We start from the raw sequence: 84,181 nt of genomic DNA, 5'->3' as shown, positions 1-84,181 counted from the left end.
GCCCGTTCAGGGCTGAATTGATCCACTGGATCAATTCCGAGACGCCCTTCACCCCGCCGCTGCCATAGCGCCATCATCGCACACGGTGGCACTGCGATCATCCCGATCCGCAAGAACGGTCGGCCATGGAAGGAAGACTGCCCAGCCGCCCGGGCGCGCAATGAAACCCTGCGCGCCACACGTCACTATGGTCGGGCATTCTGGAAGCGGTGGACCGGATGCCACGCCCGCAGCCGCGCCGAAGCCAAGATGCGCTGCCACAAGTCCTTTGGCGAGCGCATCGCTGCAAGGGACCCCGACCACCAGACCGCCGAAATCCACATCCGCGTCGCCCGCATGAACCGCTTCAACGCGCTTGGAACAGCCGAGATCGTCCGCGTTGCCTGAACCTGAAGGGAGAAGGGGCAGTCACGCTTCAGGCAGCCTTTCTGCAACAATGCCCTGTTAATATCAAAAGATAGTCACTCTTCCGGAGGATGGGGCTCATAACCTGAAGCTCGCACGCTATGCGCGCCAACGTGCTCTTCGAGGGTATTGCCCGGCGATCTGTGGGCACTGTTCCAATGCCGTCGATCGACTCGAGATCGTAACGATGCCCTGACAGCCAGCCACAATTAATTAAAAACCAAATGGCGGATAAAATGGGGGACGAATAACCCTATTTCCGACCTAAGTCACTGTTAAGTTTTGATAATATGTGTTTTTGGCGGAGACGAAGGGATTCGAACCCTCGATACCGTTGCCGGTATGCACCCTTAGCAGGGGTGTGCCTTCGACCACTCGGCCACGTCTCCGCCGACCGGACTACCTGCGATGGCCCATGCCTGCAAGGGTCTTTTCGCCAATCTGCCGGCACAGGCCATGGATCCTGCCGGATCGGGCTTTCGGGGCGCCGGGCGGCGATGTGGTGGCTTTCCGGAAGGTCTGCGGACGACGGTCCTGCATCATTTCGCTCGAAACGAAACACGCGGCCATCGCCTTGTCTGCCCTGCTCTACACGGACTTGCTGTCCATTCAATTTGCATGCTCGCAAAGGCCGCCCCCGGAACCGCGCCGTGCGGTGAAGAGATCCTGCACATCGAACCGACTGGGACCGGTCTGTCCCTCACGGCGTGAGCCGGTAAGGTACATCGTGGCAACAGCGCAAGATCTGAAGGCCTGCTGTGGGAGCCGCAGACGCTGATCTGTGCGGTCGAAGCCGCCGGCGTGACCCTGTGGCCATGGCACGTGGATACCGATGCGCCGGCGATGGACGACAGGGCGCACGCCCTTTGTGGCATTCCGATGGACTGCGACGTCACGTTCGAGGATCTTTCGGCGTAGATCCATTCCGCCGACCGCGACCGGGTGCGCGCTGCATTCAATGCGACCCGCGCCGTCATCGGTCCCGTCGAGATCGACTTCCGCATCATGGTCGGCGACGAACGGCGCTGGGAGCCGGCGCGCGGCAAGGGCGATGATGAATGTATGGTCAGGCGGATCAGGTTCAGCGTCTTCCTTGACGTCACCGGACGCAAGCACAGCGAGGAGAGACTCGAGCTTTTTGCTGGCGAAATGAGCCACCGGGTCAAGAACCTGCTGATGATCGCGTCGGGTCTGACGGCCATCACGTCGCGGTCGGCCTCGACGACACAGGATTTGGCGCGGGAACTGACCAAGCGGTTGACGCGCCCACGACCTCATGCGGCCCTTGCCGGATCAGACGCAGGCCTCCACTGCCCTGCGCGGGGATCTGCTGACCGTGCTGCTGGCGCCCCACGACGACCTGGGGGCATTCGGCGGACGGGCCCGGACCTCGGCCCCCCGCATGGTCGTCGGCGACCTATCGACCACGATCCTGGCCCTCGTCATTCACGAGCTTGCGACGAATTCGCTGAAACACGGCACGCTGTCGCTCGGGACCGGGACACACGACGTGTCGTGCACGGCGCAGGGCGACGCGATCACCATCGTGTGGACAATGAACGGCGGCCCCGCGGTGACAATGCCCACGGCACCCGCAGGCTATGGATGCACGTTGGTGCATCGCAGCGTCACGGGTCATCACAACGGATCGGTCGACGACAACTGGGCCACGCATCGACTGGTCGTGAAACAGCGGCTAAGCCCTGACCGCGTGTCGCAATGACTGACCCTGACGCATCGCCTGCGGCCCGGTTGGACGCGGGCCGGCACTCCTTGCCTGACAGCGCCGCATGGGTGCCGCAGCCATGACTGGAGCGGGCGCCAAAACGGTGGATGCGCCGGACGAACCGGGGGTCAGCCGCCGCCCAAAGGTAAGGCGCAAAGCAACTCCGCTGGATGCGGCCGAAATGGCCCGTCCCCGATCCATCGTTACGACACCCGCCAGTGGGTGCGAATTGACGAAGGAGCGTGGGGGCAGGAGACGCTCCTCCGTCGTCAGGCCGTGGCCACCCGGATACCGTGATCGCCGTGATCGCCCAAACCCATCCGCGTGGTGATGTGGCGGGGTGCGTCGTCTGGATCACCTTCCCGGCAGGACGACACCTTTCCACCGCGCGGCGCGGTCCGCATCTTGTATTGCGGACGTTATGAACATAACATGAACATCATGGCACAGACCCTGCAAGACAAACTCGCGATCCTGTCGGACGCTGCCCGTTACGACGCCTCCTGCGCGTCCAGCGGCACCACGCGGCGCGACAGCCGCGACGGCAAGGGGCTGGGGAGCACCGAAGGGTCTGGCATCTGCCACGCCTATGCCCCGGACGGCCGCTGCATCAGTCTGCTGAAGATCCTGATGACGAACTTCTGCATCTACGACTGCGCCTATTGCGTGAATCGGGTGTCGTCGAACGTGACCCGCGCGCGGTTCAGCGTGGATGAGGTGGTGAGCCTGACGCTCGAATTCTATCGCCGCAACTATATCGAGGGGCTTTTCCTGTCGTCCGGGGTGATCCGCAATCCCGACGACACGATGGGCGACATGGTCCGCATCGCCAAGCGCCTGCGCACGGTGGAGAACTTTCGCGGCTACATCCACCTCAAGACGATTCCAGACGCCTCGCCAGAGATCATCGCCGAGGCGGGCCTGTATGCGGACCGGCTGTCGATCAACGTGGAGCTGCCGACCGACCGGTCCGTGCAGGCCTTTGCGCCCGAAAAGAACCCGGTGACGATCCGCGCCGCCATGGGCAACGTGCGCGGCCTGCGAACCGCATCCAAGGATCGCAGCCACACGGGCAAGCGGCCCCCCGTCTTTGCCCCCGCCGGGCAATCGACCCAGATGATCGTGGGGGCGGACGGGGCGACGGATGCGACGATCCTGACCCGGTCGACCATGCTCTACGACGACTACAAACTGCGCCGCGTCTATTTCTCGGCCTTTTCGCCGATCCCGGACAGCACGGCGAAACTGCCGCTGATCAAGCCGCCTCTGATGCGCGAACACCGTTTGTATCAGGCGGACTGGCTGATGCGGTTCTACGGCTTCGACCTGAAAGAGATCACGTCGGTGGCCCTCGACGGAAACCTCGATCTGGCGATCGACCCCAAGCTCGCGTGGGCGCTGTCGAACCGCCACCTGTTCCCCGTGGACGTGAACAAGGCCTCGCGCGAGATGCTGTTGCGCGTGCCGGGGTTCGGCACCAAGACCGTGAACCGCATCCTGACCACCCGCCGCCACCGCGGCCTGCGCTATGACGATCTGCTGCGTCTGGGCGCGAGCCTGAAGAAGGCGCAGGCTTTCGTGACCTGCGTGGACTGGACTCCCGGCGGGCTGACCGACAGCGCGGGGCTGCGGGCACGTTTCGCGCCGCCGCCCGAACAGCTGACCTTGTTCTGAGCATGCACACCATCCCCCTGCCCCGCATCGGCACGTGGGCCGCGTGGCGCGACGCTGCGCGCGCCCTGCTGGCCGCCCGCGTCCCGCCGGAGGATATCCTGTGGGACTGGGACGGCAGCGCGAACGAGCTCTTCGCCACCGACCTGCCGCCGCCCACGACGAAACAGGTGATCAAGGTGCCCGCCGACTTCGTCGAGATGGCCCAGTGGGTCGTCTGGCACAAGGACCCGGAGCGCTTCGCCCGCCTCTATGCGCTGTTGTGGCGGCTGCGGCTGGACAAGGCGATCATCGCCGACCGTGCGGACCCAGACCTTGCCCGTCTGCGGCAGATGGAAAAGGCGGTGCACCGCTGCAAGCACAAGATGCGCGCCTTCGTCCGGTTCCGCGACCTGCGCACGGCGGGGCCTCGCCGCAGTTTCGCCGCATGGTTCGAACCGACGCATCACACAGTGGAACCGAACGCGCCGTTCTTTGCCCGCCGGTTCGCCGACATGGACTGGATGATCGTGACACCTGACGTGACGGCCAAGTTCACCGACGGTGCCCTGACCTTTCACGAGGGGCGCGAGAAACCCGACCTGCCGGAGGATGCGGCAGAGGCGCTGTGGGGCACCTATTTCCAGAACATCTTCAACCCTGCCCGGTTGAAGGTGAACGCCATGACCAGCGAGATGCCCAAGAAATACTGGAAGAACCTGCCAGAGGCGCAATACATCCCCGACATGATCGCACAAGCGGAGGCGCGGGTGCGGACGATGGCCGAGACGGCGCCGACGCTGGAACCCGCCCGCGTCGCCCGCATCCGCGAGCAGCTGCAAGAGGTGGCGCAGCCTGCGTCGTGGAACATCCTGAACGCGGGCCTTGTCGCCTGCACCCGCTGCCCCCTGCACGGTCCCGCGACGCAGATCGTGCCCGGTGCGGGGCCGCACGATGCGCCCCTGATGATCGTTGGCGAACAGCCCGGCGATCAGGAGGATCTGGCCGGCGTGCCCTTCGTCGGGCCTGCGGGGCAACTCTTCGACCACCTCGCCGCCCGCGCCGGGCTGGACCGGGGGGCTGCCTATGTCACGAACGCGGTCAAGCATTTCAAGTTCAAGGAGGGGGCCAAGCGCCGCTTGCACGTGAATCCCAACACGTCGGAGGTGGAGCACTGCAAGTTCTGGCTGCAGACCGAGGTGCAGTTGCTGAAACCCCGCCTGATCTTGGCCCTTGGTGGGACCGCGACGGGGGCGCTGACCGGCACCGCCGCGGGCGTCATGAAGCGGCGCGGCACGGTGGAACAGACGGCCCACGGCCCGGTCCTGATCACCCTGCACCCCAGCGCGCTGCTGCGGATGCCCGACAGCGCACGGCCACAGGCCGAGGCGGACGTGATCGCGGACCTGACGCTTGCCGCGCGGATGCTGGCCGACATGGCCCTCGTCAAGGCCCCTGTGGACGCCACCGCGCGCAGCCATTAGGTTGATCCGGCACCTGTCAGGAAGGCTCCCATGACCGACACCCCCGCCTATCAGGTCCTCGCCCGCAAGTACCGGCCGGAAACATTCGCCGACCTCGTGGGTCAGGACGCGATGGTGCGCACGCTGAAGAACGCCTTTGCTGCGGACCGCATCGCGCAGGCCTTCATCATGACGGGCATCCGGGGCACCGGCAAGACGACGACCGCGCGGATCATCGCCAAGGGCATGAACTGCATCGGGCCTGACGGCAACGGCGGCCCTACGACCGACCCTTGCGGGGTATGCGAACACTGCACCGCCATCATGGAAGGCCGCCACGTCGACGTGATGGAGATGGATGCCGCATCCAACACCGGCGTGCAGAACATCCGCGACGCGATCATCGAGACGGTCAGCTACCGCGCGGTCAGCGCGCGCTACAAGATCTTCATCATCGACGAAGTCCACATGCTGTCGAAGTCGGCGTTCAACGCGCTGCTCAAGACGCTGGAGGAACCGCCCGCCCACGTGAAGTTCATCTTCGCCACGACGGAAATCCGGCAGGTGCCCGTCACGGTCCTGTCGCGCTGTCAGCGCTTCGACCTGCGCCGGATCGAGCCGGAGGTGATGATCGCCCTGCTGCAAAAGATCGCCACGTCCGAAGGGGCCGAGATCAGCGACGACGCCCTCGCCCTGATCACCCGGGCCGCGGAAGGGTCCGCGCGTGATGCCACATCCCTGCTCGATCAGGCGATCAGCCACGGCGCGGGGGAAACCACCGCCGATCAGGTCCGCGCGATGCTGGGTCTGGCGGACCGTGGCCGCGTCCTCGACCTCTTCGACATGATCCTGCGCGGCGAGGCGGCGGCGGCGCTGACCGAGCTTTCGACGCAATATGCCGACGGTGCCGACCCCATGGCGGTGCTGCGCGATCTGGCCGAGGTCACGCACTGGGTCAGCGTCATCAAGATCACGCCGGACGCCGCCGCAGACCCCACCATCGGCCCGGACGAGCGGACGCGAGGGGCCGCCATGGCGCAGGCCCTGCCCATGCGGGTGCTGACGCGCATGTGGCAGATGCTGCTCAAGGCGCTGGAGGAGGTCGCGGCCTCGCCCAACGCGATGATGGCAGCCGAGATGGCGGTGATCCGCCTGACCCACGTGGCCGACCTGCCCACGCCGGAGGATCTGGTGCGCAAACTGCACGACAGCGCGCCGCCCCCGGCCCCCGGCGGCGGTGGCGGGCCGCGCATGGCCCCCGCCGCCGGTGCCGTCACGCAAGCGGTCGGGCGCACGCCCGTGCCCACGCACAGCGGACCGTCGGGCCCCTCTGCCGCCGTGGCACAGCAGCTCAGCGCCGAGGCGCTGCACCACTATCCGCAGTTCACCGACGTGGTGGCCCTGATCCGCGCGCACCGCGACATCAAGCTGCTGACCGAGGTGGAAGGCGACCTGCACCTCGTCAGCTACCGCCCCGGCCAGATCGAGGTGCGGCCCGGCCCCCGCGCCGCGCCCGACCTGACCCAACGCCTGGGCGCACGGCTGCAGGCGTGGACCGGCAACCGCTGGGCCGTGATCGTCAGCAATGCCACAGGCGAGCCGACCCTGGCCGAGGTCCGCAACGCGGCCGCCACCGCGCTGGAGGCGGAGGCCACCGCCCACCCCCTCGTGCAGGCGGTGCTGGCAAAGTTCCCCAAGGCCCGGATCACCGACATCCGCACCCCCGCCGCCCTCGCCCAGGATGCGGCGACCGACGCCCTCGCCGAGGTCGAGGATGAATGGGATCCGTTCGAGGATGGCTGACGCCCTTGCCCTCGCCATCCGGCCGACCCATGTCAGTGACGACACATAATCCACGGAGAGATACGATGTTCAAAGGTTTGGGCGGACTTGGCGACATGGCCAAGATGATGAAATCCGCGCAGGACATGCAGGCCAAGATGGCCGAGATGCAGGACAACCTCGACCGGATCACCGTGACCGGCGAGGCGGGCGCGGGCCTTGTCAAGGCGACGGCGACCGCCAAGGGGGAGTTGACCGGCCTCGACATCGACCCCAGCATCTTCAACGGGTCCGACAAGGAAGTGGTCGAGGACCTGATCCTCGCCGCCATCAAGGACGCGCAGTCGCGCGCCGCGGAACGCGCGCAGCAGGAAATGGCGGCCATCGCCGAAAGCCTCGGCCTGCCTGCCGGCATGAAGCTGCCGTTCTGACCGCCATCCGCCACGCGTCGGTGCATCATCGTGCCCAAAATACTCCCCCCGGAGGGTTCAACATGTGCCGCAGCCGATGACGCCCGTGCCGGATGACGACGCCGACCGCGCGGCGCTGGACGACCTGATCGCCCTGCTGGCCAAGCTGCCGGGGCTCGGGCCACGCTCGGCCCGGCGCGCAGTGCTGCATCTGGTCAAGAAGCGCGGACAACTGCTGCTGCCGCTGGCTGCCGCCATGACGCGCGTCGGCGATACGGTGCGCGAATGCCTGAACTGCGGCAACATCGCCACCGGTGACATCTGCGCCATCTGCGCCGACGACCGCCGCGCCAACGGCGAGATCTGCGTCGTGGAGGATGTGGCCGACCTGTGGGCCATGGAACGCAGCCGCCAGTTCAAGGGGCGCTACCACGTGCTTGGCGGCACGCTGTCGGCGCTGGATGCGATCGGCCCCGAAACCCTGCGCATCCCCCGCCTGCTGGACCGCATCACGGGCGAAGGTGTGTCGGAAGTCATCCTCGCGCTTGGGGCCACCATCGACGGGCAGACAACGGCCCATTACATCGCCGACCAGTTGACCGGCGTCACCGTCACGTCGCTGGCGCAGGGTGTGCCGGTGGGCGGAGAGCTGGATTACCTCGACGAGGGCACGATCACGGCGGCGCTGCGGGCGCGGCGGGCGTTGTAGGGTGCGGCGGGCGTTGTAGGGTGCGGCGGGCGTTGTAGGGTGCGACCCAAAGGCCGCAATGGGGGCGCTGCCCCATACCCCCGGGATATTTTCAACCAGAAGAAAGGGACGGCGGCGGCCACCCTTACCCTTCGAGCTTCGCATTGCGCACGCTGCGGGCATTGTAAGGCGCGGCCCAAAGGCCGCAGTGGGGACGCTGCTCGCCGCCGGCGGGTCCTCGGACCAGTTGCGCACCATCCGTCGCCCCCCGGGATATTTCAACCAGAAGACAGAGACAGCGGCGGCCGCCCTTACCCTTTTAGATTAGCGTTAAATGCGTAAGGCCGTGATCGCTCTGACCACGGCCCCGACAATTTCGCTGAACGAAGCGTTCAGCGGCGGCGACGGTCGCCGTCGGTCTCGTCCTCGTCCTCGTCCTCGTCGTCGTTGGTCGCATCGACGTCGTCGGGCAGGTTGAAGAAGCTGTCGGCGTCGCGGATGTCGCGCTTGTCCTCGACCTCTTCCTCCTCGACCGGTGCGTTGTCACCCGACAGGCTGAACGTCTCCAGCCCGGCCATCGACGACGGCATCCGGGGCTCCGGCGCCATGCCGAGGCTGCTTTCCGTGGACACCAGCTTGCGGCGTTCGTCGTCGGTCATCGCGGTGCCTTCGCGGGCGCGCTTGGCGTTCGCCTTCTGCACGGCGGCATCCAGCTCGGACTGCTTGCACAGGCCCAGTGCCACCGGGTCGATGGGGTCGAGGTTGTTGATGTTCCAGTGCGTCCGCTCGCGGATCGCGAGGATCGTGGGCTTGGTCGTGCCGACCAGCTTGGCGATCTGGCTGTCTTCCAGCTCCGGGTGGAACTTCACCAGCCAATAGATCGAGGCGGGCCGGTCCTGACGCTTGGAAAGCGGGGTATAGCGCGGACCACGGCGCTTTTCCTCGCCCTGGGCTGCGGCGTTGAACTTCAGCTTCAGTTTGTGCTGAGGATTCGTCTGGGCCCGGTCCAGTTCGTCCTGCGTCAGCTGATTGTTGGCGATCGGATCGAAGCCCTTCACGCCCGTCGCCACGTCACCGTCAGCGATGCCCTGCACTTCGAGCGGGTGCATGCCGCAGAAATCGGCGATCTGCTGAAAGGTCAACGTAGTGTTGTCGCACAGCCAGACGGCGGTGGCCTTGGCCATGATCGGTTTGTCGGACATCGTCTTCTCCTCGGTGTTGAACGACAAGCCATCCTCGGGCCCTTGCAGGGGCTGACCGCGTGGGCCGGGTTCGCATTGTCGGGGAACTTCGCATCAGTATAGTGAAAGCGTGACAGATTGGGAAGATCCGAAACGTGAAAGCCGTCCTGACCGCCATCGCCCTGACACTCGCCCTGCCCGCCACGGCGCAGGACCGGGCGGGCGATTTCGATTACTACGTCATGGCCCTGTCGTGGTCGCCCAACTGGTGCGACCAGACCGGACGCAACCGCGGGTCGCCCCAATGCGCGGACGGTGCGGATTTCGGCTGGGTGCTGCACGGGTTGTGGCCGCAGTTCGAGGCGGGTTGGCCGCAAGACTGCCGCACACCCCATGCCCCGCCCAGCCGCGCGATGACCGAAGGGATGGCCGACATCATGGGCACGGACGGGCTGGCGTGGTATCAGTGGAACAAGCACGGCACCTGCTCTGGCCTGACCGCGCGGGCGTATTTCGAGACGGCGCGCGCGGCCTATGACGGCATCCGCATCCCGCAGGCCTTTGCCGCGCTGACCCGCGACGTGACCCTGCCCGCCTCGCTGATCGAGGATGCTTTCGTCGATGCGAACCCGGACCTGCCCCGCGACGGCGTCACCGTCACCTGCAAGGACGGCGCGATCCAGGAGGCGCGGATCTGCCTGACCAAGGACCTCGAGCCGCGCAACTGCGGGGCCGACACCCGCCGCGACTGCACGCTGACCAGCGCGGCCTTCGGCGCCATCGACTGACGGGGTGAGCGGCGCTTTGCCGCTTGCACCGGCGCGCGGTGCTGGCACAAGGGGCACCGACCCATTCTGCCCGATCGGACGCCGCCCATGACCCATTTCGCCCTGACCGTGACCTGCCCCTCGACCAAGGGCATCGTGGCCGCCATCGCCACCTACATGGTCGAGAACGACTGCAACATCAGCGACTCGTCCCAGTTTGACGATCCGGAGACGGGCCGCTTCTTCATGCGGATCAGCTTCGAGAACGAGGGCAGCGGCGATCTAGCAACGTTGCAGGCCGGATTCGACGGCATCGCGCAACGGTTCGGGATGGAGTTCGCGTTCCACGACGAGAGCGTGAAGATGAAGGTCGTCATCATGGTCAGCCGGTTCGGCCATTGCCTGAACGACCTGCTCTACCGCTGGCGGATCGGCGCGCTGCCGATCGACATCGTGGCGGTGATCTCGAACCACCTCGACTATCAGAAGGTCGTGGTGAACCACGACATCCCGTTCCACTGCATCAAGGTCACGCCGCAGAACAAGGCGCAGGCCGAGGCGCAGATCATGGCCGTGGTGGAGGATGCGGGTGCCGACCTGATCGTGCTCGCCCGCTACATGCAGATCCTGTCGGACCAGATGTGCCGCGAGATGTCGGGGCGGATCATCAACATCCATCACTCGTTCCTGCCCAGCTTCAAGGGGGCCAACCCCTACAAGCAGGCGTTCGAGCGGGGGGTGAAGCTGATCGGCGCGACATCGCACTATGTCACCGCGCATCTGGACGAGGGGCCGATCATCGAACAGGACACGGTGCGCGTGACCCATGCGCAGTCGGCGGCGGATTACGTCAGCCTCGGCCGCGACGTGGAGGCGCAGGTGCTGGCGCGCGCGATCCACGCGCACATCCATCGCCGGGTCTTCGTGAACGGCAACAAGACGGTGGTGTTCCCCGCGTCGCCGGGGTCCTACGCCTCGGAACGCATGGGCTGAGGGGCGGCGGCTGTCGGGTGCGGCGGCAGGGGTGCGCGTGAGGTTCAGCGTGTGGCCGACCGGATCGTGGGCGGCTGTCGCTTACCGCTTGCGGCGCCCTGCAAAGCAAACATGATCGGCACCCTCTGACGCGTCAGCTTGGCGAACGTGTCGCCCGCCCGTCGGGGTAGTCGGCGGGCCCCTTGATCTCCAGCGTGTTGCCGAACGGGTCGCGGATGTAGAACGAATGGCCCATGCCGCGTGCGCCGCCATGGACGGCCTCGCGCAGGATGGTGACGCCATGGCGTGCCAGATGTGCGCGCAGGGCATCCGGGTCGAAGGGCGAGGTGGCGACGCAAACGTGATCCACGTTGCGCCCGCCCGCGACGGAGGGCACGGCCACGTCGGCACCGGGATGCGTGGTGTCCCACAGCACGATCAGCGCGGCCCCTGCCCACACCTGTTCCATCCCCATCGCCGGATAGGAATAGCCCGGCGCACAGCCCAGCACGTCGCGGTAGAACGCGAGCGCGCGCGGCATGTCGTCGATCAGGAACACCACGTGGTCGATGCCGACGAGGGCGAAGGGGATGGTGCGGTGCGGCATCGTCAAACTCTCGTCTCAGGCTGTGGCGCTGCGTCGATCACGGCGACAGGCGCTCCCAACACAAGAGCCGAACGCTACGACCCGCGCAAGGGATGGTATCCCCCCGCCCGTCCCTACAGCACGAACGGGCCGGGGTCGAAGCCGCGCAGGGCGGCGCCCGCGTCCTGCGGCCTGCCACCTGCGCGCTGCAGGCGGGTGACGGTTACGGCACCGCTACCACAGGCGATGGTCAGTGCGGCGGGGTCGGGCAGGACCTGACCCGGCTCTCCTGCAGCGTCGGTCAGGTGACTGGCGAGGAGTTTCACCCGCTCTCCCGCGATTTCGCACCAGGCACCGGGCACGGGGGACAGGCCACGGATCTGGCGGTCCACGGTGATGGCGGGCTGGGTCCAGTCGATGCGGGCCTCGGCCTTGTCGATCTTGGCGGCATAGGTGACGCCATCCTCGGGCTGGATCTGTGGCGCGAGGGTCGCGAGGTCGGCCAGCGCCTGCACGATCAGGTCGGCCCCCATCGCGGACAGGCGGTCGTGCAGGTGGCCCGTCGTGTCGTCCGGCGCGATGTCGGTCGCCTGCCGCAGCAGGACCGGGCCGGTGTCCAGCCCCGCCTCCATCCGCATGATGCACACGCCGGTCTTTGCATCGCCCGCCATGATCGCGCGGTGGATCGGTGCCGCCCCGCGCCAGCGCGGCAGTAGGCTGGCATGAATGTTGAGGCACCCCAGACGCGGCGCGTCCAGTACGGCCTGCGGCAGGATCAGGCCGTAAGCCACGACCACGGCAACGTCTGCCTGCAACGCCGCAAACTCGGCCTGCGGCACAGGCTGGCGCAGCGACACGGGATGCCGCACATCCAGCCCGAGCGCCGCAGCCCGCGCATGCACCGCACCGGGGCGGTCCTGCTTGCCGCGCCCGGCAGGACGCGGCGGCTGGGTATAGACGGCAGCGACGTCATGCCCTGCGGCGATCACCGCATCCAGCACCGGAACAGAGAATGCCGGCGTTCCCATGAAGACGATGCGCATCTGTGTACCCCGGTCCCTGTCGTCGCGTGTCGGGTCCGCAGATACCGCGATGCCAGCCCGGATGCCAGCCGCACGACACTGGACCGGACGTTGCAGTGCGCCGTCAGCAGCTGCGCGCGACGACCAGGACCCAGTTCGGTCCCTTGGCCCCGTTGGTGACGCCGACGCCCATTTCCGTCACGCGCGGGTGCAGCATGTTGGACCGGTGCCCGGCCGAACCCATCCACAGGCTTGCCACCTGCGCCCCGGACGGAAAGCCCCACGCGACGTTTTCGGCCACCGTGCAGTCGCGGTAGCCGACGGCGCGGACCCGCCCCTGCGAATTGCTGCCGTCGCTGCCCGCATGACCCGTCAGGCCGTTCATCGCCATGTCGCAGGCATGGGTCATTGCCGCGCGACCCAGAACCGGATTGTAGGCCAGTGGCCGCAGGCCGTTGGCCTGACGGTTGGCGTTGACGCCCGACAGGACCGCTTGCGCCTGTTGCGAGGCGTCCGGCGGCAAGGAACAAGCGTTGGAGGCCGCGGCGGATTGGGCGAACAGCGACAGAAACAGCGCCGCGCAAATGTGTCTCAGCATTGGGAACCTCTGGGTGCATGGGCAGTTGATGCATCACCGTTTCTCAACATTATGACAATGGCAGGGCAGAATCAGGGCGCGGACCCGCCGATTGCCCACAGTTTTCCGCCGACGGCGCTCAGCGCGAACAGCACAAGCGCCGCCACGACGATGGATGGGCCGGTCGGCGTATCCAACTGCAGCGACAACGCGACACCCCCCAGCGCCGCCGTCACGCCCAGCGTGCCCGCCAACAGCGCCATCCCCTCTGGCGATGCGACGATGCGCCGCGCACCAGCGGCCGGGATCACCAGCAGCGCAGTGATCAGCAGCGCCCCCACCACCTTGATCGCCACCGCCACGACACCGGCCAGCAACAGGATCAGGATCAGATTCTCGCGCCGCGGGTCGATGCCCGACGCGGTCGCCAGATCGGGGCTGAGCGTGGCGGTCAGCAGTGCGGACCAATGCACCCACAACACCGCAAGCACCACGCCCGCCCCGCCCCAGATGATCGCCAGATCCAGCCGCGACACGGTCAGCACGTCGCCGAACAGATACGCCTCCAGATCGATGCGCGCGGCGGGGATCAGCGTGACCGCGACCAGCCCCAACGCCAGCGACCCATGGGCCAGCACGCCAAGGATCGTGTCGGTGCCCTGCGCGCGGTCCGAGAGGCGATGGATCAGCAACGCCACTACCAGTGCGACCAGCGCCACACCCGCAAAGACCGAGATGTTCAACGCCAGCGCCACCGCCACCCCGAGGATCGCCGCGTGGGCGGTGGCATCGCCGAAATAGGCCATCCTGCGCCAGACGACGAAACACCCCAGCACCGAGGCCGCCAGTGCCGTGCCCACAGCCGCCAGCGCGGCCCGGATCAGGAAATCGTCAAGCATGATCCTGCGTCTTGGCGTGATGTGCGTGGTGATGCTGATGGTGGTGCCCGTGGTCGTGCCCATGGTCGTGGCTGTGGCCCTGCCCGTGGTCGTGGCGGTAAAGCGCCAGCGCACCCCCCGTCCCGGTGCCGAACAGCTCGCGATAGGCGGGGGCGGCGGACACCACCTCCGGCGTGCCTTCGCAGCAGATATGGCCGTTCAGGCAGATCACCCGGTCGGAGGCGGCCATGACCACGTGCAATTCGTGGCTGACCATCAGGACGGCGCAGTTCAGATCGCGGCGCACCGCCTCGATCTGGCGATAGAACCGGGCGGCACCGGGCTGGTCCAGCCCCTGCGTCGCCTCGTCGAGGATCAGCAGATCGGGCCTGCGCAGGATCGCGCGGGCCAGCAGCACGCGCTGGAACTGACCGCCCGACAGGTCGGCCATCTGACGACGCGCCACGTCGGCCACGCCGGCCGCGTCCAGTGCCGCGCGGGCCGCCGCCTCCGGCACGCGGTCCGGCAGGTCGAGGAACCGGCGCGCGGTCAGCGGCAGGGTCGCGTCGATGCTCAGTTTCTGCGGGACGTAACCCAGCCGCAGGCCCGGCTGGCGCGTGACCGTGCCGCGATCAGGCTGCAGCGCGCCGATCAGCACCCGCAGCAATGTCGACTTGCCGGACCCGTTGGGGCCTACGATGGTCACGATCTCTCCTGCCGCGATGCGCAGCCCCACGTCTTGCAGGATCGTCGTCCCGTTGCGGACGACGCCGATCCCCTGCCCCTGCAACAGCGTCATGCGCTGGCCTGCCCCGGTGTCGCGGCCTGCTGACAGGCGGGGCACAGGCCCTGCGCCTCCATCACCGTGCGCTCGATCGCAAAGCCGTTCTGCGCGGCCATGCGGCCCATCGGGGCCTCGGCCTCCGTCTCGGCGACGGTGTGGCAGGCCCGGCAGATCAGGAACGCAGGCGCATGATCGGCCCCCGGATGGGCGCAGGCGATGAAGGCGTTCAGCGCCTCGATCCGGTGGGCGAACCCGTTGTCGACGAGGAAACCCAGCGCGCGGTAGGCGACGGGCGGCTTCGACCCCAGCCCTTCCGCATCGAGCCGCGCCAGAACATCATAGGCGCCCAGCGCCGCGTGACTCTCGAGCAGGATCTCCAGCGTGCGGCGGCGCACGGGGGTCAGGCGCAAGTCAGCGGTCGCGCAGACCGCCTCGGCGCTGCGCAGGGCGTCTGACACGCAATGGGCGTGGTCGTGCGCGTGAAATCCGCTGGCGCTCATGGTCTAGGCCTTGTTATGTTATAACATCCCATTTATAGCCGCCGCACCCTGATCCCGCAAGAGGCCATCCATGACCCGCACCCTTTGCACCGCAGCGCTGCTGAGCGCCTTCGCAAGCGCCGCACACGCCGACGCGCCCCGCGTGGTGGCCGACATCGCGCCGATCCACAGCCTGACGGCGCAGGTGATGGACGGCATCGCCACCCCGGACCTGATCGTGCCCCCGGGGGCCGACGCCCACCACATGGCCCTGCGCCCGTCGGACGCCCGCGTGATCGCAGGTGCCGACGTCGTGATCTGGGTCGGACCAGAGATGACGCCCTGGCTGGACGAGCCCCTGACCGCCCTTGCACCGGAGGCCGCCAGTCTGGTCCTGATGCGGACCCCCGGCTGGACCCCGCGCGAGGTTGCGGCGGACGATGACCACGGCGACGGCGCCCACGCGGGCCACCACCACGCCACCGATCCGCACGCCTGGCTCGACCCGGAGGTGGCGGCGATCTGGGTCGCGGCGATCCGCGACACGCTGACGGCGGCGGACCCGGACAACGCGGCGACCTATGCGGCGAATGCCGACCGCGCCATCGCCGACCTGACCCGGCTGCGCGGCACCATCGCGGCGACGCTGTCGGGCGTGCCCGCCGGCAGCTGGGCCGCGCCCCACGCGGCGTTCGGCTATTTCGAGGACCGCTTCATGCTGGCGAGCGCCGGCGCGATCAGCGACAGCGACGACATCGACCCGGGCCCCGCGCATCTGGCGACCCTGCGCGACCGCGTGGCAGGTGGCGAGATCACCTGCGTGCTGTCGCAGACGGGCGCCACCACCGATTACGTCACCGTCCTGACCGAAGGGACTGCCGCCCGCACCGGCACAATCGACGACACCGGGATCGGCCTGACACCGGGGCCAGCGCTTCACGCCGCATTGCTGACGGGCATCGCGGCGACGCTCAAGGACTGCATCGCGCCGCAGGGATAATGGCCGCGGCGTGCGTCCACTGGAGGGGTGCGCACCCGGTCCCTAGTCGGCCCGTCCCCCGCCGCCGCCGAACAATCCGGTCAGGGCCCGCTGCACCGTGCCCGTCACCGACGGGCGCGGCAGCGCGTTGAAGGGAAGCGGGCGGCATACCTCGATCGCGGCGATTCCGACACGGGCCGTCAGGGCCCCGTTCACCACCCCCTCGCCGAACCGGCGGCTGACCTTTGACAGGATGCCGCCACCGGCGACGGACTGGATCAGGTCGTCGCCCACCGCCACGGCGCCCGTCGCCACCAGATGCCCCACAACCGTCCGCACCAGCCGCAGGCTGCCCAGCGTGCCGGAGCGTCCGCCGTAGATTTCCGCGATCTGGCGGATCATCCGCAGGTTCGACGCCAGCGCCGTCGCCACATCCGCCAGCGCCAGCGGCACCACTGCCGTCACCACCGCCACCTGCCGCGCCGCCGCCTGCACCTGCAGCACCGCGCGCGCATCGAGCGGGACCAGCAGGCTGCGTTCCGCGAGATCGAGCAGGCCGTCCGCGTCCATCACCTCGGCCTCACGCTCGGCCAGCGCCTTGCGACCCGATTCGGTATCGGCGCGCCCAGCGTAAAGCCGCGTCAGTTGCGCCACCACATCGCGCGCCAGCACCAGATCGCCGCCTGCGTGTGCCGTGGCCGCGTCCACCTGCACCCGGTCGATGCGGTGCAGGCGGCTGAACGCCTGCAGTTCCCTGACTGCGATCGCCAGCAGGACGCAGCAGAACAGCACCAGCAGGGCGGCGAACACGAGGCCCAGCACCGGGTTCTGCGCGATCAGGCCATTGACGAAGTTCCACGCCGACAGCGACACGACGAAGCCGATGATCGTCACCAAGAGCGACCAGAACCACTTGGCCAAGGGCGAGGCGCGGCGCGTCGCAAGCGCCGCCACGGTCTGCATCGCGGCCCCGGTCGGTGCGTCGTCGGTCAGCATCGGGGCGGTGGCGGGCGTCACCGTCGCGGCCTCCTCCATGTCGATCAGCACGGGACGTTTCACAGCCGGTCTCCGATCAGGAATTCCGCGGCCTTGTCCAGCCGGATATGGGGCGGCCCCTCGCCGGGGCGCAGGGTCATGGGGGCGGGCGCGAAGCGCATCACCTGATAGTCGCGGTCTGGCCCCCAGTCCGCATCGCCGGCCCGCGCGGGGGCGAGCAGCTGTTGCGGATCGTCCGGCAGGACGCCCGGATGGAACGCGGCCTGACGGCCCGTATCCAGCAGGCGCCCGCGCACCACGTTCAGGGGGCCGTCGCGGTGTTCCACCGTCTCCTCGACCGTGGTGCGCAGGGCGGCGATGGACATGGCGGCGGTCTTGGCGCCCGCATAATCCGCACGGTCCCGCGCCTCTCGCAGCAGGGCCTGCGTGATCGCGGTCAGTTGCGGGTGTTGCGTGTGGTGCAGATGGTCGGCCTTGGTCGCGGCGAACAGGATTTTGTCCACGCGCTGGCCCTGCAGCAGGCGGTTCAGCCAGCCGTTGCCGCCGGGGTTGAAGGCGGTCAGGATCTCGGCCATCGCGGTGCGCAGGTCATCGACCGCGCGCGGCCCCGCATGGATCGCGCCCAGCACGTCGACCAGCACGACCTGTCGGTCAATTCTGGCAAAATGGTCCCGAAAGAACGGCTGGACGACGTTTTTCTTGTAGGATTCGAACCTGCGCGCCATTTCGCGCCCCAACGACCCGCGCGGATGGTCGCCGTCCGGCAGCGGGGCGAAGGTCAGGACCGGCGATCCCGCCAGATCGCCCGGCAGCAGGAACCGCCCCGGCGTGCAGTCCGACCATCCCGCCGCCCGCGCTGCGTTCAGGTGCGCGGTATACCCCGCGGCGAGGGCCCGCGCCGTGGGCTCCTCCAACGCGGCGGCGGGATAGACGGCGGTCACCTGCGACAGGTAGGCATCGCCCAGCGGCCGCCCCTGCGCCCGCTTCAACGCGCCCGCCGACCATTGGGCATAGGTCTGCCCCAGCAGGCCAAGGTCCAGCAGCCATTCGCCGGGGTAGTCCACGATGTCCAGATGCACCGTCTGCAGCCCCTGCAGGCCCGCCATCATGCCCGACGGCGCCACCTTCAGCGACAGCCGCAGTTCCGAGATCTGGCGCGTGCCGTCCGGCCAGACCGGATCGCTGGCGGTCAATTGCGCGAGGTAGGTCTCGTAATCGAAGCGCGGCAGCGTGTCGTCGGGCTGCGGTTGCAGATAGGCGGTGCGGATCGCACCACTCGCCGCCGCGCGCAGTTGCGGCATCCGACCCCGGTCCATCAGGTTGGCGACGAGCGACGTGATGAACACCGTCTTGCCCGCGCGGGACAGCCCGGTGACGCCCAGCCGGATCACCGGATCGGTGAAGGGCGCGGTCAGTGGCCGCGTCATGGCCCCCGCCACGTTGCCCGTGATCTGGCCCATGTCGCGCAGCAGCCCCGTCGTCTTGTCCAGCAGGCCCACGGGCGCATCCCTTCGTCATCGTCCTGCGACAGATAGGCTGTGTGCCCCACCTTTGGTAGGGATTGATTTGACCGCCCCCACGGCCTAAGCGACGCCATGCCCCGCTATGCCCTGAAGATCGAATACGACGGCGCCCCCTTTGCCGGGTGGCAGCGCCAGTCGCACCAGCAGTCCGTGCAGGGCACGATCGAGGCGGCGCTGGCCCGGCTGGAACCGGGCGATCACACCATCGCCGCCGCAGGGCGCACGGATTCCGGCGTCCATGCCACGGCGCAGGTGGCGCATTGCGACATGGCGACCGACTGGGACCCGTTCCGGCTGTCGGAGGCGCTGAATTACCACCTGAAGCCCCTGCCCGTCGCCGTGATCGCCTGCGCCCCCGTGGCCCCGGACTGGCACGCGCGGTTCGACGCGCTGGAACGGCGCTATCTGTTCCGCATCACTGCGCGCCGCGCGCCGCTGGTGCTGGATGCGGGCCGGGCGTGGCAGGTCAAGACGCCGCTCGATGCGAAAGCGATGCAGGCGGGGGCGGACCACCTGCTGGGGCGGCACGATTTCACCACGTTCCGCGCGACCCATTGTCAGGCGGACAGCCCGATCCGCACGCTGGATGCGGTCAGCGTGGCCAGCGTGCCGTCACCGCTGGGCCAGCAGGTGACGATCCGCGTGCGCGCCCGGTCGTTCCTGCACAATCAGGTGCGCAGCATCGTGGGCACCTTGGAACGGGTGGGCTGCGGGGCGTGGCAGCCGGACGACGTGGCCACCGCGCTGGCCGCCCGCGACCGCACCGCCTGCGGTCCGGTCTGCCCGGCGCATGGCCTCTATCTGGACGGTGTGCGCTATCCGGTCGATCCGTTTGCCTGATCTGTCGCAGCCTGTGACCCAAAGGTCCCGGCCCGCGCAAAACCGCTGACGCCGCAGGCGGATACGCCCCGGCGTCGTTTGCCTTCGTATCCCGTTCCGCTAAAGTCCGTTTCGACAGTGACGAGGGGCCGAGGGTGAAGTTAAAGCAGTTTGGTGGGGCCGCGGTCCTGATGATGACGACGGCCACGCTGGCGCTGGCGCAGACCGTCACGCTGGACGCACCCGGCGCGGACGAGGATCTGGTGACGCTGCTGCAGGACGCGGCCCTGTCCCGCAGCCTCGGGTCAGACGAAGCCGCCGATCCACCCGTCCCGCAGGATTACGTAGCCGCCGCCCGCGCCGATTACCGCCGCCTGCTGACCGCGCTCTATGCCGCTGGCTACTACGGCGGCACCATCAGCATCCGCGTCAACGGGACAGAGGCGTCGGGCCTTGCCCCGCTGGCTGCCCCCGACCGCATCGACACGGTGGCGATCACCGTGAATCCCGGCCCGCTGTTCTCGTTCGGCCAGGCGTCGGTCGCCCCCCTCGCCCCCGGCACGGACCTGCCGGAAGGGTTCGCCACCGGCGAACCCGCGTTGGCCGACACGATCCGGCAGGCCGCAGGGGCCGCACGGGACACGTGGCGCAATCAGGGCTACGCCCTTGTCACGGTGGCCGATCAAAGCATCGTCGCCCGCCAGACCGAAGATGTGCTGGACGCCAGCGTGACCATCGCACCGGGGCGGCAACTGACCTTCGGCGCGCTGCGCGTGGTGGGCAACGCCGCCGTGCGGACGGACGCGATCACGCGCATCGCGGGCCTGCCGGTGGGCGAGATCTACAGCCCAGACGACCTGACGCAATCCGCGCGTCGTTTGCGCGAAACCGGGGCCTTCGACAGCGTGTCCCTGACCGAGGCAGAGGTGGCCGGTCCCGGCGACACCCTGCCCATCACCGCGACCATCGCGGAATCCCTGCCCCGCCGGATCGGGGCTGGCGTGGAGTATTCCACCGTCGAAGGCGTGCGCCTGAACGGGTACTGGATGCACCGCAACATCTTTGGCGGGGCGGAAAACCTGCGCTTCGACGCCACCATCGCGGGGCTTGGCGGCGGGACCGGCGGCACCGACTACAGCCTTGGCACGTCGCTGCGCATCCCCGCGATCTATGGCGCGGACACCGACCTGACCGGCACCGCGGAAATCGCGCGAGAGGACGAGCCCGACTACCTGATCGACCGTTTCAGCGCGGAAGTGCTGGCGACCCGCCGGTTGAGCGACGCGCTGGAGGTGCAGGCCGGCATAGGCCTGCTGACCGCGCGCGAGGAGACGGCGCTGGGGCGGCGCAACTACACGCTGCTGACGGCGCCGCTCGCCGCGACCTACGATCGGCGCGACAGCGACACCAATGCCAAGCGCGGCTACTACATCGACGCGCAGGCGACGCCGTTTTTGTCGGTGGATGGCGGCGCCAGCGGCGCGCGCGCCTATCTGGACGGGCGCATCTACTACAGCGCGGGGGCAACCGACCGCTTTACCGTGGCCGCGCGCGGTCAGGTCGGCAGCGTCATCGGGGCCGACCTGACCGAAGCGCCCGCCGATTTCCTCTACTACTCCGGCGGGTCCGGCAGCGTGCGCGGTCAGGCCTACAAATCGCTGGGTATCGATCAGACCGTGGACGGCATCACGCTGAAGACGGGCGGCGCGTCCTTTGCGGGTGTGCAGCTCGAGGCGCGGGTGGGTGTCACCGACGCGATCAGCGTCGTGGGGTTCTACGACTACGGCTATGTCGCGCGGACCGAGACGCCGCTGACGGACGGCGCGTCGCAGGACGGCGTGGGGCTGGGCGTGCGCTATGACACGGGCATCGGCCCGATCCGTCTGGACGTGGGCACGCCCGCCACGGGCGACGAACAGTTCAAGAGTGTCGAAGTGTATATCGGGATCGGACAAGCGTTTTGAGATATTTCCTGTGCCTGCTGGTCCTGCTGACCCTGCCCTTTGCCCTGTTGGCGCAGGACGAACCCGCCCCGGATGACGACGGCGAAGGCTATCTCACGCGGCTGTTGCAGGACAACCTGACCGGCGATGACCGCATCGTGGACATCGTGGGCTTTCAGGGTGCCTTGTCGTCGCGCGCGAGCGTAGAGCGGATCACCGTCGCCGACAGCGAAGGCGTCTGGCTGGAACTGAACGACATGGTGCTGGACTGGAACCGTGCCGCCCTGCTGCGCGGCCGCATTGACGTGCAGGAACTGACCGCCGCTCTGATCCGCGTCGAACGCGCCCCCGTTCCCGGTGCCGACCTGCCCTCGCCCGAGGCGCAGCCGTTCTCGCTGCCCAACCTGCCGGTGGGCATCAACCTCGACACCCTGAACGTCGCCCGGATCGAGCTGGGCGAGAGTTTCCTTGGCGAACCCGTGGCCCTGACCGTTGCCGGCACCGCGATGCTGGCGGGCGGCGAAGGCAGCGCCAACGTCACCGCCAACCGGCTGGACGGCCAGAGCGGCCTTTTCGTGATCGATGGCGCCTACGACAACGATACCGGCGTGCTGGGCCTGACCCTGAACGTGGAAGAGGCAGAGGACGGCATCGCCGCCCGCCTGCTGAACCTGCCGGACCGTCCCTCCGTGCGTCTGACCATCGCCGGTGAAGCGCCGATTTCCGAATATGCCGCCGACATCACGCTGGCCACGGGGGGGCAGGACCGCATCAGCGGCGATTTCGCGCTGAACACCATCGACGGCCAGACCGGGTTCGCTCTGAACATCGGCGGCGACCTGACACCGTTGCTGGCGGCGGATTACGCCGATTTCTTCGGCCCGGACGTGACGCTGGTCGCCGCCGGCAGCGCGGGCAGCGGCGGTTTCGCCCTGACCACGCTGGACCTGAGCGCGCAAAGCATCGCGCTGAACGGTCAGGTCCTGATCGGGCCGAACGGCTGGCCCGAGCGCATCGCGCTGACCGGCAACGTGCGCGACGCTGGCGGCGCGCCCGTGCTGCTGCCCATCGGCGGACCCAAGACCTATGTGGACAACGTGGCCCTCGCGCTGAACTACGACCAGTCCGCAGGCGACGACTGGACGGCGGATTTCGACATCACGAACTTCGACCGCCCCGGTCTGGGGATCGCCGCGATCACCCTTGGCGGTGGCGGCGTGATCGAGGATGGCAACGGCCCGGCCACAGGCCGGTTCACCGCCGATCTGGACTATGCCGCGACTGGCGTGGCGCTGGACGACGCCGGTGCCGCACAGGCGTTCGGCGACACGCTGGAAGGGCGTCTGTCCCTGACGAGGGTCGAGAATGCGCCGACCGAAGTCACCGCATTCACCCTGACCGGCCCCGGCGTGGAATTGAACGCGCAGGCCACCATCGCGGGCCCCACCGACGGGTTCATGACGCAGGCCGACGTGACCGTGGCGGCAGAGGCGATCGAGCGGTTCTCGACCCTCGTCGGGCGCAATCTGGGTGGTGCGGCACAGGCCGAGCTGACCGTGACCGCGACACCGCTGGACGGGCTGTTCGACATCGGGCTGGACGCCACGACGCAGGATCTTGCGGTGGACATCCCGCAGCTCGACCCGGTGCTGACCGGGACCGGTACGGTGGTCCTGCGCGCCGTGCGCGACACCGCAGGCACGCGGCTGGAGGATCTGACGATCACGACGCCGGAGGCGACCGTGACGGCGGATGCGGACATCACGAGCGTGGACAGCGACGCGCGCTTTGCCGTCACCGTGCGCAATGTGGCCCTGATCGCGCCGGGGGTGGAAGGGCCAGCGTCCATCACCGGCACCGCGACGCGCAACGCCACAGGCAACATCGTGTTCGACGTGGACGGCACCGCGCCCGCCACGACACTGACCGCCACAGGCGCCGTCGATCCGGCGGAAGGCGGCCAGACCGCGAATGCGACGGTGACCGCCGCCGTCACGGATCTGAGCGTCTATTCGCAGGTCAGTGGTCAGGACCTGTCCGGGGCCGCCGACGTGACCGTCAACGCAACCCTGCTGTCGGACATGACGCGGTTCACCGCCCAGATCGACGCGGCCACCACGGACCTGCAGACGGGCCTTGCCCAGATCGACCCGCTGCTGACCGGCGCGGGCACCATCAGAGGAGAGGTCGGCCTGATCGGCACCGACCGCTATCTGGTGCGCAACTTGGTGGTGCAGACGCCGGAGTTGTCGCTGACCGCCGATGCGGATGGCGGGCTGACCGGACCGCTCAGCGTCGATGCCGACCTGCGCGTGTCCGAGATCGGCCTGATCGCAGACGGCCTGACCGGACCGCTGGCGGTGACGCTGGACGCCACGCGCGACGACGCGGGCCTCACGCAGGCGACGCTTCGCGCGGACGGTCCCGGCACCGCGATCGCCGCCGACGTGGCCGTGGCCGCACCGACCGAAAAGTACCGCATCACCGGAAACATCGACGCCGCCGTGGCCGATCTTGCGCCCTATGCGGCACTGGCCGGGCAGGATATCGCAGGTGGCATCGACATGGCGGTGCAGGGCAGCCTGCTGCCGGACCTGAGCCTGTTCGACGTGACACTGGACGGCACGACCCGCGATCTGGCGACCGGCATCGCACAGGCCGACGCGCTGCTGGCAGGCGACGGGCGCGTCCGTGCCAGCGTGGCGCGGACCGGGCCGGATGCCTTTGCGCTGACCGACCTGAACGTCGCAACGCCGCAACTGATGCTGCAGGGCGACGCCGCAGGTGGGCTAACCGGGCCACTGGATGCCGACATCCGCGGGCGGCTGGACAATGCGGGGGCGTTGGCGCAAGGCCTCGACGGTCCGGTGGACATCGCGCTGACCGCCAGCCGCGATGCGACGGGCACGGCGCAGGTCGACCTGACGGCGCAGGGCGTCGCCACCGACGTGACGCTGGACGCCGAGGTCGCTTCGCAAGAGGACGACTATCGCATCACCGGCACGCTGGACGCGGTGCTGGGCGATCTGTCGCAGTTCGCCACGCTGGCGGGCCTGCCCCTGTCGGGCGGCGTAACGGTGCAGGCGGACGGCACGCTGTTGCCGGATCTGAGCCAGCTTGACGCGCAGGTGAACGCCAGCACCAGCGACCTAGGGATAGGCAATGCGACGGTGGACCAGCTGCTGGCGGGTCAGGGTCGCATCGCGCTCGATGCGGCCAAGGCGGGGGCGGACATCACCATGCGGTCCTTCGACGTGGCGTTCCCGCAGGTCAGCGCATCGGGTAACCTGACCGCAGGGGACGGCGGTGCGGCATCGGGCACCGTCGTTGCACGCCTTGCCGACATCGGACTGTTCACCGACGCCCTGTCGGGGCCGGTGACGGCGCAGGGCGACGTCGGTCGCACGGCGGCGGGCGGCTATACGCTGGACATCGACGCGACCGGACCGGGCGGCATCAGTGCCACGGCGCAGGGTGCGGTGGGGGCCGACGGGACGCTGGACCTCGACATCAACGGCAACGCGCCGCTGGGGCTCGCGAACCCCTTCCTCGATCCGCGGCGGTTGGAGGGGGTGGCGGATTTCGCCATCGCCGCCAACGGCCCCCCTGCCCTGTCGTCGGTCACCGGCACCATCAGCACCACCGGCGCGCGGCTGGCCGATCCCGGTCTTGCGCAGGCGCTGGAAGGGATCGACGCCACGATCAAGTTGAACGGTGGACAGGCGCAGGTCGCGCTGACCGGCGACGTGCAGTCGGGCGGCAGCATCGCGATCAACGGCCCCGTGACGCTCGCGTCTCCGTTCGACGGCAGCCTGACGCTGGACGTGAACGCGGTCGAGCTGCGGGACCCCAACCTCTATGAGACCGTCGTGAACGGCCAGATCACCGTGAGCGGGCCGCTGGCTGGCGGCGCCGCCATTGCGGGCCAATTGGCACTGGGCGAGACGAACGTCCGCGTGCCGTCGTCGGGCATCGGCGCCTTGGGCGAGTTGCCGGACGTCACGCACATCAACCCCAGCCCCGAGGTCGTGCAGACCCTGAACCGGGCAGAGGTCGCCGTCGACGGCGGTGCCGCCGCAGCGGCGGAAGCATCCGGCGGCGGCGGCCCCGCCTATCCGCTGAACGTGACCGTGAACGCGCCCAACCGCATCTTCATCCGGGGTCGCGGCGTCGATGCGGAACTGGGCGGCAGCCTGCAACTGGGCGGGACCACGGCCAACATCGTCCCCGTGGGCCAGTTCGACCTGCAGCGCGGGCGCATCAGCATCCTGCAGCAGCGCTTCGACCTGACCGAAGGGTCGGCGTCGCTGCAGGGCGACTTCATCCCCTACATCCGCCTTGTCGCCACGACACAGGCGGACACCGGGACCACCATCAATATCGTCGTCGAAGGCCCCGCCAACGACCCGGAGGTGACGTTCCAGTCGGTCCCAGACCTACCGCAGGACGAGGTGCTGTCGCAGCTGATCTTCGGGCGCGACATCTCCGAGATCAGCCCCCTGCAGGCGGTGCAGCTGGCCGCCGCCGTGGGCGAGCTGGCCGGTCGCGGGGGTGGCGGGCTGATCGAGGGGTTCCGGTCCGGCATCGGTCTGGACGACTTCGACGTGACCACGGATGCCGAAGGCAACGCCGCCGTGCGGGCTGGCAAGTATCTGAGCGACAACCTTTATACCGACGTGACCATCGGCAGCGACGGGTCGACCGAGATCAACCTGAACCTCGACATCACGGACGAGATCACGGCCAAGGGGACGGCGGGTGCAGACGGCGACACCAGCATCGGCGTGTTCTTCGAACGGGACTACTGAGACAGGCCCGCACCGCACATACGCTGTGCGGTGCGGGCGATGGACAGGGGGGCTGTGCAGCGGCTAACCCTGCCCTGCCCCGTGCAAAGGATGCCGCCGATGACCGACCTGACGCTGGAACACCGCGACGGCCTGCCAGACGCGCTGCGCGTGTTGCTGGACGCCTATCCGCGGCAGGGCTGGACCCAGCACACGCAGTTCGACGGACTGATCTCTTTTTGGCTGGACCGCCACCTGATGTTCCGCCGCCTGCTGAGCGAGATGCAGTCCAACACCGAGGCGCTGCTGGACCGCAAGATCGAGGTGGCGTCCTTTGCCAACAAGATCTCGCGCTATGGCGGACAGTTGGTGAACGGGCTGCACGACCACCACACGATCGAGGATACCTATTACTTCCCGAAACTGCAGGCCCGCGACACCCGCATCGCGCGCGGGTTCGACATCCTCGACGCGGATCACCATGCGCTGGACGGGCACCTGTCCGCCTTTGTCGCAGGCGCGAACGGCTTGCTCACGCGGCTGGACGATCGGGGCGTGGTGCAGGACAACGCCGCGACGTTCAAGGCGGCACTGAACGACATGGACCGCCTGCTGAACCGCCACCTGACCGACGAGGAGGATCTGGTCGTGCCGGTGATGCTGAAATACGGCAGCAGCGATCTGGGCGGCTAAGGGCGCAGGCCCGTCCTGCCCGTCGATCCCCACAGGCCGAGGATCAGCAGGATCGCCGCCAGCGGGAGCGAGAACAGGAAGCCCACCAGACCGTAACCCACGGCCCCCGCCACGCCGCCCACCACGAAGGCGGTGACGAGCTGCAGCAGGATCGCCAGCTTCATCCGGTCGGGCATCACGGTGCCGTCGCGCCAGATGCGGGCATGGACGGCGCGGCCGACCTCGATCCCGATGTCCGTGACCATGCCGGTGGCGTGGGTCGTGCGGATGCGCGCGCCGGAAATCTTGGTGATCATCGCGTTCTGCATCCCCATGATGAAGCACAGCAGCACCAGCGCCGCGATGCGCCACGCCGGGCCATCCAGCACGGCACCCAGCGCGAACGACCCCAGCAGGACGCCTTGCGCACACAGCGGCCAGGCATATTGGTGCCAGTGCGACACCCGTCTGGCCCACGTGATGAGGAGCGTGCAGGTCGCGGCCCCCGCCACGAGCGCCACGATGGCCAGCGTGCTGAGCAGCACGATCCGCCATTGCAGCGTCGCCACGTTGTCCGCCACCAGCGACAGGTAGCCGGTCATGTGAGAGGTGTATTGCCCGACCGCAAAGAACCCGCCCGCATTGGCCGCACCCGCGATGGCGGCCAGCAGCGTCCCCAGCACGCGGTCGCTGCCGCTGGTGCGGCGTGGGGCCAGCAGGACACGGGCCGACCGGACCGGACGCAGGACACGCCGCACCACCTTTGCCCGCATCATCGGCGCGTGTGCCGCGACCGTGCCGAACTGCGCTGCGCCATGTGGGTCCATCGTCCTGCGAGGGGTGTGGCGGTCCGGGGGCGCAGGCCGTTGCCGCACCGCCGCCACCACGCGCCAGCCTTGCGCCGCACGGGGTCGCAAGGCAAGCGGCATCGGGGCAGGCCCGGTCAGGGCCCGCCCCGATGCCGTTCCCGTCAGACCCGGTTCATCCGGTTGGCGATCAGATCGTCCACCACCTCGGGCTCGGCCAGGGTCGAGGTGTCGCCCAGCGCACCGAAGTCGTTTTCCGCGATCTTGCGCAGGATGCGGCGCATGATCTTGCCGGACCGGGTCTTGGGCAGGCCCGGCGCGAACTGGATCAGGTCGGGTTTCGCGATGGGACCGATCTCGCCGCGCACGAACTCCGACAGCTCCTTTCGCAGCGCCTCGGTCGGCGCCTCACCGGCCATCAGGCTGACGTAGGCGTAAATGCCCTGCCCCTTGATGTCGTGCGGATAGCCGACGACTGCCGCCTCGTTCACCGCGCGGTGCGCGACGAGGGCGCTTTCGACCTCTGCCGTGCCCATCCGGTGGCCGGAGACGTTGATGACGTCGTCCACGCGGCCCGTGATCCAGTAGTAGCCGTCCGCATCCCGCCGGCAGCCGTCACCGGAAAAGAACATGCCCGGATACTGGGTGAAATAGGTCTGCTCGAACCGGTCGTGATCGCCCCAGATGGTGCGCATCTGGCCGGGCCAGCTGTCGGTGATGCAGAGCACGCCTTCGGCTTCCGTCGTGGCGATCTCTCGCCCCGTCTCGGGTTCCAGCACGACGGGCGTGATGCCGAAGAACGGCAGCGTCGCCGATCCGGGCTTGGTCGTGGTCGCCCCCGGCAGCGGCGTCAGCAGGTGCCCGCCGGTCTCGGTCTGCCACCATGTATCGACGATGGGCACGCGACCAAGGCCCACCACGTCGTTGTACCAGTGCCACGCCTCGGGGTTGATGGGCTCGCCCACGGTGCCCAGCACCTTCAGCGCGGACAGGTCGTGACCGGCGACAAAGCCTTCGCCCTTGCCCATCAACGCGCGGATCGCGGTGGGCGCGGTATAGAACTGGTTGACCTTGTGCTTGGCGCAGACCTGCCAGAACCGGCCCGCGTCGGGCCATGTCGGCACGCCTTCGAACATGACCGTGGTGGCCCCGTTCGCCAGCGGGCCATAGACGATATAGCTGTGCCCCGTGACCCAGCCCACGTCCGCCGTGCACCAGAACACGTCGCCGTCGTGGTAGTCGAACGTGTATTGATGCGTCATCGCCGCATACACCAGATAGCCGCCCGTGCAGTGCACCACGCCCTTTGGCTGCCCGGTGGAGCCGGAGGTGTAGAGGATGAAGAGCGGATCCTCGGCGTTCATCGGCTCCGGCGGGCAATCGTTCCCGACCTGCCCTTCCATCTCGTGCAGCCAGTGGTCACGGCCGTCCTTCATCGCGACGGCCCCGCCGGTGCGGCGCACGACCAGCATTGCCGTGTCGGTCGTGATCTTGTCGAAAGCCTTGTCGGCATTGATCTTCAACGGCGTATTCTTGCCGCCGCGCGGTGCTTCGTCGGCGGTGATGACGACCTTCGCCGCCGACCCGTTGACGCGGGCGGCAAGGGCGTCGGCGCTGAAGCCCGCGAAGACGACCGAATGGATCGCACCGATCCGCGCACAGGCGAGCATGGCATAGGCCGCCTGCGGGATCATCGGCAGATAGATCACGACGCGGTCGCCGCGACCCACGCCCATCGCCTTCAGCACGTTGGCAAAGCACGACACGTCCGCGTGCAACTGCCGATAGGTGATGTGTTCGGCACCCTGATTGGGATCGTCCGGTTCCCAGATGATCGCGGTCTGGTCGCCCCGCGTTGCCAGATGCCGGTCGATGCAGTTGGCCGCGACGTTCAGCGTGCCATCCTCGAACCAGCGGATGTCGATGTTTCCGGCGGCAAAGCTGGTGTTCTTGACGCGGGTATAGGGCGTGATCCAGTCCAGCCGCTGCCCCTCGTCCCGCCAGAAGCCGTCGGGGTCGGCGATGGAGTGGGCATACATCGCGTCATACGTCACCTTGTCCGCATGGGCGGTCGCAGCCATCGCATCGGTCGGTGGATAGGTCTTGTCGGTCATGGCGGTGCGCCCTCCCCTGCGTCACATCCTGCGACGCCCTGCTGCGCCGCCGTGGCCGGACCTTGCGGGCGGCCACCTCCTCGAGCGTCATATGATCCGATCGGGGACCGGAATGCCAAGGCTGCATCCGGCGAAATCGAGCCCGGCAGTCAATTATTTCCAGGACGACGACAGGGGCGCGTTCAGAAATTGACAAACGCAACCGGTTTCATGTCACCGCGTCAGGCCCTAGATCACTGCGATGGATGCCATCCTGATCCTCGGGGCCGCGGTCTGGCCCGACGGCCCGTCGCCCACCCTGCGCCGCCGCGCCCTGCACGGGGCGGCCCTGTGGCACGCGGGCGTAGCGCCGGTCGTGATCGGCTGCGGCGGACTGGGCCGCCATCCCCCGACCGAGGCCGCGATGATCGCCAGCCTGCTGCTGGACGCGGGCGTGCACGCCACGGCGATCCTGCAGGAGGGGCGCAGCACCACCACGATCGAGAACATCCGCTTTGCCCTGCCCCTGCTGCGCAGCATCGGCGCCACGCGCGTGGTGATCGTCACCGATGCCACCCACGGCCCGCGTGCGGCCCGCGTCGCGCGGCATTACCGCCTGCGTGCCCGGGTCAGCGCCACGGCCCTGCGCGGCAGCCATCCGCCCACTGTGATGCGACAGGCGGTGCGGGAGCTGTTCGCCTATCCTCTTTATGCCGCGCGGCTGTGGCGGATGCCGCGCGACGACTGACGCCGTGACCGGTGCGGGTTAACCTGCCGTTAAGCATGACCGCGCCACAGTCGGAGGACATCGCAGCGGATCCTGACATGCGTCGCTTTCTCACCATCCTGTTGTTGCTGTGCTGCGCCTGCCGCGCGCAGGCCGGCGCGTGGTCGCGCGCGGATGGCGAGCTGTTCATCGCGGCGGGCGGCAACGTCCTGCTGTCGGACGGCGCGCAACTGCCGGTGCATTACGATCCCACGGTCTATGCGGAATACGGGCTCACCGACCGGGTGACGCTGGGCCTCGACCTTTACACCGCGGACAAGGGGCGGATCGTGCAGGCCTTCGGGTTCGCGGGCCTTCCCATCGGGGACACCTCCGGCACGTATCGCACCGCCGCGTCGCTGGGCTATGGTCTGCGTCGCAATCCCGACACCACGTCCGAGGCGCTGATGCGCCTTGGCCTGTCGTTCGGGCGCGGGCTGGACAGCGGCTGGCTGGCGGTGGACGCCAGTGCCACCTACGGCACCCGCGACACGGTCTGGCGGCCCAAGGCAGACTTCACCTGGGGGCAGGCCTGGTCAGACCGCTGGACGACGACACTGCAACTGCAGACGGGACAGGGCTATTACGACGACTACTACGCCAAGGTCAGCCCCACGGTGATCCTGACGGTGACGGACCGGTTCAGGATCAACCTTGGCGCAGTCAAGGCGATGACCGGCGACGGCGGCAGCGCGCTGAAGCTGGAGACGTGGATCACGTTCTGATCCGGCCCATCCGGCCCATCCGCGCGGGAACGGGCAAGGTCCCGCGCAGGGCAAGACAGTGTGTGCGGCTGGGCGCGGATCGCCGCCATCCTGATCGCACCCCTGAGAACGGGACGCGCTAGATCGGATTGTCCATCCGCACCGTATAACGGATCGTCCCCTTCAGCGCCTGATCGAAGACGAAGCGCACGTCACGCTGATCGGCACTGTAGAGGTTATCGGCCCATGGCATCTGGTTCACCATGGCGCCACCCGCCGTGGTCAGCGGACCGTCCGCCACGACCGCATCGACGAACCGTGCCCGCCCTAGGAACGGCAGATAGGGGTCGGTGCGCGCCACCCAGCTGGTCGCCGCCGTCGCCTGCGTGTGGGTCAGCACTGCGGGATTGGCCGTCATGGTGGTGACGCCATGGAACACGTTGCCCGCAAAACTGACCTGCCGCATCCTGCCCCGGTCGAGGTCGGCAAAGGTGGTGTCCACAGTCTCGACCCGGTCTATGTTGCCTTCGAACGTGCGGAACACGTTGCCCGTCACCGACAGGCCCTGCACCGCGTGACCGGGTCCGTAAGGTTTCACCACGATGAAGGTGAATGCAGAGCTCACGTCGATGCACACGAAATGGTTGCCCGTCACGGTCAGCCCACCGAACGTCAGGCCGCTGACATAAGCTGGGTTCGCATCCGATTCGTTGGTCCATTCGATGAAGCAGTTGTCGATGTAGTTGCCCGTCACGGCCGCGCGGCAGTTGGGTTGCGTGAACACCAGCCCGCCCCGCCGCACACCGTCGTTCTGGGTGTCGCCGTGGAACCAGTGATTGCCGGTGATCAGCGCACCGCCCCCCGCCAGCACGGCGAAGTGGCGGAACAGCACGATCCGGTTGTCGCGGATCTTGGCGTCGTTGGTGTTGCTGTTCAGCGCGGTGGTCGTCCGGTCCTGCACCCGCAACGACTGTTCGTTCGACAGGAACTGGCAGCGGTCGACCATCATGCCCTGACACCCGGTCCCCGGGCTGGTGACACCGCGATCCTTGGGTCTGTTGACGAAGCTGTCGCGCAGATGGAACGTCAGGCCGTCCGGGGCCAGCAGGATGCCGCTGGCCAGCCCGGCGCATTGAAATTCCATGTCGGCCAGGATGAACTGCGACAGGCTCGCGTAGCCCGAGAAATCCAGCAGATACTTGAACCGGCGAAAGGTGAACGTCTGCGTCCCCGCCGCGTCGTAAAGCGCACCGCTCAGCCGGACCGTGCGCGCGGCGACGTTCGTGGATGTCACATAGACCTCCCGCCCCACGCCAGCCCCCAGCACCAGCGCCCCGACCGCGATATTGGCGACGTTGATCACGTTGGTCAGGGTCGCCGCATTGCCGGCGCTGTAGGTGGCCTGCGACGTCACGCTTACGGTGTCCCAGCCCGCACCCGCCGCCGCCTCGATCTGGCCGTTGCGGATGACCCGCCGGGTGGCGAAGGTGGTGCGCAGGGGATCGCAGGCCTGCATGTCGATGGGGGCGGTCAGTGTGATCCGCCGCCCGTTGAGGTCCAGCGATTCGTGATCGGCAAAGTTCAGCAGCGCCTGATAGGCCTTGCGGAATGCCTCGACCTCGTTGCCGAAGGCATCGACATAGGTCTGATAGTCGAAATCCTTTTGCAGGATGAACCGCTTGTCCGCCTGTTGCGTGACACGCCCCTGAAACCGGATGCGGTTCTGGATCGTCACGTCCTGCGCCAATCGATAGACGCCTGCAGGCACGAGGATCTCGCGCCCGGCGGCTGCCGCATCCGCCGCCTCGAAGGCTGCGGAATCGTCCGCCACGTTGTCACCCTTTGCGCCATAGTCGCGCACGTCGACCATCGCCATCATGTCGCGCTGGAACGCGACGGTCACATCCTCGATCACGATGTCGTCGATCCGCACCAGCCCGCCGCTGGGCCCCGTCAGATCGACGCCGAAGTGACCATAGGCCGCCGCCCCCCAGACCAGATCGACGCCGGTGCGGTCGCCGGAACCGACGATGGCGCTGACCTCGACCACCGCGCCATAGGTGGACAGCTGGGTCTGCGGCCCGACGCTGACCGGCACGACGGCTGCCCCGCCGCCGTTGCGACCGGCCCAGCCCGCGATGCGCACCGAGGGCAGCGGCCCCGCCACCGCCTTCACCCGCGCCGTGATCCGCAGGTAGCAGCCGCGCAGGATCGGCGTCTCGCCCATGTAGCGCAGCTTCTGCACGGTCGCGGTTTTCTGCACCTCCAGCGCGCCGCCAAAATCCTGATCCGCCGGCACGAAGACGCCGGTGCCGCTGGTGGCATAGGTGTCGCTGCCGGGCGTGCCGTCGCCGCTGGACCACACGCCCAACCCCGCCGCGAACGGCAGCGGCTGAAACACGATTCCGTCGGTAATGGCCTTGTTCATCGCGCATCCCCTGTGCAGCGGGCGGCGACGGCGCGCAGCCCTGTTGGCGTGGACGGGCCGATCGGCCTGTCATCGCACAGGGGGATAGGGTGCGGTGGTTAAGGGGGTCCGCCCCCACCGTCACGCAGGGTGCGGGTTGCGCGCAACGCCGTCAGACACCCACATCCGGTTGCGGCAGGAGTGCGACGCCGTCGATGCGCCAGCCCGCGTCGGTCTGGATCATCGCGTATTCCAGCAGATGCAGCACGCCCTGCGCATCCTCGATCATCACCTGTTGCAGGACGTAGGCGTCCAGCTGACGCTGGCTGATGAACCGCGCGTTCGCATTGTCCCAGACCATGGGATAGGCCTGCTGCACCATGCTGCCAAATTGCTGCGGATTGCCGAACAGGCGCTGGATGTTGGCACTGGCCGCACCCCATGCCCCGTCCACGTCCCGCGCCTTGAAGTCTGCCAATTGCCCGTCGATCAAGGCCGCGATGGCGGCGCTGGCGTCCTCGTCCGTCCCTGGCACAGGCGCCGCGGTCGGGGCGGGCGGCGTGGTGACCTGCTGGGCCTGCAGCGGCAGCGCAGACAGCAGCATCAGCATGATCATTCCGGCAATACGCATGGCGAACGCTCCCTCTGGCGACTGGATTACATGACCATGCACGCAACCAATCGCCAAAGGGTTTCGCGCATCAGGCGGCGGCCGAGCCTTGCGCCAGATCGCCGCGCAGGGCGGCCTCGATCAGGGCGACCGTCTCGTCCACGCCGTAAAGCGCGATGAACCCACCGAATCGCGGCCCCTGGCTGGCACCCAAAAGCACCTCGTAGAGCGCCGTGAACCAGTCGCGCAGCGGCTCGAACCCGTGGGCGGTACCTGTGGCGAACACCTCGGTCTGCAACGCCTCCGCGTCCAGACCGCCGGTCCAGGCCCGCAGACGGCCTGCCAGATCCTCCAGCGCCGCCCGTTCGCGCACGTCGGGGGCGCGGAAGGTGCGCTCCGGCTTCACGAAGTCGTTGAAGTAGCGCACCGCGAATCCTGCCGCCTGATCCAGTTGCGGGTTCGCCGCGGGCGAGGCATCGGGCGCGTAGCGGCGGATGAAGCCCCACAGCTTGTCCTTGCTCTCGGCGCTCGACACGGCGGCAAGGTTCAGCAGCATGGCGAACGGCACGACCATATCGGACGCGGGCACGTCCGATCCGTGAATGTGGAACACCGGGTTGTTCAGCTGCGCCGCCATGTCCTGCGTCGCGTAGGCGCGCAGTTGCTGGTGGTATTCGTCAACGGCCTTTGGGATCACGTCGAAATGCATCCGCTTGGCCGTCTTGGGCTTGAGATACATGAAATAGCTCAGCGATTCCGTCGACGCATAGGTCAGCCATTCGTCGATGGTCAGACCGTTGCCGCTGGTCTTGCTGATCTTGTGACCGTCAGCGTCCAGGAACAGCTCATAGGTGAAATGTTCCGGCGGACGTCCGCCCAGCACCCTGCAGATGCCGTCATAGATCGGCGTGTTGGTGGCGTGATCCTTGCCATACATCTCGAAATCCACGTCGAGCGCGGCCCAGCGCGCGCCGAAGTCGGGCTTCCACTGCAGCTTGCAGTTGCCGCCCGTCACCGGCAGCGTGATTTCCGTCCCGTCCTCGTCGTCGAAGGTGATCATGCCGTCGGGCGTGACCTTTTTCATCGGCACATACAGGACGCGGCCCGTGCGCGGGCTGATCGGCAGGAAGCACGAATAGGTCGCCCGCCGCTCCTCGCGCAGGGACTTCAGCATGATTTCCATGATCGCGTCGTAGTTCGCGGCGGCCTTCAGCAGGATCGTGTCCATCTTGCCGCTGTTGTAGTATTCGGTGGCGCTGGCGAATTCATATTCGAAACCAAAGGTATCGAGGAAGTTCTTCAACCGCGCGTTCATGTGGTCGCCAAAGCTGCCGTGGGTGCCGAACGGGTCCGGCACCGCCGTCAGCGGGCGCTGCATGTAGGGCTGCAGGGCGGCAGGGTCCGGCACGTTGCCGGGGATCTTGCGCATCCCGTCCATGTCGTCGGAAAAACACAGCAGTCGCGTCGGGATGTCGCTGATGATCTCGAACGCGCGGCGGATCATCGTAGTGCGACCCACCTCGCCGAAGGTGCCGATATGCGGCAGGCCGGACGGGCCGTAGCCTGTCTCGAACAGCACGTAACCCTTTTCGGGATCCTTGCCGTCGTAGCGTTTCAGCACGCGGCGCGCCTCTTCGAACGGCCAGGCCTTCGATGTCATCGCAGCGTCGCGCAGGGTGCTCATGGTGGTCATCGCCTTTACGGGGGCGGGCCGCCATGGCCCAGCCTGCCGCATCCCTATTGCGGCAGGCCGGGGGCGTCAATAAACCGGACCCATCCCACACACCGCAGGAGAGTGTCGCGATGGTTCAGGATTCGATGACCGCACAGGACGCGCTGGCCGCCCTGATGATCGCCGTCGCCATTTCCGCCGCCGGTCCCGCAGGCGAGATCCGCACGTCGGAGCTGATCAAGATCAATTCCGCCCTCAACAACCTGCCGGTCTTTGCGGGCTACGATTCGGACCGCCTGCCCCGCGTCACGGCGATGGTGCTGGATCTGTTCGATCAGGACGACGGGATCGCGGCCCTGTTCGGCCTGATCCGTGACACCCTGCCCGACCGGTTGTACGAGACGGCCTATGCCCTGTCCTGCGACGTGGCCGCCGCCGACGGGCGGATCGGGATGACCGAAGGGCGCATGCTGGAGGAGATCCGCGACGAACTCGACCTCGACCGGCTGCACGCCGCCGCGATCGAACGCGGGTCGCGCGCGCGTCACATTTCGTTGACGCCGCCTAGCGTGTGACCGTCACGGCGGTGGCGCTTGCCTGCCGCTGACCCGCGATGCCCGCCAGCACGGCCCAGCGCTGCAAAAGGTCCTGCTGCAACCGCTTGGCACGGCCGTTGAACGCCGCAGCGCCCGCAGGCTGCTCGTCCAGCGACGCGCGCGATGCGGCCCGCGCCTCTGGATCGTAGGCGAAGAACGCGAACGTAAGGTTGCGTCCGCTGTCCGTCGCCACATAGCCCGCAAGGGCCGAGACGAAGTTCAGCGTCCCGGTCTTGGCCCGCACGTCGGCGGGAAAGTCGGCAATCGCCTGCCGCTGGTCGTCCAGCATCACGACGGGCCGCATCACCGGCACCAGCACCTCCTGCACGCCGTCCGCATCCAGAAGCGCCACCATGTCGGCGGCCGAAATCGCGTTGTTTCCGTCCAGCCCCGAATGATCGAACAGCACCGGTGCGAAGCCCGCGCGGGCCGTGATCCAGGCCTCCATGTCTGCCGCCGACGCCCGCATCGGCAGCGCCGCGTCCTGCCGCTCCGCCGTGGTGGTCATGCCCACGACCTCTGCGGTCAGGTTGGTGGAATAGCGCATCATGTCGGTGACGACCTCGCGCAGCGGCGCGCTCTCGAACCGGGACAGTTCGGTGGTGGTGGCAGGCAACACGCCGATCGCGGCTGCGGCAGGCAACGTCACACCCGCCTCGCGCGCCAGTGTGCGGAACACGTCGGCGGCATAAAGGTCGGGGAACCGCACCGGCAGCCAACGCGACCCAGCCTCGCCCAGCGCGCTGCGCGCCACGGACCATTCGTCGACGTCAGCCCCCGCCGCATAGGTATAGACGGGCCCCGTCCGGTCCGCGACGGTCACGCGCGCGGTCTGCACCGGCGGTTGCCGCGTCGCGCTGCGCGCATCCATCGTGACCGCATAATCGCCGCCCTGCCGCGCCCAGCTGAAATAGACGGTGTTGAAGTTCAGGTTCAGCCCGCCCAGCGACGGATTGTAGCCCAACTGATCGAGTTGCCCCGGCTCGATCTCTTTCTCCTCCGGCAGGGCCGCGCCCCAGACCTGAAAATCCCCGGTTGCGCCAGTGACGCCCGCGTCGACCATTTGCTGCACCAGCACCGCCAGATCGTCGGTATCGAGCAGCGGATCGCCCCCGCCCGCAAGGATCAGGTCGCCCTGCACCACGCCGCCCGTGACGGGACCGGTCGCCAGCACCCGCGTGACGAAGCGATAGTCGTCGCCCAGCGTCTCCAGCCCATAGAGCGCCGTCAGCGCCTTGGTCACGCTGGCGGGCGGGCGCGGCGCGCTGCCGTCCACGCGTTCGAGCACTTCGCCCGTATCGGCGTCGGCGATGACGAAGCCGACCTGCCCGTCCAGCCCGGCGGCGCGGATCATGTCCACGGCGGTCGTGCGCGCCACGGGACGGGCGTCCGCGGGCACCCGCGCGGCCAGCGGCACGCGCACGGTGCCCGCGTCGGTCACGACGGGGGCCACGATGGGCGGTGCCGCCGTCTGGGCGACGGCTGCGCGCGCAACGGGACGGAGGGTTGTCTGCGGTGCGGCCTGGGCGCCGGTGACGGCACAGGCCAGCATCACGCTCAGCAGGCCGCGGATCGGCGGGCGGGGTCGGGTCAACAGGGTCATGGGATCGACCTTACCGCGTCGCCCGGCCCGAGGACAGTAGGGGTGCCATCACGCTTGCGCCATGCCCCGCTGGCCCTGATGGCACTCGACGACTGACCGCTCAGCGGCAGATCGACGAAACACCACGCCGGCGCGGCACGCCGGCCCAGCGACCTTGACGCTGCCGCAGGCACCTGCGCGTGACGATAGACCTGTGCGGCCATGCTCAGCCGCGCGCGCAACCGGTCACCGGGCCGCGCGAGAACGCCGACGGCCACGTGGTCCATGATCCACCGCCAGTCCTGCCAGTGGTGCAGTTGCGTCATGTTGTCGGCCCCCATCAGCCAGACGAACCGCACACCCGGATAGCGGGCCTGCAACAGGCGCAGCGTCCGCGCGGTATGGCGTGTGTGCAAGGTCGCCTCGATATCGGTCACCGTGACGCGCGGATGCCGCATGACCCGGCGCGCCGCGGCCATCCGGTCGGCCAGGGGTGCCGGCCCCTGCGCCTTCAGCGGGTTGCCAGGACTGACCATCCACCACACGCGGTCCAGTGCGAAACGGCGCAACGCCGCGTGCGTGATCAGCACATGCCCCGGATGCGCCGGATCGAAGGACCCGCCAAGCAGACCGATCACCTGCCCCGTCCGCGCTTGCGGCCATCCCTGCATTCCGTCGCCCTCCTTCGGCTTGGCGCAAAAGGCGCCGATCCCGGCACGGGAGTAAAGCCCCGATCGCAGCCGGCATGGCGATCTTAAGCAAAAGCTAAGCTCTGGGGGCCATGTTGACGGCAACCCGTCCCGGATTCCCAGAAAGGTCGCGATGTCACCCGCCAGCCCGTTGCCCCTGTTGATTGCGGTTCTGGTCTGCGGGTGGGTGGCGGCGCTGCTGGTCCGGTCGCGGCAGCGCGCGCGTCGCAGGACGCCACCGGATTTCACGGCGATGGCTTGCACCAGCACCAATGACGGGATCGTCGTACAGACGCTGGACGGCATCATCCTGTGGGCCAATCCGGCCTATCTGCGCCTGATGCGCCTGCCGATGGACCGCGTCGTGGGTCGCAATCCGCTGTCGTTCTGCCTGCCGGACGCCGACCGCATGACGCGCGCGCAGATTGCCGGGTTCCGCTACGATCCGGACGATCCGGCGTGGCGCAAACTGGTCGTCGTGCGCAACAGACGCAGCGACGGCAGCCTTTTCTGGAACCAGCTCAACGCCAGCTTCCATCTCGCTTCTGATGGCCGGACGCTCGCGACGCTGGTCTGCCGGGATGTGTCCGAACAGGTCGAACAGGACCGCATCCTGCGTGACACGACGGCGACGCTGGCACATCTTGCGACCCACGACAGCCTGACCGGCACCGCGAACCGTGCCCATCTTTCGACCTTCGTGGCCGACCGGATGGCTTTGGCCCCCGCCATACGGCCGGGACTCGGCCTGCTCCACATCGACATGGACGGGTTCAAGGCGATCAACGACCGCCACGGCCATGCCGCCGGCGATGCGGCCTTGAAACACGTGGCACGCACCATCGGGCACCACCTGCGCCCCACCGATCTGCTGGCACGCGTGGGCGGTGACGAATTCGTGGCCGTCTGCACGGATGTCGCCTGCGACGCCGAACTGCTGGGCATCGGTCAGACCCTGTGCGACGCGGTCCGCACGCCATTTCGCCACGACCGCATGGAATTGGCCCTGTCGGTCAGCGTGGGTGCGGTCCGTGCCGGTCCCGACGACGCCGACACGGACCGCCTGCTGCAGAAATCGGACTTCGCTCTCTATGCGGTAAAGCGGGCGGGACGCGGTGCCGTGGCCGTCTATGATTCGGCCCTGCATGCTGAGGCGCAGAGCCGCGATCTGTTTGCCGCGCAGTTGCAGCACTGCATCGCCGACGGGGGCCTGACGTTCTACATGCAGCCGACGGTCGATCTGGTCACCGGGCACGTCCGCGGGTTCGAGGCGCTGGCCCGCTGGCAGCATCCGACGCGGGGTTTGCTGCATCCGGCGACATTCTTGCCCCTGGCGCGCGAGTTGAACCTGCTTGCGGGCGTCGACCTTGCCGCGATCGATGCTGCAGCCGATCTGCATGCCCGGCTGCGTGCCACTGGCCACGATGGGATCCGGGTTAGCATCAACGGCTCTCATGTCCTGCTGTCGGACCGGGCCCATGCGGAAAGGTTGCCGGCGCGGCTCTCGGCCCGCGGGCTGAAACCGCAGGACATACACATCGAACTGGCCGAGCGTGACGTGTTCGGGTCGGTCGATCCGGGGGCCCACAGGTTCATGGGCATCTCGCATCTGGTGGGTCTGGGCTTCAACGTTCTGATCGACGGGTTCGGCGCGGGCTATGCGGGACTGCTGCACGTGGACCGGCTGGCAGTGGCAGGCTTCAAGGTGGAAAAGGCGCTGATCCGCCACCTCGCCGCCGCACCCGCCTGCGAAAAGATCACCGCGATGCTGTTGCAGTTCGGGCGTGACAAGGACCTCTATTGCACCGCATCCGGCATCGAGACGGCCGAACAGGCCGCGATCGTGCGCAGCCTTGGCGGCAGCGTCGGACAGGGCAACCATTTCGCCCGCGCCATGCCGGCCGAGGACGTGATCGGCTGGCTGCGCGCGCGCAGCAGCTGCCAAGAGCTGCGCCACACCGGCTAGTGCCCGATTGCCCCACGCGACCGCGACCGTTAAGGAAGGCGCCAGACCCATCCCCAGCGAGGCTTTTCCATGGCCAGTTACCAATACGTCTATTTCATGGACGGCGTGTCCAAGACCTATCCCGGCGGCAAGAAGGTGTTCGAGAACATCCGCTTGAACTTCCTGCCCGGCGTCAAGATCGGCGTGGTCGGCGTCAACGGCACCGGCAAATCCACACTGATGCGGATCATGGCCGGTCAGGACAAGGATTTCGCCGGAGAGGCGTGGGCGGCCGAAGGCGCGCGCGTCGGCTACCTGCCGCAGGAACCCGAACTCGACCCGACGCTGAGCGTGCGCGAAAACGTGATGCTGGGCGTGGCCGACAAGAAGGCCGTCCTCGACCGCTACAACGAAGTGGCGATGAACTATTCCGACGAGACGGCGGACGAGATGGCCCGCCTTCAGGACGAGATCGACGCCCAGAACCTGTGGGATCTGGATGCGCAGATCGACGTCAGCATGGAGGCGCTGCGCTGCCCCCCCGACGACGCCGATGTGACCACCCTGTCGGGTGGCGAGAAACGCCGCGTCGCCTTGTGCAAGCTGCTGCTCGAAGCGCCGGACATGCTGCTGCTGGACGAGCCGACCAACCACCTCGATGCGGAAACCATCGCGTGGCTGCAGCAGCACCTCGTGGACTACAAGGGCACCATCCTGATCGTCACGCACGACCGCTACTTCCTCGACGCGATCACCGGCTGGATCCTCGAGCTCGACCGCGGGTCGGGCATCCCGCACGAAGGCAACTATTCCAGCTGGCTGGAGGCGAAAGCCAAGCGGCTGGAGAAGGAAGCGAAGGAGGACAAGTCCAAGCAGCGGACGCTGGAGCGCGAGCTGGAATGGATGCGTCAGGGTGCCAAGGCGCGGCAGGCCAAGTCCAAGGCGCGGATCAGCGCCTACAACGATCTGGCCAACCAGTCGGAAAAGGAAAAGCTGGGCCGCGCGCAGATCATCATCCCCAACGGCCCGCGTCTGGGGTCCAAGGTGATCGAGGTCACTGACCTCAAGAAGGCGATGGGCGACAAGTTGCTGGTGGAAAACCTGTCCTTCGACCTGCCGCCCGGCGGCATCGTCGGCGTGATCGGCCCCAACGGCGCGGGCAAGTCCACGCTTTTTTCCATGCTGACCGGTCAGGCCCAGCCCGACGAGGGCAGCGTGGAATACGGCGACACGGTGAAGCTGTCCTATGTGGACCAGTCGCGCGACGCGCTCGCCCCCGATGCGACCGTGTGGGAGGAGATCACCGGCGGCGCCGAGGTCATCGAACTGGGCGACGCGGCGATGAACTCCCGCGCCTACTGCTCGGCCTTCAACTTCAAGGGCGGCGACCAGCAGAAGAAGGTGGGCTCTTTGTCGGGCGGTGAGCGCAACCGCGTACACATGGCCAAGCTGCTGAAATCCGGCGGAAACGTCCTGCTGCTGGACGAGCCGACAAACGATCTGGACGTGGAAACGCTGCGTGCGCTGGAAGACGCGCTGACCTCCTTTGCAGGCTGCGCCGTGGTCATCAGCCACGACCGCTTCTTCCTCGACCGGATCTGCACCCACATCCTCGCCTTCGAAGGCGATGCCCATGTCGAATGGTTCCAAGGCAACTTCGAGGACTACGAAGAGGACAAGAAGCGTCGCCTCGGGGCGGATGCGCTGGAACCCAAGCGGTTGAAGCACAAAAAGTTCGTGCGCTGACGGTACCATTTAAAACGGTCGTGGTGCCTGTTGCGGGCGGGCACCACGACAGTGGTGCCACCCCAATGTGACGCAACATTATGTCACGTTTTTAACATTTTTTGAAACTATCCCATGTTATTGAGTGGACTAACTCTGCTGACGGCTGTCAAATCGTCGGAGGAGAGGGAGGATCGCTTATGCGTTGGGGCATTTACGGCATCGGGATCGCATCGGTCACCACGATGATCGGGGCATGCGTGCCGGGAATATCGCTTGTGGAATGCGTCGCAATCTATGCGATCGTGGGCCCGTTCAGTGCGCTGCTTGGTGCGGTGATCTACACCGACATCAATACCGTTCTGCCACCGGACACCTGGACGACGGGGCGCCGGTGATGATGGATGCGGCGGCGGGCGTGCACGCCGGCGGTGTGCGACCCGGTCAGCAGTTCACGTCGCACGCCTTCCCGGATCAGGGGACAGGTCCGGTGTCATCGGGGTTGCATTTGCACCGCAGATCGGTTAGCCAGTGTTTGCGACCGTTATCTATCTCGACCCACTGTGTTCCTTTCTAGGCAGCAGCGCTCGACATTGCACTGACGAAGCCGGGCCACCGCAATCTCGTGGGTGGCAAGACTAAAAGGATTAACACGATGGCTACTGGCACCGTGAAATGGTTCAACGCAACCAAAGGCTTCGGCTTCATTGCTCCCGATGGCGGCTCCAAGGATGTGTTCGTGCACATCTCCGCAGTTGAGCGTTCGGGTCTGACCGGCCTGGCCGACAACCAGAAAGTCACCTTCGACATCGAATCCGGCCGTGACGGTCGTGAGTCGGCTGTGAACCTGTCGCTGGCATAAGCCGCGATTTGCAAGACTTGGGTGCGCGGTTTCGCGCATCCTCCCCCACCCTCTCTTCGCTCGAGCGACGCTCGCGAAATTAGGCGCAATACAGCCACATCATCATCGACATATAACGATCGGCACTGTGATGGTGCGCGGTCTGAACGGCTTCGCCCTGTGAATCACCTCATGCAATCGTTTCAAACACCAGATGGCATCGCAGCGCCATCCGGCTTTCAATACACTGCCGTTCCGGTGGCCCCGCTTGCGCGGATCAGCCTTCGGGCAGGTTCTCTATGAACGCCAGTAAGGCGGGGCCCATGGCATCGACGATCAGTGACACGCCTTCGGCGTTGGGGTGTACGCCGTCGTCCTGCAGGTAGGTGCGCAGATCGCCCTCGCGCAGCGGCCCGAACCAGTCGGGATAGACCGGCACGTCGTAGGCTGCGCCGAGTTCCGCATACATTCCGTTGAAGGCCTGCGTGAAATCGGCGCCATAGTTGGTGCCCGCCTCCAACCCGACAAGCAGCGCAGGCACCTCCGCTGTCTGCGCCTTGGCGAGGATGGCATCGAGGTTGTCGCGGCTGACGACCGGGTCCAGACCGCGCAGATAATCGTTGCCCCCCAGCGCCACGATCACGCCGTCCACGTCCGGCGTCAGGGTCCAGTCCATGCGCGACAACCCGCCCGCCGTCGTGTCGCCGGACACACCGGCGTTCAGCAGGACCACATCGGCACCCTGTGCGTCGAGCCAGGCCTGCATCTGTGGGACGAATCCGTCGGCAGTCGGCAGGCCATACCCCGCCGTCAGACTGTCGCCCAGTGCCGCAACCGTGACCTGCGCCGCGGCGGGTGCGGCCAGCGCCACTGTGGCGAAAACACACAAGCCGACACGGTTGCGCAGCATGCCTGCTGCCCCATATGCAAGCGTGAGCAATGCAAAGGTTTTTCCCATGTCAGATCCCGTTCCGGCCCCCGTGCTGTCCTTGCGCGACGTGGCGCTATCCCTCGATGGCAACGCGGGTAAGGTGGACATCCTGCACGGCATAACGCTGGACGTGGCGGCGGGGGAAACCGTGGGGCTGGTCGGGCCGAGTGGATCTGGCAAGTCATCTCTCCTGATGCTGATGGGCGGGCTGGAAACGGCGACCGCCGGGCGGATCACCGCCATGGGGCAGGACCTGACCGCGATGGACGAGGACCAGCTGGCCCGCTTTCGCCGCTCTTATATGGGGGTGGTGTTCCAGTCTTTCCACCTGATCCCCACCATGACCGCGCTCGAGAACGTGGCGACGCCACTGGAACTGGCCGGTGTGGACGATGCGTTCGAGCGGGCGCGCGACGAATTGCAGGCGGTGGGACTGGGGGCGCGGACCGACCATTACCCCAACCAGATGTCGGGCGGCGAACAGCAGCGCACGGCGCTGGCCCGCGCATCCGCCCCGCGCCCGCGCCTGTTGCTGGCGGATGAACCCACCGGCAACCTCGACGCCACGAACGGGGCCGCGATCATCGACCTGCTGTTCGGCCTGCGCGACCGGCATGGATCGACCCTCATCATGGTGACGCACGCGCCCAACCTTGCCGCGCGTTGCAGCCGCGTCATCGGATTGCGCGACGGTCGGCTGGACGCCGCATGACCCTGCGCCTCGCTGCCACATTCGCACGCCGTGAACTCCGCGGTGGCCTGCGCGGGTTCCGCGTTTTCCTCGCCTGCCTCGCCCTTGGGGTGGCCGCCATCGCCGCCGTGGGCACCGTCCGGGCGGCCATTACGGCAGGGTTGGCCGAACAGGGCAGTGCACTTCTGGGGGGCGACGCGCAGGCGACGCTGACCTACCGCTATGCCACGCGGGAGGAGCTGGCCTTCATGGAGGAGGTGTCGACCACCCTGTCGGAAACCGTAGACTTCCGGTCGATGGTCACCGTCGGGGACGAACGTGCCCTGACGCAGGTCCGCGCGGTGGACGGGGCCTATCCGCTGGTCGGCAGCGTCACGCTCGACCCGCCCATGTCGCTGCCCGATGCGCTCGCCGGTGACGGCACCCGCCCCGGCGGCGTGATGGAGCGTGTGATGGCCGACCGCCTCGGCCTGACGCCCGGCGACAGTTTCTTCATGGGCACGCAGGAGTTCGTGTTCACCGCCGTCCTCGACGCCTATCCCGACAATGCGGCGGCGGGTTTTTCGCTCGGGCCGCGCAGCATCGTTCTGGCCGCCGATCTGGCCGATGCGGGGCTGTTGTCCGAAGGCACGCTGTTCGACACCGATTATCGCATGCTGCTGCCTCCCGGCGTCGACCTGCAGGCGTTGGAGGATCGCGCCGACGCGGCGTTCCGCGACAGCGGCATGCGCTGGCGCGACAGCCGCGAAGGGGCCGGTGGCACCGCCCGCTTCGTCGAGCGCATGGGCGCGTTCCTGATCCTCGTGGGCCTGTCGGGTCTTGCGGTGGGCGGCGTCGGCGTCAGCGCCGCCGTGCGCGCCTATCTGGGCGGCAAGACCGAGACCATCGCGATCCTCAAGACCCTCGGGGCCACGCGCGGCACGATCTTTGCCACCTATGCCATCCAGATCGGTGCGCTGACCGCCCTCGGCGTCACGCTGGGCCTGATCCTCGGCGCGGGCATCCCGCTGGCGCTTGCGCCAGTGATCGAGGCGCAACTGCCGATCCCCGCCGACTTCACCCTTGCCCCTGCCCCGCTGGCAGAGGCCGCGATCTATGGCCTGCTGGCGGCGGCGATCTTTACCCTCTGGCCCCTGGCGCGGACCGAACAGATCAAGGCGGCGACCCTGTTCCGCGATGCTTTTGCCGGTGGCGACGCGCTGCCGCGCCCCTTCTATCTGGTCCTGACGGCGGGACTGATCGCGGTGCTGCTGGGCCTTGCGATCTGGTTTTCCGGCACTGTGTTCCTGACCCTGTGGACCGCTGGCGGCATCGCGGGGGCGCTGCTGATCCTCGTGCTGGCCGCCAGCCTGATCCGGCTGATCGCCCGACGCCTGCGGCCCGGCGTGCGGGGTCGCCCCGCCCTGCGGCTGGCGCTGGCCAGCATCGGCGCGCGTGGTGGCGAATCAACCTCCGTCGTGTTGTCGCTGGGCCTCGGCCTTGCGGTGCTGGCGGCCATCGGCCAGATCGACGGCAACCTGCGCCGTGCGTTCACGGCGGAACTGCCGGAACGTGCGCCAAGCTACTTCTTCGTCGACATCCAGCCCGACCAGATCGCAGGGTATCGCCAGATCCTCGCCGACGATCCCGCCGTCAGCGCCGTCGAGACCGCGCCCATGCTGCGGGGCATCATCACGCGGATCAACGATCAGGATGCGGATACGGTCGCGGGCGGCCACTGGGTCGTGCAGGGCGACCGCGGCATCACCTATGCCGACGCCCTGCCAGACGGCGACACCCTGACCGCAGGCGAATGGTGGGGCGAAGGCTATACCGGCGAGCCGCAGATCAGCTTCGCCGCAGAGGAAGCGGCAGAGATCGGTCTGGTGCTGGGCGATACGCTGACCGTCAACGTGCTGGGCCGCGACATCACCGGCACGATCACCAGCTTTCGGCAGGTGAACTGGGACAGCGCCGGTCTGGGCTTCGTGCTGACGTTCAACAGCGCCGCGCTGGCCGGTGCGCCGCACAGCTGGATCTCGACCGTCTATGCGGACGAGGCGGCAGAGGCGGGCATCCTGCGCGAGGTCGCGACCGCCTATCCCAACGTGACCGCCATCCGCATCCGCGACGCCATCGACCGCGTCGCCGTGCTGGTGGAGGGGATCACCGCCGCCACCCGCTATGGCGCGCTGGCAACGCTGGTGACGGGATTCCTCGTGCTGATCGGGGCTGCGGCGGCGGGCGAGCGTGCGCGCACGTTCGAAGCGGCGGTGCTGAAGACCATCGGCGCCACGCGCGGCATGATCGTGGCGAGCTTCGCCCTGCGTGCGGCGCTGCTGGGGCTGGCGGCGGGTGTGGTGGCGCTGACGGCAGGCATCGCGGGCGGCTGGGCCGTGCAGACCTTTATCATGGAGGATGACTACCAGATCATCTGGGGCAACGCGCTGTGGATCGTCGGCGGCGGCATCATGGTGTCGCTGCTGGCGGGTCTGGCATTCGCGGTCAGGCCGCTGCAGGCCGCGCCCGCGCAAGTGCTGCGCGCCCGCGACTGACGGCGGCACGTGAAAATAGCGCGGCAGGTGTCCCCTGCCGCGCCATCAATGTCCGCCCAGTCCAAGCCTTACAGCGTCGGTTTGCGCTGCAGCAGCGGCATGACCTGCGCCATCTCCGGCCCGCTCGCCTGCCCGGTCACGGCCAGCCGCAGCGGCATGAACAGACCCTTGCCCTTGCGGCCCGTCGCGTCCTTGACCGCACCCGTCCACTCGGACCACGTCGCGTCCGTATAGGGTGCGTCGCCCAGCAGGCCGAAGGCCTGTGTCACGAAATCCCGGTCCTCGTCCGCCACGACCGCCGTACCGCCATCGCGGAACATCGCCCACCACGGCGCGACATCGTCCAGCGTCGCAATGTTATCGCGCACCGCGGCCCAGAACGGGGCGCGCAGCTCGGCGGGCACTCCAGCCGCATCCAGCGTCGGTGCGACGGCGTCCGCATCCGCCTCCAACCGCGCCAGATGCCGCGCGGTCAGGGGGCGCAGATCCTCCACGTCGAACTTGGTCGGTGCCGATCCGAAGGTGCCGATGTCGAAGCCCGCGATCACGTCCGCGATGCCGTCGACCAGCACGACGGGCTGCGACGACCCCAGCCGCGCCATCAGGCTCAGCACCGCCTCCGGTGCGATTCCCTGTTCGCGCAGATCGCGCAGCGCCAGCGTACCAAGGCGCTTTGACAGCGCCTCGCCCTGCGGGCCGGTCAGCAGGCTGTGGTGGGCAAAGCGCGGCACGGTCCCGCCCAATGCGCGCATCATCTGGATCTGCGTCGCGGTGTTGGTCACGTGATCGGACCCGCGCACGATGTCGGTGATCCCCATGTCCACGTCATCGACCGGCGACGCAAAGGTATAAAGGACCTGCCCCGTTTCCTTCACGATGACCGGGTCGCTGACAGAGCCGCAATCGATGCTGATCGGCCCCATGATGCCGTCGTCCCATTCGACCCGCTCAAGATCCAGCAGGAAGCGCCAGTGGGACTTGCGTCCCTCGTCGCGGTACGCCTGCTTTTGCGCGTCGGTCAGCTGCAGGGCGGCGCGGTCATAGACCGGCGGCTTGCCCATGTTCAGCTGTTTCTTGCGCTTCAGGTCCAACTCCACCGGCGTCTCGAAGCACTCGTAGATGCGGCCCGCGTCCAGCAGTTGCTGGCGGGCTTGCTCATACCGCTCCATCCGGTCGGACTGCTTGCGCATGTCGTCCCAGGTGATGCCGAGCCAGGTCAGCACGTCGCGGATGCCGTCCTCGTATTCCGGCTTGCTCCGTTCCTGATCCGTGTCGTCGATCCGCAGGATGAAGGTGCCGCCGTTCTGGCGCGCAATGGCATGGTTGAACAGCGCGGCGCGCAGGTTGCCGATATGCATCCAGCCGGTCGGCGACGGGGCGAAACGGGTGATCGTGGTCATGTGCGGCATCCCTTGTGATTGCCCGATCCTGTGTCACGCAGGCGGCGACTTGTCCAGTTTTGCGGCCCGTTGCGGTGCCGGCAGCCGCCACACGGCAGCGGCGAGCAGCAGGAACGACGCGGTCGAGAACCACAGCGCCATGCGCAACCCGTCCGAATAGACCGACACGGGATCGCCGCCCGCCTGCAATCCTGCGGCCAAATGAGCAAAGAACAGCTGTCCCATGACCGCCAGTCCCAGCGCGCCGCCCAATTGCTGGAACGACTGCAACGCCCCCGACGCGGACCCGGTATCCGCGTCCTTCACCTGCCCCAGCACCGTGTTGAACAGCGGTGAGATTGCGGTGCCCAGCCCCAGCCCACCCAGGAACAGCGGCAGCATGAAGGCACTCCGGCTGATCTCGCCCGCCGCCTGCGGGGTGACGAAGGGCAGCAGGATCATGCAGACAGCCAGCAGCAGCCCGCCGGTGCTGATGCGCGGGCGCAGCCAGCGGTTGCCCATCCGGCCCGCCGCCAGCGACGCGGTCAGCACGCCGATACTGAACGGCACCGTCGTCAGCCCCGACTGCAACGGCGTGAACCCATTGCCCACCTGCAGAAGGATCGCGAGCACGAGGAAGAACCCCGGAATGCCAGCGAACAGCAGCATCACGATGCCCGTGCCCACGACGAAATTGCGGTTGCGGAACAGCGCCACCGGCAGCAGTTGCGCACGCCCCAGCGCTGCCTGCCGCCGTTGCCACCAGACGAAGGCCGCCAGCATCGGCAACGCGCAGGCCATCATCGCCCAAATCCAGAAAGGCCAGCCGACCTGACGCCCCTCGATCAGCGGGAACATCACCAGCAGCGTCGCAGCGGCGGCCAGCGTGATGCCCACGCCGTCGATCGCCAGACCCGGCTTTGCCGGCAGGCGCGGCACATAGCGCATGGCGCCGATCACCGCGACCACGCCCACGGGGATGTTCACCAGAAAGATCGGCCGCCAGTCCAGACCCCACAGATCCGCCCCGATCAGCACACCACCCAGGATCGGACCGGTGACGCTTGCCAGCCCCGCCGACAGGCCGAACAGGGCAAAGGCCAGACCGCGTTCCTTGGGCGCGAACAGGGCCGGCACGATGGCCAGCGTCTGCGGCGTCATCATCGCGCCGCCGATGCCCTGCACCACGCGCGCGGCGACCAGTCCCCAGATCGACGGTGCAAGGCCACACAGGGCCGAGCCGATGGTGAATACCGTCACACCCGCGATGAACATGCGCCGCCGCCCCACCACATCGCCCAGCCGCCCCATCGGCAGCAGGAACAGCGCGAAGGTCAGGATGTAGATGGCCACGACCCATTCGATCTGGCTGTCGGTCGCGCCGAACGCCTGTTGCAGCGACGGGATCGCCACGTTCACGATGGTCACGTCGATCAGGTTTATGAACCCGGCGACCAGCAGGGCGGCCATGGCGATCCAGCGCCCTGCAAGGGGCGCGTCGGTGTCGGTGCGGTTCATGTCATGGTATCCTGATGCGGGCTTTGCCGTGACCTAGGGTGTGTTACCGGCGCGTCACGGGGTCAAGTCCCGATCCGCACCAAGCCCTGCGAAGCCACTGACGGGCCACATCGTGGCCAGATCCCGCAGACCGGCCCGGATCAGCGTCGCCAGCACGTCGATGTCCACCTGCGTCAGCCGCGTGATATGGATGCAGGCCTTGCCCGCCTTCCACTTGCCCAGATCGGCAAGGATTGGGCGCATGTCCGTCGCGCCCGGCATGACATAGAGGACCTGCTGCGCCTTGCGCGGGGCAAAGCCGGTGGCGAACCAGCGCCCCGGCTTGCCGCTGCGATAGGTGTAGTCGTAGTGGCCATAGCCGATCATGTCGCCCGCCCACAGCAGCGGCGCGGCCCCGGTCACGGCGCGGAACAGCGTGTCCAGCATCGCCGCATCCGCCCGCCGCACCGGGTCGGCGATTGTCGCCGCGAACCGCGCGACGGCAGAGGGATCGGGATCCGGTGCGTGCATGGACATGATGCCGCATCATGGCGATGTCCGTGCCCGCTGTCACCCGGTCTTGGGAAGGTGGCCCGGCCCCCGCGCATAGGGGACCGGGCCGGGTCCGCGTCAGCGGATCACGCGCACGATCGTGCTGTCGGCCGCATTGACCAGCACCGGCAGGCCGTTGACGTTCAGGTAACGGTACTCGGCCTGCGGCACCTCATAGGTGGTCACTTCGGCGGGCACGACGGCACCGACGACGACTTCGCCGTCCAGATAGACCGTCTCGACCGGGTTGGTGGTGACGAAGGTCAGCGTCTCCTCGGTCGGCTCGACGGCGGCGGCACCCACGGCGGTGCCAGCGACACCGGCGGCGACGATGGCGCCCACTGGGCCGCCCAGTGCCACTGCGGTCAGGGCTCCCAGCGTGCCGGTGGTCAGGGCGGCGGCGTTCTGGTCGCCCTGCGTCACGGTGTCATCGGCAACCGTGCCCTCGGCGGGCGTCTGGGTGATGATCGTCAGTGCCTCGGGGTTGCCAGCCATGTCGATCAGCGTGACCGCATCGGCACCTTCCGAGACATAGAGGTACTGACCCGATGCCCAGCCCGTCATCTCGCCGGACGAGATCTGGCACCAGCTCACGTCTTCGAGGCAGCCTTCGATGGTGACCTCCTGATCGACGGCCAGCACGCCCATCACGCTGCCAAAAGGGCTCGGCTCGCCGCGCACGGTCAGTTCGGTGCCCGCCTTGGCGGTGGTCGTCTGTGCCAATGCAGGCAGGGCCGCAGTCAGCGCGATCAGCGAGGCGGTGGTGAGTGTCATCAGTTTCATGGTGCATCCTCTGCCGCGTCAGGGTACCGGTGATCGGCACCGCTGCGATCACGGCGATGACACTCAGATAACGCAGTGACCGCCCGCCGCAGGGGGGCATCGCACCGTCGCTGCACCAATCCGCCGACATGGCGGCGCCCCTTGGGCGGCTTTCGCAAGGCCGCGTCGGTTGCCCCTGTCCGCCCGCGTGCCGCGCCCTAAGCGCGGTCGCGCCAGCGGTTCGCAATGGGATACCGGCGGTCCAGCCAGAACGCGCGGGCCGACAGGCGCGTGCCGGGGGCCGCCTGGAACCGCTTGTATTCGCTGATATAGACCAGATGCTCGACCTTGATGACCGTGTCGCGGTCATAACCCGCCGCCACGCAGTCGGCGACGCTCGCCTCCTCGTCCACAAGCAGCGTCAGGATGCCGTCAAGGATGTCGTAAGGCGGCAGGCTGTCGTCGTCGCGCTGGTCGGGGCGCAATTCCGCGCTGGGCGGCTTGTCGATGATCGCCACGGGGATCACCGTGCCGGCGGGGGCCTTCATCCACGGGCGGTGCTGTGCATTGCGCCAGCGGCAGATGTCGAACACCCGCGTCTTGTACAGATCCTTGATCGGGTTGTAGCCGCCCGCCATGTCGCCATAGATCGTGGCATAGCCGACCGCGACCTCGGATTTGTTGCCGGTGGTCAACAGCATCTCGCCGAACTTGTTGGACTGCGCCATCAGCAGCAGTCCGCGCATCCGGCTCTGGATGTTTTCCTCTGTCAGGTCGGGGGAGCGGCCCGTGAACAGGGCCGACAGCGCATCGCCCACCGCATCCACCGGACCCGAGATCGCCACCGTGTCGAACGCACAACCCAGCGCGTCGACCACACCCTGCGCATCGTCGAGCGAGCCTTGCGAGGTATAGCGGCTGGGCAGCATGACGCAGCGCACGTTTTCGGGCCCCAGCGCATCGGCGGCGATCACCGCGACGATGGCGCTGTCGATGCCGCCCGATAGGCCCAGAAGCACCTTTTTGAAGCCCGTCTTGCGGCAATAGTCGCGCAGGGATTCGACCATCGCGCGGTAGTCCTGCTCCAGACTGTCGGGGCGCGCAGCGCGTGCCCCCTCCTCCGCCCGCCAGCCGCCTGCGTCGCGCACCAGATCGAGGTGCGCCACCGCAGCCTCCATCACCGGCATCTGCAGCGCCAAGGCACCGCCGGGGTTCAGCACGAAGGACCCGCCGTCGAACATCTGGTCGTCCTGACCGCCGACCATGTTCAGATAGATCAGCGGCACGCGGTTCTCGACCACGCGGGCGATCATGGTCTGCAGGCGCACCTCGAACTTGTCGCGGTGATAGGGGCTGCCGTTGGGCACCAGCAGCACCTCGGCCCCGCTTTCGACCTGCGCCTCGGCCACGTCCGGATACCAGGCATCCTCGCAGATCGGCGTACCGATGCGCGGGCCGGTGGTGCCGAAGGGGCCGTGGATCTGTCCCGGTGCGAACAGCCGCACCTCGTCGAAGACGTTGTAGTTGGGCAGGCACACCTTGTCGGCCCGCCCCGCGATCGCGCCGTCCTTCAGCATGTAGTAGCTGTTGTGCAGCACCCCGCCCACCAGCGCAGGCCCGCCGATCACCAGCACGGGTCCGTCCGCGCAGTCGGCGGCCAGGCCTGCGATCGTGCGTTCCGCATGCGCGACGAAGGCCGCCCGCCGCACCAGATCCTGCGTCTGGTAGCCGGTCACGAACATCTCTGGCAGGGCGACCATCTGCGCGCCCGCATCCCGCCCCTGCCGCCACGCGTCCAGCGCCTGTGCTGCATTGCCCGCCAGATCGCCCACCGTGGGGTTCAGTTGCGCCAGCGTGATGCGGTAACGGTCGGACATGGGCCACCTCTCCGGTTTGTGACGCAGATAACAGATCCGGGGCCGAGGGAAACCCGCTGCCACGCCCGCGGCCCCGTTGTCAGGGGCCCGCGATGGCTTTACCACCCTGACCAACGGCACTGGACAGGATCACCCCCATGACGCGCACCATCCCGGCGGCACTTCTGGCCTTCGCACTCGTCGGCACCCAGCCCCTGCCCCTGCTGGCGCAGGACGTGCAGACCAAGCAGTACGAGGATGGCGGCGTCTATGAAGGGGCGTTCCTGAACGGGCGCCAGCACGGTCAGGGTACCTACACCCTGCCCAACGGTTATACCTACACCGGCAACTGGGTGAACGGAGAGATCAGCGGCCAAGGCACCGCGACCTTTCCGAACGGATCCGTCTATGTGGGCACATTTGCCGCAGGCAAGCCGGACGGCACCGGCAGGATCACCTTCGCCGACGGCGGCACCTACGAGGGTGACTGGCTGGCAGGAGAGATCACCGGGCGCGGCACCGCCGCCTATGCCAACGGCGTGACCTATGAGGGCGAGTTCCGCAACGCCATGCACCACGGCACCGGCACCATGCGCGGTGCGGACGGCTATGAATACACCGGCCCGTGGATCAACGGCGTCAAGGAAGGCATGGGCCGCGTGACCTACCCCGACGGCGCGATCTACGAGGGTGTGCTGGAGGCGGGCGAACGCGACGGCACCGGCACACTGACCATGCCGGACGGCTTGATCTACGATGGTACCTGGGTCGCGGGCCAGATCGAGGGGCAAGGCACCCTGACGCAACCCAACGGCGACATCTACATGGGCGCGCTGAAGGCGGGCAAGCGCGAGGGGACCGGCAAGGTCACCTATGCCAACGGCGACGTCTACGAAGGCGAGTACATCGCCGACCAGCGCAACGGCACCGGCATCTTCACCGGCACCGATGGCTACCGCTATACGGGCACGTGGGTGGACGGCCAGATCGACGGCACCGGCGAGGTCACCTATCCGGACGGTGCGATATACACCGGCCAGTTCAACGCGGACCTTGCCAACGGGACGGGGCGCATCGTCTATCCCGACGGCTCCAGCTATGATGGGGCATGGGTCGACGGCGTGATTTCCGGGCGCGGCGTCGCCCGCTATGCCAACGGCACCGTCTATGAGGGCGACTTCGTCGATGCCCGCAATCAGGGTCAGGGCACGATGACCTATCCCGATGGCTACACCTATACGGGCGGCTGGTCGGATGGTGCGCGCGACGGGACCGGCACCGCGACCTATGCGGACGGCACCGTCTATACCGGCGACTTCGTGAACGGTCAGCGGCACGGCATCGGCACGATCACCCTGCCCGACGGCTTCACCTATACCGGCGACTGGGAGATGGGCGAAATCTCCGGCACCGGCACCGCGACCTATGCCAACGGCGACATCTACGAGGGCACCTTCGTCGCGGGCCGCCGCGAAGGTCCCGGCACGATGCGCTATGCCACCGGCGAGGCGAGCACGGGCACATGGGCCGACGGCGCGCTGCTGACCCCCGCACCCGTCGCAGTTCCACCTGCCGCCGCCGCATCGCCCGCACCCGCGGCACCTGCGCAGGTCACGACGCCAGCCGCATCCGGCGCGGCCCCCGACCCGGCGGCCCCGGTCGCAGACCCGGCGCCCACGGCAGCGACGGCGCCGGACGCGGTCGCGGATGATGCGCCGGATGCGGCGCCCGCACCCGTGCCCGCTGGCACCGACTGAAGCCCCCAGCCCCATCGGGCGCGGCCAGCAGCCGCGCCCGATGGGGCGTTCAGCGCAGCCGCGCCTTCAGCGCGAGCAGATCCGTCCAGGCCGCGCGCTTGGCCGCAGGGTGACCCAGCAGCATCTGGGGCGGATACATCGGCAGCAGCGGCCGCCCGAGGACCGTGTCCCACTGCCCGCGCATCCGGCTGACGCCGGACCGCCCCAGCAGCGCCTGACAGGGCGCGTTGCCCATGCAGACCACAACGTCGGGCTGCACCAGCGCGATATGCCGCAGCAGGAACGGCGTCATCATCGCCAGATCGGCAGGCTCCGGCAGGGCGGCCCCGGCCCCGCCCGCCGCCGCCGTCCGCCATGGCAACACGTGCATCACGTGCACCGCCCGCGCGGGGTCGGCGGCAGTCCTGTCCAAACCGATGGCCGCCAGCATCCGGTCCAGCAGCACCCCGTGCGGGCCCACGAAGGGACGCCCCGCCTGATCTTCGGCACGGCCTGGCGCGTCGCCGACGATCATCACCCGCGCCCGCGAATCGCCCTCCGCGCCGACATAGGACCGCGCACCGCGCTTCAGCGTACACAACCCGAAACCTTCCTGCGCCGCCCGCAGGGCCGCCAGATCGCCAGCCGCCGCAGCCGCCTCCGCCGCCAGCGCGGGTGCGTCGAAATCAGCGGCCGCGGGAATGGGCGGCGGCGGACGCCGCTGGCCGGCGTCCGGCACGGCCGTCACCACCGGTGCTGCCACCTTCGGCGGCACCGGGTCCAGGGCATAGCGGTCCACCGGCACGTCGCCGATCGCCTCGTCGGCCCCCAGCGCCACCTGCCAGTCGAGCAGTGCCACGTCGGCCCAGTATGTCGCATCCGATTCCATGACCGACACCCTAGCCTGCCCGGCCGCCCGATGGCAGTCCCCCTGCCGCGCCCTGCCGCCCGTTGCCGCAACCCGGCACCGGACCGACCGGCACGCGGTTGCGGCAGCACGACCCGCTCCCGTCCCCATCATCTTGCCGCAAATACTCCGGGGGGCGGCGCAGCCGGGGGGCTGGCCCCCCTGCCACGGCGCGCCTATAACGCCCCCACCCCGTCAGGAGAGAGCCGCCCATGTCCTTCCGCGCCCGTCACCTCCTCGGCATCGAACCCCTCGCGCCGGACGAGATCACGACACTCCTCGACCTCGCCCAGACCTATGCCGAGGATAACCGCGCGGGCCGCACCCACCGGGACGTGCTGGCGGACATGACGCAGATCAACATGTACTTCGAAAACTCCACCCGCACGCAGGCCAGCTTCGAGCTGGCGGGGAAAAAGCTCGGTGCGGACGTCATGTCGATTGCGATGCAGTCGTCCAGCGTAAAGAAGGGCGAGACGCTGATCGACACGGCGCTGACGCTGAACGCCATGCATCCCGACCTGCTGGTGGTGCGGCACCCGTCGTCGGGCGCGGTGGATCTGCTGGCGCAGAAGGTCAACGCCGCCGTCCTGAACGCAGGCGACGGGCGGCACGAACACCCGACGCAGGCGCTGCTCGACGCCCTCACCATCCGCCGCGCCAAGGGGCGCATCCACCGCCTGTCGGTCGCGATCTGCGGCGACATCGCCCACAGCCGGGTCGCGCGGTCCAACATCATGCTGCTGGGCAAGATGGAGAACCGCGTCCGTCTGATCGGCCCGCCCACCCTGATGCCCGCTGGCATCGCCGAGTTCGGGGTCGAGGTCTTCGACAACATGGAAAAGGGCCTCGAGGGTGTGGACGTGGTGATGATGCTGCGCCTGCAGAAGGAGCGGATGGACGGCGGCTTCATCCCGTCGGAACGCGAGTATTTCCACCGCTACGGCCTCGACCGGGACAAGCTGGCGCGGGCCAAGCCCGACGCCATCGTCATGCACCCCGGCCCGATGAACCGCGGGGTCGAGATCGACGGCACCATCGCCGACGACATCAACCGTAGCGTGATCCAGACGCAGGTGGAAATGGGCGTCGCCGTGCGCATGGCGGCGATGGACCTGCTGGCGCAGAACCTGCGTGCCGCGCGTGCGCAGACCGCAGTGGCCGCAGGAACCCGCTGACACCGACCGCCGTTCACCCCGGCACAGCCAGAAGGGCCAACCATGACACAGACCCTGACCATCCCCGCCACCGACCACGGCCTGATCCGGCTGTTCAAGGTGACACCCCCCGCCCCCGCCGAGTTGGAGGAGCGGACGCCCGCCGCCCTGACCGCGCTGTTCGGCACCGACGCGCTGGATGCCACCTATGTCGACGTGGTGGACACGACGCAGCTCGCGGGGCTGACGCTGCTCGACTATCTGCATCAGGGCTACGACATTCCGGCACAGGACGCCGCGGACCCCGCGATCCGCAACCTGCGCGGCCTCGTGGTGATCGTCATGTCGCGCGCGGCACGCGGTCAGGCGGTGACGCTGACCCTCGCACCCGGGGTCACGCACGTCACCACAACCGGCGATCCGGCGCGGCTGCGGGCACCTGCCGCACCGCTGGCGTCCAAGGCGGCCGAGGGTCGTCTGACGGGCAGCGGCAAACCCGCGCCGTCCAGCGCCGCCATGTCGGGCCGCGTGGCGACCGTCGCCCTGCTGGTGCTGTTCGCGCTGGTGGCCCTGATGATCTGGGTCGCAAGCTGACGCTGCAAGCGGTGTTCGTGCGGCAAGGAACCCGTCGCGCATCGCAGGCCACCGCGGCCCTGCCGCCAGCGATTGACCCCGCATCCCCCGCTGCCTACACCGATGCGACCCCACCCGGCAGGACCGCATGACGCAGCTTCACTTCATCAATGCCCGGCTGATCGACCCGGTCGCACTTACCGACCTGCCCGGCAGCCTGACGGTGCAGGACGGCGTCGTCACAGCACAGGACGGTCCCGCCCCCAAAGGGGCCAAGGTGATCGACTGCGGGGGCGCCTGCCTCGCCCCCGGCCTGATCGACGTGGGCGTCAAGGTGTCGGAGCCCGGCGAGCGGCACAAGGAATCCTTCCGCAGTGCAGGGGCCGCCGCCGCCGCCGGTGGCGTCACGACGATGGTCACGCGCCCGGACACGTCGCCGCCCATCGACACGCCGGAAGCGCTGGAATTCGTGCGCCGCCGCGCCAGCGCCGAAAGCATCGTCCGCGTCCTGCCCATGGCGGCCCTGACCAAGGGACGGCTGGGCCATGAGATGACCGAAATCGGCTTTCTGCGCGATGCGGGGGCCGTGGCCTTTACCGACGGCGACCACGTCGTCACCGACACCAAGGTGCTGTCCCGCGCCCTGACCTATGCCCGCAGCCTTGGCGCGCTGGTCATCGGCCACCCGCAGGATCCCGGCCTGTCGGCGGGGGCCTGCGTCACCACGGGCAAGTTCGCCACCCTGCGCGGCCTGCCGGGCGTGTCGCCCATGGCCGAGCGCATGGCGCTGGACCGCGACATCGCCCTGATCGAGATGACGGGCGTGCGCTATCACGCCGACCAGATCACCACCGCCCGCGCACTGCCCGCGCTGGAACGCGCGAAACGCAACGGGCTGGCGATCACGGCGGGCATCGGTATCCACCACCTGACCCTGAACGACATGGACGTGGCCGACTACCGCACCTTCTTCAAGCTGACGCCGCCGCTGCGGTCCGAAGACGACCGGCAGGCGGTGATCGACGCGGTGGCCACCGGCCTGATCGACATCATCTGCTCCATGCACACGCCGCAGGACGAGGAATCCAAGCGTCTGCCGTTCGAGGATGCGGCCAGCGGGGCCGTGGGCCTGCAGACCCTGCTGCCTGCGGCGCTGCGCCTGTATCACGACGACCGGATCGACCTGCCGCGCCTGTTCCGCGCGCTGTCGCTGAACCCGGCACACCTTCTGGACCTGCCCAGCGGCCGCCTGTCCGAGGGGGCACCCGCCGATCTGGTGCTGTTCGATCCGGATGCGCCCTTCGTGCTGGACCGCTCCACCCTTTTGTCGAAATCCCGCAATACCCCCTTCGACGGGGCCCGCCTTCAGGGCCGCGTGATCGGTACATGGGTGGGCGGCACCCGCGTTTTCGAAAGGCAAATGGCATGACCGATCCCATCACCCTCCTGATCCTCTGGGCCGTCATCGGCTATCTGCTCGGGTCGATCCCCACCGGCGTGATCGTGGCCCGCGCGATGGGTCTGGGCGACCTGCGCCAGATCGGGTCCGGCAACATCGGGGCCACCAACGTGCTGCGCACCGGCAACAAGCAGGCCGCCGCCCTGACCCTGATCGGCGATGCGGCCAAAGGGGCCGCAGCCGTCCTGCTGGCCCGGCAGTTCGCCACGCCGGACGCGGTGCAGATCGCGGCCCTAGGTGCGATGGTCGGGCACTGCTTTCCTGTCTGGCTGGGGTTCCGGGGCGGCAAGGGGGTCGCCACGTTCCTCGGCATCATGCTGGCCCTGATGCCGCTGGCCGGTCTCGCGGCCTGCGCCATCTGGGCGCTGACCGCCAAGCTCGGCAAGATCTCGTCGCTGGCGGCGCTGCTGGCGGCCGGATGGACGCCGGTCGTCCTCGTGATGCTGGGGCGAGGCGACCTGTTTCCATTGGCCGTCGGGCTGGCGGTGCTGGTTTATGGCCGCCACTGGGGCAACATCAGCCGCCTGCGCGCCGGAACGGAACCGCGCATCGGTGCGTCGAAGTCACCCGTCAACGGCGGCTGACGCCGCGCCAGACCAGCCGCAGCGCCACCATTGCCAACCATAGCGGCCAGCCCAGCAGCTGACCGAGACTGACCACACGCAGCGCCAGTGCCACCGGCAGGACCACGGCCAGACCGACGAGGGCACCCAAGACGGCGGCCAGCCCCGCCTGCGGCGGCAGACCGATCAAGAGCGGACCGAAAATCAGCAGCCCGGGCGCGAGCCGCGAGAAGACAAGCCTGAGGATCATGCGATGCGTGCCGTCACGCGGATGGTGCCTGCCCCGAGCCGAGTCAGTACGTCACAGGGCATTTGCAGCCTTGGCTTGCACCGAACGACGGCCATGGTCAGCCCCGATCCCATCCCCATCACCGACTACCGGTCAGACGCGCGGCTGACCGGCCATACGCTCCGTCGCTTCGGCGGTGCGACGCGTGTTTTGATAGATGCCGAGTCCCAGATACAGGAACCCGGCTGTGAACGACACGTACAGTCCGCCACCGATCAGGATGAACAGGAACCCCAGGATGCCGCCACCGCCCGGCCCCATCGTGCCCGGCGACACCAGCGCGGCGACGGCGGCGATCACGATGGCAATGCCCATCAGGACGACGAACACGGTAATCAGCTTGTCCAAAACACCGATGAAAAAATCGCGCACGGAATATCTCCTTCATTCCCTGCGCGAGCATAGTCAGTAGGCGTACTCGCGGTAAATCCGCCCCAGATCGCCGGCCCATTCCCCGTGATACTTCGACAACAACTCGTCAGCCGGGGTGATCCCCGTCTCGACGCTGTCCTGCAGCGCATCGAGGAAATGCGTCTCGTCCGGCACCAGACCGCCGGCGCCGGGTCTCGCACGCGCCGTCAGCCCCGCCCGCGCGATGTCCACGCAGGACCGCGCCAGCGTCGCCATGTCGATGCCGTCGACCTTCGCCTGCAATCCGTCCACGGATGCCGCCACCAGCAGCGCCTGACGCTGCTCGGCCGTCCAGTCGCGGCACAGGTCCCATGCGGCGTCCAGCGCGGTCTGGTCGTACATCAGCCCGACCCAGAACGCGGGCAGCGCGCACAGGCGGCGCCACGGGCCGCCATCGGCGCCGCGCATCTCGATGTATTGCTTGATCCGCGCCTCCGGAAACACGGTGGTCAGGTGATCGGCCCAGTCGCTCAGCAGCGGCTTCTGCCCCGGCAGGGCGGGCAGTTCGCCCTTTAGGAAATCGCGGAACGACTGGCCCAGCGCGTCGATGTACTTGCCGTCGCGATAGACGAAGTACATCGGCACATCGAGCACCCAGTCCACCCAGCGCTCGAACCCCATGCCGTCCTCGAACACCCACGGCAGCATACCCGTCCGGCTGTCGTCGAGGCCCCGCCACACCCGTGCCCGCCACGACTTGTGAGCGTTGGGCTTGCCTTCGAAGAAGGGCGAATTGGCGAAGAGCGCCGTCGCGACCGGCTGCAGCGCGATCGCGGTGCGCAGCTTTTGCACCATGTCCGCTTCCGACCCGAAGTCGAGGTTCACCTGCACCGTGCAGGTGCGGCGCATCATCTGCGTACCGTGGGTGCCGACGGTGCCCATGTAGGCGTCCATCAGCTTGTACCGCCCTTTGGGCATCAGCGGCATCTGGTCGTGCGTCCACACGGGTGCCGCCCCAAGGCCGATGAAGCCCGCGCCGATCTCGTCCGCGATCTCCTTCACCTGTGCAAGGTGCGCATTCACCTCGTCGCAGGTCTGGTGGATCGTCTCCAGCGGTGCGCCGGACAGTTCCAGTTGCCCGCCCGGTTCCAGGCTGATGTTGGCACCGTCGCGGGTCAGACCGATGATGGTGCCACCCTCCTCGACCCGGTCCCAGCCGAAGCGCTGTTCCATCCCCTCCAGCATGGCGCGGATGCCGATGGGCCCCTCGTAGGGCAGCGGCGCGTGCGTCGCGGTGACGAAGCCGAACTTCTCGTGCTCGGTGCCGATGCGCCACTGATCCTTGGGCTTGCAGCCGCTCGCCAGCAGTTCGGCCAGTTGCGCGTGGTTTTCGATGGGACCGCCACCGGATTGGGGAATGGACATGGGATCGGGCCTTTGTTCAGCGGTCGGTGTTGCGGGAGTATCTGGCGTGACCCGGTGCAGCCGTCAATGCAAGAGGGTGCGTCGCTTTTCCCAGACCGTCACGCGCGACCCCGGTGTGCGTTCCAGCACAGCCAGCAGTTCGCCGCTGCGGATCCCCGGCAGGGCGGCGAAGACGTCGAACAGGACCTCGGCCCCGTCGGCATTGACCGGAATGGCCAGCCCCTGCCCGCCCACGCCCGTCAGCACCCAGTGCGCGGGCCGTGCGGCGGGATCGAGGTCCAGCCGTGTCAGATCGGCCACATCCATCGCGCCCCCGGTCAGCGGTCCCATATAGACGAGGCGGCGTTCATCGAGGCTGACGACCCCCGGCCCCTGCCCGTCCTGCCGGAACCGCGCCCGCTGCACGCCGGCCGCGCCAAGGCCCGCCGCCGCGACGACCAGCACGACCCCCAGCCAACGCACCACGCCAAAGCTGTTCAACCCCCACCACAGGCCGAGGGTTGCGACGGCCAGCGCCGCCAGCACCTCGCGCCAGCGCCACAGGGCGGCGCGGGCGGCGGGTCGCATGAAGTCAGACATGGTGGGTCGCGCCTTTGACGGATGACGGGGACCGCGATAGCGGGGGCGTTGCAAAGGGCATGCCGATTGCCCGGGTCACGACATTGGCCTTCCACGCCGCGCAGGCGCGACGGTGTGATGGCCCGACGGCCACGCGGTGCGTCGACACATCCACAGCCTTACGCATGCCCGCCCCGCCAATCGCCCAGCGCCACCTGCCACAGGGTCAGCGCCGCCACGGCCGCCGTGTCGGCGCGCAGGATGCGCGGCCCGAGGCTGACCGCCTGCGCCTGCGGCATCGCCTGCAACCGCGCCCGCTCGGCGGGAGAGAATCCGCCTTCCGGCCCGATCAGCACCGCCCAAGGTCCCGGCGCCAGCCCGGACAGATCGGCGGGCTGGCCCACCAACCCCTCGTCGCAGAACAGGATGCGCCGCTCTGTCGTGTCAGCGCCCGTCCCCCAGCCGTCCAGCACGGCAGCCAGCCGCGCGACGGGGTCCACTGGCGGCACAAAGGTGCCACCGCATTGCTCCGCCGCCTCGACCGCGTGGGCCTGCAGCTTGTCCTGACGGGCGCGTTCGTTGGTGTAGTCGGTGACGACCGGCAGGATGCGGGACGCCCCCATCTCGACCGCCTTTTCGACGATAAAATCGGTGCGGGCCTTCTTGATCGGGGCGAACATCAGCCACAGGTCGGGCGGCGTGACCTGCGGGGCGGTCTGCGCGTCCACCGCCAGCACGCCGCCGCGCTTCGACGCCTCGGCCACCAGCGCCGACCATGCCCCGTCGCGCCCGTTGATCAGGGTCAGACGGTCCCCCACCCCCAGCCGCATCACGGCGAACAGATACAGCGCCCGGTCCCGGTCGAGGGGAACCGTTTGCCCTGCCCCCAGCGGGTGATCTACATACAGGCGAACGTCGGATGACATGAGCTGAACATATGCCCCCACCCCCCGGATCACCAGAGGCCCCGGCGCACCCTTGGCGCCAGGTGTCGTGGCACTGGCGCCGAGGCGCTCCGCTCCCGCACTCCGACACCCGCGGCGACGCGCCCGCGGACGCTGCAGCCGTCGCACGCAAGGCACCAGCGGGCGACCCGTCCTCAGCCTGCCGCCCGTTAAGACACTGACCCTCGATACACCTTACCGCGCGCCACCGATGCCCCTGATCTGCCTGTCAAGCCATCGACCCTCATGACCGGCCCGTCAGGCCAACCCGACCGGGGCATACCCCGCACCGCCGCCACCCTGCCACCACACCTGCCCCCGCCGCCTCCCTCTGCCCAGCCACAAGGCCCCATCATGCCGCCAGTCCCACCGCCGCACCCTGCCCCCCCAGCCGCACCCCGCGTCGCCGACAGCGCGGGCAACTGGGTCGATACCGCAGCCCCCGCGCGGTGGCAGCCCTATCTGCGCCTGTCGCGGCTGGACCGGCCCATCGGGACGTGGCTGCTGCTGCTGCCCTGCTGGTGGGCCATCGCCCTCGCGGCACTTGCGACCGACAGCGCGGGCATCTTCGATGCGTGGCTGATCGCGGGGTCCGCCATGGGCGCGGCGCTGATGCGCGGCGCGGGCTGCACCTGGAACGACATCACCGACCGCCACATCGACGGCTCCGTCGCCCGCACCCGGTCGCGGCCGATTCCCAGCGGGCAGGTCAGCGTGCGGCAGGCTCTGATCTGGGCCGTGGTGCAATGCCTCGTATCGCTGGCGATTCTTCTGACTTTTCCGGCCCCTGCCATCGCGTTGGGATTCGCAGCCCTGATCCCCGTCGCCATCTATCCCTTTGCCAAGCGGTTCACGTGGTGGCCGCAGGTGTTCCTGGGCCTTGCGTTCAACTGGGGCGCGTTGCTGCTGTGGACGGCGCACACGGGCACGCTGGGTGGGCCTGCGGTGGTCCTGTATCTGGCAGGGATCGCGTGGACCCTGTTCTATGACACCATCTACGCCCATCAGGACACGACCGACGATGCGCTGATCGGGGTGAAATCCACCGCCCGCCTGTTCGGCGACGCCAGTCCGCGCTGGCTGACGGGCTTTGCGGCGATCACGTTCGTGTTGTTCGTCATCGCCGTGCTGTGGGCTTGCGCCGACCGCTCCACCCTGTCGCAGATCATCGCGCTGGGTGGTCCGGTGGCGCTGCGGGTCCATCTGGCATGGCAGTTGCGCCGCTTCAACCCTGCCGACGGACAGGGTCTGCTGCGTCTGTTCCGGTCCAACCGCGATGCCGGTCTGCTGCCCCTGCCGTTTTTCGCCATTGCGCTGCTGGTCTGATTGCCACCCGGCCCATGTGGGCCTAGACACGAGGCCACGCCAACGACCGGGAGTGTCCCCTTGCGTCTGTCCCATCTGTTCATGCGGCTCGGCGTCTTTGCCGGGGCCGCCGTCGCCTGCACCCTCGCCGCGCGCGCCACCGTCGCCGTGGTCGAGGACGTGTCGGTCATGGCCGTACAGGAGGCCGTGGTGGATGCGGACCTGCCATGGGCCGCCGTCATGGGCGACGGGTTGCAGATCGTGATCGAAGGGCAGGCCCCGACCGAGGCGGCGCGGTTCCGCGCCATGTCGGCGGCGGGCAGCGCGGTGGATGCGGCCCGCGTGATCGACAACATGAGCGTGGCCGACAGCGGTGCCATCGCCGCCCCCGACTTTGCGGTTGAAATCCTGCGCGGCGACACCGGCGTGTCGATCATCGGCCTGATCCCCGCCAGCACCGACCAGGAGGCACTGGACGCCCGGATCGCGGCCATCGCCGATGGCGCGCCGGTCACCGACCTGCTGGAAGCCGCGGATTACCCAACGCCCGCCACGTGGCCCGCCGCGATGGACTATGCGCTGAACGCCCTCGACCAGTTGCCGCGGGCCAAGATTTCGGTCAGTGCCGACCGGGTGACGGTCAGCGCCATCGCCGACAGCACAGCACAAAAGTCGCAGATGGAAGCAGCATTGGCCCGCAATGCGCCGCAAGGGCTGCGGCGGATCGTGAACATCACGGCGCCGCGTCCGGTGATCTCGCCCTTCACCACGCGCTTCGTGCTGCAGGACGGCGCCGCGGGATTCGACGCCTGCGCGGTGGACACGCCGGACACGCAGGCCCGGATCATCGCCGCCGCGACCGCCGCAGGCTTCGACGGTGACGCCACCTGCGTCGAGGCGCTGGGCGTGCCGTCGCGCAACTGGGGCGAGGCGGTGGCCCTTGGGATCGGGGCCGTCGCGGATATCGGCGGCGGCACCGTGACCCTGGCCAACACGGACGTGACCTTCGTCGGGTTGGAAAGCACCGATCAGGCGACCTTCGACCGCGTCGCCGGCGTGCTGGAAAACGCCCTGCCGGATGAATTCGCCCTGACTGTGGAATTGCCCCGCGCCCCCGATGCGACGACGGCGGGGCCGCCCACCTTCACCGCCAGCCTGTCGGAGGACGGCGCGGTGCAGCTTGGCGGCCGGTTGAGCGACGATCTGGCCACGATGACGGTCGAGAACTTTGCCGCAGCGAAGTTCGGCGCCGCCGACGTCACCCTCGGCACCCGCCTGTCGGCGGATCTGCCGCAGGACTGGTCCGTGCGCGTGCTGGCCGGCCTCGAGGCACTGGCGCAACTGTCCGACGGGCGCGTCGTGGTGACGCCCGATCAGGTGACCGTCACGGGCCGCACCGGCAGCAAGACCGCCGCCAGCACCGTGACCAGCCTGCTGCTGGACAAGCTGGGGCAGACCGCCGAGGCCGATCTCGACATCGTCTATGTCGAGGAACTGGACCCCGTGGCGGGCCTGCCGACACCACAGGAGTGCATCGCGTCCGTGACGACCGTCACCGAGGCGCAGAAGATCCTGTTCGATCCCGGCTCTGCCACGGTATCGTCGGGCTCTCAGCCGATCCTGGACGAGATCGCCGACCTGCTGGAGCGATGCCCCGACATTCCCATGCGCATCGCGGGCTATACCGACAGCCAGGGCGGCGAGGAGATGAACCAGTCCCTGTCGCAATCGCGCGCCGAAGCGGTCCTTGATGCGCTGCGCATCCGCCGCGTGCCGATCGCGAGCTTCGAAGCGATCGGCTATGGCGAAGCCGATCCGATCGCCGACAACGGCACCGAGGAAGGCCGCGAGGCCAATCGCCGCATCGCGTTCTCACTGGTCTCCGACACCGCGGAGGAGGCCGCGGACGCCGACGCCGACGCCGACGCCGAAGAAGTCGATTCTGCGGAAACCGACGCGACAGATACCGAAACCGACGCCACCGAATGACGCCAACCGACAGGACATCGCCGTGAACCGCACCGAATTCATCGCCGCCACAGCGATCATCCTCTTTGCCGCCTTTGCCATGGGCTGGTTCGCCAGTTGGCTGGTCAACCGCGCAACCCGCGTGACGAAGGCCGAGATCGGCGAGCTGGACCGCATGGCGCAGGCCCTGCACGAGGCGGAGGAAACCCGCGACGAGGCGATCGTCTATCTGCAGCAGCGCGAGGCCGAGATCAGCAACCAGCTGTCCCAGACCGAGGCCGAGCTGCGCGCCGCGATGGAAGGCCTGCGTGACGCCCGCCGCGAGGCGGAGGAATACCGCACCTGGATCGAGCGTCAGAACGCAGGCTGACGGCGTCACGACGACCGGTTGCCGCCCGCGCCGGGACCACTGCCCGCCGCCGCCGCGACGGCCGGTGGAACAATCGGGCCGCTGATGGCTTTTACAGGCGACGCGGCCGGCCACATGGGCTGCCGCCTTCCCTGACAGAAAGCACCCGATCATGAACATCCTGATGGTTCTCACCTCTCACGACCAGCTGGGCGATACCGGCGAAAAGACGGGCTTCTGGCTCGAGGAGTTTGCGGCCCCCTATTACGTGTTCAAGGATGCGGGTGCGACGGTCACGCTGGCCTCGCCCAAGGGCGGCCAGCCGCCGCTGGACCCCAAGTCCGACGCAGCAGACGCCCAGACCGAGGCGACCGACCGCTTCAAGGACGATCCGGAAGCGCAGGCGGCGTTGGCCGAGACGGTGCAGCTGTCCGAAATCGTCGGTCGCGATTACGACGCGGTCTTCTATCCGGGCGGTCACGGCCCGTTGTGGGATCTGGCGACCGACGCCCATAGCATCGCACTGATCGAGGCGACGGTCGCCGCCGACCGCCCCTTCGGCGCGGTCTGCCATGCGCCTGCGATCTTCAAGGACACCAAGGCCGCGGACGGCACGCCACTGGTGTCGGGCCGCAATGTCACGGGTTTCACCAATACCGAAGAAAACGGCGTCGGCCTGACCGACGTGGTGCCCTTTCTGGTCGAGGACATGCTGAAGGCGAACGGCGGTCTTTATGCCAAGGGGCCGGACTGGGGGTCCTTCGTGGTGACGGACGGCAAGCTGGTCACGGGTCAGAACCCCGCGTCGTCGGAAGCAGCGGCCAAGGCATTGCTGGACGTGATGTAAGTCAAGAGTGTCGGCGCGGCAGAACCGCGCCGACCGGCCGGGGGGCTAGCCCCCCGGACCCCCCAGGATATTTCCAACCAGAAGAAGGGGACGGCCATCGCCTGACCTTCTGGTCAGCCCGGATTGCGTGGGGCGGCAGCCCGGCGCAGGCGGTCGTTGATCGCGGCCCCTAGCCCCGCGTCGGGAACGGGTGCCACGGCGATGGCTGCAGCCCACATGTCGTCAAGCCGGTGAAGTGCATCGAACAGTGTGGCGGCTGCCTCTGTCAGGTCGCCGCTCGCGGACAGGGTCAGGTCGCCGGTGACGGCGCCGAAGCCGAGCAGCACCTCGCCGGGTTCGGCATGGGTGGCGTTCAGCCGGACCGCACCGCGTGGGGCGTAGTGACTGGCCAATTGACCCGGAGCGACGGGGGCGTCGGTCACGGACGTGGCGGGGACAGCCAGCGGTGCGCCGAGAACGGCCGACAGCGACTCCGCCGACACGCCGCCTGCCCGCAGCAGGGTGGGGTCACCGGTCATGTCGAGGATCGTCGATTCGACCCCGACCGTGCAGGCCCCCCCATCGACCACCGCCGCGATGCGACCCGCCAGCCCCGCCAGCACATGCGCCGCCGTCGTGGGCGAAATGCGCCCGGAAGGGTTTGCGCTGGGTGCAGCCACCGGACCGCCGAACGCATGCAGCAACGCCTGCGCCACCGGGTGGGCCGGCACCCGCACCGCCAGCGTGTCCAATCCTGCCGTCACGAGCGTGGATATGCCCGCACCCGCCCGCAGAGGCAGCACCAGTGTCAGGGGCCCCGGCCAGAACGCCTGCGCCAATGTCAGCGCCTGCGGCGTGAAATGCACCAGCGCCTGCGCCTGCGCGAGGTCTGCCACATGCACGATCAGCGGATTGAAGCTGGGCCGCCCCTTGGCCGCATAGATGCCCGCCACTGCCTCCGACTGTCGCGCGTCGGCACCGAGGCCGTAGACCGTCTCTGTCGGAAACGCGACCTGCGCCCCGTCGCCCAGCAGGCGGGCCGCCCGCGCCAGACTTGCAGCGTCGGGGGCAAGCCGCAGTGTCGCGACCGTCGCAGGCGAAGCTTCCGACGTGGCCCCGCCTTCTGACGTGGCGTTGTGATTGCGCGGTTTCACGGGGCGGATACTTTCGGGAACAACGGGGGGTGCATACCGCCACCGCACCGCCTTGCCAAGCATCGCTCAGGAGGAGCCCCCATGCCCTACCGCGCCCCCGTCGCCGATTTCCGGTTCCTGCTGGACCACGTTACCGACTTTGCCGCCATCGCCGCGACCGACACCTTTGCCGAGGCCACGCCGGAGACCGTCGAGGCGATCCTGACGGAAGCGGGCCGCATGTCCGAGGACGTGCTGGCCCCCCTGAACCGCAGCGGCGACAAACACCCGGCCCGGCTGGAAAATGGCGTGGTCCGCACGTCCCCCGGTTTTGCCGACGGTTACCGCGCGATCGCGGAAGGCGGCTGGATCGGCATGTCGGCGGATCCGGCGAACGGCGGGATGGGCCTGCCGATGACGCTGACCACGGCGGTCAACGACATGATGTCGGCGGCGTGCCTCGCGCTGCAGTTGAACCCGCTGATGACCCAAGGCCAGATCGAGGCGCTGGAGCATCATGCGGATGCCGGCTTGCGCGACCTCTACATCCCCAAGCTGATCTCCGGCGAATGGTGCGGCACCATGAACCTGACCGAACCGCAGGCGGGGTCCGACGTGGGTGCGCTGCGCAGCAAGGCCACGCCGAACGGCGACGGCACCTATGCGATCAGCGGGCAGAAAATCTACATCTCTTGGGCGGACAACGATTTCACTGCCAACGTGTGCCATCTGGTTCTGGCGCGCCTGCCGGACGGCGTGCCGGGGACCAAGGGCATCAGCCTGTTCCTGGTGCCCAAGTTCATTCCAGATGCGGACGGCAATCCGGGCAAGTCCAACAGCCTGCGCGTCGTCAGTCTGGAGCACAAGCTGGGCCTGCACGGCAGCCCCACGGCGGTGATGGAATACGACGACGCTGTCGGCTGGATGGTCGGACCCGAGAACGGCGGCATGGCGGCGATGTTCACGATGATGAACAACGCGCGCCTTGGCGTGGGCACGCAGGGTATCGGCATCGCCGATGCGGCCTATCAGCATGCGCTGGCCTATGCGCAGGACCGCAAGCAGGGCCGCGTCGGCGGCACCGGCAGCATCATCGAACATGCCGACGTGCGCCGGATGCTGGCCGAGATGAAGGCCGACATCTTTGCCGCGCGCGCCATCGCGATGATGTGCGCAGGCGCCATCGACATGGCACGGGCCACGAACGATGCGGGCTGGACGGCACGTGCGGCGTTCCTGACGCCGATCGCCAAGGCTTTTGGCACAGATACCGGCATCAAGGTGGCGTCACTGGGCGTGCAGGTCCATGGCGGCATGGGGTTCGTCGAGGAGACCGGGGCCGCGCAATACCTGCGCGACGTGCGCGTGACCGCGATCTATGAGGGCACCAACGGCATTCAGGCGATGGATCTGGTGGCCCGCAAGCTGATGGACGGCGGCGAGGCCGCGCGCCTGCTGATCGAAGCGGTCCAGACCGGTGCGGAAGCCGCCCGCAACGGCGAGACGGATCTGGCGGAAGCGGTCTGGCAGGCCGCAGAGGATCTGCGCGAGACGACGGACTGGCTGGTGGCGCAGGGCGATCTGCAGCAGCGGTTCGCGGGGGCGGTACCCTATCTGGCCGCCTTCGCCCGCGTGCTGGGGGGCCATGCGCATCTGGCTGCGGCGATCCACGGCGATCCGGCCCGCGCGCGGCTGGCACGGTTCTATGTCAAGCGGTTGCTGCCGGAGGTGACGGGGCTGCTCGCGCATGTGCGTGAAGGGTCCGACGATCTGCTGGCGATCACGCCGGACGATCTGGCGGCCTGACGCATCGGTGTTGCGGCCCGCTGGGCCGCAGCGCGCCGCGCGGGAGTATGTCGGACAAGATGATAGGCTGGCAGTGGGAGGATCAGCCCGCGGCGCGCAGCGTGCCCAGCAGTTTCAGTGCAATCGCAGAGGCATCCGTGTCCGGTGCGGCCAACGCCTGACGGATGTAGAGACCGTCGATCAGCGCCGCCAGCAGGTCGGCGGCGGCGGCGGGATCCGCCAACTGCCCGCGCAGGGCGTGGGTCAGGTTCGACCGCAGGCGGCGCTGATAGATACCCAGCAGATGGCTGGCCTGCGGGTTTCCCTGCGCCTGCACGTAGAACGTCATCCACGCACTGACCGTATCGGGATCGAAGAATGTGGGCGCAAAGCTGGCGGTGACGATGGCCGCGGCCCGGTCCGTGGCCCCCGACAGGGCTGCCACAACGGTGACGCGGTAGTCGCGCAGGATCTGCCGCATGGCCGCGTTCAGGATCTGATCCTTGCCGCCGAAGTAGTGATGCGCGAGCGCCGACGACACGCCTGCACGGGCCGCGATGCGACCGACCGTGACGTCAAGCGACGCGGCCTGCCCGACTTCGACGATTGTGGCTTTCACGAGGGCGGCACGCCGTATAGGTTCCATCCCGAGCCGGGGCATCGCGCAGAATCCTTACATGTCCCTCTAGTAAACCAGTTCTTGATTGACTGGTCAATCAAAATAAACGCCGCGTTGGAGAATTCGATGACCCTCAAAACCTCCCTATCCGTATTGGCCCTTATCGCCGCGACCCCTGCACTGGCGCAGGACACCTGCGACAGCGTCACGTTCGCCGATGTGGGCTGGACCGACATCACCGCCACCACCGCCGCCACCACCGCCGTGTTGGAGGCGCTGGGATACGAGACGGAAACGACACTGCTGAGCGTGCCGGTCACCTATGTCAGCCTGGCCAAAGGCGACGTGGATGTGTTCTTGGGCAACTGGATGCCCACGATGGAGGCTGACCTCGCCCCCTATCTGGAGGCCGGAACCGTCGAAAGCGTGCGCGCCAATCTGGAGGGCGCGAAATACACGCTGGCCGTGAACCGCGCCGCCGCCGATCTGGGCATCGCCACCTTCGCCGACATCGTCACCCACGCCGATGCGCTGGACGGCGAGATCTATGGCATCGAGCCGGGCAACGACGGCAACCGCCTGATCCTCGACATGATCACGGCGGATGCGTTCGGACTGAGCGCGTTCGAGGTGGTCGAATCGTCCGAACAGGGGATGCTGGCGCAGGTCGCGCGTGCGGATGGCAGCGACACCCCCATCGTGTTCCTCGGCTGGGAGCCGCATCCGATGAACGCCCGCTTCGACATGACGTACCTAGAGGGGGGCGACGACTGGTTCGGCCCGAACCTCGGCGGTGCCACGGTGCATACCAATACGACCGCAGGCTTTGGTGCGGCCTGCCCGAACGTCGGCAAGCTGCTGGAGAACCTCGTCTTCAGTCTCGAGATGGAGAACGAGATCATGGGGGCGATCCTGAACGACGGCACCGACCCAGCAGAGGCCGCGACGACGTGGCTGGCCGCCAACCCGGACGCATGGGCAGGCTGGCTGGACGGTGTGACCACGCTGGACGGCGGCGACGCCGTGGCCGCCGTCACCAACGCGCTGGCAAGCTGATTCGGGTCAGCTGATTCTGGCAATCTGATCCCGGTTGAGGGCCACGCCGGCCCGCGCCACCCCCTGTTGAGAGCACCCGCATGGACTGGCTAACACGATACAAGATCCCCGTCGGGGACTGGGCCAGTGCGGGTTTCGACGCGCTGAACGCCCGGGCGGGGGCGGTGATCGACACCTTCGCGGATGCGCTGAAGGACGGCTTCGACGGGCTGACCGACGGCCTGCTGGCGCTGCCGCCGCTCCTGATCATCGCGGTCTTCGCCGCCGTCGCATGGGCGATCCAGCGCCGCTGGCAGGCGCCCATGCTGGTGCTGGCGGGCTTCGCCTTCATCCTCAACCAAGGCTATTGGGAGGAGACGGTGCAGTCCCTGACCCTCGTGGTCATGGCCTGCACCGTCTGCATGGTCGTTGGTGTGCCGCTGGGCATCGCCGGGGCGCATCATCCCCGCCTCTGGCGGGCGGTGGGGCCGGTGCTGGACCTGATGCAGACGCTGCCCACCTTCGTCTATCTGATCCCCACGGTGGTGCTGTTCGGCATCGGCATCGTGCCGGGGCTGATCGCCACTGTGATCTTCGTGCTGCCCGCGCCCATCCGGCTGACGCAGCTGGGTATCAGCGGCACGCCGTTGGGGCTGGTCGAGGCGGCGCAGGCCTTTGGTGCCACCCGCCGCCAGCTGCTGTGGAAGGTGGAACTGCCCTCCGCCCTGCCGCAGATCATGGCGGGGCTCAATCAGGCGATCATGCTGTCGCTGTCGATGGTCGTCATCGCGGGGCTGGTGGGCGCGGACGGGCTGGGCGTGCCGGTGGTGCGGGCGCTGAACACCGTCAACACCGGGCTGGGGTTCGAGGCGGGTCTCGTCATCGTCGTCGTGGCGATCATGCTGGACCGCACCCTGCGGATGCGCCCGCGATGAGCGTGCATCGCGGATCATGCCATTGCGGCGCCGTGACGTTCACCGTGACGCTGACCGACGGTCTGGCGACGGCGCGGCGCTGCACTTGCTCGCTGTGCGCACGGCGCGGTGCGGTCGCGGTCAGCGCGCAACTGGATGGCCTGCGCCTGCTGACCGGGGCCGAGGTGCTGAGAACCTACCGCTTCAACACCGGGGCGGCGGCGCATCACTTCTGCAGCACCTGCGGCATCTATACCCACCACACGCGGCAATCGAACCCGCACCAGATCGGCGTGAACCTCGCCTGTCTGGACGGACAATCGCCGTTCCTGTCCGCCGTCCTGGACGGACAGAACCACCCGACCGACACCGGTCAGGTGCGCACGGTGGGCACGCTGCATTTCATCCCGGCCGAGGATACGCCATGACCGCCGCCGTCACATTCGAGAACGTCAGCATCGTGTTCGGCGACGATCCCGCAACTGCGTTGCCACACATGGACAGCGGCCTGTCGCGAGCCGAGGTTCAGGCCGCCTGCGGGCAAGTGCCCGGCGTCCACGACTGTTCGCTGCAAGTGCAGACGGGCGAAATCCTCGTGCTGATGGGCCTGTCAGGGTCAGGCAAGTCGACGCTGCTACGGGCCGTGAACGGCCTGAACCCGCTGGTGCGCGGCGACGTGCGGATCACCACGGCCAACGGCACGCAGTCCGTCACACGGGCCGACGCCCGCACCCTGCGCGATCTGCGACTGCATGATGTCGCGATGGTGTTCCAGCAGTTCGGCCTGCTGCCATGGCGCAGCGTGCGCGACAACGTAGGGCTAGGGCTGGAACTGGCGCGGCAATCCGCCAAACAGCGCCGCGCGCGGGTGGAGGAGGAGTTGGCGCTGGTCGGCCTGTCCGACCGCGCCGACGCGCTGGTGGGCGAGCTGTCGGGCGGCATGCAGCAGCGCGTCGGCCTTGCCCGCGCCTTTGCCACCGATGCGCCGATCCTGCTGATGGACGAGCCGTTCAGCGCCCTTGATCCGCTGATCCGCACGCGGCTGCAGGACGAGTTGCTGAACCTGCAGGCGCGGCGTGGGCGCACCATTGTCTTCGTCAGCCACGATCTGGACGAGGCGTTCAAACTGGGCAACCGCATCGCCATCATGGAAGGCGGCCGCATCGTGCAGACCGGCACCCCGCGCGAGATCTTCGCGCGACCGGCGAACGGGTATGTGGCGGATTTCGTGGCCCACATGAACCCGCTGGGCGTGCTGTGCGCGCGGGACGTGATGGGTCCGGGTGCGGGCAATGGGGCCGCCGTCGATGCCGAAACGCCCGTGCAGCGGATCATCGACCGCATCACCACGGACGGGCCGCTGACCGTGACCGCCGACGGCCAGCCCATCGGGCAGATCACGGCGCAATCGCTGCTCGACCGCCTCGCCGCCCGTCACCGTCCGCAGGCCACCACGGCCCCCTGAACGCAATGGGGGCGGCGCCGCAGCACCGCCCCCATTGCATCGCACCGCAGACCGATCAGCTGCCCGCGTAGGCCGCCATCACCGCGTCGGATGCCTCGACGTTGGTGGTGACCGACTGCACGTCGTCGTCATCCTCCAGCGTCTCGACCAGCTTCATCAGCTTCGTCAGACCGTCGAGGTCGAGTTCGGTCTGCATGTTGGGCAGCCACACCAGCTTGGTGCTCTCGGCCTCGCCCAGCGCCTTTTCCAGCGCGGTGGACACGTCGTTCAGGTCGGTCGCGGCGCAATAGACCACATGCGCGCCCTCGTCGGACTGCACGTCCTCGGCCCCCGCCTCCAACGCGGCCATCATCACGGTGTCCTCGTCGCCGACCGATGCGGGATAGACGATCTGGCCCTTGCGGTCGAACATGAACCCGACGCTGCCCGTTTCGCCCAGATTGCCGCCGTTCTTGGTAAAGGTAGAGCGGACGTTGGACGCGGTGCGGTTGCGGTTGTCGGTCATCGCCTCCACGATGATGGCGACGCCGTTGGGGCCGTAGCCCTCATACCGGATCTCGTCATAGCTTTCGGCGTCGCCGCCCACGGCCTTGTTGATCGCGCGCTCGATCACTTCCTTGGGGACGGAGTTCTGCTTGGCTTCCTTGACGGCCAAGCGCAGGCGCGGGTTCTTGTCCACGTCCGGGTCGCCCATCTTGGCGGCCACGGTGATTTCCTTGCTCATCTTGCTGAACAGCTTGGCGCGCAGCTTGTCCTGACGCCCCTTGCGGTGCTGGATGTTCGCCCATTTGGAATGTCCGGCCATGGCGCTTGCCCCTTTGCTCCGACGCTGACTGCGGGCCGCTATAGCGCAGGCCCCGCCCCCACCGCAAGCCTCGCAAGCCTGCGGTCAGAGCGGATAGAGGATCGGAATCGCGATGGAACAGATCACCGCCAGCGATACGTTCAGCGGGATGCCGATGCGGAAGAAGTCGGTAAAGCGGTAGCCGCCCGGACCATAGACCAGCGTGTTGGTCTGATAGCCGATGGGTGTCGCGAAACTGGCCGAGGCCGCCATCATCACCGCGATCACCAGCGGGCGCGGATCGACGCCCAGTGCTTGTGCCAGACCGATGGCGATGGGCGTCATCACCACCCCCACCGCGTTGTTGGACACCAATTCGGTCAGCACCGTCGACAGCGTATAGACCGCAAGGATCACAAAGAACGGCGGCAGCGTTTGCATCCACGGCGCCAGCGTTCCCGCGATCCGCTCTACCCCGCCGGATGCCTCCAGCGCGGCGCCGACCGCCAGCATGCCAAAGATCAGTGCCAGCAGGTGTCCGTCGATGGACCCGAACGCTTCGTCGGTGTCGATGCAGCCGGTCACCAGCACCGTCACCGCGCCGACGAAAGACAGCTGCAGGATCGGTGCCACATCGAAGGCGGCAAGGATCACCACCGCCAGCATCACGCCGATGGCGATGGGCGCATGTGTCCGGCGATACGCGCGAGCCGAGGGTTTGGACACATCGGCAAGATTCATGTCCACCGCAAGGCGCTGGATGTCGGCAGGTGCCCCTTCCAGCAGCAGGGTATCGCCGACCTTGACGATCAGTTCGTCCAGCTGCCGCCCGATGTTGCGGTCGCGACGATGGACGGCCAGCGTATAGACACCGTAGCGGCGCCGCAGGCGCAGGTCGCCCAGATTGCGGCCCACCATGCGGCATTCGGGCGAGATCAGCACCTCGACGGTCGAGGTTTCCACCGCCGACACCTGATCGACGCGGCGCAATTCCTTGGTCTTCTGCAGCGACAGCAGTTCCGTGATCGCGGTGCGCAGCACGACGCGGTCGCCCACTTGCAGGGTGACATTCTCCAGATCGCGGCGCAGGGACGCGTCGCCGCGGATCACGTCGATCAGGCGTACGCCCTCGCGCTTGAACAGCTGCACCCCCAGCACCGCGCGCCCGATCAGGTTGCTGTCCGGGGGGATCACCGCCTCGGTGAAGAAGCGCATCTTGGTGCGGTCCGACAGCATCACCGCCATGCTGTCCCGGTCCGGCAGCAGGCGATTGCCGAACAGCGCGAGATAGCCAAGCGTCCAGATCGCGATGACGATTCCGATGGGCGTGATCTCGAAGATGCCGAACGGGTCCATCCCTGACTGGCGGGCGACACCGTCCACGACGAGGTTCGTCGACGTGCCGATCAGCGTCAGCGTGCCGCCGACGATGGACCCGTAGGACAGCGGGATCAGCAGCTTGGAGGCCGACACCTTCAGCGTACGGGCCATCTGCACGAACACGGGCAGCATCACCACGACGACGGGGGTGTTGTTGACGAACGCCGATGCGGCAACGACGAAGCCCATGACGCCGCCCACTGCCTGCCTTGGGTTGCGGCGGGCCGCCGCCTCGGCCATCTGGGTGACGTAGTTCAGCGCGCCGGTGCGCACCAGCGCACCCATGATGATGAACATGAACGCGATGGTCCACGGCGCCGCGTTCGACAGCACCGCCACCGCCTGATCGAATGGCAGGATGCCGGTGATCAGCAGGAAGGCCGCCCCGCCCATCGCCACGACTTCCGTGGGAAAGGTTTCTCGCAGGAACAGCAGGAACATCACGGCCAGCACCGCGAATGTCACGATGGCCTGATGTTCGATCAGAAAGGCGATTTCGATCATGGCGCGACCCCGTAGATTCGTCACGCCGTTGTTACGCCAAGCCGCCGCCTGCGCAATGGCGATCAGGCTGGCCCGTCAGGACATGGGGCCGGATTGCGACAGCCGCCCGCCCTGACGCACCATGCAGCACATGACAGCCTTGCCCGTGCGGTCGTCGGTTTCCACATAGAGGCCCGACAGCGTCGCTTCGCCTTCGGCAGGCACGAAGCGTCCCTTCGGCATGCCGGTGATGAAGCGGCGCAGCGGCTCGTCAGGCTCCATCCCGATGACGGACTGGTAATCGCCGCACATCCCCGCATCCGACTGATAGGCGGTGCCACCGGGCAGGACCATCGCGTCGGCGGTCGGCACATGGGTGTGCGTGCCCACCACGATGCTGGCGCGCCCGTCGCAGAAATGGCCGACGGCCATCTTCTCGCTCGTGGCCTCGCAGTGGATGTCGATCAGCGTGGCCTGCACCTGACCGCCCATCGGGTACTGCCGCAGCACCGCGTCGAGGGCCGAGAACGGATCGTCGAAGGGCCGTTTCATGAACACCTGCCCCAGCGCCTGCGCCACCAGAACCTTGCGCCCGCGGGCATCGCTGAACACCCGCGCACCGACGCCGGGTGCCGCCTTGGAATAGTTCAGGGGCCGGATGATGCGCGGCTCCTTGGCGATGTGGGTCAGCATGTCCTTTTGGTCGAAGGCGTGATCGCCCAGCGTCACCACGTCGGCCCCGGCGTCGAAGATCGCCTTGGCATGATCCGGCGACAGGCCTGCGCCGTTCGTCGCGTTTTCGCCGTTCACCACGACGAAATCGAGGGACCAGTCCCGGCGCAGGCGCGGCAGGTGGTCGGTGATGGCCCTGCGGCCCGCGCGTCCCATGACGTCGCCCAGAAACATGATCTTCATGGCGCAACGGTTACGGTGTGCGGCGACCCGATGCCACCGGATTTTGGCGTGATGCGGCGCTCTCGCGGGGGAATGTCCGCACGTCACGGTCCGTCACCACCATGTCGAGGGGCTGATCCGTGGCATCCAGCGGCACCGCGTCCACCTCTTGCGCCGCATAGGCGTAGCCGATGGCCAGCACCGGCCCCGCCTGCCGCAGCACGGCCAGCGTGCGGTCATAGAAGCCGCCGCCATAACCCAGCCGCCCGCCGGCTGCGTCGAAGGCCAGCAGCGGCACGATCAGGATGCGCGGGGTCAGCGGCACAGCCTGCGCGGGGATGCGGGTCCCGAACCCGCCGGGCACCAGCGGCGCATCGGGCGACCAGCGGGCAAAGCCCAGCGCCAGCCCCGGCCCCGCGATCACCGGCACGCCGACCGGGCCGTGCAGCGCCGCCTCTGCCATGGCGGGCAACGGGTCGATTTCCGACCGCATCGGCAAATAGCCCGCCAGCGGGGTGCCGCGATGTCCCGTCAGCACCGCGCGCAGATGATCGGCCACCGCCGCATCCCCCGGCCGGTGCGCCAGCGCCCGCCGGGCCATGGCGGCGGCGCGGGCCGCCGCCTTTGCCGCGGCTAGAGCAGCCACAGCGCCGCCAGTCCGAGGAAGGCGAAGAAACCCACGATGTCCGTCACCGTGGTGACGAACGCGCCCGACGCCAGCGCCGGATCGACGCCCATGCGTTCCAGCACGATGGGCACCCCCGTCCCCGCCAGCCCCGCCACCACCATGTTGATGATCATGGCGACGGCGATCACTGCCCCCAGCATGGGCGAACCGAACCACACCACGCCGACGATGCCCATCACCACCGCGAACAGCATCCCGTTGATCAGGCCCACCAGGACCTCTCGCCTGATGACGCGCCACACGTTCGATCCGGTCAGATCGCGGGTCGCCAGCGCGCGCACCGCGACCGTCAGCGACTGGGTGCCCGCATTGCCGCCCATCGACGCCACGATGGGCATCAGGACGGCCAGCGCCACCAGCGACGAGATCGTCGCCTCGAACAGCGAGATGACAAGCGACGCCATGATCGCGGTGAACAGGTTGACCGCCAGCCACGGCAGGCGCTGCTTCGTCGTCTCCAGCACACGGTCCGACAGACTGCCCTCGCCCACACCGGCAAGCCGCAACAGATCCTCCTCGGCCTCCTGTTCCAGAAAGGCCATGGCGTCGTCGATGGTGATGACGCCCACCACCCGGTCGTCGTCGTCGACCACGGGGGCGGTGATCATGTGATAGTGGTTGATCGCCTGCGCCACCTCCTCCACGTCCTGTGCGACGTGGAAGGTGCGGAAAGAATCCTCCATCAGGTCGGTCAGTTTCGTCTGGGGTGCAGCACTCAGGATGCGGCCCAGCGTAACGTAGCCCATGGCCTTCAGCCGGGGATCGACGACGATCAGGTGATAGAACTGATCCGGCAGCACCACGTCCGACCGCAGATGCGCGATGGCGTCGCCCACGGTCCAGTGCTGTGGCGCGCGCACCAGCTCGACCTGCATGTGGCGGCCCGCCGATTCCTCGGGGTAGGACAGCGACTGTTCGACGGCCACCCGGTCGCCGGGTTCCAGCGCGTCCAGCACCGCCTCTTGCTGGTCCTCGTCGAGGTATTCGACAAGGTCCACCACGTCGTCGCTGTCCAGATCGCGGACGGCGTCGGCCAGCTCCTGTGGGGCAAGGGACGCGATGATCTCCTCGCGCAGACGCTCGTCCAGTTCCGACAGGATGTCGCCGTCGAGGCCGCCCTTCCACAGGGTCAGCAGCTCGCGGCGCTGGCGGGCGTCGATCAGCTCGATCAGGTGGGCGATGTCGGCGGGATGCAGCGGGTCGAGCAGCGCCTCCACATCCTCGACGTTGCGGGCGTCGATCGCGTCCAGCACGTCGGCCACGACACGGTCGGTGATTCCGAAGGCTTCGTCATGGTCGTGATCGAGGTCCGTCCTGATCTGCTCGTCGGTCATGGCGGCCCCCTGCATGGCGTGTCGCGCACCATAGCCGGTCGCGCACCGGCCACAACCGCGCCGCGCGCGATTGTGGCCGCCCGCCCGTCATTCTAAGGTCATGGGATGAAGAAACATCTCCTCCTCGGCCAGACGCTGGCCTTCGACGGCCCGGCGCTGACCGATTGGCAGGCGGCCACCCGCCACGACAGCGCCGGTGGCGTGCTGATCGCAGGCGACCGGATCGCCGCCGTAGGCCACGGTGCCACCCTGCGCGCCGCCCATCCGGACGCCACCGTCACCGACTATGGCGACGCACTCATGAGCGCGGGGTTCGTGGATGCGCACATGCACTATCCGCAGACCCCCATCGTCGCCAGCTGGGGCAAGCAGCTGATCGACTGGCTGAACACCTATACCTTTCCGCAGGAAATGCGGCTGGCCGTTCCCGCCTATGCCCGCGACGTGGCGGACACGACGCTGGATCTGGCGCTGGCACATGGCACCACGACGCTGTGCAGCTATTGCACGATCCATCCCGGCAGCGTGGATGCGTGGTTCGACGCCGCAGCCGCCCGCGGCATGGCGGTCGTCGGCGGCAAGACCTGCATGGACCGCAACGCCCCCGACGGCCTGCGCGACACGGCGCAGTCGGCCTATGACGACAGCAAGGCGGCTCTGGACCGCTGGCACGGCACGGGTCGCGCCACCTATGCGATCACGCCACGCTTCTCGCCCACCTCGACGCCGAAGCAGCTCGGCGCCCTCGGGGCCTTGTGGTCGGAACGGCCCAACGCGCTGATGCAGACGCATCTGAGCGAGCAGCTGCCCGAAATCGCATGGGTCCGCGACCTGTTTCCGCAGGCCCGCGATTACCTCGATACCTACGAGGCGTTCGGTCTGCTGGGGGCGCGCGGCCTCTATGGTCACGCGATCCATCTGGAGCCGCGCGAGATCGACCGCCTGACCGAGGTGGGGGCCGCCGTTGTGCACTGCCCCACGTCCAACACCTTCATCGGGTCGGGGCTGTTCGATCTGGCGGGGCTGGCGGCGCGGGGCCTGCGCATCGGGCTGGCGACGGACACGGGCGGCGGGTCGAGCTTTTCCATGCTGCGTACCATGGCCGCCGCATACGAGATCGCGCAACTGCGCGGAACTGCGCTGCATCCGGCGCAACTGATGTGGCTGGCCACCGAAGGGTCCGCCCGCAGCCTGCACATGGGCGGCACGGTGGGCCATCTGGGGGCCGGGGCGATGGCCGACATCGTGGTGCTCGACCTCGCCTCCACCCCGGCCATCGCCCAGCGCGCCGCGCGGGCGGCGGATCTGTGGGAGGCACTGTTTCCCACGATCATGATGGGCGACGACCGGGCCGTGCGGGCCACGTGGGTCGCGGGTCGGCCGGTCACGCGCTGAGGAACGCACGCGGGGCGCCATCAGCGCGGACGCCCAATCCGGCGCAGCGGCAGGATCGCAAAGGACGGTAACGCCCCGCACACGCAGTGGCAGCATACGACACGTCGCGCCGACGCTCATCGCCTGAGAGAGTGGTCACGCGGCGCGTGTCACCCCCTGCGCCGCCGGATCAGCAAGGCATCAGCAGCACGACGACCCACACATCCGCGCCGCGCCCCGCGCGGTCGGCGGCGGTGCCAAGGCCATAGTTCGCATATTGCCCGCCAAGCAGGACGCGGCGCTGGCGCGGCTCCGACAGGAACGCACCCAAAGCGGCACCGGCGCTGGGATAACCTTGCGCGATCACCTCGCCCGCCGTGCAATTCGACACACCGGCAGCCCGCAGGCGCGCACCGGCATCGGCCCCGGTCGGCAGGCCCATCATCAGCTTGTCACCCTGCGCCAGTTCCGCCGCGTACTGATCGGCGACCCGGTCCAGCGCCGCATTCGACACCAGCGCGCGGCGCCCCTCGGCGGCGCGGGCGCTGTTCAGGGCCTGATCGACGGCTGCGGACCGGGGGGGCGTCCCGGCCAGCGCCTGTGCAGGCGCACCGGTTGCGGCGGCCCCGCCCAACGGCACGACGACGGGGATCGGCACCGCGACGCAGGCCGACAGCAGGGTGGCAAGGGCGATGGACAGGGTCTGGCGCAACATGGCGATACTTTCTGGCGACGGGGCGGTGTACGACCATAGACGCGCCAGCGTGAAGCCCGTGTCAACAGGCGACGGTCGGCCGTCCACGGTATCTTGCGCCAGTTAACCCGCCAGCGCCTGTGCCAGCCTGCGCTGCCGCGCGATCACCGCGTCCTGATCGACGGTCGCCATGCGGCCACCGGCCACCACCTGCCGCCCTTCGACGAACAGGTCGCGGACCCGTGTGGGCCCCGCAAGCACCAGCGCTGCGGCGTCCCATGTTCCCGCACTCTCGATCCCCGACACGTCCCAGACCGCCAGATCGGCGCGGTAGCCGGGCGCGATGCGGCCCAGATCGGGGCGGTTCAGCACGGCGGCACCGCCGCGCGTGGCCAGCCACAGCGCCTCGCGCGCGCTCATGGCATCGGCGCCGTTTGCGACCCGTTGCAGCAGCATCGCCTGTCGCGCCTCACCGATCAGGTTGCCAGCGTCGTTGCTGGCGGACCCGTCCACGCCAAGGCCCACGTTCACCCCCGCATCCCGCATCGCCCGCACGGGCGCGATACCGGACCCGAGGCGGCAGTTCGAACAGGGACAGTGCGCGACCCCGGTGCCGGTGCGCGCGAACAGGTCGATTTCGCTGGGATCGAGTTTCACGCAATGGGCGTGCCACACGTCGGGGCCGGTCCAGCCCAGTTCCTCGGCGTATTGCCCCGGACGACAGCCGAAGCGGTCGAGCGAGAACGCCACATCCTCGGCGTTCTCGGCCAGATGGGTGTGCAGCATCACGCCCTTGTCGCGGGCCAGAAGTGCGGCGTCGCGCATCAGCTCTCGGCTGACCGAAAACGGCGAACAGGGCGCCACGCCGACGCGGACCATCGCGCCGGGGCGCGGGTCGTGGAAGGCGTCGATGACCCGGATGCAGTCGGTCAGGATCGCGTCCTCACGCTCCACCAGCGTATCGGGGGGCAGGCCGCCGTCGCTGATCCCGATGCTCATCGACCCGCGCGTGGGATGGAACCGCAGGCCGACTTCGGCGGCGGCGGCGATGGTGTCGTCCAGCCGCGCACCGCCCGGAAACAGATAGAGGTGATCGGACGACAGGGTGCAGCCGGACAGCGCCAGCTCTACCAGCCCGGTCTGTGCAGAGGCGAACATCTCGTCCGGACCAAAACGGGACCAGATCGGATAGAGGGTGCGCAGCCAGCCGAACAGCAGCGCGTCCTGTCCGCCGGGGACGGCGCGGGTCAGCGACTGGAACAGGTGGTGGTGGGTGTTGATCAGGCCGGGCGTCACCACGCAACCTGCCATGCGCAGGGTCCGCCCCGTTGTCCGCAGCCCCTGCCCCACGGCGGCGATCACCCCGTCGCGGATCAGGATGTCGGCGGTCCGCCATTCGCGTGCCGTCGCGGGGCCGTCGCCGTCAATGGTGACGACGACATCGGCCCCCTGCAACAGCGTT

At 68.1% G+C, this 84,181-nt stretch carries 75 protein-coding genes, 1 tRNA gene and 2 pseudogenes (1 of these 78 cut by a window edge); 39 read left to right on the top strand and 39 right to left on the bottom strand.

The annotated features are described in order from the left end of the window. Positions 1–54: 54 nt before the first annotated feature. Positions 55–387, top strand: a pseudogene (locus BMX16_RS04305) (IS5/IS1182 family transposase); the annotation flags it as partial. A 317-nt stretch (positions 388–704) separates the two neighbouring features. Here the strand turns inward: BMX16_RS04305 and BMX16_RS04300 are convergent. Continuing rightward, positions 705–794 (bottom strand) — tRNA-Ser (locus tag BMX16_RS04300). 220 nt (positions 795–1,014) lie between these two features. Beyond that, positions 1,015–1,563, bottom strand: a complete 549-nt coding sequence (locus tag BMX16_RS17905) for a hypothetical protein (protein WP_245731298.1) — start codon at positions 1,561–1,563, stop codon at positions 1,015–1,017. On the opposite strand from BMX16_RS17905, the pseudogene BMX16_RS18325 reads away from it, so the two are divergent. The 7 genes and pseudogenes from BMX16_RS18325 to recR all read left to right on the top strand — a co-directional run. After that, positions 1,555–1,614: pseudogene (locus BMX16_RS18325) on the top strand (hypothetical protein); the annotation flags it as partial. The gene BMX16_RS17905 and the pseudogene BMX16_RS18325 overlap by 9 nt on opposite strands. 67 nt (positions 1,615–1,681) lie before the next feature. Then, a complete protein-coding gene (locus BMX16_RS17900; RefSeq protein WP_245731296.1) occupies positions 1,682–2,128 on the top strand; it encodes a hypothetical protein in 447 nt (148 codons plus the stop codon). A 435-nt stretch (positions 2,129–2,563) separates the two neighbouring features. Continuing rightward, a complete protein-coding gene (locus BMX16_RS04290) occupies positions 2,564–3,805 on the top strand; it encodes a putative DNA modification/repair radical SAM protein (protein WP_177174561.1) in 1,242 nt (413 codons plus the stop codon). A 2-nt stretch (positions 3,806–3,807) separates the two neighbouring features. Then, a complete protein-coding gene (locus tag BMX16_RS04285; RefSeq protein WP_089899180.1) occupies positions 3,808–5,265 on the top strand; it encodes a UdgX family uracil-DNA binding protein in 1,458 nt (485 codons plus the stop codon). A gap of 30 nt (positions 5,266–5,295) precedes the next feature. Beyond that, positions 5,296–7,047 carry a DNA polymerase III subunit gamma/tau gene (locus BMX16_RS04280; RefSeq protein WP_089899177.1) on the top strand — a complete coding sequence of 584 codons (1,752 nt, stop codon included), beginning with the start codon at positions 5,296–5,298 and terminating at the stop codon, positions 7,045–7,047. 65 nt (positions 7,048–7,112) lie between these two features. After that, positions 7,113–7,457 carry a YbaB/EbfC family nucleoid-associated protein gene (locus BMX16_RS04275; RefSeq protein WP_089899174.1) on the top strand — a complete coding sequence of 115 codons (345 nt, stop codon included), beginning with the start codon at positions 7,113–7,115 and terminating at the stop codon, positions 7,455–7,457. A 76-nt stretch (positions 7,458–7,533) separates the two neighbouring features. Next, entirely contained in the window at positions 7,534–8,145 is a 612-nt protein-coding gene (gene recR, locus BMX16_RS04270; RefSeq protein WP_089899171.1) for a recombination mediator RecR, read from the top strand. A 371-nt stretch (positions 8,146–8,516) separates the two neighbouring features. Here recR and BMX16_RS04265 read toward each other — a convergent pair whose 3' ends face one another. Then, on the bottom strand, positions 8,517–9,326 hold the full coding sequence (locus BMX16_RS04265; RefSeq protein ID WP_089899261.1) for a DUF1013 domain-containing protein: 810 nt from the start codon (positions 9,324–9,326) through the stop codon (positions 8,517–8,519). Between the two features lie 134 nt (positions 9,327–9,460). Here BMX16_RS04265 and BMX16_RS04260 point away from each other — a divergent pair, with 134 nt between their 5' ends. Together BMX16_RS04260 and purU are read left to right on the top strand one after the other, a co-directional pair. Then, entirely contained in the window at positions 9,461–10,093 is a 633-nt protein-coding gene (locus BMX16_RS04260; RefSeq protein WP_245731294.1) for a ribonuclease T2 family protein, read from the top strand. Positions 10,094–10,180: 87 nt separating this feature from the next. Then, positions 10,181–11,065 carry a formyltetrahydrofolate deformylase gene (gene purU, locus BMX16_RS04255; protein ID WP_089899168.1) on the top strand — a complete coding sequence of 295 codons (885 nt, stop codon included), beginning with the start codon at positions 10,181–10,183 and terminating at the stop codon, positions 11,063–11,065. A 133-nt stretch (positions 11,066–11,198) separates the two neighbouring features. On the opposite strand, the gene BMX16_RS04250 is transcribed toward purU, so the two are convergent. The 6 genes from BMX16_RS04250 to BMX16_RS04225 form a co-directional block, all read right to left on the bottom strand. Then, positions 11,199–11,651, bottom strand: coding sequence for a VOC family protein (locus BMX16_RS04250; protein WP_089899256.1), 453 nt, complete (start codon positions 11,649–11,651; stop codon positions 11,199–11,201). 113 nt (positions 11,652–11,764) lie between these two features. Continuing rightward, entirely contained in the window at positions 11,765–12,673 is a 909-nt protein-coding gene (fmt, locus tag BMX16_RS04245) for a methionyl-tRNA formyltransferase (RefSeq protein ID WP_089899165.1), read from the bottom strand. A gap of 103 nt (positions 12,674–12,776) precedes the next feature. Then, on the bottom strand, positions 12,777–13,250 hold the full coding sequence (locus BMX16_RS04240) for a CAP domain-containing protein (RefSeq protein WP_089899161.1): 474 nt from the start codon (positions 13,248–13,250) through the stop codon (positions 12,777–12,779). A 71-nt stretch (positions 13,251–13,321) separates the two neighbouring features. Continuing rightward, a complete protein-coding gene (locus BMX16_RS04235; protein ID WP_089899158.1) occupies positions 13,322–14,128 on the bottom strand; it encodes a metal ABC transporter permease in 807 nt (268 codons plus the stop codon). Then, positions 14,121–14,906 carry an ATP-binding cassette domain-containing protein gene (locus BMX16_RS04230; RefSeq protein WP_089899154.1) on the bottom strand — a complete coding sequence of 262 codons (786 nt, stop codon included), beginning with the start codon at positions 14,904–14,906 and terminating at the stop codon, positions 14,121–14,123. Before BMX16_RS04230 ends, BMX16_RS04235 begins: the two co-directional genes overlap by 8 nt. Further along, positions 14,903–15,391: a Fur family transcriptional regulator gene (locus BMX16_RS04225; protein ID WP_089899150.1), complete on the bottom strand. Its 489-nt coding sequence runs from the start codon at positions 15,389–15,391 to the stop codon at positions 14,903–14,905. Before BMX16_RS04225 ends, BMX16_RS04230 begins: the two co-directional genes overlap by 4 nt. A gap of 70 nt (positions 15,392–15,461) precedes the next feature. On the opposite strand from BMX16_RS04225, the gene BMX16_RS04220 reads away from it, so the two are divergent. Then, a complete protein-coding gene (locus BMX16_RS04220) occupies positions 15,462–16,370 on the top strand; it encodes a zinc ABC transporter substrate-binding protein (RefSeq protein WP_089899146.1) in 909 nt (302 codons plus the stop codon). A gap of 42 nt (positions 16,371–16,412) precedes the next feature. Here the strand turns inward: BMX16_RS04220 and BMX16_RS04215 are convergent, their stop codons facing one another. Beyond that, positions 16,413–17,384, bottom strand: a complete 972-nt coding sequence (locus tag BMX16_RS04215; RefSeq protein ID WP_089899250.1) for a YcjF family protein — start codon at positions 17,382–17,384, stop codon at positions 16,413–16,415. A gap of 20 nt (positions 17,385–17,404) precedes the next feature. Then, on the bottom strand, positions 17,405–18,805 hold the full coding sequence (locus tag BMX16_RS04210; protein WP_089899253.1) for a YcjX family GTP-binding protein: 1,401 nt from the start codon (positions 18,803–18,805) through the stop codon (positions 17,405–17,407). 135 nt (positions 18,806–18,940) lie between these two features. Between BMX16_RS04210 and truA the strand changes: the two genes are divergently transcribed. From truA to BMX16_RS04190, 4 genes are all read left to right on the top strand, one after another. After that, positions 18,941–19,708 (top strand): tRNA pseudouridine(38-40) synthase TruA, encoded by a 768-nt coding sequence (gene truA, locus BMX16_RS04205; RefSeq protein ID WP_089899143.1) that lies wholly within the window; start codon positions 18,941–18,943, stop codon positions 19,706–19,708. Between the two features lie 170 nt (positions 19,709–19,878). Then, positions 19,879–21,651, top strand: a complete 1,773-nt coding sequence (locus BMX16_RS04200) for an autotransporter assembly complex protein TamA (protein WP_089899140.1) — start codon at positions 19,879–19,881, stop codon at positions 21,649–21,651. Continuing rightward, positions 21,648–26,438, top strand: a complete 4,791-nt coding sequence (locus BMX16_RS04195; protein ID WP_089899137.1) for a translocation/assembly module TamB domain-containing protein — start codon at positions 21,648–21,650, stop codon at positions 26,436–26,438. Before BMX16_RS04200 ends, BMX16_RS04195 begins: the two co-directional genes overlap by 4 nt. A 99-nt stretch (positions 26,439–26,537) precedes the next feature. Then, the gene (locus tag BMX16_RS04190) at positions 26,538–27,110 is read left to right on the top strand and encodes a hemerythrin domain-containing protein (RefSeq protein ID WP_245731293.1); all 573 of its coding nucleotides are present in this window, start codon (positions 26,538–26,540) and stop codon (positions 27,108–27,110) included. Here the strand turns inward: BMX16_RS04190 and BMX16_RS04185 are convergent. Continuing rightward, positions 27,107–27,916, bottom strand: a complete 810-nt coding sequence (locus BMX16_RS04185) for a YoaK family protein (RefSeq protein WP_218139816.1) — start codon at positions 27,914–27,916, stop codon at positions 27,107–27,109. The two genes, BMX16_RS04190 and BMX16_RS04185, sit on opposite strands and share 4 nt — an antisense overlap. A 143-nt stretch (positions 27,917–28,059) precedes the next feature. Next, on the bottom strand, positions 28,060–30,009 hold the full coding sequence (gene acs, locus BMX16_RS04180; protein WP_089899131.1) for an acetate--CoA ligase: 1,950 nt from the start codon (positions 30,007–30,009) through the stop codon (positions 28,060–28,062). Between the two features lie 241 nt (positions 30,010–30,250). Between acs and BMX16_RS04175 the strand changes: the two genes are divergently transcribed. Both BMX16_RS04175 and BMX16_RS04170 read left to right on the top strand, forming a co-directional pair. Beyond that, positions 30,251–30,736 (top strand): YdcF family protein, encoded by a 486-nt coding sequence (locus tag BMX16_RS04175; RefSeq protein ID WP_089899127.1) that lies wholly within the window; start codon positions 30,251–30,253, stop codon positions 30,734–30,736. Between the two features lie 77 nt (positions 30,737–30,813). After that, positions 30,814–31,479: a hypothetical protein gene (locus BMX16_RS04170; protein WP_143057990.1), complete on the top strand. Its 666-nt coding sequence runs from the start codon at positions 30,814–30,816 to the stop codon at positions 31,477–31,479. A gap of 118 nt (positions 31,480–31,597) precedes the next feature. Here the strand turns inward: BMX16_RS04170 and BMX16_RS04165 are convergent, their stop codons facing one another. The 3 genes from BMX16_RS04165 to BMX16_RS04155 form a co-directional block, all read right to left on the bottom strand. After that, positions 31,598–33,886, bottom strand: a complete 2,289-nt coding sequence (locus tag BMX16_RS04165; RefSeq protein ID WP_089899121.1) for a glycosyl hydrolase family 28-related protein — start codon at positions 33,884–33,886, stop codon at positions 31,598–31,600. 151 nt (positions 33,887–34,037) lie between these two features. Beyond that, entirely contained in the window at positions 34,038–34,496 is a 459-nt protein-coding gene (locus BMX16_RS04160; protein ID WP_245731291.1) for a DUF4864 domain-containing protein, read from the bottom strand. Positions 34,497–34,566: 70 nt separating this feature from the next. Further along, positions 34,567–36,159: a lysine--tRNA ligase gene (locus tag BMX16_RS04155; protein ID WP_089899242.1), complete on the bottom strand. Its 1,593-nt coding sequence runs from the start codon at positions 36,157–36,159 to the stop codon at positions 34,567–34,569. A 119-nt stretch (positions 36,160–36,278) separates the two neighbouring features. Here BMX16_RS04155 and BMX16_RS04150 point away from each other — a divergent pair, with 119 nt between their 5' ends. Beyond that, positions 36,279–36,722 carry a tellurite resistance TerB family protein gene (locus BMX16_RS04150; protein WP_089899118.1) on the top strand — a complete coding sequence of 148 codons (444 nt, stop codon included), beginning with the start codon at positions 36,279–36,281 and terminating at the stop codon, positions 36,720–36,722. Here the strand turns inward: BMX16_RS04150 and dacB are convergent. Beyond that, positions 36,712–38,346, bottom strand: coding sequence for a D-alanyl-D-alanine carboxypeptidase/D-alanyl-D-alanine endopeptidase (gene dacB / locus BMX16_RS04145; RefSeq protein WP_089899115.1), 1,635 nt, complete (start codon positions 38,344–38,346; stop codon positions 36,712–36,714). The genes BMX16_RS04150 and dacB overlap by 11 nt on opposite strands. Then, positions 38,343–38,996 carry a nicotinate-nucleotide adenylyltransferase gene (locus BMX16_RS04140; protein WP_089899112.1) on the bottom strand — a complete coding sequence of 218 codons (654 nt, stop codon included), beginning with the start codon at positions 38,994–38,996 and terminating at the stop codon, positions 38,343–38,345. The genes dacB and BMX16_RS04140 overlap by 4 nt, the downstream gene beginning before the upstream one ends. A gap of 151 nt (positions 38,997–39,147) precedes the next feature. Here BMX16_RS04140 and BMX16_RS04135 point away from each other — a divergent pair, with 151 nt between their 5' ends. The 4 genes from BMX16_RS04135 (at position 39,148) to BMX16_RS04120 (ending at position 43,546) form a co-directional block, all read left to right on the top strand. After that, positions 39,148–40,980, top strand: coding sequence for a putative bifunctional diguanylate cyclase/phosphodiesterase (locus BMX16_RS04135; RefSeq protein ID WP_089899110.1), 1,833 nt, complete (start codon positions 39,148–39,150; stop codon positions 40,978–40,980). Between the two features lie 69 nt (positions 40,981–41,049). Then, positions 41,050–42,705 (top strand): energy-dependent translational throttle protein EttA, encoded by a 1,656-nt coding sequence (gene ettA / locus BMX16_RS04130; RefSeq protein ID WP_089899107.1) that lies wholly within the window; start codon positions 41,050–41,052, stop codon positions 42,703–42,705. Positions 42,706–42,884: 179 nt separating this feature from the next. Next, a complete protein-coding gene (locus tag BMX16_RS04125; protein ID WP_089899104.1) occupies positions 42,885–43,082 on the top strand; it encodes a hypothetical protein in 198 nt (65 codons plus the stop codon). Positions 43,083–43,339: 257 nt separating this feature from the next. Next, entirely contained in the window at positions 43,340–43,546 is a 207-nt protein-coding gene (locus BMX16_RS04120) for a cold-shock protein (RefSeq protein WP_072856590.1), read from the top strand. A 256-nt stretch (positions 43,547–43,802) separates the two neighbouring features. On the opposite strand, the gene BMX16_RS04115 is transcribed toward BMX16_RS04120, so the two are convergent. Next, positions 43,803–44,435: an arylesterase gene (locus tag BMX16_RS04115; protein WP_245731288.1), complete on the bottom strand. Its 633-nt coding sequence runs from the start codon at positions 44,433–44,435 to the stop codon at positions 43,803–43,805. A 46-nt stretch (positions 44,436–44,481) separates the two neighbouring features. Between BMX16_RS04115 and BMX16_RS04110 the strand changes: the two genes are divergently transcribed. After that, positions 44,482–45,168, top strand: coding sequence for an ABC transporter ATP-binding protein (locus BMX16_RS04110; protein WP_089899098.1), 687 nt, complete (start codon positions 44,482–44,484; stop codon positions 45,166–45,168). Beyond that, the gene (locus BMX16_RS04105; protein WP_089899094.1) at positions 45,165–47,681 is read left to right on the top strand and encodes an ABC transporter permease; all 2,517 of its coding nucleotides are present in this window, start codon (positions 45,165–45,167) and stop codon (positions 47,679–47,681) included. The genes BMX16_RS04110 and BMX16_RS04105 overlap by 4 nt, the downstream gene beginning before the upstream one ends. Positions 47,682–47,749: 68 nt before the next feature. On the opposite strand, the gene gltX is transcribed toward BMX16_RS04105, so the two are convergent. From gltX to BMX16_RS04080, 5 genes are all read right to left on the bottom strand, one after another. Beyond that, a complete protein-coding gene (gene gltX / locus BMX16_RS04100) occupies positions 47,750–49,081 on the bottom strand; it encodes a glutamate--tRNA ligase (RefSeq protein ID WP_089899239.1) in 1,332 nt (443 codons plus the stop codon). Between the two features lie 33 nt (positions 49,082–49,114). After that, positions 49,115–50,578, bottom strand: coding sequence for an MFS transporter (locus BMX16_RS04095; RefSeq protein ID WP_218139815.1), 1,464 nt, complete (start codon positions 50,576–50,578; stop codon positions 49,115–49,117). 54 nt (positions 50,579–50,632) lie between these two features. Next, positions 50,633–51,094, bottom strand: a complete 462-nt coding sequence (locus BMX16_RS04090) for a DUF1801 domain-containing protein (protein ID WP_245731286.1) — start codon at positions 51,092–51,094, stop codon at positions 50,633–50,635. Positions 51,095–51,187: 93 nt separating this feature from the next. After that, the gene (locus BMX16_RS04085) at positions 51,188–51,892 is read right to left on the bottom strand and encodes a DUF1236 domain-containing protein (protein WP_245731283.1); all 705 of its coding nucleotides are present in this window, start codon (positions 51,890–51,892) and stop codon (positions 51,188–51,190) included. Between the two features lie 197 nt (positions 51,893–52,089). Then, positions 52,090–53,748, bottom strand: a complete 1,659-nt coding sequence (locus BMX16_RS04080) for an NAD+ synthase (protein ID WP_089899091.1) — start codon at positions 53,746–53,748, stop codon at positions 52,090–52,092. 137 nt (positions 53,749–53,885) lie between these two features. On the opposite strand from BMX16_RS04080, the gene BMX16_RS04075 reads away from it, so the two are divergent. Further along, positions 53,886–55,484, top strand: a complete 1,599-nt coding sequence (locus tag BMX16_RS04075; RefSeq protein ID WP_089899089.1) for an MORN repeat-containing protein — start codon at positions 53,886–53,888, stop codon at positions 55,482–55,484. A 49-nt stretch (positions 55,485–55,533) separates the two neighbouring features. Here BMX16_RS04075 and BMX16_RS04070 read toward each other — a convergent pair whose 3' ends face one another. Further along, a complete protein-coding gene (locus tag BMX16_RS04070; RefSeq protein WP_089899086.1) occupies positions 55,534–56,352 on the bottom strand; it encodes a uracil-DNA glycosylase in 819 nt (272 codons plus the stop codon). 230 nt (positions 56,353–56,582) lie between these two features. On the opposite strand from BMX16_RS04070, the gene BMX16_RS04065 reads away from it, so the two are divergent. From BMX16_RS04065 to plsY, 4 genes are all read left to right on the top strand, one after another. After that, positions 56,583–57,548 carry an aspartate carbamoyltransferase catalytic subunit gene (locus tag BMX16_RS04065; RefSeq protein WP_089899083.1) on the top strand — a complete coding sequence of 322 codons (966 nt, stop codon included), beginning with the start codon at positions 56,583–56,585 and terminating at the stop codon, positions 57,546–57,548. A gap of 42 nt (positions 57,549–57,590) precedes the next feature. Further along, complete coding sequence (locus BMX16_RS04060; RefSeq protein ID WP_089899081.1) at positions 57,591–58,121, top strand: hypothetical protein; 531 nt, start codon at positions 57,591–57,593, stop codon at positions 58,119–58,121. 127 nt (positions 58,122–58,248) lie between these two features. After that, a complete protein-coding gene (pyrC, locus tag BMX16_RS04055) occupies positions 58,249–59,529 on the top strand; it encodes a dihydroorotase (protein ID WP_089899078.1) in 1,281 nt (426 codons plus the stop codon). After that, positions 59,526–60,143, top strand: a complete 618-nt coding sequence (gene plsY, locus BMX16_RS04050; RefSeq protein ID WP_089899074.1) for a glycerol-3-phosphate 1-O-acyltransferase PlsY — start codon at positions 59,526–59,528, stop codon at positions 60,141–60,143. The genes pyrC and plsY overlap by 4 nt, the downstream gene beginning before the upstream one ends. Here plsY and BMX16_RS04045 read toward each other — a convergent pair. The 5 genes from BMX16_RS04045 to BMX16_RS04025 form a co-directional block, all read right to left on the bottom strand. Next, on the bottom strand, positions 60,130–60,372 hold the full coding sequence (locus BMX16_RS04045) for a hypothetical protein (RefSeq protein WP_089899071.1): 243 nt from the start codon (positions 60,370–60,372) through the stop codon (positions 60,130–60,132). The genes plsY and BMX16_RS04045 overlap by 14 nt on opposite strands. Before the next feature lie 132 nt (positions 60,373–60,504). Continuing rightward, positions 60,505–60,783: a hypothetical protein gene (locus tag BMX16_RS04040; protein WP_089899066.1), complete on the bottom strand. Its 279-nt coding sequence runs from the start codon at positions 60,781–60,783 to the stop codon at positions 60,505–60,507. Positions 60,784–60,816: 33 nt separating this feature from the next. After that, positions 60,817–62,187 carry a glutamate--cysteine ligase gene (locus BMX16_RS04035; protein ID WP_089899062.1) on the bottom strand — a complete coding sequence of 457 codons (1,371 nt, stop codon included), beginning with the start codon at positions 62,185–62,187 and terminating at the stop codon, positions 60,817–60,819. A gap of 63 nt (positions 62,188–62,250) precedes the next feature. Beyond that, the gene (locus BMX16_RS04030; RefSeq protein WP_089899060.1) at positions 62,251–62,766 is read right to left on the bottom strand and encodes a hypothetical protein; all 516 of its coding nucleotides are present in this window, start codon (positions 62,764–62,766) and stop codon (positions 62,251–62,253) included. A 158-nt stretch (positions 62,767–62,924) separates the two neighbouring features. Further along, positions 62,925–63,671, bottom strand: coding sequence for a 16S rRNA (uracil(1498)-N(3))-methyltransferase (locus BMX16_RS04025; RefSeq protein WP_089899057.1), 747 nt, complete (start codon positions 63,669–63,671; stop codon positions 62,925–62,927). A gap of 372 nt (positions 63,672–64,043) precedes the next feature. Between BMX16_RS04025 and ubiA the strand changes: the two genes are divergently transcribed. The 4 genes from ubiA (at position 64,044) to BMX16_RS04005 (ending at position 68,158) form a co-directional block, all read left to right on the top strand. Further along, a complete protein-coding gene (ubiA, locus tag BMX16_RS04020) occupies positions 64,044–65,015 on the top strand; it encodes a 4-hydroxybenzoate octaprenyltransferase (RefSeq protein ID WP_089899055.1) in 972 nt (323 codons plus the stop codon). A gap of 60 nt (positions 65,016–65,075) precedes the next feature. Continuing rightward, positions 65,076–66,983, top strand: a complete 1,908-nt coding sequence (locus tag BMX16_RS04015) for an OmpA family protein (protein ID WP_089899052.1) — start codon at positions 65,076–65,078, stop codon at positions 66,981–66,983. A 22-nt stretch (positions 66,984–67,005) separates the two neighbouring features. Continuing rightward, positions 67,006–67,332 (top strand): hypothetical protein, encoded by a 327-nt coding sequence (locus BMX16_RS04010; protein ID WP_089899048.1) that lies wholly within the window; start codon positions 67,006–67,008, stop codon positions 67,330–67,332. 151 nt (positions 67,333–67,483) lie between these two features. Beyond that, entirely contained in the window at positions 67,484–68,158 is a 675-nt protein-coding gene (locus BMX16_RS04005; protein ID WP_089899045.1) for a type 1 glutamine amidotransferase domain-containing protein, read from the top strand. A 113-nt stretch (positions 68,159–68,271) separates the two neighbouring features. Here the strand turns inward: BMX16_RS04005 and BMX16_RS04000 are convergent, their stop codons facing one another. Beyond that, positions 68,272–69,216, bottom strand: coding sequence for an L-threonylcarbamoyladenylate synthase (locus tag BMX16_RS04000; RefSeq protein WP_245731303.1), 945 nt, complete (start codon positions 69,214–69,216; stop codon positions 68,272–68,274). A 156-nt stretch (positions 69,217–69,372) separates the two neighbouring features. Here BMX16_RS04000 and BMX16_RS03995 point away from each other — a divergent pair, with 156 nt between their 5' ends. After that, the gene (locus BMX16_RS03995) at positions 69,373–71,076 is read left to right on the top strand and encodes an acyl-CoA dehydrogenase (protein WP_089899037.1); all 1,704 of its coding nucleotides are present in this window, start codon (positions 69,373–69,375) and stop codon (positions 71,074–71,076) included. A gap of 82 nt (positions 71,077–71,158) precedes the next feature. Here BMX16_RS03995 and betI read toward each other — a convergent pair whose 3' ends face one another. Next, positions 71,159–71,716 (bottom strand): transcriptional regulator BetI, encoded by a 558-nt coding sequence (gene betI, locus BMX16_RS03990; protein ID WP_089899034.1) that lies wholly within the window; start codon positions 71,714–71,716, stop codon positions 71,159–71,161. Positions 71,717–71,800: 84 nt separating this feature from the next. Between betI and choX the strand changes: the two genes are divergently transcribed. The 4 genes from choX to choV all read left to right on the top strand — a co-directional run bounded on the left by choX (position 71,801) and on the right by choV (position 75,088). Beyond that, positions 71,801–72,730 (top strand): choline ABC transporter substrate-binding protein, encoded by a 930-nt coding sequence (choX, locus tag BMX16_RS03985; protein WP_089899031.1) that lies wholly within the window; start codon positions 71,801–71,803, stop codon positions 72,728–72,730. An 80-nt stretch (positions 72,731–72,810) separates the two neighbouring features. Further along, on the top strand, positions 72,811–73,644 hold the full coding sequence (choW, locus tag BMX16_RS03980; RefSeq protein WP_089899028.1) for a choline ABC transporter permease subunit: 834 nt from the start codon (positions 72,811–72,813) through the stop codon (positions 73,642–73,644). Further along, entirely contained in the window at positions 73,641–74,051 is a 411-nt protein-coding gene (locus tag BMX16_RS03975) for a GFA family protein (RefSeq protein WP_089899026.1), read from the top strand. The genes choW and BMX16_RS03975 overlap by 4 nt, the downstream gene beginning before the upstream one ends. Continuing rightward, complete coding sequence (choV, locus tag BMX16_RS03970; protein ID WP_089899021.1) at positions 74,048–75,088, top strand: choline ABC transporter ATP-binding protein; 1,041 nt, start codon at positions 74,048–74,050, stop codon at positions 75,086–75,088. The genes BMX16_RS03975 and choV overlap by 4 nt, the downstream gene beginning before the upstream one ends. 55 nt (positions 75,089–75,143) lie before the next feature. On the opposite strand, the gene BMX16_RS03965 is transcribed toward choV, so the two are convergent. The 5 genes from BMX16_RS03965 to mgtE all read right to left on the bottom strand — a co-directional run bounded on the left by BMX16_RS03965 (position 75,144) and on the right by mgtE (position 80,651). Further along, entirely contained in the window at positions 75,144–75,893 is a 750-nt protein-coding gene (locus tag BMX16_RS03965; protein WP_089899018.1) for a YebC/PmpR family DNA-binding transcriptional regulator, read from the bottom strand. Between the two features lie 84 nt (positions 75,894–75,977). Continuing rightward, complete coding sequence (locus tag BMX16_RS03960) at positions 75,978–77,756, bottom strand: SLC13 family permease (RefSeq protein WP_089899015.1); 1,779 nt, start codon at positions 77,754–77,756, stop codon at positions 75,978–75,980. A gap of 75 nt (positions 77,757–77,831) precedes the next feature. Then, on the bottom strand, positions 77,832–78,650 hold the full coding sequence (locus BMX16_RS03955; RefSeq protein WP_089899012.1) for a TIGR00282 family metallophosphoesterase: 819 nt from the start codon (positions 78,648–78,650) through the stop codon (positions 77,832–77,834). A 10-nt stretch (positions 78,651–78,660) separates the two neighbouring features. After that, on the bottom strand, positions 78,661–79,275 hold the full coding sequence (locus BMX16_RS03950; RefSeq protein ID WP_281242566.1) for a 5-formyltetrahydrofolate cyclo-ligase: 615 nt from the start codon (positions 79,273–79,275) through the stop codon (positions 78,661–78,663). Beyond that, positions 79,263–80,651, bottom strand: coding sequence for a magnesium transporter (mgtE, locus tag BMX16_RS03945; protein ID WP_089899006.1), 1,389 nt, complete (start codon positions 80,649–80,651; stop codon positions 79,263–79,265). Before mgtE ends, BMX16_RS03950 begins: the two co-directional genes overlap by 13 nt. Before the next feature lie 105 nt (positions 80,652–80,756). On the opposite strand from mgtE, the gene guaD reads away from it, so the two are divergent. Continuing rightward, the gene (gene guaD / locus BMX16_RS03940; RefSeq protein ID WP_089899003.1) at positions 80,757–82,046 is read left to right on the top strand and encodes a guanine deaminase; all 1,290 of its coding nucleotides are present in this window, start codon (positions 80,757–80,759) and stop codon (positions 82,044–82,046) included. Positions 82,047–82,215: 169 nt separating this feature from the next. Here the strand turns inward: guaD and BMX16_RS03935 are convergent, their stop codons facing one another. Continuing rightward, a complete protein-coding gene (locus BMX16_RS03935) occupies positions 82,216–82,740 on the bottom strand; it encodes a CAP domain-containing protein (protein WP_089899000.1) in 525 nt (174 codons plus the stop codon). Between the two features lie 102 nt (positions 82,741–82,842). Next, positions 82,843–84,181: the 3' portion of an 8-oxoguanine deaminase gene (locus BMX16_RS03930; protein WP_089898997.1), read on the bottom strand. The gene runs 8 nt beyond the window's last position; 1,339 of the gene's 1,347 nt are visible here — the last part of the coding sequence; the start codon falls outside the window, past its right edge; it ends in the stop codon at positions 82,843–82,845.

It is taken from the genome of Loktanella fryxellensis, assembly GCF_900110065.1.
GTDB classification, from domain to species: domain Bacteria; phylum Pseudomonadota; class Alphaproteobacteria; order Rhodobacterales; family Rhodobacteraceae; genus Loktanella; species Loktanella fryxellensis.
This window is presented reverse-complemented; position numbering and strand designations above follow the sequence as displayed.

What these genes read in the sequence shown, in the direction of transcription:
- BMX16_RS17900 (WP_245731296.1), top strand. Translation starts at nt 1,682, where the DNA reads ATGCGGCCCTTGCCGGATCAGACGCAGGCCTCCACTGCCCTGCGCGGG.
- BMX16_RS04290 (WP_177174561.1), top strand. Translation starts at nt 2,564, where the DNA reads ATGAACATCATGGCACAGACCCTGCAAGACAAACTCGCGATCCTGTCG.
- BMX16_RS04285 (WP_089899180.1), top strand. Translation starts at nt 3,808, where the DNA reads ATGCACACCATCCCCCTGCCCCGCATCGGCACGTGGGCCGCGTGGCGC.
- BMX16_RS04280 (WP_089899177.1), top strand. Translation starts at nt 5,296, where the DNA reads ATGACCGACACCCCCGCCTATCAGGTCCTCGCCCGCAAGTACCGGCCG.
- BMX16_RS04275 (WP_089899174.1), top strand. Translation starts at nt 7,113, where the DNA reads ATGTTCAAAGGTTTGGGCGGACTTGGCGACATGGCCAAGATGATGAAA.
- recR (WP_089899171.1), top strand. Translation starts at nt 7,534, where the DNA reads ATGACGCCCGTGCCGGATGACGACGCCGACCGCGCGGCGCTGGACGAC.
- BMX16_RS04265 (WP_089899261.1), bottom strand. Translation starts at nt 9,326, where the DNA reads ATGTCCGACAAACCGATCATGGCCAAGGCCACCGCCGTCTGGCTGTGC.
- purU (WP_089899168.1), top strand. Translation starts at nt 10,181, where the DNA reads ATGACCCATTTCGCCCTGACCGTGACCTGCCCCTCGACCAAGGGCATC.
- BMX16_RS04250 (WP_089899256.1), bottom strand. Translation starts at nt 11,651, where the DNA reads ATGCCGCACCGCACCATCCCCTTCGCCCTCGTCGGCATCGACCACGTG.
- fmt (WP_089899165.1), bottom strand. Translation starts at nt 12,673, where the DNA reads ATGCGCATCGTCTTCATGGGAACGCCGGCATTCTCTGTTCCGGTGCTG.
- BMX16_RS04240 (WP_089899161.1), bottom strand. Translation starts at nt 13,250, where the DNA reads ATGCTGAGACACATTTGCGCGGCGCTGTTTCTGTCGCTGTTCGCCCAA.
- BMX16_RS04235 (WP_089899158.1), bottom strand. Translation starts at nt 14,128, where the DNA reads ATGCTTGACGATTTCCTGATCCGGGCCGCGCTGGCGGCTGTGGGCACG.
- BMX16_RS04230 (WP_089899154.1), bottom strand. Translation starts at nt 14,906, where the DNA reads ATGACGCTGTTGCAGGGGCAGGGGATCGGCGTCGTCCGCAACGGGACG.
- BMX16_RS04225 (WP_089899150.1), bottom strand. Translation starts at nt 15,391, where the DNA reads ATGAGCGCCAGCGGATTTCACGCGCACGACCACGCCCATTGCGTGTCA.
- BMX16_RS04220 (WP_089899146.1), top strand. Translation starts at nt 15,462, where the DNA reads ATGACCCGCACCCTTTGCACCGCAGCGCTGCTGAGCGCCTTCGCAAGC.
- BMX16_RS04215 (WP_089899250.1), bottom strand. Translation starts at nt 17,384, where the DNA reads ATGGAGGAGGCCGCGACGGTGACGCCCGCCACCGCCCCGATGCTGACC.
- BMX16_RS04210 (WP_089899253.1), bottom strand. Translation starts at nt 18,805, where the DNA reads ATGGGCCAGATCACGGGCAACGTGGCGGGGGCCATGACGCGGCCACTG.
- truA (WP_089899143.1), top strand. Translation starts at nt 18,941, where the DNA reads ATGCCCCGCTATGCCCTGAAGATCGAATACGACGGCGCCCCCTTTGCC.
- BMX16_RS04200 (WP_089899140.1), top strand. Translation starts at nt 19,879, where the DNA reads ATGATGACGACGGCCACGCTGGCGCTGGCGCAGACCGTCACGCTGGAC.
- BMX16_RS04190 (WP_245731293.1), top strand. Translation starts at nt 26,538, where the DNA reads ATGACCGACCTGACGCTGGAACACCGCGACGGCCTGCCAGACGCGCTG.
- BMX16_RS04185 (WP_218139816.1), bottom strand. Translation starts at nt 27,916, where the DNA reads ATGGACCCACATGGCGCAGCGCAGTTCGGCACGGTCGCGGCACACGCG.
- acs (WP_089899131.1), bottom strand. Translation starts at nt 30,009, where the DNA reads ATGACCGACAAGACCTATCCACCGACCGATGCGATGGCTGCGACCGCC.
- BMX16_RS04175 (WP_089899127.1), top strand. Translation starts at nt 30,251, where the DNA reads ATGGATGCCATCCTGATCCTCGGGGCCGCGGTCTGGCCCGACGGCCCG.
- BMX16_RS04170 (WP_143057990.1), top strand. Translation starts at nt 30,814, where the DNA reads ATGCGTCGCTTTCTCACCATCCTGTTGTTGCTGTGCTGCGCCTGCCGC.
- BMX16_RS04165 (WP_089899121.1), bottom strand. Translation starts at nt 33,886, where the DNA reads ATGAACAAGGCCATTACCGACGGAATCGTGTTTCAGCCGCTGCCGTTC.
- BMX16_RS04160 (WP_245731291.1), bottom strand. Translation starts at nt 34,496, where the DNA reads ATGCGTATTGCCGGAATGATCATGCTGATGCTGCTGTCTGCGCTGCCG.
- BMX16_RS04155 (WP_089899242.1), bottom strand. Translation starts at nt 36,159, where the DNA reads ATGAGCACCCTGCGCGACGCTGCGATGACATCGAAGGCCTGGCCGTTC.
- BMX16_RS04150 (WP_089899118.1), top strand. Translation starts at nt 36,279, where the DNA reads ATGGTTCAGGATTCGATGACCGCACAGGACGCGCTGGCCGCCCTGATG.
- dacB (WP_089899115.1), bottom strand. Translation starts at nt 38,346, where the DNA reads ATGACCCTGTTGACCCGACCCCGCCCGCCGATCCGCGGCCTGCTGAGC.
- BMX16_RS04140 (WP_089899112.1), bottom strand. Translation starts at nt 38,996, where the DNA reads ATGCAGGGATGGCCGCAAGCGCGGACGGGGCAGGTGATCGGTCTGCTT.
- BMX16_RS04135 (WP_089899110.1), top strand. Translation starts at nt 39,148, where the DNA reads ATGTCACCCGCCAGCCCGTTGCCCCTGTTGATTGCGGTTCTGGTCTGC.
- ettA (WP_089899107.1), top strand. Translation starts at nt 41,050, where the DNA reads ATGGCCAGTTACCAATACGTCTATTTCATGGACGGCGTGTCCAAGACC.
- BMX16_RS04125 (WP_089899104.1), top strand. Translation starts at nt 42,885, where the DNA reads ATGCGTTGGGGCATTTACGGCATCGGGATCGCATCGGTCACCACGATG.
- BMX16_RS04120 (WP_072856590.1), top strand. Translation starts at nt 43,340, where the DNA reads ATGGCTACTGGCACCGTGAAATGGTTCAACGCAACCAAAGGCTTCGGC.
- BMX16_RS04115 (WP_245731288.1), bottom strand. Translation starts at nt 44,435, where the DNA reads ATGCTGCGCAACCGTGTCGGCTTGTGTGTTTTCGCCACAGTGGCGCTG.
- BMX16_RS04110 (WP_089899098.1), top strand. Translation starts at nt 44,482, where the DNA reads ATGTCAGATCCCGTTCCGGCCCCCGTGCTGTCCTTGCGCGACGTGGCG.
- BMX16_RS04105 (WP_089899094.1), top strand. Translation starts at nt 45,165, where the DNA reads ATGACCCTGCGCCTCGCTGCCACATTCGCACGCCGTGAACTCCGCGGT.
- gltX (WP_089899239.1), bottom strand. Translation starts at nt 49,081, where the DNA reads ATGACCACGATCACCCGTTTCGCCCCGTCGCCGACCGGCTGGATGCAT.
- BMX16_RS04095 (WP_218139815.1), bottom strand. Translation starts at nt 50,578, where the DNA reads ATGAACCGCACCGACACCGACGCGCCCCTTGCAGGGCGCTGGATCGCC.
- BMX16_RS04090 (WP_245731286.1), bottom strand. Translation starts at nt 51,094, where the DNA reads ATGTCCATGCACGCACCGGATCCCGATCCCTCTGCCGTCGCGCGGTTC.
- BMX16_RS04085 (WP_245731283.1), bottom strand. Translation starts at nt 51,892, where the DNA reads ATGAAACTGATGACACTCACCACCGCCTCGCTGATCGCGCTGACTGCG.
- BMX16_RS04080 (WP_089899091.1), bottom strand. Translation starts at nt 53,748, where the DNA reads ATGTCCGACCGTTACCGCATCACGCTGGCGCAACTGAACCCCACGGTG.
- BMX16_RS04075 (WP_089899089.1), top strand. Translation starts at nt 53,886, where the DNA reads ATGACGCGCACCATCCCGGCGGCACTTCTGGCCTTCGCACTCGTCGGC.
- BMX16_RS04070 (WP_089899086.1), bottom strand. Translation starts at nt 56,352, where the DNA reads ATGGAATCGGATGCGACATACTGGGCCGACGTGGCACTGCTCGACTGG.
- BMX16_RS04065 (WP_089899083.1), top strand. Translation starts at nt 56,583, where the DNA reads ATGTCCTTCCGCGCCCGTCACCTCCTCGGCATCGAACCCCTCGCGCCG.
- BMX16_RS04060 (WP_089899081.1), top strand. Translation starts at nt 57,591, where the DNA reads ATGACACAGACCCTGACCATCCCCGCCACCGACCACGGCCTGATCCGG.
- pyrC (WP_089899078.1), top strand. Translation starts at nt 58,249, where the DNA reads ATGACGCAGCTTCACTTCATCAATGCCCGGCTGATCGACCCGGTCGCA.
- plsY (WP_089899074.1), top strand. Translation starts at nt 59,526, where the DNA reads ATGACCGATCCCATCACCCTCCTGATCCTCTGGGCCGTCATCGGCTAT.
- BMX16_RS04045 (WP_089899071.1), bottom strand. Translation starts at nt 60,372, where the DNA reads ATGATCCTCAGGCTTGTCTTCTCGCGGCTCGCGCCCGGGCTGCTGATT.
- BMX16_RS04035 (WP_089899062.1), bottom strand. Translation starts at nt 62,187, where the DNA reads ATGTCCATTCCCCAATCCGGTGGCGGTCCCATCGAAAACCACGCGCAA.
- BMX16_RS04030 (WP_089899060.1), bottom strand. Translation starts at nt 62,766, where the DNA reads ATGTCTGACTTCATGCGACCCGCCGCCCGCGCCGCCCTGTGGCGCTGG.
- BMX16_RS04025 (WP_089899057.1), bottom strand. Translation starts at nt 63,671, where the DNA reads ATGTCATCCGACGTTCGCCTGTATGTAGATCACCCGCTGGGGGCAGGG.
- ubiA (WP_089899055.1), top strand. Translation starts at nt 64,044, where the DNA reads ATGCCGCCAGTCCCACCGCCGCACCCTGCCCCCCCAGCCGCACCCCGC.
- BMX16_RS04005 (WP_089899045.1), top strand. Translation starts at nt 67,484, where the DNA reads ATGAACATCCTGATGGTTCTCACCTCTCACGACCAGCTGGGCGATACC.
- BMX16_RS03995 (WP_089899037.1), top strand. Translation starts at nt 69,373, where the DNA reads ATGCCCTACCGCGCCCCCGTCGCCGATTTCCGGTTCCTGCTGGACCAC.
- betI (WP_089899034.1), bottom strand. Translation starts at nt 71,716, where the DNA reads ATGCCCCGGCTCGGGATGGAACCTATACGGCGTGCCGCCCTCGTGAAA.
- choX (WP_089899031.1), top strand. Translation starts at nt 71,801, where the DNA reads ATGACCCTCAAAACCTCCCTATCCGTATTGGCCCTTATCGCCGCGACC.
- choW (WP_089899028.1), top strand. Translation starts at nt 72,811, where the DNA reads ATGGACTGGCTAACACGATACAAGATCCCCGTCGGGGACTGGGCCAGT.
- BMX16_RS03975 (WP_089899026.1), top strand. Translation starts at nt 73,641, where the DNA reads ATGAGCGTGCATCGCGGATCATGCCATTGCGGCGCCGTGACGTTCACC.
- choV (WP_089899021.1), top strand. Translation starts at nt 74,048, where the DNA reads ATGACCGCCGCCGTCACATTCGAGAACGTCAGCATCGTGTTCGGCGAC.
- BMX16_RS03965 (WP_089899018.1), bottom strand. Translation starts at nt 75,893, where the DNA reads ATGGCCGGACATTCCAAATGGGCGAACATCCAGCACCGCAAGGGGCGT.
- BMX16_RS03960 (WP_089899015.1), bottom strand. Translation starts at nt 77,756, where the DNA reads ATGATCGAAATCGCCTTTCTGATCGAACATCAGGCCATCGTGACATTC.
- BMX16_RS03955 (WP_089899012.1), bottom strand. Translation starts at nt 78,650, where the DNA reads ATGAAGATCATGTTTCTGGGCGACGTCATGGGACGCGCGGGCCGCAGG.
- mgtE (WP_089899006.1), bottom strand. Translation starts at nt 80,651, where the DNA reads ATGACCGACGAGCAGATCAGGACGGACCTCGATCACGACCATGACGAA.
- guaD (WP_089899003.1), top strand. Translation starts at nt 80,757, where the DNA reads ATGAAGAAACATCTCCTCCTCGGCCAGACGCTGGCCTTCGACGGCCCG.
- BMX16_RS03935 (WP_089899000.1), bottom strand. Translation starts at nt 82,740, where the DNA reads ATGTTGCGCCAGACCCTGTCCATCGCCCTTGCCACCCTGCTGTCGGCC.